Consider the following 85619-nt stretch of genomic DNA (forward strand, 5'->3'; position numbering starts at 1 on the left):
GAAGAGGGAAGAAGGAAGAACGAAGAGGGAAGAAGGAAGAACGAAGAGGGAAGAAGGAAGAACGAAGAGGGAAGAACGAAAATTTCTGGTTTTCGGTTTTCGTTTTTCGTTTTTCGTTTTTTCTTTTTTCCCTTTATACCCCACGCAGGCGCATCGCTTCGACGGGTTGCCCCAACTGGAGATGCTGATGGGCGATCGCCCCCACTTCCTCTGGCAGCACGCGCCAGTACCACACCTCGTCTGGCAACACCAGCACCATCGGCCCGTTGCCGCACTGCCCCAAACAGCCGCTCGCCACCACTTCTACCCCCTCGATTCCCTCTAAACTCGCCGCTCGAAATGCCGCCAGCACTTGCTGCGCTTTTGCCTTGCGACAGGCGTTGCTCTGGCAGACGAGGACTTGGTAGGGCATGGGGCTGGGGGGATGGAGGAATCGAGGGGTGGACTTGCGAGATTGCGTCCGAGATTCCCTCCATTATCCCAACCCGCCTATCCCAACCCGTCAACTCTCCACCCCCTTAGCACGCCTTTTCCCCTCTTCGTTTTTCGTTCTTCGTTCTTCGTTTTTTACTCTACGACCGCTCAACGGGCTGCATAGCCTCCAATTCAACAACTTCAGGCGCTGCGCCGCGACTGCGCTGGGTCATCAGCGACACGATCACAAAGGCGGCTAGCCCCAGCAGCGGGCTGATCAGCGTGGGGAATCCGTCAAAGTCGGCGGTGAAGATAGGGTTGGGAATGTAGAGCAACGTGTTGTCTGCGCCAAACATGGTGGGCATCAGCACAAAAAACAGCAGTCGCGCTGCCGTGCCCACTAAAATGCAGGCCATTGCGCCGTAGCGGGTCGCTTTGGGCCAATATAGCCCGCCCGCCAGTGGCACCAGCAGCCCCGCAAAGCCCAGGTCAAACGCCAGCAGCAGCAAAATACCCGTCTGGGGAACCAGCAGGGCAAAGATTACGCCTAGGATGGTGATGACCAGTGCCATCGTTCGGGTAAGAGCCAGCAGGCGATCGCCCCCGGCGTTGTGGTCGGTGTGGCGAATGCCCAGAATGTTGTGGGCAATTACCGACGAGGTTCCCAAAATTGCGCCATCGGCGGTGGAGAGAGACGCAGATAGAATCGCAGCGATGACCAGCAGGCTGAGCAGGGGCGGTGCCACGTTTTTGAGGAGCGACAGCAGGATAGGACCGTCCGACTCCACACCCAATCCTGCCAGGATACCCGGTGCGCCCAACGCCATCATCGCAAAGGGAACGCCGATGATTACTGTCCCTAGAGAGCCAATTAAGCAGGCCCGCTGAGCCGTTTCGGGGCTGTCGGCGGCAAAGACCCGCGCCATAAAGTCGATCGCCACAATGTCGCCCAGTCCCAGCGCCAGCAGGGTAGCCCAGTTCACGGCGGCTCCCTGAGCGGGGTCTGTCAACTGTCCCAGGGCCAGCGGCCCCATGCCTTCGGGCACGTTCAGTCCAAAGCTGCTGCTCATAAAGCCCAACAGCGCCAGGGTTCCCAAGAAGGCGATCGCCACCTGAATTGCGTCTGTGTAGGCTACGGCAAACAACCCGCCGCTAGCCGTGTAGGCAAAGACAATGGTGGCAATCAGCAGCACGCCTGCTGTGTAGCTGGTACCCAAAAATCCCTGAAACAAGAAGCCGCCCGCCACCAAGTTGCCCGCCAACAAAAAGGCAAAGCTCAGCACCATGATCACCGAAGCGACGACCTCAACGCGCCGACCATACTTGACTCGATAGAAATCGGGCAGCGTGATTAGCTTCATGCGGTTCATGGGCTTGGCAAAAAACAGCGCCGTGAGAAACAGGCAGAGCGCCAGCCCCAGCGGCAGTGACGCGCCCGCCCAAAAGCCAAACTGGGACGAAAGATCCATGTTGCCCATCGTGGCGTTTGAGTCCACAGACTGGGCCATGAGGGTCGCCGCCGCCAGGGGCAAGACAAGGCCTCGCCCTGCGACGAGATAATTGACGCTGTCGCCTTTGATCTGTTTGGAAGCCCAAACACCAACGCCCAAAGTTCCCAGGAGGAATACGATAATCCCCCAGAAAAAGATATGTTCTGCCATAATGAGTTGTTCCTGGTCGATAGAGTGAACGGTTGACAGTGGATTAAGCTGTCATCGATTTGGTTTCGATCGATCTGGGAGCCAGTTGGGGCGGGGTCATGTCTCTGGCCGGAGGTGTCCCCCACCCTCACTGCTACCTTTTGTGTGCGTCGATGCACGCCTGATGCAATACCCTAAATCAGGTTCCTGAGCGCAAAATCTGCTAGGGGGCGATCGCCATCGAGGAAGATGCCGCAGGGTGTTGCGAATGGTTTTGAACCTTGTTTTCTGAATGGTGCTGCGAACAGCCTAGTGAATGACGCTGTGATTCGTCCGGTGAACCAAGCTGCGATCGCACCCAGTCAAACCACGCCTCCAGCCCTGCCCCAGTTTTGGCGGAAACGGGTAAGATAGCCACTCGCGGATTGACCTGGCGCACGTTTGCCACCAGCTTTTCCAGATCCACCTCCAGATGCGGAGCCAGATCCATCTTGGTAATCAGCAGACAATCGGCTTCGCGGAACATGATGGGATATTTCAGCGGCTTGTCTTCGCCCTCGGTTATGCTGAGCAGCGCGACCTTAGCGTGTTCTCCCACTTCAAATTCCGCTGGACACACCAGGTTGCCCACGTTTTCTACCAGCACCAGGTCGAGCGCTGCTGGATTGCACTGGTGTTCCAGCAGGTGAATGCCCCCCGCCACCATGCGCGAGTCCAGGTGGCACGATCGCCCGGTGTTAATGGCAACCACTGGAACCCCATGCTGGCGCAGCCGGTCGGCATCGAGTTCTGTGGTCATGTCGCCTTCAATCACGGCAATGTTGATTTGGGGCGCAAGTTGCTCTAGGGTGCGCTCCAGCAGGGCCGTCTTGCCCGCGCCGGGACTGCTCATCAGGTTCAGACAGGTGATGCCCCATTCGTCAAAATGGGCGCGGTTGTGGTCGGCTCCGGCCTGGTTGGCGTGGAGCAGGTTCATTTCGATCGCAGCGTCGTGGGTCAGGTGCATGGTGGTTCAACGGTGTGTATCGAGAGTGTGTCGAGTCGGTTAGTCAAGCGTTTTAGCCGAGTAATCCGCCGAGTGAGTAAAAGGCAAAATGCCGAGTTACTTACCGGAGGGTGGCTAGGTCGGCGCTGTGGGCGGCGGCGTATTCAATCCGGTCAATTTTGAGTTCTCGCCCAGAGCGGATGTCGTCCATCGGCGCGTGGCAGGTGGGGCAGGCATATTGCAGCCCAATCTCCGGCGCATACTCCTGCTGGCAGGTGTGGCAAAAGGCAATCAGGGGCGTTTCCTGAATCGCTAGCTCTGCACCGTGCAGGAAGGTGTTTTGGGTCTGCACCTCAAAGGCAAACCGCAGGCTGGCGGGTTCGACGCAGGTAAATCGCCCGACGATAAGATGGATGCGGTGAATGGTGGGGCGATCGGGCTGCGATTCCCACCAGTCTTTGACCGTCAGGATGAGCGCTTTGGTCATGTCGGTTTCATGCATATCGGATTAACGGAGGAGTAAAGCGAGAACGCTGCGTGGAACTAGAAACGGATAGCAATTGAGAGGGATGGCGATCGCCCCATAACACGCTTCACGACAATAGAAATAGACGTTTAGAAACAGACGTTAAGCGCATCATTTCATGCACAGGTTCTCCCCTGCTACGACCACGCCTGATCCACCGCCATATTTGCTTCGGTGTGAATGTAGGCGGGCTTTTCCTGACGTGGCAGTTGCCCCGAAACCACCAGGTGCGCCATCGTGTCGCAAATGACGCGAGTCGCCATCAGCGCTGTCATATCGCTGACATCGTAGGGGGGCGAAACTTCTACTACCTCTAGTCCGCAGATGGGCGCACGCTGGACGATCTTGCCCAGCAGGGCCAGTGCTTCTCGCGGCAGCAGCCCGCCCGGTTCTGGCCAGCCCGTGCCAGGGACAAAGCCCGCATCGATGCAGTCGATGTCAAAGCTGATCCAGACGCAATCAGTGCCGTCGAGGGCCCGCTCTAGGGCAAATTCTGCGGCAGCGTCGATTCCCATTTCCGTAATGTCAGTCACCGTGAGGATGTTCGTCGCGCGATCGCGGCACACTTTCACCCCCTGGCGCGGCACCTGCCAGCCCCCGATGCCCAGTTGCACTAGGTTTTTGGCGGGGGCGTTTGCCATATTGGTTGCGTGAAACCAGGGGCAGGTGTGCATCCGCTCATCCAGGTCGGTTTCCTGCGTGTCCACATGGCGATCAAAGTGGATAATGCCGACTTTCTTATCTCCCAAATGCCGACACACACCGCGTACCGTGGGAAAGCCAATGGAGTGGTCGCCACCCAGCAGGATCGGGAAGGCTCCCGACGCAAACACATGGGCGACCCCTTTGGAAATTTGGTCGAATGACTTTTCGTTGTTGGCAGGGATGGTAAACACATCGCCCACGTCGCACAGCGTGATTTGCTCCCGCAGGTCTACGCCCAGTTCAAAGTTATACGGCGTGTAGAGGGCGGAGATGCGGCGGATGCCCTGCGGCCCAAATCGCGTGCCGGGACGGTAGGTGGTGCCAGAGTCGTGGGGAATGCCGACAATCGCCACGTCATACTCTCCCACCTTCCGAACGTCTTCCAGGTAGGGCGCTTTCAAAAAGGTGTTGATGCCTGCATAGTGGGGTAGTTCGCCACGAGAGAAGGTGGGAATAGAGCGATCGCGGATGCTGTCCGCCGCCTCTAGCCCATACTCCAACCCCTTGGACACCTCCTGCTGCCAGCCCGTCAGCGGTAGCCGAGCCTCGCGCTCTAGCGCCCGCTGCGCCTCGAAACTGGAAGAATTGGGAGCCTGAAAATTGGGTTCGTCAGTCATAACGCCTGTTCAATACACTCATTCAATCTGGATGCAACAACAAAGCCCAGGAGGCAGGCCGCACAAGGCAACCGTCTCCCGGGCTTTTATCCCTCCGTGGAACTGGCAGAGATCTCAGTGGTGAAATGCTCTCAAACCAGCTTGCCTCTCTTGGACCAGTCGCTTAAACAGAACGTTAAAATCAACGATCTACAAGCCGGAACCCTAGAAGCCAAATGCTTTTGTTGAGTTAGCAGGAGATTAGCAAGAGCAGTAGATAAGGTTTGTAGCTTCAGATACGCTCTAGGTCGGACTTGTCATCGTTTGCTGATATTGGAGGCGATGGGGCAGTCGCAAAGTTTTACAGGTGCCCCCAAATGAACGCTCAGGCTTGCAGTCTGCTGATCTTGAAACGCAGGGGGCAATCGAGGTAGGATGCGTCGCAAGTTATAACATGTTCAATTTAGTAATGATCGATACACTATGAAACGTATCCCAAAGGCTCTGTTTGCTCTACTACTTTCAACAACGCTCTTCGTTGCAGCACCCACCGAAGCCTGCACGCGGGCCGTCTATCAGGGCCCCGCAGGGCGTGTCCTCACCGGGCGCAGTATGGACTGGAAGCTCGAAATTCTCAGCAATTTGTGGATTTTTCCACGGGGCATGGAGCGCAGCGGCGTGGCTGGCCCCACCTCCATGCGCTGGACTTCCAAATACGGCAGCGTAGTCGTCAGCGGCTATAACATTGCCACCGTAGACGGCATGAACGAGCCGGGACTAGTGGTTAATGCCCTGTGGTTAGCCGTGTCCAAATATCCCGAAAACGACGGCAGAACGCCGCGCCTTTCGCTATCCATCTGGGCGCAATATTTTCTAGATAACTTTGCCACTGTGACCGAAGCGGTTGAGCATCTCCGCGCTAACCCGTTTCACGTAGGGGCAGGCGAAGTGCCCGGTCAACCGGGGCGACTGGCAACAATTCACCTGTCTCTGTCGGATGCAACGGGCGACAGCGCCATTCTGGAATGGGTAGATGGGGAGTTGCAAATTCACCACAGCCGCGACTATCAGGTCATGACCAACGAGCCAGTGTTTGCAGAACAGCTTGCGATCACATCCTATTGGCAACAGATAGACGGACTCAGCTTTTTGCCCGGAACTAGCCGCGCCACCGACCGCTTTGCCCGCGCCAGCTTTTATATCAATGCCATTCCCCAAACTGACGATCCGCGGATTGCCGCCGCGTCTGTATTCAGCGTCATGCGAAATGTGTCGGTTCCCTATGGCATCAGCGTATCTGATCAGCCTAACCTATCTACCACGCGCTGGCGTGTCGTAGCGGATCACAAGGACAAGCTGTATTACTTTGAGTCGGCAATTTCGCCCAATGTATTTTGGGTAGACCTGAAAAAGGTAGACTTTTCGCCTGGTTCTGGGGTCAGAACGCTGGATCTGGGAGACAGACAGCAGGTGATCTTCTCTGGCGAAGTCTCTAGTCAGTTTGTGGCCGCAGAACCGTTTGCGTTTCAACCGTCCGACTGATGGATAGATAAGTTAATTGCCGGCTACAAATGGATGACGTGCGGCATAGTCTTCCTACACCGCACGTCGAGACCTTACTTCTATCGCGCTTCTTATCTGCTTCTTACTCTATCGAGTTCTCTATCGAGTTCCGACCGTTTCGGTGGTAGACACCGGGTAGACCTCTAGGTTTTCGACGGGCGGCCCGTGTAGCACCTCGCCCTGGCAGCTAAAGCGGCCACCGTGGCAGGGGCAGTCCCAGCTTTTCTCAGCGGCGTTCCAGTTCACGATGCAGCCCAGGTGGGTGCAGACGGGGGACACAGCGTGAATTTGTCCGGCTTCGTCGCGGTAGGCGGCAAGCTGTTTGCCTTCGATGGTGATGAGCTTGCCCTCGCCCACGGCCACATCATCAAAGGAGTGGTGCTGGAGCGGTTTGAGGCGATCGCCCACCCAGTGAATTCCTGTCTCCAGGTTATTCTTGAGTGAGTCGGCGGTGACAAACGGCGTAGCCCGCAGCGAGTCGTAGAGGTCTGCCCAGGGGTTTTCAATGCCCAGAATCGTGTTTGCCAATACCAGCCCAGCCGCCGTGCCGTTGGTCATCCCCCACAGGCTAAAGCCCGTCGCTACGTAGAGGTGATGCGTCATGGGTGTGAGCTTGCCGACGTAGGGCACTTTGTCAAAGGAGACAAAATCCTGGCTTGACCAGCGATAGGCAATGTCTCGCACGCCGAAGCGCGATCGCGCGTATTCCTCCAGTCGCTCAAACCGTTCCTCAGTGGCCTCATCGCTGCCCGTTTTGTGACCCTCACCGCCGATTAGCAGCAGTAGCCGATCCTGATAGGGGGTGGTGCGAATAGAGCGATAGCCCTCGCCTGTGCCGATGAACATGCCCTGCGGAGCGCGATCGCCCTCAATTGGCGCAGCGATGATATACGACCGCTTGGCGTAGGACTTGGCAAAAAACAAGCCCTGATCCAAAAACGGCAGGTTCGTCGTCACCAGCACATCCCTAGCGTGAATCGTGCCCTGCGCGGTCACAACCTGGCAGGGTTCGCCCTCGTTGATTTCCAGAACGCGAGAAGACTCAAAAACATAGTTGTTGGGATCAGCGGCGATCGCTCTTGCCAGATGCGCCAAGTAGCGGCGCGGGTGGAACTGGGCCTGGTTGCTAAACGCCACTGCTCCAGCAATGGGGAAGGGCAGCGACGTTTCGGTCACGAAGTTGGCAGGTAGCCCCAGCGTTTGTGCCGCCTCGACCTCATCGCGGATGGACTGGAGTTGGTCGGCGGATTCTGCAAAGGTGTATGCAGTCTGGCGGCTAAAGTCGCAGTCAATTTGCTCCCGCTCCACCAGTTGTGCCACAAATTCCACAGCGGTCTGATTGGCTTCAGCATAGAGCCGCGCCTTATTTTCGCCCAGGTCTTTGATCAGCTGCGCGTAGATGAGCTGGTGCAGTGAGGTCACTTTTGCCGTGGTGTGCCCGCTCACCCCAGCGGCGATCGCTCCCGCCTCAAGCACGGCAACGGTTTTACCTGACTTGGCAAGCTGGTAGGCGGCAGTCAGTCCAGCCATGCCCGCGCCGACAATGGCGACATCAACGGAAACACCATTAAACGTTTCGCTAATCAAGTTGGCGTAGGATGCAAGCGTTTGAGTCGAATCAATCCAGAAAGATTGAGTGGAGTGAGGGTATTGCATATCAGTGCTTACTTCGGTTTATCAAAGGCTAGTGCCAACCTATCACCTTGACCGCTGAACACCCCTCCATCAAAGGTTTGAAGCCGAATCGCGCCCCACGACAGAGATTGACTGACTTGGCATCCCCATTTGGCTGACAAAACTAAGAAGCTGGAAGACGTTAGAGTGACCAAAGACGGATAAAGACGGGAAGTGGGAGTCTGGGAGCGGCGCTTGAGCGGTCTGGAGGACCAGATCATGGCAATGTACGCCCAGGGTTTAAGCACCGTGGAAGACATTTTCATTGCCTGTGTCGTTCGCCAAAGGCGGGGCGAAGCCATAGGACTCGAAGGGTTGCCAGAGGCAATTGCTGCGGTCATTCCCAAAACACGGGTGCAGTTTTGTATCGTGCATCTGATTCGCAACGCTCTGCGCTATATGCCCTGGAGGAGTCAAGCCAAAGTGATAGCCAACCTCAAACCGATTTATCAAGCTGCAATGATAGAGGAAGCTGAGACGGCACTGGAAAACTTCGCTGACAAGTGGGACAATCATTACCCGACGATTTCCCAAATCTGGTTTTGCCACCGAGACAACATCCTCCTCTTCTTTACTGCGCTGACGATGCACCAGACATTCGCAACGTGATTTACACCACCAATGCGATTGAGTCGCTCAATCGTTCATTGCGTGAGTGGCTCAAGACCAAGGGGTGTTTCCCCAATGAAGAATCAGTCCACAAGCTGCTTGACTGGGCGCTCAACAACATTGCCAAAAAATTGACACTCTCCAAAATTGCATATCCTAATCAACGTGGTCTCTGCTCTCCCTTTCCAACCCCACCCATGCTCTCTCCCCAACTGCTACAGCACTATCGCCAACTGAGCCAACAGCCGCTGACGGTGGTGGATGTGGAGACGACGGGCGGACTGGCGTTTAAGCATCGCATGACAGAACTATCGGTGCTGCACGCCAGTCTGGACGAGGGAGTGCAGCGTCAGCAGTCTACGCTGCTGAATCCGGAAGTGCTGATTCCTGCCAAGATTGTGCGGATTACAGGCATTACACCAGAACTGGTGGCAGTGGCTCCCACGGCGGCCGAAGCGCTGCCCGACTTTTTGCCGCTGCTGCAAACGGGCGTGCTGACGGCCCACAATCTGGAATTTGACTACGGCTTTTTGCAGGCGGAATATCGACGGCTGGGCGTAGAGTTTACGCGCCCTGAGTGGATGCAGCTTTGCACCGTAGAGCTATCGCGGCTGATGTTGCCGGATTTGCCCTCGCGCAGTCTGCCCAAGCTGGTGCAGCATTTTCAATTTCCCATTGACACGTCGCACCGGGCGGCGGCGGATACCCTGGCCTGCTGGCTGCTGGCGGAACGATTGCTGACAGAACTCTGCAACGAAGAGGATACGGTACTGCTGGCCCGGTTTGCGCGTCAGGTGATGCCCTTGAAATATGCGGCGCAACTGCTGGGGCAGCGGCAAAAGAAAGCCGCCAAACTGCTAATGTCCCTGGGAATTGAAGGGAAAGTGGTGGCGCGGGGCAGCAGCAGCACGCTGCTCTATCGCCGGGGCGACGTGGAGCGGGCGGTGCTGGAACTGGCGCAGGCAGGAGCGCTGGGGGCGACCGAACCGGCGCAACTTTTGCTGCTGGGAGAGTAGGCAATGGCTCGCTATTGGGCAAGGCGGCTGCTGGGGCTAGGGCTGACGCTGCTGGCGATTAGCCTGGTCATTTTCACGATTTTGGCGTTGGCTCCGGGCGATCCGATGTCGGAATTTGCCAGCAATCCAGCCATCACCGCAGAGGTGCGGGAAAACATCCGGCGATCGCTCGGCCTCGACCAACCCCTGCCCGTCCGCTACGTGAAATGGCTAGGGGCACTGCTGCGCGGCGACCTGGGCTATTCCTTCACCAGCCGTAGCCCCGTCAGCGGGTTGATTTTGCAGCGGCTGCCGACGACCCTGTGGATTGCGGGATTGTCGTACCTGATTTCCGTGGCGATCGCCCTGCCGCTGGGGGTCTTCTCTGCCCTGTGGCGCGATTCCGTCGCCGATCAGGTCTTCACGTCGGCTGTGCTAATGGGCTTTTCGCTGCCCACCTTCGTCACCAGTCTGCTGATGATTATCGTGTTTAGCGTGCAGCGGCGGTGGCTGCCCTTCATCTACGACAGCACGCTGGTCGTGCGGGATTGGAACAGCTTCGTGCTGCAACTGAAGCAATCGCTGATGCCAGTCGCTACCCTGGTGTTGTTTCAAACAGCGGTGCTGATGCGGTTTGTGCGGGCCGCCATGCTCGACGAACTGCCACAACACTATATCCGCACGGCCCACGCCAAAGGTTTGTCCAAACGGCGCATTGTATTAGCCCACGCCCTGCGAAATGCGCTGATTCCCGTCGTTACGCTGGTGGCGCTGGATTTACCCAGCCTGTTTACCGGGTCGCTGGTGGTAGAACAGGTCTTTCGGGTTCCGGGCATGGGGGCGCTGCTGGTGGAGTCGATTTCCCGCAGCGATACCCCTGTCGTAATGGCGATCGCCTTTATTTTCTCCGTCCTCGTGGTGCTGCTAAACCTGGTCGCCGATTTGCTATACGGCTGGCTAGATCCACGAGTACACGGGTGACGGAGCGTTGGAAAAGATATCCTAGTGGGGGAATGAGAGGATGGGGGATTCACGGACTCCGGTACTCCTCATGCCGCGTCAACGGTTCAGCGTGAAAAGTTCAGTGTGAAAAGTTCTGTGAGGCGATCGCCATGAGCAAAATTGAGCCACCCGGCAATCCTGATGGATGGGGCGATCCCAGCCCAATCGTGCTAATCATCCTGCTAATGCTGTTTTTTGGATCGTGGATTGGCAGTACCATCAACCGCCCAACGACCCTGGAGGAATGTCGGCAAATCTTGCAGCAGCCCTAACGTTGGTCGCTTCCAGTGGTCGCTTCCAGTGGTCGCTTCCAGTGTCCGCTTCAAGTGCCGCAGGCAGCAGTCAGGCGGTTTCGAGCCAGTCATAAATGCGGTCAAGCTGTTCCAGCGTCACCAGGCCGTATTGCCACAGGATCATCGGCAGCGGGCCCGGGTCATGCTCCAGGTGTTTCTGGGCGATCGCAATCGACGCATCTGGCACCGATAGCTCTTCGCGCAAGAACTTGATGAGTCTTGCATAGGTCAGCGGGGTCATCGTGGGTTCACCTCCTTGGGGTTGTTTGGGTTTGTTTGCAGATTTGAAGAATTCGCTGATTGAACGAGGAGATTTAACGAGAATGTTAGGTCGGGTAGAAGACTGAATCAATGCAGATTCCAGCAATCTTCCCTTCGTCTTTTCGCCTGCCCAGCCGTTGCCACAGCCATCAGCCTGCCAGCTTACTACTGTTATCAGCACTCGCCGACGGGATTACGATCCGCTGCAAAGGCTTTAGCTTTTCTTCATCAAACCTTTTGAATCCGGCGCGGCGAAATCAGCCCTTGGATCGACTCGGCTCGATGCTTGCGGCCCGATGCTTGCAGGTTGAGTGACTCAGATGAAATTTGGAGTCGGTAGGTTCCCCAGTGGGTTTTGCGTAAAACCTCAGTGGAGCTACCCAAGCCAAACGCCCCCAGTGATGCCGTGTCTCTCCAAAAAGAGCGCGGGATTTACCAGGATACTCCAAACTTTGGCGGGCGATCGCCCCTTGTCCAAAAATCAGGAGAAATTCATCTCGTACTGAATTAAAAACCCCCATCCCACGATTCACCGTCCGCAAGAGTACGATAGTTTGATGCCCTGGCTGGCGGATACAGCAGCAGCGCCCGTAGTTCCACGGACGTAATTGGGGCAAGCTCCATCAGAACGCCGCACCCCTTTACAGAACACCTGCATGGCAATCGTCTACAGCATCCATCCTGAAACTCCCCAGAAGCGCAAGGTCGATCAGGTCTGTGATGCGCTTCGGGACGGGGCTGTGCTGCTCTATCCCACCGATACAGTCTACGCAATTGGCTGCGACCTCAACGCCAAATCGGCCATCGAGCGCGTCCGCAAAATTAAGCAGCTTTCGAGCGACAAACCCTTAACCTTTCTTTGCTCATCCCTGTCGAACATCGCCAGCTACGCCTATGTCAGCGATGCCGCCTATCGACTGATCAAACGGCTGATTCCCGGCCCCTACACCTTTTTGCTGCCCGCCACCAAGCTCGTGCCCCGGCTCGTCATGGACCCCAAACGCAAAACAACGGGCATCCGAGTTCCGGATCATACGGTCTGTCAGGCGGTGCTGACGACGCTGGGCAACCCGATTATCTCCACCTCTGCAACCACAGCGTTTGATTCTCAGTCGCCCGTTCCCCCCAGTCACATTTCTAAACCTGAACTGTTCGACCGCTTTGATAAGCTGGTGGATCTCATCATCGACGACGATTCTCGCGTGGGATATCAGGTGTCTACCATGCTAGATCTGACGGGGGAGGAACCTATTCTCTTGCGAAAGGGTCTAGGAGTAGAGGCGGTTACCGGGCTGGTGGGAGAACCAGAACCGGACTAGCCCCCCGCCAGAGCCACACCCGCTTGGGCCGCTTGCCGGAGATCTGAGAATCGCGCCGCCCCCCTTGCAGCGCAGGCGTTTTCGGAAAGCCCGCTTTTTGCGAAGACCTCGACCCCGGTCACACGCCCGATTCATTCGCCCGATTCATTCGCCCGATCAGGACTAAACCAAAATTTAGCCACCTGGTCAACTGGCACCCCCTTTGGTTCGATTCCCTCAGGGACAGCTACCCACCCGTCGTCTGCCCGATTCGTCTGGAGTTCCTGCAAAATTCAGCGGTTTGGTGAATACGGGTGAACCCCGCTCCGCGTCTTGCCCTGCAAGACCAGCATAAAAAGTGACATAGCCCCATCCGGACGAAGCCGTACTCCCTCCAGGGGAGCGTGTAGACCTGATTATGACTGCTGAGTTCGGGGCATCCAGCGGGCGACACCGCCTTGCAGTTTGCTCCGCGCCCTGCGGCAGTTGCTCTACCAACCCGTGCATCACCCACACCGTCATGAATCTCGAACCCGCCAAATTCCCCACTTGTGCCACGCCTGCGTCTACGGCTTCTGGTTTTCATGCTCCGGTCGCCTCTGCCGACTTTAATCAACCTCGTCCCCACGATACGCACACTGCGTCGCCATCTGCGGCCTTTTCGTCGGATCGCTCAGAAGCGACGGATTCTACGGATTCTGTGGATGCTTTGTTGGCAGCCGGGTCGAGTTCTGCTCCGCTGCTAGATTCTGTTGATCTGATGGCGGAGGTGGATACAGAATCGCTGGCGATCGCCCCCTCCAACTCCCCCTCCCTATCGACCGACACAGACAACGCAGCCCCCCCACCCGCCCAGCCGCCCGAAATTCAGAACCTCCAGCTTGTGGAGCGCTTGGTAAACGAGTTGGAATCCGCACTGGCTAAGCGGCCAACCAGCGCCGACACCGTGATGCGGCGGATTGTGGCTGAAGTCGAGCGGATTTGCACCAAGAGCGATCGCATCCAGTCTTCAGGACAGGTCGAAACCTGGCAGTGGACGCTGGCCCAACACCGCCTGCAAAAGTGCCTCACCTACTATCGGCTGGGATCGCGGCGCGGTCGGGTGGAGCTACACAGCCACCTCAGCGCCATTGTCTATCGCCACATCACGCGCAGCCGTGCCCAGCTTGGCTTTCAGGCTCGCTACGAGATGATCGAAGACTTCATGCAAATCTTCTACATCGAAGTGCTAAAGGCCTTCCGCAAAGAGAACTTTTTGCCCGAAGACTACAGCCCCCAGACCCGGCTAGAACTGGCGGAATACATGGCCTTTATGGAGCAATATGCCAAGCGCCGCATCAACCTGCCCGGCCGCCGCAACCAGCAGCTCATTGTGCTGCGGGCGCAGGGGTTTGCCCGTCGCCAGCCCGCCGAAACGTCCGTCGATCTGGATCTGGCGGTAGAATCGGCGCGGGGCGACGATGCCGACATCCACAGCCGATCGCCCGTGGTGCAGCAGGTGAGAGAACAGATGGTGTCCGAAGCGCTAGACCCGTCAGATTCCGTCCTGCGTGATCGCGTCGTGGCAGAACTGGTGCAATACCTAGAATCCCAAAAGCAGCAGGACTGCATCGACTATCTCATCCTAAAAATGCAGGACCTCACCGCCCCCGAAATCGACGAAATCCTCGGCCTGTCGCCCCGCCAGCGCGACTATTTGCAGCAGCGGTTTAAGTATCACGTCGAAAAATTCTCGCGCTCTCACCGCTGGCAACTCGTCCACCAGTGGCTTGGTGCCGATTTGGATCAAAACCTGGGAATGCCCCAGCACCAGTGGGAGGCGTTCCAGGCCCAGCTCACCGCCGACCAGCGCCAGCTCTTGCGGCTAAAAATGCAGCGGGAACCCGACACGGCCATCGCCCAAGCCCTCCGCTGCACGCCCAAGCAGGTGCAAAAGCGCTGGGTGCAGGTGCTAGAGGCCGCATGGCAGTTTCGGAATCAGTGAGATGGAGGCTCCGACAAGAGTCATCCCTCCTGCAAGCTGCTGAGAAAATCCTTGATCGCCTGGGGCTGGTCGTAGGGGCGGACAAATTGGGCAAGCTGCTGAATCTCTAAATTTGGGAAAAACTGACTGTGGCTGACGGTGCGATGGGCCTCTCCGCGCAGGTCATACAGCGTCAGGTCGCCTGCTTGCCAGACCAGCACTTCCGGCACGCCCAATCCCTGATAGACTGCCAGCTTGTTGATGCCGCCACTGCTCAGGTTCACTTCGATGGCAAAGTCGGGCAACGGCTTCAGCGTGTTGATGCAGTAGCACTCGTCTGGCTCTAGCCCACGGGCAGCAGCTTCTTGACGAAAGGTGGTGGAACCGTAGCCGTGTAGGGGAATATCCACCGCTTCGGCATAGCGCTCGATCAGCCGCGCCAGCACTTTCTTGACTAGCTCGTGTTCGGCGGAGGGCATGAAGATTTCTAAGTTTCCTTCCAGGTAGATCAGCCGCAAGCCGGGATAGTCGCCCAGGGTTGCCAGTAGGCTATCGTACTGTTGCCAGGTTACGCCCGACAGCAGCACGCGCTGGTCTTCAGCATTCAAAGCAGGCTGGAAAGAAGAAATCATAGCTCTAGCATAGCGCCGAGTATTGCTGCGGCTAGGAAGCCCCAACGCCGGAAGCTGCCAGCGCCGGATTATCCCCCATCTCGTCCCCCATCTCGCCGTGGCGCATCTTTGAACAGGCGCAGGTCATCGGCTTGGGACACCAGCCATTGAAAATAGTCGGTTTGCTCGATTTGCGCGACTTCTGTTTGGCGCTTGGTTTGATCGACTTCAATCCGCAGTTTGCGAATTTCTCGTTTCAGGGCTTCTTCCTGCTGCTTGCGCTGGGTAATGTCGATGCAGCTTCCTTCGTAGTAGAGCAGGTCGCCCGATTCGCTGCGGATTGCCCGTGCCCAGGCCGATGCCCAAAAGCGGCTGCCATCCTGACGGCGGGCTGCGTATTCAAAATCTTTGATTTCGTCCTGAGATGCGAGGCGCTGCCGCAGGTCTTGCTGCTGGGCAGGGTCAATATACAGCTGAGCCGTTGCGCCGCGAACGGTCTCTAGCATTTCGGCAGGGGACGCATAGCCAAACAGGCCCGCCATTGCCCGGTTGACTTCTAGATAGTCGCCATCCAGCGCCATCCGAAAAATGCCCTCCACCGCGTTTTCAAAGATGCCGCGATATTTGGCTTCGGCAATTCGCAGGGCATCTTCGGCCTGCTTGCGATCGCTGATATCTTGAATTGCCGTTAGCAGGGTTTGCTGTCCATTAAACCCAAACGGCCGCATTGACATTAGCCCCCAAAACACGCTGCCATCGGTCCGCCGAAACAGCAGTTCCCCCTGGTAGGTCTGGTTTTGGGCGATCGCCTCCAGCACCGAAACCCGCTCCCCCGGCTGAGCGTAAAAATCGACCGTAGACTGGGCCAGCAGCGCCGCTGGCGACAGCCCCAGCAAATCCCCCAGCCGCTCGTTGGCATACAAAATTCGCCCCGTTTCTACCTCGGCAATCAGCAGCCCCACAGGCGTTGCCGCCGTGATGGACTGAAACTGCTCCTCCCGCTGCCGTCGCTCTTCCTCGACCTGCTGCTGCAAGTCGGTTTCCACCAGCATCGAATGCTCTGTTGCGGTTTCCAGCAAGATTTCCAGATCCGTCTTTTCCTGCTCCACTTCCGACAATATCTGGTCAGAATGGCCCGTCACCGTGTTCAGCAAAACCTCCAGGTCAGCCTTTTCCTGCTGCGTTTGCAAAAGCTGCTGACGCAACTGCTCGACTTGCTGTTGCAGGGCAATCACCTCCGACAGCAGCGGGTCGGGAGCCTGCTCAGAAAGCGATGCGGACGTGCCCATAGTGATTGACCGAAAGCGTGAGTCGAAAATCGAGAGCCAGAATTTGCCAGAATTCCCAGGATCAGTCCCTTTAGATCTCAGAGATAAGCGGCTTAATCAAACTGGAGCTTGAGCGTGGGCAACAATCGCTGCAAATTGGGCAGCGACTTGGTTTGCCAGGGAATCTCATTTGATCCCTGAATCACCAGTTGGATCTGGCTATTTTGCCGCACCTTGATTACAAACTTGGACAGGGTGTTGATCCCAGAGCTATTGAGAAATGCCAGCTTCCGCAAATCGAGTTCCAAATTTTGAGGTTCCTGCTTGACCACCTCATCCAATAGTTGAGCAATCGGTGCGTATTCGTCTGGCCCGCCCAGACGCAGCGCCCCCTGGCAGGTCAATGTCTGCGTCTCTGCGTTATACCAGATTTGATAGTCGTCGTCCCGGAGTTCCATAGCGCTCAACTTAATCTTTGCTGATTCTAATGCATCTATCGTCTGTCGTAGCTTGTCCACCCTGCTGCCTAGACGGGCATTTTGACCATCGTGGTGACGGCGGTGAGGGTTGGCTCTGCGGGCAGGGTTTCAAACTTCCATCCCAGGCGGGCGGCGTAGTTGGTCAGCATAATCAATAGCCCTAGCCCCGAACCGGAGTTGCTTTCATCCAGTGCGTTGGCTTCTAGCCGCTGCATGTAAAGCTCGTCGGGATCGCTGGAAACAATTTCCTGAATTAGCTTTTGAAATTGGGTGATGCCGTCGGGTTTGATGCTGTTTGTGACGAAAAAAACCAGCGCGTCGCTGTGCAAATGGAGCTGAATCTGAATTGGAAAAGCGGAGGTTTCGTCACTAAACTTCATTGCGTTTTCCAACAGCTCATTCGCAATAAAGCTTACGGCATCGCGAACCTCTTTTCGCTGAGAGGGAGATGATAAATCATCCTCACCAGGAAAGAAGGTCGTCATGTAGTCGGCCACGAAATCGGCCGAGAGTCCGTTCACGCGCCAGCGCTGGCGGATGGGCGCAGAACTGGGGGAAAAGGCCAGCGACAGGAATTCCTGACTGGGGGGATAGTCGTCTTGAAAATCGCCAAAGATTTGCAGCATTGAACCCATGATTAACTGATGACTAACCGATCACCTGGGCAACGACGCGGCGGAGTTCCTGACTGAACGGGTGATCGGGATATCGCAGGAAGAAGATGCCGTTGCTGGCCAGGTAAATCATTTCTTCGGACAGGGTGAACACGCCTGCAACGGGCACTTTGTAGGTCTGGGTGACCTGTTCTCTGAGGGCGGTTTGATCCATGCTGCTGAGGACTTTGTTGACGATGAGCAGCATTTGGCGGGCATCGAGCTGGCGGGCCACGTCTACCGTGACGGCGGTGCCCTGAAAGTCTTGCTGGTCGGGCCGCAGGATCAGCAGCACCAGGTTGGAAACGGCGATTGATAAGAGGGTTTCTTTGTTCAGTCCGGGGTGGGTGTCGATTAGTAAATAATCGATTTCAAGCTGGCGCACGAGCTGGCGCAGTCCGTCGTTGAGCAGGCGAAAGTCATAGCCCTGGTTGAGAATGCGGGCGATTTCGTCGGCGTTGACGCTGGAGGGGACGAGAAACACCTGGCCGCCGCTGGGATTAGAGGAGGGGGGCGTGACGTTGTAGGCAGCATCGGCAATCGTGCAGCGGCCCCAGAGGTAGTCGTTGAGGGTTTTGTCGATTTTTTGATCGTCTAGCCCAAAGATGACGTGGATGCCGGGTGAGGGAATGTCGGTGTCGATGACGGCGACTCGGTTACCCTGGAGGGCGATCGCCGTGGCCAGGTTTGCGGTGAGGTTGGACTTGCCTGTGCCACCCCGGTAGGAATGAATCGAAACAATTTTGGCCACAGAAACCTCGACTGGATGACAAAGACCGGATTCACACCGGATTGATGCCCGATTCGCACCTGCTGCATCTCCGATTTGCGGCTACGGCGGGTTGTGATCACCGTAGCGTGTACGGGTTATGTAGCATTTCATCTGAAACTGGGGTGCTATTTGGGCCACTATTCTCTCATTTTTTCGCGTGAGGACAATTTAGCTTTTCTCGTGAACTTTTTTATCAAAGCGGATTTCTAATCGAGGCGGATTTCTGCGGATTTTGATCGAAGCGGATTTGGATCGAAGCGGATAGGGGTTGGAGAGGATGACGGGCGGTGTCAATCTAGAAGCTATTCCAGCCTTATTCCAGCCTTACATGCAGCTCCATTCACAGCCCTACTCGGCCAGTCGCCGCTTGAACTGTTCGGCTTCTTGCTGAATCTGGCGAAAATAGTCAGTTTGGGTGATTTCAGCGACCTGGCGCTGGCGTTTGGCCTCGTCGATTTCGATCTGAAGCTGCTGCACCCGCTGCTGGAGGGCCTGTTCCTGCTGTTTGCGCTGGGTGATGTCAATGCACATGCCCTCGTAATAGAGGACTCTGCCCGTGCGATCGCACACGCTCCGCGCTGACTCCAGCAGCCACATCACGGTGCCGTCGCGGCGATACACCTGATATTCAAAGTTTTTGACTTCGCCGTGCTGGGTGAGCAGGGATCGAAAGCGATCGCGCTCTTGAGGGTCTACGTAGACCTGCTGGGTGATGTCGCCGACGCTGGCCATAAGCTCGGCGGGGCTGTCGTAGCCATACATGCGGGCGATCGCCGGATTGGCGCTGAGATACTGACCATCCGGCGTGGTTTGGTAAATCCCCTCGGCGGCGTTTTCAAAGATGCTGCGGTAGTTGGCTTCGGCGATTCGCAGGGCATCTTCGGCCCGCTTGCGCTCGGTGATGTCCTGAAAAGCGGCGATCGCATAGACCACTTGCCCCCTCTCGTTGTAAATCGGGCTGGCCCACACCTCCAAGGGAACCGTGCGATCGCCCTGACGCAGCACCATATCATCCACCGTGCTGCTCTCACCCGTCAGCGCCCGCACAATTGGCAACGCCTCCGCAGGATACAGTCGCTCTGCGCCCGCCTGATAGACCTGGTAGGTTTCCGACAATTCATCAGTGGTCACCTGGGTCTGGGGAGGATGGCCCAAAATCTGCTGCGCCATACGGTTGGCATAGTAGGAGCGCCCGCTGCCATCTACCACAAACACGCCCACGGGCACTGCTTCGAGAAACTGTGCCAGCCGATGTTCGCTTTCCCGCAGCGTTTCCTCTGCTTCGCGCTGAAGCTCTGCCTCCACCGTGTCGGAGTGTTCGGTGGTCATCTCTAGCAAGATTTCCAGGTCAGATTTTTCTTGGCGGAGGGTTTCCAGTTCAGCACGGAGTTGGGCGATTTCCAGGCGTAGGGACTGCTCAACGGCAGGGTCTGAAGAGGGGGCAGAACAAGGCTCCTGCATAATTTCAAGTCCGAATTTCAAGTCCGAGGAAAACGGTGGAGCATGTCCCTAAACCATACCGCTTGTCCCTGCAAATCTCCAGACAGATCTCCAGATATTTTGTGAGTTTTAGGAAAGTATCGAGTCTCAGGGCAAGCGGCTTACTCAGCGGCCACAATCTGGCGCACTAGGCGCTCCATTTCCTGCGAAAGGGGATGATCGGGATAGCGAACTGCAAACAGATCGCTGCTGCCAAGCTGCATCATCTCCTCACAGTTGGGCAGAACCGCGCCGATTTCGTTGCTGTAGATCGACTCGACCTGCTTTTTCAGGTCTTCCACATCCACGCTGGCCAGCACCCGATTGATCAGCATGAGAATCTTGGGAACGCGCAGCTTTCGCGCCAGGTCTAACACCACCGCCGTTCCCTGAAAATCTTGCTGGTCGGGCCGCAGCACCAGCAGCAGCAAGTTCGACATGGCCAGCGCCAGCAGCGTCTCTTCGTTCAAACCGGGGTGCGTGTCGATCAGGACGTAGTCGAGATTGTAAGCTTTGACCAGATCTTGTAGCCCGTTCCGCAGCAGACGTACATCGTAGCCTTCACGCAGCACGCGGGCAATATCCTCGGCAGAGCTTTTGGACGGCACTAAATAGACTGCGCCTTCTCCGGTTTTGAAGTCTGGCACGGTGACATCGTAGGCGCTTTCGGCAATCGTGCAGTCGCCCCAGAGGTAGTCGTTGAGGGTGTTTTTCATGCTGTTGGGTTCCAGCCCAAATAGGACGTGAATCCCCGGCGACTGGATATCAGTATCAATCACACCGACGCGCTGCCCGTGTTTAGACAACAGGGTCGCCAGATTGGCTGCGGTGTTCGATTTGCCTGTGCCGCCTCGAAAAGAATGAATAGAGACAATTCGTGCCATTTAGGTCTGCTCGTCGGGTGTAAGGAAGTGCGATGGGGGGATGCCGCTGATAGGGGCTGCTAATCGACGCAGCGATGATATCCTGCTTAATATTTTTCTGTGAGAGAGACGATCGCCTCTCTCAAACCATACCCTAAGCAGAATTGCGCTGAGTTTACTCCGCTGAAAATCTTCAAAATTGCCGGGGCGCTTTCCAGAAAGCTCTTTCCAACGAGCCATTTCTCGAAATTTCTCGCCAAGAGAGCATTGACCCCTCGGTTTTGGGTCTCCTCCTACGTCCCAACTTCTTACTCAAGCAAAGTCAGCGTGGTTTGCCGATCTGTCTTTATCTGCTGCGCTACTTCGCCGGATGAGATGCAGTAAGGTGATGAATAGAATCCAGCAGGCACGGTATGAGCGAGTTGATTTTGTTTTGGCATCGCCGCGATTTGCGAATTGCGGATAATGTGGGGCTGTCGGAAGGGCGATTGCGCTCGGCAAAAGTCATCGGCGTGTTTTGCCTTGATCCCGGTCTTTTGCAGCGGGATGACGTGGCCCCGGTGCGCGTGGCCTATCTGCTGGGCTGCTTGCAAGACTTGCAGACGCGATACGCCAAAGCAGGCAGCCAACTGCTGATCTTGCACGATGACCCCGTGAAGGCGATGCCTCGACTGGCCAACGCCCTGGGCGCTCAGTCCGTGTACTGGAACCGCGACGTGGAACCCTACGGACGAGAGCGCGATCGCCAAGTTGCCGCCGCCCTCAAGGAAGCAGGCATAGAATATCAGGCGTTTTGGGATCAACTGCTGCACGATCCCAAATCAATCCTCAGCGGCTCCGGCACGCCCTACACGGTCTATACGCCCTTTTGGAAAAACTGGAGCAGCAAGCCCAAAGCCGAACCTGTGGCAGATTTGAAAAATGCCGAAGGGCTGACGGATTCTGAAAAAGACGCGGCAACCAAAGCGGGGGCGATCGCCCTGCCCAAGCTCAAGGATCTGGGTCTGGTGTGGGATGGAGGCTTTGTTCTAGAACCGGGCGAAGCAGCGGCCCAAGAGCGGCTCACAGAATTCTGCGATCGCGCCATGACCGACTATCAGGAGCAGCGCAATTTCCCCTTTGTAGACGGCACTTCCAGACTGAGCGCAGCGCTTAAGTTTGGGGCGATCGGCATCCGCACGGTCTGGGCCGCCACGCAAACCGCCCAGGAACAGACCCGCAGCGACGAAGCCCAGGAAGGCATTCGCGTGTGGCGGCAGGAGCTAGCCTGGCGCGAGTTTTATCAGCATGTCTTATATCACTTTCCCGAACTGGCAGACGGGCCCTATCGAGAACCGTTTAAGGACTTTCCCTGGGAGAACAACGAGCAACACTTCCATGCGTGGTGTGAGGGGCGCACGGGCTATCCGATTGTGGATGCAGCCATGCGCCAGCTCAACGAAACGGGCTGGATGCACAACCGCTGCCGCATGATCGTCGCCAGCTTTTTGACGAAAGATTTGATCATCGACTGGCGCTGGGGCGAAAAGTATTTCATGCAGCGGCTAATCGATGGCGATTTGGCTGCAAACAACGGCGGCTGGCAGTGGAGCGCCTCCAGCGGCATGGACCCAAAGCCACTGCGGATCTTTAACCCCGCCAGTCAGGCGCAAAAGTTTGACCCAGAGGCAGAATACATCCGCGAATGGCTGCCGGAATTGCGCGGGCTGGAGACTGGATTGCTGGTGACCGGGAATATTGATGCGGGCGATCGCCGTTCTTGCAACTATCCTGCACCGATTGTTGATCACAAAAAGCGACAAGCCCTGTTTAAACAGCGGTACGCTAATGCGAAAGGAAACAAGAAAGTATAAAGGACGGTTCAAATACCTCATGCTACACAGCGCGATCGCCTCCTAGAAGCCACTGCAAGGGCAGCAAACGTATCTTCACAAAGGGGAGTGGTATGGCTCGATGCACCTCGCCTTTGGCTGCAACAAGGTCAAATGGTGGGTTTTGGGCCATCGTTTAGCGATGAACCCACCCGTCTGAATACTTTCTAGGAATACGGCTTGCGCTTTGATATCGAGGAAGCGTTTCTCGACGACCCATCCAACGGCTGGAATCTCCAGAAATCCGAGATTCGCTCGGTCTGTGCCCTTCTCTCGCCTCTGGTTTCTCTTGGCCGTCGCTACCCTCTATGTCACGGCTCAAGGCGTCGAGGTCGTCGCTGCTGGCAAACGTCGCTGGGTTGACCCTCATTGGTTTCGCGGTAATAGCTACTTTCGCATTGGGTGGGATTGGGTGAAAGCGGCACTAGAGAACGGCTGGCAACTTATCGACCAGGTCCGTTTCACCCATAACCGCGATCCTGAACCCGCTATGGCCTCTCGGAAGCAGCATGAGCAGCGTACCTATCGAATTGAGTTCAAAATACACACGTACTGCTATGTCGCCGATTAGTTTTGTCAGTCAACCAGCTCACCCCCTCAATGCCCAAGATCCGCGGATTTGCTATGTTACAGCAGGCACGTCCTCATTTGCCCCGCTACTGTGGAAAAATCTTTATCGAGAAAAACCGTCTACGGTGTTGGCTATCGACCCAAACCGCTAGCGGCTGTATGAAACTTAGGAAACCAGTTTCCTCAATTCAAAACTGACAGGTAGAAAGCTTTTGGATCAAATTTGAAAAACCCACTCTAAACGAAGTTTTTGGGAAGTGTCCTGCCGGAAATTCTCCTGACTTAATTGGGCGCGAATCTGAACCCCAAATTTCATTTGAATTCCAGCCAACTTGCGTGTTAAATGCGGATAGGATAGTATTTCGCTCCAGCGTTGGCGCAAGCTTTTCTATGTCTAAAAATACTCTCTTTTGGACGCTAAATCCAAACTTGCCTGCGCTATTCTGAACCCACAATCGATCGATGTCACTCAAAACCTCACACGGGACTTGATTTACATCACCTGGAACCAACGAAATCAGAGACGGCTTTCCAACATTTTGTAAAATCAGATTCACTGTTTCTTGATCGGCCGCAATCCAGTTGCCTGATCTGAGAAAACTCTCTAAAGCCTGATAACTAGAATGAGAGGGAGTGTGATTGCTAGATACATCTCGCAAGACTGCCAGGCTTAAAAAGCCCAACCCTATCAACCCTAGACAGCCTAGAGTTTTTTTGCGATTCCGAGTAGAGATACTTGTAAAAGTACGCCCAACGGATTGAATTTTTGGTGTTAGAAATCCTCTGAATCCCAGATATTGATCATGAAGCCGATCTGTCACGGCTTGGGATGCTTGTTTTGTGAATTCAGAAAGCTGTGTAGATCGACTATCTCTCAATCCATTAAACTCGCCTACAATTTGGCTTAGAGGAATTTGCGGCAATGCGAGATTGCTAATTTTTAGCCGCTTTTGTTGAATTTGATTAAGAAGATCTAATACGCTTTTATTTTGACCCTGTGCTGCTTCATTAGCTCGAATACAGAGTTGTTCAGCAAAATCTAGATTTCGTTTTGAGAAGGCCTCTTGAGCGTCTTCCTGAAGCCTTTTTACGTCTTCTAAACGGGCATATTTGGGAAATAAGATAAGGTGGGATTTTTCCAGTGGAGCAATCTTTGTGAAAGGATTTTGTGCTGGAAACTTCTTATACCATTCGCAAACGAAGGGTACACGTCTACGTAAGTGATTATTTAATCCCTCGACTGTAGCACATCTCAATTTTTCTAAATTTTCCTTTCTTGGGTTCAATGCCTCATCAAGGCAATATGTAAATACACCGTGCTGAAGCTCATCAACTTCCCACGAGACTTCTGCTGGACTGCAAGAAGAAATTGTGATGACCCCTTGCCTTGCTTCGCGACTAATTTGGCTTACGCCCCTGTGTCCTTGGTTGCGACAGGCATCTAGAAGAAGAATTACATTATCGGCACCAGATCGGACTAATTGTTCTTGAATATAATCGACCGAAATTCCAGTTGCAGCGACGTTACTAGGATGAGTATCAACGAGCATTAAGTAATCTCGATTAGCATATTGCATCCCGTGACCTGCAAAAAAGAACCATAGGTTATCTCCAGTAGAGAGAAATGGCTCTTTGAACACTTCCAATAAGAATCCATGCAGATAACCGTAGGATGGATAGGTGGGCAAGAGTCTGTGTCCTACGCGCTGAGGCGGAGAATCTTCTGTGAACAGACAGATTTCATCAAATTCTAATTCTTTGAATAGATTGCACATTAACTCAGCATCTTGCTTCGCATACTTTAATGGACTTAGGAAGGTGCTGTATTGGTTGATGCCAACGACAATTGCCCAGTTTCTAGCCATATCTTCAGTATTTTTTCAAGCCTTAACAATCGTTGCCCGTCTATATATTCCTGCTTGCAAGGATAAAGGAGATTTGGAGAAGATTGGCTGCATGGCACAAGTTAAAGAGCAAGCTTTCGCCATAACCACCCACGTTCTTGCAAGGCGCGTCTCGACCGATCGCTCTACTTGCAGCCTATACCAATACCGTGCCACGCCCTGTAGCCTACATCCTGGCTCAATCCAAAATCTAAAATCGCCATCATCCTTCCCACAGCCGGAGCTGCGTAATGGCGATATTGCCCGCAAAGCACACGTCCACATCTGCGCCTGTATCGCGCTGGCGCTGGTTGTAGTTGCCTGCGTAAATGAACGTGTTGCCCTCTACGCGATAATCCGTCGGCAAGGGCTGCGTACAGAGCGGGCAAAATACTAGCGTGGGGTCGGGTGCGCCCGGTTCCAGGTGGGGCAGGTTCACATTCCAAAACGTTCCCGGCAGCGTGCGAGCATTTAGCAAGCGATCCAGCACCAGCCGCACTAGGCGCGTAGACATCTCCCAGTCGATCTCCAGCCCGCGCCGCTTGTATTGTGAAAAGGCGATGCCCGGAACGCGATGCAGCGCTGCCTCGCGCACGGCTGCCACCGTCCCCGACACATAGATATCTGCGCCCAGGTTGCCACCCGCATTCACCCCCGATAGCACCAGCGATCCCTCTGGGCAGAGATGCCGCAGGGCAAGACGGGTGCAATCTGCGGGCGTGCCGCCGACGGCAAAGGCGTGGGGCGATCGCCTCTCGACCGAAATCGGGCGATCGCTCGTCACTTGGTGGCTACAGCCCGAATAGGGCTGCTGCGGTGCGACAATCACGCACTTCTGATCCAGCGCCCGCTGCAACGCCAGCAGCCCCGGTGCGTCAATCCCGTCGTCATTGGTCAACACCACCGTCATGCTTGTCTGCCCAGCCTCCAAGCCCTATCGGCCGCCAAGCCGCAGCATTTCGTCGGCCACGCCCGACTCCTGAATGCAAATGGCATAAAGCTGGAGTTCATTCAGCGGCAGGCGCGATTTTGCCTGTTCGACCGACATGCCCGGAGCCGTGCAAAACTCCCGCACCACCTGGCTATATTGCTCTGGGGTGCCCAGCAGCGTGTCGAGCGTTGTGGGGTCTTGCAGGCTGGGCAATAGCCGCGTCAGGACGGCATCGGTGAGGATGTCGGTAGATGCGGTCGCCGTGGCAGGCAGCAGTTCGCTCTGGGTAATTGCAGTTTGCACGGCCTGACGCAGCACGATTCCACCCTGGGGGCTGTTCACAAACATCCGTAGCATCTCCGGAGACACGCCCGAATTGGACTGCAAAACCGCCCGAAACCCAACCAGGCTGCTGGCCGTCAGCACGTCCGACACGGTGGCGACATAGGCAGCATAGGGAACGCTGGTTGTTGACCCATCGCCACAGCGCACCGCGCCGCTGCTGGTCGGCCCGGCGGCCACATCGACCTTGCCCTGCTCCAGACAGGCTCCAATGGTGGACTGGATTTCCGGCGAAAACATTTGCCCCAGGCGTTGCAGGGCGCTGCTGCGTTGGGGCGAGGGCGGATCGGCTGCGAATCCGGGTTGGAGAGCCAGACCGGGCAGCGCGAGGGCGCTCAAAACCGTCAGTGCGGGGAAAATCTTGGGAAGAGTCCAGGGCATGGTTCAGGAAGGTTGAGGGATGTCTAGGAATATTGAGGTCTGTGCGGGAACTGTTCCATATCCAACTTCCCAAACGTAGCACATGGGCTAGAGCTAGGCAGCCTGGCGATCGCCCAACGCCCCGCCCCGGACATCGCCACACAGCACCCGCTGCATTTGCTGCATATTGCGCGGCAGATCGAGGCGCACGGCCTCCTGAATCAGCGGGGCTGGAATGGGGAGCGAGGGCGCGGCCTCAACGCTATAGGCAAGCAGTGTGCCAAAGCCCAGTGGCTCGATCACCAACTCCGCCAGAAAACGCTTAAAACTGCCCCGTTCCTGCTGAAAGCGAATCTGACGGCGATCGCCCTGCATCCGCTCGATCACGTTCAAATACACCTCCACCTGCACCGACAGCATCAGAAACGTCTTGCTGGCCGCCTGAAACAGCGTTTTTATCCGCGACTCAGTGCATTCGTGCAAGACTTGGCTCTGGGAGATGTCCGGAAAGTACTCTACCCAGCGGGGATATTGGGTCAACTGGCTCCAAGCGCAATCCGGTGACAGGGGCAGGTGCATTTGCGCCGTCACGCCCGTCCCCCACAGGTTAATTGGATGCGGCGTAATCAAAATCTCGCCCCGCAGCAGGCGATCGCGCTCGGCCTTGGGGAGATGCCGGAAGTTGGTTGCCGCTAGCCCAGCCATCGAGTCCGAAAAGGGAAGAGTATTCAAAAGTCTGAGCCTCCTATTGAGTCTCCTTGAGCCTCCTGGAGCCTGCTATGCTGCGCCTCCTAGCCAAACTCGAAACCCATCATGGCTCGAAAGTCTGTGGCAGAAAGCGTTTTTCCAGCAGGCAGCACACATCATCAATAGTGTGCAATGGGGATCATCAGGATTCCAGGGGGTAAACCCTGAAGATTGCAAGAAGATTTGGGCAGGTTTTCGCCCGTTGCGGTTGTAGGGACTATGGGGCGGAGCGTGGGAGGGGCGATCGCGCTTTTCATTCCGGCTTGAAGTATCGCACCAAAATCCGAATCACCTCACCCTCCACAGGCGACGGCAGCGGCGGACTCCACTCGCCCGCCTGGGCAAAGCGCAGGACATGTAGCTCATGCACAATCCGATTTACGCCTGCCGGAGCGCCGCAGATCAGCAGGCGAATGGGAACCCGATCCGCAGGCGCATCGGGAATAGGCGCACGAATGAGATCGGGAACGGTATTTTTGTTTTTCATCATCATGGTTTCTCACTAAGATTGTTTCTGCGTGTCAATTGAAATGACTAATTAAATGACAAACTGAAGGAAAAGGCAGTCCTTTTCTCCAAAGCGACGCTGGAACTCTTGGATTAAGCAATGTGACTAATCATTTTGTTTAGAAAGAGGCTAGTCAAGATGCCTAAACAACTTGTTTAGCTTTCGTCCATGCCCAAAAAGCCAAGCCCCCCATCCCCTACAGAGATTTCGCCCCTAAAACAACTCCGAGAAGAGTTGGGAATGAGTCAAGAAGAGTTTGCTCGCGCCTTGGGCATTTCTGGACAAACCGTCAGCCGCTGGGAACTCAGGAAAAATGTCCCCACCTTTACGGTGCAGCAGATGAAGGCACTAGAGCGGTTACTCCAGACCATTGGTAAAACGATTCTGGATTTGCCAGATCAGCTTTAGAGTCGCTGGGACAGCACACCTCACCCGCTTGGCGATCGCCCTTCAAGTTGTAGGTCCGCAGGGGCGATCGCGTTTCAGGTTTGTCTGGGTGTAAAGCAAGTCTTTTAGAAATTAAACCGCTAACGCTATGAAAATAGATTCTAAGGACAAGAAAGCAGTGCCGGACGAAACCGAGTGATAGCATCACCGCAGACAGCGTGTGTTTGGGCAAAGCGGTAAAAGGCGTGATTCATTGGCGGTTAGCAGTCATCATGGCTGAACGGAATATCAGCAACAATGAATTGGCTGAGATGCTGGGGATGCATCCAACATCCATTTCTCGTATGAAAACTCGACGCCAGTTCACCCGCATTGACGAACCGACCCTGAACGCTCTCTGCAAAGCGCTCCAGTGTCAGCCTGGTGATCTCATGGTTTACGAACCCGACGATTCCAGACCAAACAAGTCATAGCAATGTTCGACTCGAAGGATATGCAGCAGCGCTGCCCTGGCCTGATACTGAATCTAATCCAGTGTTCTGGCGCTAACCTGGTAAAAAAACGTTCTCAACTCCGATTTCTGTGTTAACAAGAGTAAGTCTGATTTAATGCCTCCCGCCCTGCCAGGTCAAATCGATGAGCGAGCCAAACTCTTCTCAAAACGAACAAGCCCAAAACTCGGCAAATCCGCCCTCCCCTTCAAGCTGGTTTGCGGGTTGGGCAGAGTTTTCGACGGAGCCACCCGTAGAAGCCGCACCAGAATCCGCACCCGCAGACCCGGACGTTCCGAATCGTGTTCATCATGTTCCGAGTAATGTTCCGACTGTTTCTAACCCTGAGGCGGCATCATCCTCGGTCGGGTCTTGGGAAGAGTGGCAGCCTGTGAATTTTCCAAACGCCATCAGCGCAGACGCGATTGAGCGGCAGTCTGTATACGGCGAGGCGGCACAGGGCGAGGCAGCGAGTCCGCAGTTGGGTCAGCCGCAGCCGGGTCAGCCGCAGCCGGGGCGATCGCATTTTATCCAGCCCCAGCGCAATACCGAATCGCGCAGTCCTAGTTCGCCCAATACTTCGCCCAATGCAGTGCCTCAATCAGGCCAATCAGTGCCGCCGACCACGCGCCGCATTGTTCCAGAGCGCCCCAGTTGGGATGTGGTGGCTCCAGCCGCTAGTGAGCCGGAGGCCGCTTCTCCCAACGTTGCCGATTTGATTAGCCTGATTCAAGAACTGAACCAGTGCAACAACGCGCTGCTAGATCGCGTGTCGATGCTGGAGGATGCCCTAGAACAGCAGCAGGCTCTTGCGGCAACGGCGATTGCCGCTGACCAGGTGCAGGCGACCATTCAGCCGTTGGAACAGCAAATTATCCAGCTTACAGAGCAACTGGAAGCGACCCAGCAACTGAGCCATCGACAGCAGGTGTTGGCAGAAACCGTGACCCAGGAGCTAGCGCTGAGCCGAGAGCGGATTACGCAGCTTGAGCAAGAGAATCAGCTCGCCCAGCAGCGCTACGAAGAGCAAGCGCAGCGATTGGCTCATAGCGAAGCACTGGTACGAGACTTGCAAACGCGGCTCCAGCGGCAACAGCGCTATACGCTCCAGTTCAAGGCGGCATTGGAGCGTTGTTTGGAGGTTCCGGCAGCCCTGCTGGATGCACCTGGAGAGGCGATCGCCCAGCCCACAGCCCAGCCCTGGCAGGCCCCTGCCGCCGCCGAACTGCTCTCGGCTCCGTCGCTGTTGCCCAAAGCGGCGACGATCCGCCCGTGGTCAGCAGAATCCGCCGAATCAACAGTTCCCCCCAAACTGGTCAATGTCTTGGCTAGCCAGCCCGAAAATGCGGAGGAAACAGCGGCGTGGCTGGGTGATGTGGTTTCCGCAGATGCCCTTTTGACCAACGACGCAGAGAGGGACCGTATGTCCCTGCCAGATTCCAGCCTTGCTCAAGAAGGAATTGATCCAAGCCTGATCAATGCCGAGGGGCCGGAGTCTATCGCTCCGTTGGACGGAAATGGCGATGCTGCAACGGTTATGACGAATGTCATTGCGTTTCAATTTGGATCAGGAGCAAGCCACTCCACGCCAGCAGCGGCCAGTGCGTCGCCAGCGCCAGACCCCGCGAACGCGGCTGCTTCGGAACCGCCTCCCCAAGCCAGTGCAGAACTGCGGACGGATGAACTTTCGGCTGCTGAACTTTCGGCTGCGGACAATGTGCGCTCTCTGTTCCGAGAGTTCACCGACCTGGTAAACGAAGTCGGCAGCGCTCCCAGCACAGACCCGAATGCAGAAACAACCCTCTGGCAAGACCTGGCAAAGCTGGTGGAGGTTTCCGCCGAAGACCTGGTGCAGGCGGGGCTGATTGACCAGTTGGCGGCGCTTTCAACCGAGGCGATCGCCCCCGATGGCGAAATCCATCCCACGCAGCCCGCAGACGACCCCTCCCAAAATACGCTGCCACTCGCGCGGCGTGGCGCTGGGGAGTCTCAAATTCAGCCCCCGTCAGACAGCTCAGCGCCCCAATCTGCTGCCTTTTCACCTCCTGCTTCGGCACCGATTCCCCCCATGCCGCCCCGACCGGTGCCCGTACAACCCAAATTGCTGACCATGCCCTTTGAAACCCATCGCTGGGCCGCTACGGCAGCAGAGTCCGCGGCTCCGGCTCGTCCGGATCGCAGCAATCCCGAAGTGACAGCTCCCGAAGCCAAAGCGAATCTTGCCCCCGTAGTTTACCCCACGCGCCCATCCAAGAAGCTGTCGTCGCTGGCTGCCATCGATCTGCCCAATTTCCCTAAATAAGCTAAATAAGCTGCCTTAAATAGCCTGCGTTTCCGAAACCCGGTTTTTGACATCGATGATTTTGGATTGGCGATTTTGGATAGCCAGTCAAGCGTCTGTGGGGCTTTCGATTTTGGATTTTGGATTGGCGATTTTGGATAGCCAGTGAAGCTTCTGTGGGGCTTTCAGGGATAAAAGTCTTTATGGCATCGACTGTTTGAGCGCTTCGCGTTTGGCATCGGGCAGCGGCGTTTTGATGACGATGGGGCTGAGCGCAAACAGTTCTTCGACGACGCGATCTACAGCTTCGGCATGAACCAGCACCAGCAGCGCAGACGAGTTGGGCTGGAGGGCTTCCTCGACCCGGAGGAGGAAATCGGGGTTAAAGATTTCCTGGGCGATCGCCAGCGAGCGATGAAACACCACTGCGCTCAGGATGCCGCCCCACAGGTCGTTGCTCAGTTCGCCCACAGGCTCCAGCAGGTCGTGGTAGGCTTTGACCCGGATTTTTCCCTGTGCATTTTTGGTCACGACCACCGCATCTTCAAAATCTGCCAGATGGGACTGCTCGCGCTTCAGCAGATCTAGCAGCGCATGGTCGGCTGCCAGCTTTTGGTCAAACACCACGACAATTAGTTCGCTCATAAGTTAGTAGTTCATTTGTAGCTTGGTAGCTTGGTAGCTTGGTAGCTTGTTCTCTCGCCGTTAAGGACGCTCAGCCCGTGCCATTGGGTGGCCCGTGCAATAGGGTGAGTGATTCGCCTAAAATGGCGTAGCCCAGCGTTCTGAATCCTAACGGGTTTGTCTGACCCTTTTGGTAAAGACGGGTTTAAGAAAGTCTAGTGCAGTATTCCATCCATCCGCCCAGCGACTATATTTTGCAGCACCAGTCGCGGCTGCTTCCTGCTTGGTCGCAGGCTATTGCGTCGGTGTTAGTGATGCTGCAACCCAGCCAGTTTGCGCTGCTAGAGCAGACGCTCGACACAGAGCAAGAAAAGGAAAAGCTGCGATCGCACTTCCTGAACCAGGGGAGGGCGATCGCCCTGGCGCTCCAGCAGCAGGGACATCTGGCAGACCTCTTCGACCCGCGCACGGGCTGGCCGATTCTCTCTGCCAGGGGCACACTGCCGCTGGACGATGTGGCCGTAGCGCGAGCGGCCCTGGGCTACTCAACGGATCGCTGCGGCAACTGTCGCGTGATTTTACATCCCCGCCTGGGGACAGCAGTCTACCCGTCTACGCTGGTGTCGTCGGCTCCAGTGGAGACGCTAGAGGCGATCGCCCAGCAGGTTCTGGGAATTGCGGCTCCACAGTGCTAGCACGAAGGAGACTCGCAACTGGGTGAATTAGTTTGCGACACCAATTCGGGAGGGGCTGGGGATTTTAACTTGCGCGAATACCACCACTCACGCTGCTCCGGCGACAGCTTGAGCCAGTACAGGGTCACCACAAACGGTTCATTGGCGTGTTCCTGACCCAGGATTTCCACCACGTAGGAGGGCGAAGAGCGGGCCCCCACGTCGGGCACCAGCCGTCGCCCAATGCGCCGCCAGCTTGGCTCTTTGCCGCGCCACTCTAGCCGACAGCAGGGGTAGGGCAACTCTTCCCGGTCGAATAGGCGGCAGCAGGGCCCCAGAATGCGATAGGTATAGCAACAGCCCGGACTCGAAAAGACTTGTCCGGGCTGGAGTGGATGCTGATTCAAGACTTATGCGACGAAATCTTAGTGCCGTATAATCTGACGGCGATGAGCCGCCAGCTATTAAGCCAAACAGTTCAGCGAAACAGTCAAGCTAGAAAGAGTAGTCCGGGAAATATTCCCAAACGCCCTACCAGCTAGACTTCACCACGCCGGGGAGCAAACCCTGGTGCGCCATTTCTCGAATGACGTGACGCGACAAGCCAAAGTCGCGATAATAGCCCCGAGGCCGCCCAGTCATCCAGCAGCGGTTGCGCTGGCGAGTGGGGGCGCTGTTGCGAGGAAGCTGCTGGATCTTCCGGTGAATTTCGAGCTTTTCTTGCTGCGATTCAGCCTTTGAAAATTCTTCCAAAAGGGCTTCTCGCTTAGCAGCATACTTTGCCGCTAGCTTTTCACGCCTTTTCTCACGCTCGATCATGCTCTTCTTAGCCATGAATACTCACATTCACCTTTTGATTTAGACAGTGTTCTCTATTGTAACAGCTTGAATCCCAGTCCTGCCAGAAAAATTTGAAGCAGCAAGCGATTCTGATGCCCTACTCTTCGGTAGAGGCGATCGCCGCAGGTGGTTTACTTTCGGCAGGAGCAACACTCTCGGCTGAAACCACAACAGGCGACGGAGCAACCACCGAGGGCGCACTAGACCCAGCAACAGGCGGGCTAGGCGGCGCTACAGGTTCAGGCGGCTTTTCGGACAATCCCAACTGCTTGCGGGCTGCGGCGACCACCGACTCCAGCGTCGATTTGCCCGAATCCAGCAGTTTTTTGCCTGTCTCAGGGGTCAAAAGCTTCTCTGGCGAGGGTTTTTCGGCGGTGGTTAGGTCGTTCACCCAAGCGCGGGTTTTTCGACCAGCCGCGATGGAATTCTCTAAAAACCAATCAATGCCAACCAGCGCCAGACACAACACCAACCACAAAAAATTTCCGGTTTCCCTTAAAATTTTCCAGGATACATCCAGTGCTTCTCGATAGGTTTTTGCGGTGCTGGGTTCCGTAATCAACGTCCAGAGTTTGTTAGCCTGATCAGAAAGTTGTTTACTCATGATTGTTCTAGGGGCGCATTGTCAAACCAGAAGGGTGCGTTCAGGTCAAAATCAGGTTGAACTTAGGGTTTCACTATCGCTCCTCAAGTCCACGTATACACTAGCAGCCTTGTTTGAGGTTGCCTAGTAGCGATATCCCTAATTTCCTGGCCAGACTTTCAGATTGGGGACGCTCAGGTAAATCTAGATCTAGCACTGTGTCTTCAGACCTTTCGGCACGTTTTGCAACGCTGACCAATTACCAGATCAAGCTGCTGGCGGCGGGGCTGATGGTGATCGATCACATCGGTTACGTCTTTTTGCGCGAGACGGACTGGGCCATGCTCTGCTATGGCTTGGGGCGGCTCAGTTTTCCGCTGTTTGCGTGGCTGCTGGTGCAGGGCGAGGCCCACACGCAAAATTTTCGCCAATATGCGCTGCGGCTGCTAGGGATGGCAATCCTGTCGCAGCCGATTTATCAACTCACCTTTGGGATTGCGCTATTTGAGGATTTCAATATTTTATTTACGCTGCTGCTGGGCTTGCTGTGTTTGCGGGCGGTGCGGCAGTGGCCCCGCTGGGCAGTGCTGATCTGGCTGGTGGGGGCGATCGCCGCTGAGTTGGCGAACTTTAACTACGACACTTATGGCATTGCCCTGATTGCGCTGATCGGCAACTACAAGCCAACGCCGCTGTGGTGGACGGTGTGGTGCATTTTCACCGCCCTGACGGTGCTGGTCATGTCAGGAAATCTCCAATTTCTCGCGGGGTTTGCTGCCCTGATCTTCGCCTGTGCCAACCACAAGCGCGGCCCCAAGGCGCGATGGTTTTACTGGTTTTATCCCGCCCACATAGGTTTGATTGGGTTGGTGGCCCTTTGGCTCAACCCTCCAGCAGGCTAGATTCCAAACCCTCTCGCGTCAGCGTCATGGAGTAATCCGCCCCGTGCCCAGATGACTGGAGGGACGGAGGCGTGTTCCCCTCCAAGGAGGAGGAAGCAGCTCCCCTACCCTCAAAATCACTGGAGGGCTGACATTTCGGCGATCGCATTTCGGTAGCCCTCGGCGCGGCTCTGCTGGCGATATAGCTCGGCAGACTGGCGCAGGTCGGCCAGCGCCCCAGCGCGATCGCCCAGCCGCCGTTTGGCAATTCCCCGGTGATAGAAACTGTCGGCATCTTGCGGGTTGAGCCGGGTTGCCTGGTTGAGGTCGTTGAGGGCACTGCGGGCATCGCCTAGCCGCAGCCGCACCGCGCCGCGTTTGCCATAGGCCTGGGCGTTGTTGGGTTCGAGGGCGATCGCCTGGGTCAAGTCTTGGGCGGCCCCTGCAAAATCGCTCTGGGCCAGACGGGCCTCGGCGCGGGCCATCATCAGGCTGGCACTGTTGGGCTGGCGCTCGATGGCGCGGGTATAGTCGGCGATCGCCCGCTGCGGTTCGCCCATCTGCATCAGCACGTCGGCGCGGGCTTTGTAGGCAGGGGCATAGTCTGGCGACAGCGACACGGCCTGGTTGAGGTCGCTCATGGCTCCGTCCAGGTTACCACCTGCGGCCCGCAGCACGCCCCGGTTCATATAGGCGGCCGTATAGCCCGGATCAAGCCGAATCGCCTGGTTAAAGTCGGACAGGGCAGCGCGGCGATCGCCCAGGGTTCCTGCCGCATAGCCCCGGTTGAAATAGGCCACGGCGGAGGTATTGTCTTTGGCGACGGCCTCGTTAAAGTCCCGCAGGGCCGCTTCTAGGTCGCCCTGAGCAAAGCGGGAACTGCCCCGGTTGAGGTAGGCATCGGCATAGTTCGAGCGCTGGCGGATCGCCTGGTCATAGTCGGCGATCGCCGCGTCGTGGTTGCCCTGTCGCGCCCGCACCACGCCACGATTCAGGTAGGCTTCGGGATAATTTGCCTGGAGCGCGATGGCCTGATTCAAGGCGGCGATCGCCCCGTCGAGGTCGCCCGTTGCCGCCCGGGCCCGCCCCTGGAAGAGATATACCTCAGCCCGGTTTGGCGTAAGCTGGGCTGCCTGGTTAAAGTCGCTGAGGGCGGCGCTAGCATTGCCGACGCTGTAGTATGCCACGCCGCGATTGAAATAGACATCGGCGTAGTTGGGGTTGAGTTGCAGGGCAGTGGTGTAGTCGGCGATTGCCGGTTCAAACTGACCCAACCCAGCGTAGGCCGCACCCCGCATGGCATAGATGGCGGCGCTGCTGGGGCTAAAGCTGAGGGCCTGGGTAAAGTCGGCGATGCTGCCGCTGTAGTCGCGATTGTTGAGCTTGGCAACGCCGCTGTCGTAGGCCCGCTGCGCCGCCTGGGGCACGGGTTGGGCGATCGCCCCCGCCAGTCCCAGTCCGCCAATCCACAGCACCGCCAGACCTGCAACCAGAGAACCGCGCACTGCTGACCGCTGGCTGAAAGGGCAGATTCGACGGGGCGATCGCGTCAAAGCTGGTTGGAATAATCGAGGCTGGGACGGGAGAGATTGTGACGGTAGATGAGCAGGATAAAGTTGTTGCGCTCGATGCATCGCGGTTTTCCCCATGATGTTTCCCCATGATTCAGTAGTGGCGAGTTCAGTTCAGGAGCGAGTCCAGTGAGCAAATTACCGCTTCTGGTCTGGCAATTGTCAAGCAGAAGCAGAAATGGTCTGCTAGGAACAGTCAGACAGAAATGGTCAGGTAGGAATTGTCAGACAGAAAGGTCAGACACAAATGATCAAATTCAGTCAGGCTGCACCCATACCCCAAGTTTCTGCCCCAAGTTTCTGCCCCAAGTTTTGTGCCCTAAGTTTTGTGCCCCAAGTTTCTGCCCAAAGTTTCTACCCAAAGCCTTCTGCCCAAAGTTTTCTCCAGAGTGCCCAGCTTTGCCCAAAATCTTAAAGGGTCGTCTAACCCAGAACTCAAGCCCCTTGCGTTACGTCTTGCTGCCAGGAGGGGGCAAAAGGGAGAGGTCGAGAGCCATCTTTGAAGGATGCCAGACTGAGAAAATCCTTGGAAAATCAAGCACTTCGGCGCTTTTCATCGACTCTCTTGAAACCGGATTGGGAAAGGTTGCTAAAAATTCTCTAAAATTGAGACGGCCTGGAGCGGATACCGGATTTTAAGCCAGAACCTCTCCCGATTCGCGTACCCACCAGTCATGGATGGAGGACAAAAAATACTGTGAATATTGGTGAGCTTTTTTCTAAGGGCGGCTTTGTGATGTGGCCGCTGCTGCTGCTCTCGATCCTGTCGCTAACGGTGGTGATCGAGCGCGTCCTCTTTTGGTGGAAAATTTTGACCCGTGAACGAGAAACTGCCGGACGGGTGCTAGAAGCAGCCCAGCGCGATTGGCGATCGGCGGGAGATTTGGCCCGCAGTGCCATCGATCAGCCGATTGGACGCTTTTTGAATGCGGGTCTAGAGCTAAAAGACCAGGAACCGGACGTGGTGCAGTTGGCGATGGAAGCCAGCGCTCAGGAAGAACTCGCCGCCATGCACAAGGGCGACAAGATTTTGGAAGCCGTGATTGCGATCGCCCCGCTACTGGGCCTGCTGGGAACGGTGCTGGGGTTGATTAATTCTCTCGGCTCGATTCGGCTGGGCGATCTAGGCACGACGGCGACAGAAAACGTGACGCTGGGCATTTCTGAAGCGCTGATCACCACTGCAACGGGGCTAATTATCGCGATTGTGTCGCTGGCGTTTTATCGCGTGTTTCAGGGGCTGATTGCTCAACAAGCCAAGATTTTCCAGAAAGCAGGCAATGAACTAGAACTGCTCTATCGCAAGACTTGGAGCGGGCAGAATGCCGGACGTATCGCCAAAAAAGCCAACTCTAGCGCGATCGCCCCAGACCCTTCGGGCACCAGCGCCGAAGCCGCAGAGCCGTCCTGAGGGTTTTAGCCCGCCCGCTTCAGCACAGGGGCCGTCTCACTCCATCTCCCTAACGTTTCTCCAAACCGCTGGCTATGAAAATCCTCAACCCCGGATCGCAGCAAGACGACGTGCGGATCGAGCTAATTCCGCTAATCGACGTGATCTTTTGCATCCTGACCTTCTTTATCCTGGCAGCGGTGTCGCTGACGCGCCAGTTTGCAATCAACACCGATTTGCCCAGCGCCTCTACAGGCGTGGCCCAAATGCGACAAACCAAAATTGTGACGATCGATCCGGTCGGTACGCTGTATTGGGATGAAGACCCCGTAGATGAGTCGCGCTTGGTGCAGTTGATGCAGCAGTTTCAGCAAGAGTCGCCTGATGGAACGATCGTGCTAAATGCGCCGCCCTACGCCAGCTACGACAGCGTAGTGCGGGTTTTGGACTTGCTGCGGGCCGTGGGGGGCGATCGCGTTGCGTTAGCCGTCACACCCACAACTCAAAATCCAACTGAGCAAATTGCACCCGGTCAGCCTGGCTTCTCAACGCCCGGTGGAGCGCCGGGATTGAATAATCCCGGTCTGGGCAATCCCGGTCTGGGCAATCCGGCAACGCCGCTCGATCCCTTTGGCTTGCCGACTGTGCCGGGCGATCCACTCGGAACGCCTTCTGCGCCGCTGCCTCGCAGCAATGGTGGCAGTCCTGCACAGCCCGGTGGCGGTGGCGCAGGTCAGTCCTCCCCCGGTGCTCCAGCGCTACCGCCTGCGGGCCAGCCCTAGAGGCTTGGTGAGGGCTTGGGGTGGGCTTTGACAAAGGCGATCGCCCCTCGCCATTGCACCGTCTGATGGCTCAAGCATTGGCGTAATAGCGTCTGAATCTGGTTCAGATCCGCATCCGAGAGGAATTCGCGGATGTGTTCCGCATAGGTGGGCTTGGCACTGGCAGATGCAAACCAGCGGTCAATCAGCGCGGGTGAAATCAACAGTTCCGTTTGCGTGTGTTCCAGCGCAATCTCTGCGGTGAACCCTGCTTGATCAAATAGCGTTTCCAGGTCTTGTACATCCCAGGTCATGCTCCAGACCGCGGCACTTTCGTAAAGCTGTTCCTCCGCTTTGCGCCAGCAGTTCAGTAGCCTGGATGGAATGCGGTCTGAGGGAATGAGCTGGTGCAGGCGCTGCGTATGACGAGGCATTGTCTCTGCCAGGAGCAGATACCCTTCAGGTTGCAGCAGCAATTTCCAGGCTTGGAGCCATGTGTCGGGAGGGGTGATCGCATTCAAAAACACGTTCCGACCCATGAGCCGATCGAAACGCAGGCTTGGAGACTCGGCGTGTAGCACAGCGGGTAAATTGGCGATCGCGCTGTGTAGCACCACGGGACGCAACAGTTCCGGCAGCGCGGCCGCCTGTTCTCGCAGCGCCTCAGCATCCTGGGGTTGGGGCGCACAGGCATAGACCCCGCCTTCGGGAACACGCCGCACGGCCTCCCAGGTCAACAAGCCGCTGCCCGCATTTAGGTCGAGAATCAGATGATGCCGCTGGGGCGGAGCCAGGGCAAAGAGGTGATCGCGCACCTGGGCTAGCCGTTCCCCCGATTGACTCAGCGTCCGTTGCAGCCACCGCTCTACGCCCGCATCAGCCGGGCCAAAGGTCAGCACCTCCGGCAGCGCCACGCCCACGCCCTCCAGCAGCGCCGCCAGTTGCGCCTCGCGTCGTCGCGCCACCGCTTGCTGGATTTGCCCCTCATAGCCCTGATCCGACGGCTGATAAAACACCTGCCCCTGCAAGCTGCCCGGAAGATACTGCTGCGCCACCCAGTGTTCGCGATAAGAATGGGGATAGAGATAGCCTTTGCCGTGCCCAAATCCATCCTGATCTCGATTGGCATCACGCAGATGGGTGGGCACTTCGGCTTCGCGTTCGGCTTCGACGGACGACAGCGCATCAAAGAAAGCCATCACGCTGTTCGACTTGGGACAAGTCGCCAGATACAGCGCCGCCTGCGCCAGCGGATAGCGCCCTTCCGGCATTCCCACGCGGTCAAAGGCTTCGGCGCAAGCGTGGACAACCACCACTGCGTTTGGGTCGGCCATGCCCACATCTTCCCCCGCTAGGATCAGCATCCGCCGAAAGATAAAGCGCGGATCTTCGCCTGCGTAGACCATGCGGGCCAGCCAGTAGAGTGCCGCGTCCGGGTCGGAACCGCGCAGGCTTTTGATAAAGGCACTGATGGTGTCGAAGTGGGCATCACCTTCTTTGTCATAGAGGACGGCGCGTTTTTGGATAGATTCTTCGGCAACTTCCAAAGTGATATGAATCGTTCCGTCTGCGTTCGGAGGCGTGGTTTCGACGGCGAGTTCCAGCGCGTTCAGCAATGTGCGAGCATCTCCGTTTGCTATGTTGACTAAGTGTGTGCGAGCGGCTGGATCGATCTGTACCCGGAGCCTACCATAGCCGCGATCGCCATCCTGCAAGGCATGATCGATGACTCGTTCCAGATCCCGTTCCGTCAACGGCTTAAGCTGAAACACTCGCGAACGGCTAACCAACGCCTTATTCACCTCAAAGTAGGGATTCTCGGTCGTTGCGCCGATCAGGATCACCGTGCCGTTTTCCACCCAAGGCAGCAGTGCGTCTTGCTGAGATTTGTTAAATCGATGCACCTCGTCCACAAATAGAATCGTGCGCTGACCGTACATACCGCGCGTTTCCTGAGCAAGGGCGATCGCCTCTCGAATCTCCTTCACCCCCGCTAGCACTGCGTTAATCGACAGAAAGCGGGCGCGGGTCGTGTTGGCAATCACCATCGCCAGCGTCGTTTTTCCGGTTCCCGGCGGGCCATAAAAAATCAGCGATGAGAGTTGATCTGCCTGAATGGCGCGGCGCAGCAGTCGCCCTTCGCCCAGGATATGCTCCTGCCCGATGTATTCTGCTAGGGTGCGCGGCCGCATCCGAGCTGCTAGGGGCGCTTCGGCGGCGGTGAGTTGCTGTCGGTGCTGGTCAAACAGATCCATTTTCTACTGCGCCGAGGGCGATTAGCGCAACTTTTTGTGGCTCCGTCAGCCCCATCACGCCGGTAATGTTCATGCCTTCGTAGGGGCGATCGCCCAGCGCCAGAAACGCCTCCCAACTCGCTTTGACCCACGCATCGGTGACCAAGTTTTGCGGTGCGGGTAAGGTATTCACCATTGGCTAAGGCTCCTTTGCGGGGCAACGTTGACCCATGCCAGTCTACCCTTCGACTGCGATGATCTCAGTGTACTCAAACTCGTTGGGGCTGCGGCAGGGAGATTAGGATGCTGGTGGTGAATTCATTGCGAATCTGGGCACTACTCTTGCAAAGGCTTGATCGCAACGAGAAGAGATTTGTCAGTTAATCTGCCTCTCACTCTTGAAGCAGTCCCTAATCTGCCACCAGAACGGTGAGTGCTTGGGGAATCACACGAAAGGTGGCGGGGGTTGCTGTGGTGATCTCGCCATCAGTGTTAATCGCGTGGGGTTCGCGGGTGTGAATTTCAATTTCCTGACCATGCAAACCGCGCACCCAGGGAAGGCTGGCCTGCTGGCCGCGGCGCATCTTCCAGAGCAGGGGAATGAACTGCCACAGGTGCTTCACCTCCAGGCTGTAGAGGTCGAGTCGCTGGTCATCGATCGCCGCATCCTCAGCGATCGCCATCCCTCCGCCGTAGTAGCGACCATTGCCGACTGCGATTTGGAGCGTTTTTACGGCGATTGTCTCCCCATCCACCCGGATCTCGGCTCGGAAGGGGTGCAGTTGGGTGAGGGCTTGAACGGCGGAAATGGCATAGGCCAATATGCCCCAGCGCTGCTTCATGCCCTGGGAGAGGCGACGGGTAATTTTGACGCTGAGGCCAAGGCTGGCAACATTGAAGAAATACTTGCCATTGACCCAACCCAGATCAATAGAGCGACGCTTGCCCTGGGCGATCGCGCGACAGGCATCTGGGACACTTTGCGGTAGTCCAAGGGTACGCGCCAGGTCATTGGCCGTACCCAGGGGCAAAATTCCTAGCGGCAACTGAGTCTCCACCAACACATCAACCACTCGATTGAGGGTGCCATCGCCGCCGCCGATAATCACCAAATCCAGATCATCTTGGTGCTTGCGGATCAGATCTACGAGTTCGCCCGATCGTTTGGAGGGCACCAGCACCAACTCAAACTCTAGTTCATCCAAGATGTCAACCGCTTGAGCCAGGCGCTTCTTCCCGCTGCGGGCATTGCGATTCACAAAGATGAGGGCACGTTTGCTCATGGGAGGGCTGGAGGTTGCGGGATGCTGCTTACAGGATAGCGAAGTCGGAGCGATCGCCCAAAGGTGCAGGGACTTGCAGAATTAAGGGCGATCGCCCTGACCCCGATCGCCCTGACCCCGATCGCCCTGACCCCGATCGCCCTGACCCCGATCGTCCCAACCGCAGGTGTAGAATCGGGAAATGAAAAATTTCCCCGGTTCCCCAACTATCCCCACCGCCGCCTGGACGCGCCCCATTGGGCAAGGCTGGGACAAGCCCTACACCGTCCGCTATGCCAGCAACTTGGACGATGGCCCCTGGCACGGGATGCCGCTGGGGGGCTTTGGGGCGGGCTGCATCGGGCGATCGCCCCGGGGCGACTTTAACCTGTGGCATATCGACGGCGGCGAACACTGGTTTCAATCCATGCCCGCCTGCCAGTTCAGCGTGTTCGAGCAGTCGGCCGAGGGCACCCGGGCCTATGCGCTCGTAAAGGAAGCAGATGAGCGTGGGCTATGCCCTCCAGCCGTCGCGCCGCTGCCCGAAAATCCTGGCACGTATCACGCGCTGTATCCGCGCAGTTGGTTTGCCTACGATGGCGGGCTTCAGGCAAATTTGGTCTGCGAACAGTTTTCGCCAATCTGGGCCCACAACTACCAGGAACCGAGCTATCCGGTGGCGGTGTTTGTGTGGACAGCGCACAACCCAACAGACGCGCCGATCACGCTGAGCCTGATGCTGAGTTGGGAAAACATGACGGGCTGGTTTACCAACACGCTAAAGTCGCCGGATGTGAAGGTGCGCGATGATGGCAGCCCGGTTTACAAATATCAGCCCCGCATTGGCGAGAGCGAGAGGAACTTTAACCAGTGGCGCACTGAGGGAGATGCCGCAGGCTGCGTGCTGGGGCGAAGGCTGGAAGCGCCGCCCGCCGAGGGGGATGGGCAGTGGGCGATCGCGCTGTTGCGGAGTAATATTGCTGACCAGACCTCCCAGGCGGAAGTCTTTTATCACACCCGCTGGAATCCGACGGGCGACGGCAGCGACCTGTGGGCAACTTTCTCAAAAGATGGCTCGCTGCCCAATGTGTGCGACGAAACCCCCGCCAGAGCCGGAGAAAGAATTGCGGCGGCGATCGCCCTCCGGGTTACCCTGGCTCCGGGCGAAACGCGGGAGATGCCGATGGCGCTGGCGTGGGATTTTCCGGTGACGGAGTTTGCCGAGGGCGTGAATTACCTGCGGCGCTACACCGATTTCTTTGGCACAACGGGGCAAAACGCCTGGGCGATCGCCCGTACCGCGCTGGCGCAGTATCGCACCTGGCAAGCGCAGATTCAGCAGTGGCAGCAGCCGATTCTCGACCGGGGCGACCTGCCCGACTGGTTCAAGATGGCCCTGTTTAACGAACTCTACGCCCTGACGGACGGGGCGACGCTGTGGAGTGCGGCGACGGAGCGCGATCCGGTCGGTCAGTTTGCCGTGGTGGAATGCCTGGACTACCGCTGGTACGAGAGCCTGGACGTTCGGCTATACGGCTCCTTTGCGCTGTTGATGCTGTTTCCAGAACTGGATAAAGCCGTGCTGCGAGCCTTTGCCCGCGCCATCCCCGCAGAAGACCCTACGCTTCGCAAAATCGGCTACTACGCCACTCAGGGAACGGAAAGCCCGCTGGTTCCCCGCAAGCTAGCAGGAGCGACACCCCACGACCTCGGCGCACCCAACGAACACCCCTGGGAAAAGACCAACTACACCAGCTATCAGGATTGCAACCTCTGGAAAGACCTGGGAGCCGATTTTGTCCTCCAAGTTTATCGAGATTTTGTGCTAACGGGCAGCACCGATACGCAGTTTCTTGAAGACTGCTGGCCCGCCGTCGTGGCCACCCTGGACTACCTGAAAACCTTCGACCTAGACCACGACGGCATTCCCGAAAACTCCGGCGCACCCGACCAAACCTTCGATGACTGGCGTTTGCAGGGCATCAGCGCCTACTGCGGCGGGCTGTGGATTGCGGCACTGGAAGGGGCGATCGCCCTCGCGAAGTGCAGAGGTCAGCACTCCAACCCAAACGCTCCCCCTCCCACAGATTCCCCCGAAACCCGATGGCAAGAATGGCTCACCCAATCCCGCGCCATCTTCCACCCGACGCTGTGGAACGGGCAATATTACCAGATCGACAGCGGCAGTGGTTCGGACGTGGTAATGGCAGATCAGTTGTGTGGGCAGTTTTATGCACGGCTGCTGGGGCTGCCGGATGTAGTGCCGGAGGACTGTGCCCGGTCGGCGCTGAAGACAGTGTATGAAGCGTGTTTCCTGAAGTTTCACGACGGCAAGTTTGGTGCAGCCAACGGGCTGCGGCCGGACGGGTCGCCCATGAACCCGAAGGATACGCACCCGCTGGAGGTGTGGACGGGCATCAACTTTGGGCTGGCGGCGTTTTTGTGGCAGACGGGATTGCGGGATGAAGCCCTGCGGCTGGCGGAAGCCGTCGTGTGTCAGATCTACGACAACGGCTTGCAGTTTCGCACACCAGAGGCGATTACGGCAGTGGGCACGTTTCGCGCCAGCCACTACCTGCGGGCAATGGCGATTTGGGGAATCTACGGCGTAATGACAGATTTTGCTACGCTGCGATCGCTCTAGCGGTTTCTACCGGAAAACCAACCGCCTTCCATGCGGGCATCCCGCCGCGCAATTCCGACACGTTGAGGAACCCAGCAGCGCGGAGCTGGGCAGCGGCGATCGCCGTTTCTTCATCGGTATAGCCGTAGACGTAGAGATCGCGCTCCAACTCCAGATAAATCAGCGCCGTGTCCACTAGCTCAGCCGTGGGAATCGAGACTGCGCCTTCAATGTGGGCAGCGTTAAACTCTGGGCGATCGCGCACGTCGATAATCGTCAGCGCAGGCTCGCCCCAGTCCAATCGAGCTTTCAAATCGTAGACGTTGGACTTCGGACGGAGCGGCGGCGGTGTGGGAATTAGTCCAAAAAGTCGCATAGCGCAGTGCAGTTGTGTGAGGTGAGCAGGAGGAACCAAAAGGCAGCCACAAGGAAGAACCGCAGTCAGGTTACAAACCCGCCGTTATGCAGATTTCTCCCAAACTCCTAATTCCTAACCCCCAGCCCTTTCTATACCTGCACTGTAACAACATTGCCCAAAATTTACAAACTTTTGTATCTGAACCTTGACGAACGATCCGCCGCGTGGCAAGTCTATTCAAAAATCTAGGGGGATTTCGGCGATCGCGCTTAGGTCTGGCAGCGGCAGCAACGGGCTGGCGGTGGGTTGGGAATCGCCCCAACAGCGGATGCCCGGCCCACAGAGGGCGCAGTCGTTTCGCAAATCCTGCTGGCGGGGGAATGGCTCGCCCTGGTCGTAGCGCTCTAGCCAGTGGGTCAGGCGTTGCAGTCGTTCGCTCAGGTCTTGACGAGTTTGCTCATGGGCCGCTCGGCTGTAGGGAAACGCTAACCGCTGCGGCTGCGGGGTCGATGCGCCCGGTGGCGTGGCCCGCACAAACCAGTAGGTCATCGTGATTTGCTCTGGCCCATAGTCGCTCGTTTCCGCCAGCACAAAGGGATAGAGCCGCGTTTGCCAGTGTTGCGCCAGCCATTGCGGCTGCTTGGGTTTGCCGTAGGTCTTCCAGTCCAGGATTTCAGCTTTGCCCGGCTGTTGCACTAGCAGGTCATACACCACCGTCAGCAGATAGCCCTGAAACAGCAGGCTGCGGCGGTGTTCGCTCTGGCGCTGCTGGTCGGGATTGGGCGCAAACACGTCTGGCGCAGCTTCTACAAATTCCCACACGCACTGCTGCAAGGCCGGATCGGCCGGAGTCAGCGCGGCAATGGGCAGCCCCAGTTCTCGCTGCTGCATCAGCAGGTGAAACTGGCTGCCCCAGTCGAGGTTTTCCTGCTGGTCGGGGCTGGGGGGTGCAGCAAGCTGATCGAGATAAACGTGCTGAAACTGGCGTGGACACAGATCCAGCAGGTTAAGCTGTCCCTGAGAAATCCGCATGACGGGCGATCGCCCCATAGTGCCTCCCTTCAATCCTGGCGACCCATCAACCTGCAAATCCCCTAAACTCGGGTCAGCACAAACACGCTGCCCTCGTTGCCGCGCCCAATCCGCAGGTCGTCGTCTAAGTAGGTAATGTCTAACCAGCCTTTGCGATTGCCAGGGTCAATGCGAAAGTCGGCGGCGGCGAAGCGTTTGCCGCTTTGGATGTCCTGAATGAACTGGCTGGGGTTGCGATAGCCGATCAGCCGTTGCAGCCCAAAGATGCCCCGCTCAAAGCCTACATCCACGCGGCGATCGCTCACGGGGTCAAACCGAGCCGCAACGCTGACCAAGCCCTCCAGCAGCGGCAGGCTAGTCACTTCGGCAATATTAAACACCTGCTGCGTTTTGACACGGATGCACTGATAAATTTGCCCCAGCCTCAGGACGGGAAAGCGCCCAATGCCCAACAGTTCAGTGCTGGTAGTGTAAAGCAAGCGCCAGTTGCCGTCGAGCTTGTCTGCGGCTTCGAGCGGTCGCGGCGTGGGGTTAAATTCCTCTAGTCGAGCCACTGCCGCCAGGATCGCCAGGTTGTCTGCTTCGGATGCCAACAGGCCCCGATTTTTGCCGGCGATCGCCTGCAAGAGTTCCGCTTTGCCAAGGGTCATGGGTGCGCCTGCTAAGTAAATGCTTTGATGCTGAAAGGCTGATGGGGAAAGGGACGAGGGCGATCGCCTAAGCTATCCAAAACTCATCGTTTTAGCCAAGTTCCATCCGTCTCATCCGTGACGGATTACACTAAAGAGTATATAGAGATTTGAAAAGACAATGCGTAACCCTGCTCTGCGTGAAATTCCCCGCAACCAACTGGCCGAAGTGATTCCCCTCCAGCGCGATGCGTCTATTTTGGACTGGCTGGAAGGAACGGGGCGACTGCTGGCTCGCGAAAGCGGCGACTTCGACTTCTCAGATGACGAAGAAGAAATTAACGAGCTGATGGCGGGCGAAGACAACAGCTACGACCTGGATGATGATGACGACGACGTGCTAGATCTGGACGAATAGTGCTTTGTCAAAGCCCGATTTTAGGGTTGACCCTCAGTTCGTAGTCGGCGCTTTAGCGCTAAAGCGCTCACTACAAGCCTTAATTTACAACGTTGACGCACCACTAGGACGGTGTTTTGCACCAGCCTGAGGGTCGTCCTTGGCAGGGTCGGCTCTACCATTGACCAGACTCGTTGCAGCTTGTCTCGTTCTGCAATGAACTAGCGGCTCAGTCTGAAATGGGCTAGCGGCTCAGTATCTTAATGAACCTTACAACTTGTCGAGCGTGCAGGATTCAGCTTGTGCGCTCGTTTTAGTCTGCCCAAGCGAGAAAAATTTCTTGCGATCAAAATTTTTCCTCAGGTGGCACCATAGACCTGATGCAGCATTTTTGAAGCTTTCGAAGAAGCTTTTGAAACTATGAAGCTACGCAGAAAGCTACGAAACTTTCGTCTTTGCAGGACAGCGCGATCTCACCCTGCAAAAAATGCTGTAGAGTTTGCAGAATCGTCCGTTCCTTAAATAACTCCGCCCCCACTTCCCATGAACGTTTGGAACCAACTCACGCTGACGACCACGCCCCTGCCGACTTGGATTCGCTCTAGCCTGCTACACAGTTGGGTCGGGGCGCTGCGGGGCTGGCGCAGAGGAAGCTGGCTCATGCAGTGGGCAGACCCAATCGGGGCAGTGCTGGCGGCGATTGTGTTTGGGCTGGCTCCGTTTGTGTCTACGGCGCTGATTGGCGTGCTGCTGATTGCCTGCGGCGGCTACTGGCTGCTGCTCACGCTGTCAGACGATGAAGGACTGGGTTTAACGCCGATTCATCTGCTGGTGCTGCTGTATTGGCTGGTGTCGGTGGCGGCGACGGCGCTTTCGCCCGTGCGGACAGCGGCCATTTCAGGGCTGATCAAGCTGACGCTATATATGCTGCTGTTTGCGCTGCTGGCGCGAGTGCTGCGATCGCCCCGCATTCGGGCTGGAGTCATCGCAGTGTATTTGCTCACGGCGCTGGCAGTGAGCGTCGAGGGTATCCGACAGTGGTTCTTTGGCGCTCCTGCCCTGGCCACCTGGGTGGATGCGGGGTCCACCCTGGCAAAAACGACCCGCGTCTACAGCTACCTGGGCAACCCCAACCTGCTAGCGGCCTACATTTTGCCAGCAGTGATGCTGAGCGCGGCGGCGGTGTTTGCGTGGCGGCGATGGCTCCCCAAGGCGCTGGCGCTGCTGATGACGGGACTGAATGCCGCCTGCCTGGTGTTGACCTTTAGCCGGGGCGGCTGGATTGGCTTTGTAATGGCAGGCTTTGCGCTGGTGCTGTTGCTGGCACACTGGTTTAGCCGCCATCTGCCACCATTTTGGCGACGCTGGGCTATCCCGTTGGTGTTGGGAGTGTCGGCAGCGTTCGTCGTGCTGGCTGTGGCGGCGGTTGCCCCACTGCGCGATCGCGTCCTTAGCATGTTCATGGGACGGCAAGATAGCAGCAACAATTTCCGGCTCAACGTGTGGGCTGCGGTGCAAGACATGATCCGCGATCGCCCCATTTTGGGCATCGGCCCCGGCAACGATGCCTTCAACCAGGTCTATCCCCGCTATCAGCGGGCGGGCTTTTCGGCCCTCAGCGCCTATTCCATCTTGCTGGAAATTTTGGTGGAAACGGGAGTCGTTGGGTTAACCGTGTTTCTCTGGCTCCTGTTGGTCACGTTTCACCAAGCCTGGACGCAACTCCAGCGCCTCCGCGCCGCCGCAAACCCGGATGGATTCTGGCTAGTGGGGGCGATCGCCACCGTGGTCGGAATGCTCTTCCACGGACTCGTAGACACAGTATGGTATCGCCCCCAGGTCAGCACGCTCTGGTGGCTCATGCTGGCGATCGTTGCAAGTTACTACGTGCCTGCTTGGGGCTGGAAGCCAGTGGATAGCTATCAAACATCCGAAATGACGGAGGGGAACCTCGATTAATTTACAGCAGCCAAGTGTTGCACAGAACCACCCAGCTTGCCCAAATTCTCGACCTGGTGACACCAATTGAGAATCTCCCGTCTTTGAGTCTGGTCAACTGTTCCTTCTATTTGCGGCGACTCACATTTGCGGCAACTCAAAGGTTTGACGATGCACAAGCCGTTGTTGCGTCCTGTGAGCAACCGTTACCCTAGTCAACACTTCAAGGTCTTCTGCTGCCCGCTCATAGGATTCGTTGGCACTCCCCAACAAACAACACTGCTCCAAGCAAGGACTCCTGTAATACAGCAAATCCGAGGATCTTAGGCGTTAAAGGGGTGAGGCGGATGGGCGATCGCCCCCTAGAAGATTAGCCGTGCCTTCATCAGTTCCCTTAGCCCTCGGCCTCGTTGCTGACAAATTCGGGCTGTTCGCCCTGAGCAGCTTCCAGTGCAGCTTTTAGCGTATGCCAGGAAAGGTTCGCGCACTTGATCCGCACGGGAAATTGGGCAACGCCCTGCATCACGTTGAGCTTGCGGAGATCGGTGGGAAACTCGGCCTCACCGCGCATCATGGCTTGAAACTTTTGCACCATCTCCAGGGCTTCGTCTGTGGTCTTGCCGCGCAGCGCTTCGGCCATCAGATCGGCCGAGGCCATGGAAATCGCGCAGCCTTCCCCTTCAAATTTCACGTCTGCAATCCGGGAGCCGCCCTGCGGATCGTCCTCTAGGTGTAGCGTTAGCTCGATGGTGTCGCCGCAGGATGGGTTATGCCCCTTTTGATAACGATCAATGGGACTGGTCTTGCCTTTGTAGCGGGGCTTTTTGTAGCGCTCCAGGATGACCTGCTGGTAGAGATCGCGCAGATTGTCGAGAGACATGGTTCGTTAGGTAAAGATACGCAGCCAAGTCGATCCTAGCGAAATTCTGCGCCAATGCTGTGCCTGAAGTTCCCTGCGGTGAGAGCCTGCCCGTGAAGCACTGCCCGTGAGGGACTGGTCGAATGCTCTAGGCGACCGACATCGAGCAGTTTTCGCTCTGATAGACCAGGTAGTGAACTGCCGAAAGCAGGTCGCTGTGAAGGCGAGTGGGTTCAAACTTTTTCAGGTAGGACTGGCTGCGAATGCCGCAGGTGAGGGCGATCGTGGCAATGCCTGCGGACTGTCCGGCGATCACGTCTGCTTCGGTGTCGCCCACCATCCAAGCAGTGGAGCCGCTGCCCATCGTGGCGATCGCCTCTGCCAATAGTCCCGTCTTATGCTCTGCCTGGTTTGCGTAGGCCGCGCCCGCATCCTGCATTCCCCAAATGCCATTGAACAGGTCGAGCAGTCCGTGGCTTTCCAAAACTTGCGTCGCTTGGTCGCGGCAGCGCAGCGTCACCAGCACCAGTCGCGCCCCCTGTGCCCGCAGCAGCGACAGCGCCCACCGCGCCCCCGGCTGGAGGGTGTCTTTTTGCAGCAGGTCGGGACGGTTCACAATTTCCACCACGCGCTTGAGGAACACTTCAATCTGGTCACCCCGTAGCCCCGATCGCAGGGCAATTTCTACGTCGGGCACGCGGTTTTGCTTCATGTCCCAAAATTGCGCCTTGCTGAGGCGATGTACGGGCACCGAGACACCGCGAGTTTGATAGAGGGTTTGCACATCTGACAGACCCAGGAGATACGTTTCGTAGTAGCGGTCGGAAACGTCGATGATGGGGCCGTCGAAGTCGCAGAAGAGGGTAAGGCCGGAGAGCGATCGCATTGCGAAGAGTCCTTGGATGGAGGTCAAGCGCCCAGATTGGGTGACCCGTTGGGCAACCATAAGTATGAAGGAGTCTATGTTTTCTTTAACTTTTTCTTTACAGTAACAGCCAAAATTATAAGTCGTCAATCGAAGAATCCCTGAAGAGTATCAGATTTGCTTATGATTTTAGTCCGCCCTGAGGATGAAACGCCCTGTCTGAAGTTCTACACTGCCTCATCCTAGCGAAGGAGTCATCTCTGTCGCGTACTGCTTATGGGTGAGTCAGGACTTCTGTTTCTTGTTGAGCGTCTGTAATCCATGCCTGCATACTCGGCAGCGCCCACACGGCATCGGCATAGGCCTGGCATACCGGATCAAGCGCCACTCCATAGGTGACAAAGCGCGATACAGCATTTTTGAAGCTAGTGAGGCACATGGATGGTCAATAAGCCCTTGCCTCGTGAGGGCAGCGTGTGCCTCACCCCGCAAGAAAATGCTGTACCACCGGGGCATACATTGCATCGGCAATGCCAAAGCCACCAAACAGAAACTCACCCTCGCTGCCATAGGTGCTGCGGCACTCGCGCCACAGGGATGTGATGCGGTCGATATCAGCCTGCACGCCCGGAGCGCGGCCTTTGCCTGGATAGCGCGATCGCACGTCCATCGGCATATGAGTCCGCAGTTTGGCAAATCCAGCGTGCATTTCGTGGCTCACCGCACGGGCGATCGCCCTGACCTGAGGATCGGCGGGATACCAAGGGCGATCGGGAAACAGTTCTGCAACATACTCACAAATCGCCAGCGATTCCCAAATGACCCAATCACCCTGCCGCAGCGCAGGAACCCGTCTCGATGGGGAGTAGTGCTCGATCTGAGCGTGAAACTCTGGCGTATCTAGCGGTAGCCGAATTTCGGTAAAAGGCACAGCTATTTGGTGCATCGCCAGCCACGGGCGCAAAGACCAAGAGGAGTAGTTTTTGTTGCCGATGATGAGCGTGAGGGGAAGCATGGGCAAACGGGAGATAAAGACTTATCTGTACAGAAATGAAGACGACTTAGTTTCAAAAAATCCGGTTGGAGCGGGCTATGCTGCTGTAGTAGATTAGCGTTGCAGCATAAGGATTGAGCGGGTTATGCGGGATTGGGGCTGGGGAGCGGTGGCGCTATGCAGTTTAGCAATTCTGGGCAATGCCAGTGCGGGGGCCTGGGCGCAGGCTCGTCCAGTGCCGTCGGGGGCGACTCCCGCAGGGATTGCTTCGCGAATCGCCCAAGGACTGCCCGCCTGCCTGCCACCCCAATCTAGCGAAACGCTGGTGATGGTGCTAAATCAAACCCCCAACACGCTGGAGCAGTTGCGGTCTGTGGTGCCGCGCAACGCCAGCCTGACGGTTTGTGATTATTTGGGGCTAAACGTCACCCGCATTGGCGGCTTTGCTACGCCTGCTCTGGCCCGCGACTGGGCGGATTACCTGAATCGAGCGTTTGGCTATCGTGCCTTTACTACCGTCGCCACCGCGCCCAACCCCACGCCGCAGCCGGGCCCTATTAGCTACGCCGTGCTGGTGAACCACTACAATCGCCCGGATTTGCTGGATCAGGTGCAGCAGGTCACGGGTCGCCGCGTCACGGTTGTCACCTACGACCAGCGCCCGCATCTGCTGGTGGCCAGCACCAACGATTGGGCGATCGCCGCTGGATTGTTACGAGACTTGAGCGATCGCGGCTTTGTCACCCTGATCGTCGATGGTCGCCAAATTACAGGACTCCGCCCGGTCGGCGGACAGCCGATAGACAGGCAGTTTGCCTTGCAAGATCTGTTCTCTTCGGTGGCGTTATAAATGCAATCGCTGGAAACCCTGCCAAGGCTTGACGGGTAATCCAAAATCGCAAATCCAAAATTGCAAATCCAAAATCAAGACATCGACAGGACTCAGTAGGCCTTCGCCGCCAGCCAGGAGACCACAACGCCCAGCGCACAGCCCGCAATCACCTGAACGGGCGTGTGTCCTAGCAGTTCCTTGAGCCGCTCTTCGTGAAATTCGGCATCTTCAAAAAATTCGCCCACGATTTTGTTCAGCACGCGGGCCTGCTTGCCGGCCGCCTGCCGCACGCCTGCCGCGTCGTACATGACGATGATGGCAAACACCACCGCCACCGCAAACTCAGGACTCTCCCAGCCAGACGATTGCCCCACGCCACAGGCGAGTGCCGTGACGAATGCAGAATGGGCGCTGGGCATTCCGCCCGTGTTGACCACCGTGCGAAAGCTGACCTTGCCGTTACGGGCTAGTTCCACAATGAGCTTCAGCACTTGAGCAATGAGGCAGGCCGCCACTGCAACCCACAGCACGACGTTTTGAAAGACCTGACCAAAATCCTGCATGAGGTTGCTCCCCCTAGTGCGTTCGGGCAGTGATGTAGTCGGCGATCGCCAAAAGCGGCTGGGCACGAGTGCCATAGGGAGACAGTTCTGCCTTGGCGCTGGCGATCAGTTGCGCCGCCTGCCGCTTCGATTCTTCAATGCCCCAAAAACTGGGATAAGTTGCCTTTTGAGCCTGTACGTCTTTGCCGACAGATTTCCCCAATTCCTCCGGCGTAGCAGTCAAATCCAGCACGTCATCCACGATCTGAAACGCCAGCCCAATATCTTGCGAATATCTAGATAGCCGCTGCTGATCTTCTGCCGAAGCGCCTGCCAGGATCGCCCCGCAGACGACCGATGCTTCTAGCAGCGCCCCGGTCTTGTGGCGATGAATCCAGGTCAGCGTTTCCAGGGTCACGTCCGGCTTCCCTTCCGACTCCAAATCCACGACCTGTCCGCCGACTAGCCCTTCTGCGCCGACCGCCCGACTGAGGTGAACAATCACCTGAAGCGTGCGATCGCTCGGCACGCCCATCGTTCTTGCGGCAATATACTCAAACGCATAGGTCAACAGCCCGTCACCCGCCAGAATCGCAATATCTTCGCCGTAAACCTTATGATTCGTGAGTTTGCCCCGGCGATAGTCGTCATTGTCCATCGCAGGCAGATCATCGTGGATCAGCGACATGGTATGAATCATTTCCAGCGCACAGGCTGTCGGCAGCGCCATTTCCACCGTGCCACCCAACATCTCGCAAGTCGCCAGGCACAAAATCGGCCGTAGCCGCTTGCCCCCCGCCATCAGGGAATAGCGCATCGACTCGTAGATCGTTTCGGGATAGACCACCGGAAGGGATTGATCCAGCGCCGCTTCTACGATTGCCTGTCGCTCTGCCAAATAACCCGATAAATCAAAAACTTGAGTCGCCACCATGCCAATTTCCTGGAGTTCTGCCCTTAGTTAGGGTGATAAGTTGGCCAATCTTCGGCCAACTGAACGGATCTAGCACATTAATCTAGACGCAATCCAATGTACCCCGGATGAGGGTCGGAATGTACAGATTAGGGGCCAAGGATTAGGGGTCAGGGGTCAGGGGATAGGGGTGATGGAGTGTTGGAGTAAGGGAAGAGAGAAGAACGAAGAACGAAGAGCGAAGAGCGAAGAAGTTCCGTTTTTCGTTTTTTCCATCCGTCACCCCGCCACTCTCCTTAAATAACTCCACACCGTATTTGCCATCAGCATCGTTACGGTCATCGGCCCAACGCCGCCGGGGACGGGCGTGATCCAGAAGGCCACGTCTTTGACCGATGCAAAGTCTACGTCGCCGACCAAACGACTGCCGCCGTCGTCGGTGATGCGGTTGATGCCCACGTCAATCACAGCGGCCCCAGGTTTGACCATATCGGCAGTGATCAAGTTGGGGCGGCCCGCAGCGGCGACCAGGATATCGGCAGAGCGGGCAACAGCAGCCAGGTCGGGTGTGCGGGAATGGGCCATCGTGACGGTGGCATCTTGGGCTAGCAGCATGAGGCCGAGGGGCTTGCCAACCAGGATGCTGCGCCCGATGACGACGGCGTGTTTGCCCCTGGGGTCGATGTGATATTCCTCCAGCAGCTTCATCACGCCTGCGGGGGTGCAGCTTTGTAGCCCCACTTCGCCACGCACCAGGCGACCCAGGTTCATGGGGTGCAGCCCGTCAGCATCTTTGTCGGGGTGAATCTGGTTGAGCAGGGCGACGGAATCCAGGTGTTCGGGCAGGGGAAGCTGCACCAAGATGCCGTCTACGCGATCATCATGGTTGAGTTCGTCGATGACCCGCGACAGTTCTGCTTGAGTTGTATCGGCGGGAAAATGCTTGCCCAGGGACACCATGCCCAGTTTCTCGCAGGCGCGTTCTTTGTTGCGGACGTAGGCAGCACTGGCGGGGTTGTCGCCCACCATGAGGACGGCCAGACCGGGCGATCGCCCTCCTGCCGCCTTAATCTTTGCGATTTGCTGCGCTAGGTCTGTCTGAAGTTTTTGAGCCAGCGCCTTGCCATCCAAAATGTCCGCCATACGCACCAGGGGAGATGAAGAGCAAGCTTGATTTTAATCCGGGGTGGGCGTTGCGTGGGATTTTGGGGTGGGGATTTTAGATTTTAGATTTTGGATTTAGACCCTGGATTGGGTTTGGGGCCGGGCAAGTTTGCAGGTTGACCCGCTGCTTAGAAGGCTGATGCTTGGAAGTTGGGCAGGTGCAGGAAGCCTAAACCAGCGTGGGAATAACGCCTGTTTCTTCCATTTGGGCAGCGGCGACTTGCAGGTAGTCGAGGAAGGTGGAGGCGACGACCGAAAGCTGCTTGCCCGACAGATGGACAACATACCATTTGCGGGGAATCGGGAAGCCTTCGACATCGAAGGCCATCAGTTCGCCCATTGAGCCATCGTGAGCAATAGTGTGTGAGGACAGAACTGCCAGCCCCAACCCTCCGGCGATCGCCTGCTTGATGGCCTCATTGCTGCCCAGTTCTAGCCGCACCCGCACTGACAGATCGTGATCGTCCAGCAATTTTTGAAAGGCTCGCCGGGTGCCCGATCCTGGCTCCCGCATAATGAAGGTTTCTTCGGCGAGGCGCTTGAGGGAAATATTTTTTTCTTTTGCCAGGGGATGGGTTTTGGGGCCGATCACTACCAGCGGGTTATCCAAAAACGGATGGGCTACGATGTCCAGGTTTTCGGGCAACTGGCTCATTACATAGAGGTCATCCTGGTTATTGCCCAGGCGCTCGATGACGCGCTCGTGGTTGGTGACCGTGAGGGAAATATCAACGCCGGGATACTTTTGGCAGAAGGGGCCGAGCAGGCGCGGCAGGAAGTATTTTGCCGTCGTGATGACCGCCAGCCGCAACCGGCCCTGCTTCATACCTTTCAGGTCGGCAATGCTCATTTCCAACTGTTCGAGCTTGCCAAAAATCTCCTGGCAGGTGGAAAATAGCTCCCGTCCTGCATCGGTCAAAAACAATCGCTTGCCGACTTGTTCAAACAGGGGCAAGCCGATCGCCTTCGTTAGTTGCTTTACCTGCATGGACACGGTGGGCTGGGTCAAAAATAGCTCCTCCGCCGCCCGTGTAAAGCTGCCGTGCCGGGCCGTTGCTTCAAAGACCTTGAGCTGATGCAGAGTCGCGTGAATCACAAGAGCCTCCTCGTAAAGAAAGCGCGGTCAAGAGCGCAGATGAAGGGATACGTCGATAGGACAAGATCATTTCAAATTCTTATAGACTCTAGTCTATTACAAGGTTGACAAGAAAAGCATTTTTTCTATGGATTTCTGCCCTAGCTGAGAGCCGCAACCGCAAGCGCAGATCCGCAAGGCTCAAATTGTTAAATTCATCACACTTTGTCAACATTTCCAACGTTCTGCGCCTACCGCCGATTTTTCTTGGAAGACTAGAAAGGAAGCAGCCCGGTTGAGTCGGGGATTTGAGCAGGCTTCGGCGCTGAGAAAGTGGTTGGACGGGGGCGATCGCCCTGTCACCAAATCGCAACAAGTTGAGACAATTCCGTCGGGCCTCGCAAAATCAGCACGTTAGAGTTGAGAAGGTTAAGGCGCTTGCGCGTCCGCTCCTTGCAAAAAGAGGAGGTTTAGTCATGGGAATCGCTACAGTAAACCCGGCGACTGGCGAAACGCTACAAACATTCGAAACACTGAGCGATGGGGCGATCGCCCGCGCCATCGACGCTGCCCAGCATACGTTTGAGTCCTACCGTCATACACCCCTGGCGCAGCGGGCCCAGTGGCTCTCTGCCGCTGCCGAAATTCTAGAACGAGAAAAAGCTGAATTTGGCAAATTAATGACCCTCGAAATGGGCAAGCCCATCGGCCCGTCGATTGCCGAAGTGGAAAAATCTGCCTGGGTCTGCCGCTTTTACGCCGAAAACGCCGAGAAATTCCTCGCACCCGTGCCTATCGAAACCGATGCCAGCCGCAGCTACGTGATCTACCAACCGCTGGGGATTGTGCTGGCAGTGATGCCGTGGAATTTTCCTTTCTGGCAGGTGTTTCGGTTTGCGGCTCCGGCGCTGATGGCGGGCAACGTGGGCTTGCTCAAGCACGCCTCCAATGTGCCCCAGTCGGCCCTGGCAATTCAGGACATTCTCGAGCGGGCTGGATTTCCAAAAGGTGCGTTTCAAACACTGCTGATCGGCGCAGATAAGGTGGCGCAAATCGTCGCAGACGATCGCATCAAGGCCGCCACGCTGACAGGCAGCGAACCCGCCGGAGCCAGCCTCGCCGCCACCGCTGGGAAGCATCTCAAGAAAACTGTGCTGGAGTTGGGCGGCAGCGATCCGTTCGTCGTCATGGCCAGCGCCAATTTGGATGCGGCCGTGTCGATGGCCGTGACGGCCCGCATGATTAACAATGGTCAGTCCTGCATCGCGGCCAAGCGCTTTATCGTGCAAGAGGCGATCGCCGATGCGTTCATTCAAGCCTTAGTTGAGAAATACAAAGCACTGAAAATGGGCGATCCGCTGCTGCCCGAAACCCAAATCGGGCCACTGGCCACACCCGCCATCTTGCATGAAGTTCACCACCAGGTCGAAGCCTGCATCGAGGCGGGCGGCAGGGTGCTGATCGGCGGCGACCCGGACGACGTGCCCACCAAAGCCGATGCTAACCTGAGTCAGGGCAATTTTTACCCGCCGACGATTATCGTCGATGTGCCGCCCGATGCCCCCATTGCCAAGGAAGAAATCTTCGGCCCTGTTGCCACGGTCTTCCGCGTGCCCGACCTGGATGCCGCCATCCGTCTGGCCAACAGCACCCCCTTTGGGCTGGGCGCGAGTGCCTGGACGGAAATTCCCGAAGAGGGCGATCGCCTCGTTGCAGAACTGGAAGCAGGCAGCGTCTTCCTCAACGGCATGGTGAAATCTGACCCGCGCCTCCCCTTCGGCGGCATCAAGCGCTCCGGCTATGGCCGCGAACTGGGCCGCGAAGGCATTCTGGAATTCGTCAATGTCAAAACCGTCTGGATTAAGTAAGGACGGATCACGTTCTTTCTTCCCTCCTATACCCTCTTTGCTCTCCTCATCCCTACAGGAAACCCCTATGACCCCAACCTCTCTCAACACCGCCGAACTGCTTGTGAAATGTCTGGAAAACGAAGGTGTGGAATATATCTTCGGTCTACCCGGCGAGGAAAACCTGCATGTCCTGGAAGCGCTGAAGCATTCGTCCATCAAGTTCATCACCACGCGACATGAACAGGGCGCGGCGTTTATGGCGGATGTGTATGGGCGGCTGACGGGCAAGGCGGGCGTGTGTTTGTCTACGCTAGGGCCCGGCGCGACGAACCTGATGACGGGCGTGGCGGATGCGAATCTGGATCGTGCGCCGCTGGTGGCCATTACCGGGCAGGTGGGTACAGATCGGATGCATATTGAATCGCATCAGTACCTCGATCTGGTCGCGATGTTTTCACCCGTCACGAAATGGAACGCGCAAATCGTGCGACCGAGCATCACTCCAGAAATTGTTCGCAAGGCGTTCAAGATTGCACAAAGCGAAAAACCCGGTGCCGTACACATTGATCTCCCGGAAAATATCGCGGCAATGACGGTGGAGGGAACGCCGCTACGAAAAGAGGCGATCGAAAAAGTGTATGCGTCGTTTAACAGCATTGAACGAGCCGCCGCTGCTATTTCGCAAGCCCAGAATCCCATCATTCTTGTGGGCAATGGCGCGATTCGCTCCCATGCCAGCGATGCGGTAACGAACTTTGCGCGATCGCTCAATATTCCCGTCGCCAACACATTCATGGGCAAGGGCGTGATTCCCTACACCGATCGTCTGGCGCTGTGGACTGTCGGCTTGCAGCAGCGCGACTTCATTAGCTGCGGATTCGACAATACCGATTTGGTGATTGCCATTGGCTATGACCTGATCGAGTATTCACCCAAGCGCTGGAACCCCACGGGTGAGATCCCAATTATTCACATCAACGCCACCCCTGCGGAAATCGACAGCAGCTACATTCCGCTGGCAGAAGTGATTGGCGATATCTCCGATTCGCTGGAAGAAATTCTGCGGCGGAGCGATCGCCAAGACAAGCCCGAACCCTACGCCATTCACCTGCGAAAAGACATTCTGGCCGACTATGAGGAACACGCCAAGGACGATAGCTTTCCCGTCAAGCCGCAAAAGCTGATCCACGATTTGCGAACGGTGATGGGCCCCGAAGATATCGTCATTTCGGACGTAGGGGCGCACAAGATGTGGATGGCGCGACACTATCACTGCGATCGCCCCAATACCTGCATTATCTCCAACGGCTTCGCGGCAATGGGGATTGCCATTCCAGGGGCGATCGCCGCCAAGCTGGTCGCTCCAAACCGCAAAGTGGTCGCGGTAACGGGAGACGGCGGCTTCATGATGAACAATCAGGAGCTAGAAACCGCACTCCGCATCGGCACGCCGTTCGTCACCATTATCTTCAACGATGGCGGCTACGGACTGATCGAATGGAAGCAGCACAACCACTTCGGCGAGTCGGCGTTTATCAAGTTCACCAATCCCGACTTTGTGAAACTGGCGGAAAGTATGGGGCTGAAAGGCTACCGAATTTCTGCAACCACCGACTTTATCCCCACGCTCAAAGAAGCGCTGGCACAGGACGTGCCTGCCATCATCGATTGCCCCATCGACTATAGCGAAAATCTCCGCTTCAGCCAGCGGGCCGGCGATCTAACTTGCGCGATTTAGCGCGATTTACGCAAGTGCATTTGCGAATCAATTAGCTCGTAAACGATCGCCCCAGTCCCAGCTTGGCCAGCAGCTTGCGGTAGGTAATAGAGCTTTTGTCGCCCGCGATGTGAACTTCATCCGCCAGGTTGATGGGCAGATCTTCGGGCCAGAGTTCTTCAACGATGGCCTTGTCTTCGCCAAAAACCTGGTGATTAAATGCCAGCGTTTCTTCCAACGGTGCGTCTTTATCAAAGTTGCGGCAGAGGGGCGAAAATACGCGGGTCTTGCGGGCTGAAATGGGGCTGGCCGCATTCAGAATATGCAGCATTCCGTTGGGGAAGGTGACCGAGAGCTTGACCGTGAACGGCAGCCAGGCCTGAAACAGCCGCCGCCAATGAAACCCTGGCGGGCTGAGGTGTTTGTAGCCGTGGGGCAGATTGCTGACGGAACTCACGTAGTCTGCCGTAAATCCGCCCTCGGTGAAGGTCACGGGATAGTCGGGCACTTCAGGATTATCCTGCTCCCCAAAGGAGTCTTTGTGGACAAAGGCAAAGTGGCTGACATCTAGAAAACCCTCGATCTGACGACCCGCCGCCGCGTCTAGATAAACTGAGTCGGGAATGATCTGGATATAGTCGGGGTCATTCCAGGCATCAAATTCAGGGAAGGGAACCGGGCCATTGTCCACCAGCCGTACCCAGATTAGTCCGTACTGTTCTCGCACCGGATAGGTCGTGAGGCGGAGACGCTTGGGAATCGCGGCATCGGGGGCAGCCGGAATGCAGACGCATTGGCCATCTTGGGTATACCGAACGCCGTGGTAGGCGCAGACCAGTTCGCCATCTTCGACCCAGCCCATGCTCAGGGGAGCGCCGCGATGTAGACAGAGGTCTTTTGCCGCCATTACGCCGCCGTCGCCCGCCCGGTAAAGCACCAGTCGCTCATCGAGCAGGCGCACCCCCACGGGCTTATCGGCAACGTCGTGGGCAAAGGCAACGGGATACCAGAATGGGGCGAGCGCTTCCCAGTCAGAAGGGCTGAAGGTGCAATCCCGAGGCAGGGCGAACGTGGCTGTCATAGGAATTTGAAGGAAAACCTGTAGGTGCGTGAGCGGTCAACGTCCTAGTCAATGCGCTGATGCTAAGACGGACAGACGGCTGAGAACTGTATCCCCCTCTACTACAGGCAAGCCCTTTCCCCAGGCGATAAGTTTTTAGTATTGAAAAATCAGAAGCATTGTTCGCAGGCGGCACTCGTGGCAGGTCGCCCCCTGGGTCCGTTCTGCCCTGGGCAACCCGGGTCAGCGCTACTTCAGCAGTAGATCATCTAGCTCTGCGTAGTCGGGCAGGGTCGTGTCGATGGGTTTGCCCTGGCGCAATACCGTGCGATCGCCCTGGGGACGGGCCAGCAGTTCGCTGAAGTAGCGTGCTGTGCAGAGAATCAGATCGGCGGGTAGCCCCGGCGCAATTCGTCCCACGGTGGGCAAACCCATCAGGTCGGCCGGTGTGGTCGTCACCACCCGACTCCAGTCGCCATAGGGCGCATCGAGCTGGGCAATCCGCACGCCCTGGGTGAACACCTCCAGCCCGTCGTGGTCGCCAAAGCCATAGAACGGATCGCGGCAGTTGTCGCTGGCGATCGCCACCGGAATGCCCGCATGTTTCAGTTCGTGCAGCAGCGTAATGCCACGCCAGCGGGGGGTGCGGGTGGGAGCTTGTCGCAGGGCAGGTGGGTGAGCGCCAGGGGGAGACGAAGCCGCCGCCTGCCCCTTCAGGGCTGAGCGCTGATTTCGGTCTTGCAGATACAAATTGCACATAGGCAGGCTGACCACGCCAATGCGGGCAGCTTTCACCAAGTCGATGGTTTTCTGGGCTTCGTCGTCAGACTGCACGGCCAGGCTGCAACAATGGCCGCAGACAATCTGCCCGCGAAAGTCGTGGCGCAGGGCGGCCTCGGCCACGTAGCGCAGGGTAATGTCGTTGGGGTCGCCGCTTTCGTCGGTGTGCAGGTCGATGTCGAGGCCCCGGTCAATGGCGAGGGTAAACAGGCGATCAAGCTGGGCTTCCAAATGGGGGCCCATTTCCGTCACGCCGCCCAGAATGCCGCCCATCTCGGCGACCAGATCGGCTAAGATTTCGCCCTCAGGAGTCTGGTAGTAGTCCAGTGTTACCAGGGAAACGGCTTTTAGCGCCAGGCGATCGCTCCAGTCTTGCTGAAGCGCATTAAACACGCTCCAACTCACGGCCGCTTGGTCGCCAAAGGAGTCGATATGGGTGCGGAGGGCAGTCGTGCCGTGGGCATAGCTGCACTTTAGCCCAAACTCCATGCGGCGATAGACATCCTCTGCGTCCCAATGTTTGCTGGCATCTTCGCGGATTGTCTCCAGCGCTTCCTCGAAGGTTGCAGAATAGTTGGGCGATCGCCCCCAAACGTGCCCCTTGTCCAGATGCGTATGCAGATCGACCAGCCCAGCCCACACCATGCCGCCCTTCAGGTCAACCGTCGGCACGGGTTCTCCTCCTGCCTCACCCGCCGCATCCGCACTGGGGCGAATCCCGCGAATTACGCCATCCAAAATTTCCAGATCCACCCGCGCCAGGTTATCCTGCGCCAGAATGCCCGCCGTCTCAGGCAAGACCAGCGAATCAGGCAGCAGCGGCCGGGGCACATGGGCGTTGCACAGCCAGTAGTGCGGTTCATTCAGGCGGGCGAAATCGAGGTGCGGCATCGTGTAGAAATTATGAAATTGAGGATTGGCTGGCAGTTCGCAAAACTATCGCAACTATCGCAAAACCAGCTTTAGGGCACTTCGATAAATCCGGGATCGGGGCATTTGAACTACTCCAATCGACGAGATATCGTTGCTTAGGCGTGTAGGATTGCTTGGGAGCGCAGGATTGGTATGTTTCGAGGTGCCCTCTAGATCATGCGCCAAAATCGCCAATCCAAAATCCCAAATTAGACGGAGGAGCGGGATGAAATGATCGACTTTACAGAACTCCAGCCCTACCTGGATGATCAGGGCCGGGTGACGCGCTGGCCGTCCAAGCGCAATCGAGCGCGGGTGCAAACGCTGGTACTGTGGTATCTGGCTGAAAAATTCGCTGCGGGCAGAACCTATACTGAACGCGAGGTAAACCAGCTCCTCAATGAACATCACACGTTCTGCGACCCGGCTCTACTCCGCCGCGAACTGTTTGAACATGGCCTGCTCCAGCGGGAACGCAACGGCTCTGCCTACTGGCTGCCCCCGAAAACATCATCCTAGTGCTACGTCACAGCTAGAACTTGGGTTGGCAATAAGCGCTTTAGCGCTGAAGCGCTTACTACGAGCCACTGAAAACATCATCCTAGTGCCGTATCACAGCTAGAACTTGGGTTGATAATAAGCGCTTACTACGAGCCACTGCGCTAATTTTCTCGGCGGACAGCGCTTTCGTGCCAGTGGCGCAGGAGGCGGTCGGAAAGCATCGTTAGCAAGACAAAAATTAGGATGCCCAGGACAGTAGTCAGCAAGAGGGCAGCAAACATGCGGGGAATCTGGAGGTTGAAGCTGGAGATCAGGATTTGGTAGGCCAGCCCAGAGCTAGTGCCGCCTGTGCCCGCGACAAACTCTGCAACAACCGCGCCGATCAGCGCCAGCCCGCCGCTAATTCGCAAGCCGCCCAGGAAATAGGGCAAGGCGCTGGGCAGCCGCAGGTAGCGCAGGGTTTGCCAGCGGGAGGCGCGATAAAGCTGAAACAGGTTGATCAGGTTATGGTCGGCACTGTTGAGTCCTAGAGTCGTGTTGGACAGGATAGGGAAAAAGGCCACCAGCCAGGCGCAGATCACCAGCGATACGAAGGTAGACGCAGTGCCCGGAACCAACTGCCGCACCCAGAGGATGATCAGAGGGGCGATCGCCACAATCGGGGTCGTCTGCAAAATCACCGCGTAGGGAAAGAAGCTGCGCTCGATCCACTTGCTCTGGGTAAACAGCACAGAAACCAGCAGGCCCGACACCACCGCTGCCAGGAAGGCAAACAGCGTGATTTTCATCGTGATCAGCAGCGAGGGGAACAGCGTCCCCCATTCCCGCACCAGCGTTTGCAGCACTAGAATCGGCCCTGGCAGGATGTAGGGCGGTGTGTTGGTCAGGCGCACGCCAATTTCCCACAGCGCCAGCATCAACAGGCCTACGATAATCGGAGCCAGGATATCAGGCGAGAGTAGGCGTTGCAGTTGGGACGGTTGGCCAGACTCCGAGGATGGGGCAGAGGCTTCGGGCTGGCGAGATACGTCAAACAGATTGGCCATCGGAATGCTGCCTTATGAAATCAGGTTGGCGCGAAATCAGGTTAGCGCTATGCAGGCTGGTTCACGACGCTGGCAGAAATACTGTCGCTGGGGTGCAATGCAGCCGTCTGCCCAGCGGCGCGAGACAGGCTGTTGGAAATGTCGCGGCAGTAGTCGTTAAACAATGGCGTGGTGCGAAACTCCTCAGTGCGGGGGTAGGGAGCGGCGATCGCCACGTCGGCCACCACCCGCCCTGGTCGCGCCGCCATCACCACCACACGGTTCGACAGGTACACCGCTTCGTAGATATTGTGGGTTACAAACACCACCGTCCACTGCTTCTGCCCCCACAGGTTCAGCAGGTCGCTGTTGAGCTTGCTGCGGGTCATTTCGTCCAGCGCCCCAAAGGGTTCGTCCATCAGCAAGATTTCCGGCTTTGTCACCAGGGCGCGGGCGATGGAAACGCGCATCCGCATTCCGCCAGAGAGTTCTCGCGGGTAGGCTTTTTCAAATCCTTGCAGGGCCACCAGGGCGATCGCCTCCTGCACCGCCTCCCGCGCCGCGCTTTTCGACAGGCCCGACAGCTTCAGCGGCAGCGCCACGTTATCTTCCACCGTTGCCCAGGGCATGAGCGCCGCATCTTGAAAGACGTAGGCCAGCTTCCGCTGGGAACTGCCGCCCCAGTACAAATTACCCGAACTCATCTTGCCCAGCCCTGCCACCATCCGCAGCACGGTGCTTTTGCCACAGCCCGACGGGCCCAACAGGCTGACAAACTGCCCCTCATGCACCGTCAGGTCGAGGTTTTGCAGCGCCACCGTGCCGTTGGAATAGACCTTACTGACATCGCTAAGCGTAAACGCCGCTGGGGTGTTCATGCGATGGGGTTCCTTAAAACTATTGGAGCGAGACTAGTTGCACAAGCCTAGTTAGGTAGCAGGGCAGCGGAACCAGTTGCGCCAGATCCGCTACACCTGCTGCGCTTCATTTACACCGTACTCGACTTAGACCTTATACGCATCCGGGCCTTTGTTGACAAATTGGAGCGTGTAGGCCTTGGTATAGTCGGTTTCTGGCTTAAACACACCCTCTGCTGCCATCGTGTCAAAGAAGGATTTCCAGCGTTCCTCGGTCATTGCGCCGATGCCTTTCACCTGTGCGTCGCCCGAATCGACAATGCCGTATTCCTTCATCTTCTCGATGCCATAGGCGATTTGCTCATCGGTCATCTCCGGGTTATCTTTCTTGATTAGCTCGTTACCCGGCGATGGATCGCCATAGAGATAGCTGTACCAGCCCTTAATCGAGGCATCCACAAACCGCTGCACCAGGTCGGGGTTGCTTTCGACCAGTTCGCGCTTGCACTCGATGGTTGTGGAGTAGGGTTCATAACCATAGTCTGCAATCAAAAACACAACCGGGTCAAAGCCACCTTCTTTTTTAATGGCCAATGGCTCGGAGCTGAGATAGCCCTGCTGCGCGGTTTGCTTGTCCTGCAAAAATGGGCCGGGGTTGAAGTTGTAGGGGCGCTTCTGGTCGTCGGTAAAGCCAAACTTGGCTCTCAAAAACGGCCAGTAGGTGACGTTTGCTGAGGAGGAGACAAAAATGGGGCGACCCTTCAGGTCTTCGAGGGAGTCGGCCGTGCCAGGATGCGCCATCAGGATTTGTGGATCTTTTTGGAAGATAGCGGCGACGGTGACTTTTGGGATGCCCTCTTCGACGGCCTTGATGGCATCGGCCGCGTAGCCCATGAAAAAGTCGATCGCGCCGCCCATGAGCAACTGCGTGCCGTTGACCTGGGGCCCGCCCATGCTAATGGTCACGTCCAGCCCTGCATCTTTGTATAAGCCCGTGGCAACCGCCTGATAGAAGCCGCCGTGTTCTGCCTGGGCATACCAGTTGGTGCCGTAGGTGATTTTGGTTAGCTCACCGGACGCAGGGCTAGCACCAGCCGCAGGACTGGCCGGCGCTTCGGTCGAGGTTGGTGCTTGAGAGGCGCAGGCAGCGACAAGACCTGTGCCAGCGGCGATCGCCCCATACTGTAAAAACTTGCGTCGTTTCAGGGGCGATCGCCCCGACGGATACCACAACTGACTCATCCAACTCACCTCATTGCTAACAAAATTGAGCAAACGGAAACAGAATAACCCATACAGGCGTACTACAAAATCTGGGTAACTGCTGCATACTCCGAAAAAATGCCCTGTTTCTAAAATATTCAGCCCTTTAGAGCCAGGGGCTTTACAAATCCCAATACTTGACCCTACTAGAACACATCACCCTGGATTGTAGTTTGGGATACGAGAGATAGCGGTGTGGTAATGCAGAAATCACAGACTACTATCAGGACGAGCTAACGTTCTGTGCCCAATTGCCGACTCAGCCAGTCCATGACCTGCTGTCCCAGGCGAACGTCGTTGAGCCGATCGATTTCTCGAATGCCCGTAGGGCTGGTGACGTTGACTTCGGTAAGGTGGCCGCCGATGATGTCGATGCCCACGAAGACTAGCCCGTCGCGGCGCAGAGCCGGGGCAATCTGTTCACAAATTTGGCGATCGCGCTCGGTAATCTCCACCGCTGCTACGCGCCCGCCCACCGCCATATTGCCACGAAACTCTTTGCCCGTCGGGATGCGGTTCACTGCGCCGATGGGTTCGCCGTTTAGCAAGATCACGCGCTTGTCGCCGTCTTTGGCCGCGGGTAGATACTCCTGCACCATGATGGGCACGCGAAACTGCTGCGTGCTGATTTCGATCAGTGAATTCAAGTTGCGATCGCCCGGTTCAGCAAACAAAATCCCCTCGCCCGCCTTGCCGCCCAGGGGCTTCATCACGGCTGCGCCCTGCCGCTCCACAAACTCGCGAATCACCTGCTTGTCCGCGGTGACAATGGTTTCAGGAATCGCTCCCGTAAATTGCAGCGCATACATCTTTTCATTAGCCGCCCGCAGCCCCGCCGGGGAATTGATGACCCGCGTCCTGTCCGGGTTCACATAGTCCAGAACGTAGGTGGCATACAGATAGGGAATATCCACCGGCGGATCAGTCCGCATGAACACCGCATCCAGGCTGTCTAGCGGCAAAAACTGGCGATCGCCCAGTTCAAACCACACCTCCGCCGCCACCCAGCGCCCTTCTACCAGTTCGACCGGAACCAACCGCACAGGCTGAAGCTGAGCATAGGCCCTGCCGCCCACCACCGACAGCCGATTCGCCTCCGTAATCCACACCTCATGCCCCATCTGCTGCGCCGCCTCCATCAGCGCCACGCTGGTATCATGGCCAGGATCGAGGCGGTGGATCGGATCAATGATGAAGGCAAGTTTCATAAATGGAGTCGGGAAATAAAGTCGGGGATTGAGGACGTGAACCGAAGGGCAGAACAGCGCGAGGCAGCGGCAGAGCGCAAGAGAGCGGGGTGGCCGATCGCCCAGACATCAAGCCAGCGCTTTGCCCCTCCGCCTCTCTTGCTCAGACCCCTGCCAGCATCGCGTCTAGCTTACCCTGCCGATCCAGCGCGTGCAGGTCGTCGCAGCCGCCCACATGAACGCCATCAATAAAGATCTGCGGCAGGGAACGGCGACCGTTGGCGCGATCTACCATTTCGGCGCGGGCGGCTTCATCGCCGTCGATGCAATATTCCGTAAAGTCCACGCCCTTCTTATTCAGCAGAGCCTTGGCGCGAATGCAAAACGGACAGGTACTCCAAGTGTAAATTTCAACGTTCGCCGTCATGGGTTGCCTCAAGTTAGCAATATTTCTTCATCTTACCGCTGCAGATCCACAGGAAGATATCTCGCAGCAGCCTCAGCCTCACCACGGTTGCTGGACGGGGAACTGCCCCGGCTAATTTCCCCCCGCCGTCTAGCCGTCTAACTTTGACAGCCCGTCTTTTGACATCCCACGGGACGGCCGTTAGGGTAGAGGAACCTCGAAACGTCAAGGGCGATCGCGCCGTTTGGCCCCTTTCACCTGCCATCAGCCTTATGTCTAGAGTCCTCTCGTCTAGAATCCTCATGTTTGGAGCCATGAAATTCTAGCGCCTTGGGAATTTCTAGCGCTTTGGAATGTATTTCGTTGCAGCATACAGGTTTCGTTGAGCAGGCATGGTGGATCTGCTGCTAGTCATGACCCTGGGGTTTCTGGGGAGTTTTGGACACTGTGTGGGAATGTGCGGCCCGTTGACGGCGGCGTTTTCCCTGGCAAAGGTGCAGGACAAGCCCCCGACCCCCTGGCAGCAGTTTATTTTTCACGTCCTCTTGAATATGGGGCGCATCCTCAGCTATGCGCTGGTGGGGCTGGCAATCGGTGCAGTCGGCTCGGTTGTGCTGGCTGGTGGGCAACTCGCGGGCGTAGGTAGTCTGGTCAGGCGGCTGATGGCGCTGCTGACGGGCGGACTGCTGGTGTGGTTTGGGCTGGTGCAGATTGCGCCGAGCCTGCTGCCCAGGGTGCCGCTGCTGCATCCCCTGATGGCGGGCAGGCTGCACGAGCGGCTCGGTCGCCTGATGCAGCGACTCGGCAAGCGCTCCCATGTGGCTACGCCCCTGCTGCTTGGCGCGGTTTGGGGTCTGTTTCCCTGCGGATTTCTCTACGCAGCCCAGATCAAGGCGGCCGACACGGGCAATCCCTGGCTGGGCAGCGCCACCATGCTAGCCTTTGGGCTGGGGACGCTGCCGACCATGCTGGGCGTGGGCACGTCTGCGGCGTGGCTGAGCGCCGATCAGCGCAGCCAGTTTTATCGACTGGGCGGCTGGGTGACGCTGAGCATTGGTATTGTGACGCTGCTGCGGACAGGCGACACGATGACGGACTTCACCGGCCACGCCAGTTTGCTCTGCCTGATGCTGGCGCTGGTGGCCCGACCCCTCAGCCGTCTGTGGGGTGGGCTGCTAAGGGTGCGGCGGGCGCTGGGCGTGGGGGCGTTTATATTGGCGGCGGCGCACACGCTGCACATGGCGGAACACACCTGGGGCTGGAACTGGCAGGCGATCGCCTTCATGCTGCCACAACACCAAGGGGCGATCGCCGCTGGAGCGGTTGCCCTGCTGGCGATGCTCCCCGCTGCCTTGACGAGCTTCGACCGGGCGCAAAAGTGGCTGGGGGAAACCTGGCGGCCGCTGCACCTGCTTTCGGTTCCTGCCCTGCTGCTGGCAACGATTCACGCGATCGCCATTGGTTCTACCTACCTGGGCGTGTCGGCCACAGGCTGGCACTGGGCAGGGGCGATCGCCCTCAGCGGGGCAACCCTCAGCGTCTTGCTGCTGCGCGGCCGCTGGGTCTGGAAAGGGTTTGGTCAGGAGGAATGGTATGCAGAATCCCGCTCTCGTCGTTCGTAATGCAAGCCTGCTGGCGCTGCTGGGTCTGTCGATGGCGGCAGGCAGGATTGGTCTATCCCCCATCGATCCGGCCAGCGCCCATCAGGTGCAGGTGTCGGGCGAGGTCGGCGGCACGGTGCATATCGAGCCACGAGACAATCCCCGCGCCGGAGTTGCCAGCCAGGTCTGGTTTGCGCTGGCGCGACGCGGCGGCCAGACGATTCCCCTCTCCGCCTGCACCTGCCAGCTTGAGGTTTACGCCCGCCCGCGCCGCCAAGGGGATGCGCCCATTCTGTCGCCCACGCTGCAAGCCGTTTCCGCCGAAGGTCGCCAAGGCATTCCCGGAGCCACCGTCACCTTCCCTCGCGCTGGCGCTTACGAGCTAGTCTTGCGCGGTCGCCCCGTCACGTCGGGGACGTTTACGCCGTTTGAACTGCGGTTTCCGGTGACGGTGGCCCGATAATGGGGCATGGCGGGATCGGTCATGCAAGGGCAGGTAAGGTAAAATAACGCTTCAGTCCTCCCATCCTTCTCTCAGGCTCCCCGATGTCTTCCCACTGGTTTACCGGACGCACGGCTATTTTGGCGACCATGCATCGCAAGGAGGCGGCGATCGCCCCTCTCCTCACGTCCGCCTTCGCGCTAGAAATCGTGGTTCCCGATGGGTTTGACAGCGACCAGTTTGGTACGTTTACCCGCGATATCAAGCGGCCGGCAGATCAGCTAGCGACGGCACGGCTCAAGGCAATGCACGCGCTGGAACATCTGGGGGCAGCGCTGGGAACAGAGTTGGCGATCGCCAGCGAGGGCAGCTTTGGGCCCCATCCGCTGATGCCCTACGTGCCGCTCAATCGAGAACTGGTGCTATTGGTCGATCGGCGGCATGGGCTGGAGATCGCGGGCCACGCCGCTACGCCAGACACCAACTATAGCCATCAGCAGGTAGACAGCCTGGAGGCAGCGCTGAAATTTGCCCAATCGGCAGGGTTTCCCAGTCACGGGCTGGTGGTGATGCCTGCGGCAGAGGGCAGCGACCCCACGGAGATCCATAAGGGCATCACGCAGGAAGACCAGCTCCGAGAAATCGTGACCGCGACCCTCAAGCGCCACGGCCGCGCCCATCTGGAAACCGACATGCGGGCCATGATGAACCCCACGCGGATGAAGGCGATCGCCCTCGCAACGCAAGACCTGATCCGCAAGCTGCAACAGACCTGTCCCCAGTGCCATGCGCCCGGTTTCGATGTGGGCGATCGCCAGCCCGGATTGCCCTGCGCCCTTTGCCACGCGCCCACGAACCTGACGCTAGCCGCCCTCTACCGCTGCGCCCAGTGCGGCTTTACTGAAACCGTGCGCTATCCCGATGGGCAGGACTTTGCCGACCCCGCTCAGTGTGCCTACTGCAACCCCTAGCCTGGGCGAAAAAGGGATCATTCCAGCAGTCCAAAGCAAGAGAATTTGGACGTTTATGGTGCGATCGCCCTCTAAAAGGGAACTTTAGAGATGATGTCATTGCTTCGGGTTCATACTGCTCGTTCAGACCTATGAAAGCTCCAGGAAACGCCCCTTTTCATGCCCCTACGATCAAAGGCTACACCCTCGTCGAACACCTCTATCTGGGTTCTCGAACGGCAGTCTACCGAGCGGTGCAAACAAGCTCGCAGCAGCCCGTGGTGATTAAGGTCTTGCGACGCGAGTATCCAACCTTTAGTGAACTAGTCCAGTTTCGCAATCAGTACACCATTGCCCACAACCTCAACATTCCGGGGGTCGTTCAGCCAGTCAGCCTGGAATCTGTGGGCGGCGGCTATGCGCTGGTGATGGAGGATTGGGGCGGGGTGGCCCTGGGCAAGTATGTGCAGCAGCAGTCGTTGAAGCTGCCGGAAATTCTGGCGATCGCTCTGCAACTGACCGATATTCTCCATGACCTGTGCCAGCATCGCGTGGTGCATAAAGACCTCAAGCCAGCCAACATTCTGATTCATCCTGAAACAAAACAGGTCAAGCTAATTGACTTTAGCGTGGCTTCTCTGTTGCCCAGAGAAACCCAGGAGGTTCAAAGCCCCAACGGGCTAGAGGGAACCCTCGCCTACCTCTCACCGGAGCAAACCGGACGCATGAACCGGGGCATCGATTACCGCAGCGATTTCTATTCCTTGGGCGTGACGCTGTTTGAACTGTTGACAGGACAACTCCCCTTCCAGTCATCTGACCCAATGGAACTGATGCACTGCCACCTGGCCACCCAGCCACCATCCGTATGTGATATCAATCCTGATCTGCCCATTATGCTGGGCGAGATCGTCCGCAAGCTGATGGCGAAGAATGCCGAAGACCGCTATCAAAGCGCCATCGGACTCAAGCACGACCTGATCCGGTGTCAGCAAGAGTGGCAGACGGTGGGCAAACATGCCTGGTTTGAGTTGGGGCAGCGGGATGTGTGCGATCGCTTCCTGATTCCCGAAAAGCTCTACGGCCGCGAGGCGGAGGTGCAAATCCTACTGGAAGCATTTGGACGAGTGGCCAATGGCGCGTCTGAATTGCTGCTGGTGGCGGGCTTTTCTGGCATTGGCAAAACTGCGGTCGTCAATGAGGTGCATAAGCCGATCGTTCGCTGGAACGGCTATTTCATCAAGGGCAAGTATGACCAGTTTCAGCGAAACATTCCCTTCTCCGCGTTTGTGCAGGCGTTTCGCGACCTGATGGGACAACTGCTCAGCGAAACGGATGAGCAACTGGCGCACTGGAAAGACAAAATCCTGGCGACGGTGGGCGAAAACGGGCAGGTGTTGATTGAGGTGATTCCAGAACTGGAGCAGATCATCGGCAAGCAGCCGCCCGCCCCAGAACTCTCCGGCAATGCCGCCCAAAACCGCTTCAATTTGCTGTTTCAGAAGTTTGTCCAGGTATTCGCGACTCCAGCGCATCCCCTGGTGATGTTCCTTGACGACTTGCAGTGGGCAGATTCTGCCTCGCTCAATCTGATACAGGTATTGATGGGGCCACAAGCGGCGGGGCATCTGTTCATTATTGGGGCGTATCGAGATAACGAAGTCTTTGCAACCCATCCGCTGATGCTGGCGCTCAATGACATCCAGAAAGGCGAGGCAGTTGTCAACACCCTGACTCTAGCGCCCCTCAGCCAGGCCGATATTAATCAGCTGATTGCGGATACCCTAAGCTGTGAGGGCGATCGCGCATTGCCGTTGACCGAGTTGGTGTATCAAAAAACCAAAGGCAATCCCTTTTTCACCACGCAGTTCCTCAAGGCGCTACATGAGGAAAAGCTGATCACCTTCGACTGGCAGGCGGGTTACTGGCAGTGTGATGTAGCAAAAGTGCGATCGCTCTCCCTAACCGACGATGTGGTGGAGTTTGTGGCAGGTCAACTGTCAAAGTTGCCGCCCGAAACTCAAACAGTTCTGAAGCTGGCGGCTTGCATTGGGGCGCAGTTTGACATAGCAACCCTAGCCATTGTTTCCGAACAATCCTCCACGGATACGGCGATCGCACTGTGGACAGCCTTACAGGAAGAGTTGATCTTACCGACTAGCCAGGTCTACAAATTCTTCCACGACGCAGCACAGGCTGATCCAGAAAGTTCCGTCAACTCAATCTATCGATTTGTACACGATCGCGTTCAACAGGCCGCTTACTCTCTTATTCCTGAAGAACAGAGAGCCTCGATTCACTACCGTATCGGCTGCCGATTATTGAGTCATCTTTCAACCACCACTCAAGAAGAGCGGATATTTGAAATTGTCGGCCACTTAAATCCCAGCATCGACCTGATTACAAATCCGACTGAGCGGTTTGAACTGGCGCGGCTGAATCTAATGGCGGGGCGCAAAGCTCTTAGTTCCAACGCCTACAGCGCTGCGCTCGCCTATTTGAACCAAGCCATTGAACTCTTGCCAGAAGATGCCTGGACCAAACACTACGCCTTTACCCTGGAACTGCATCACCATCGCCTGGATGCAGCCTACTTGACGACCCGGTTCGAGGATTTGGAAATCTGGAGTGAAATAGTCTTACAGAAGGCGACTTCTTTACTCGATTGCATCAAAGTCTACGAAACCCGCAGCCTGGCTCTGCAAGGGCAAGGGCGCTTCCTCGAAGTCATCGAGATGGGCTTGCAAATTCTGAAATCATTAGGCATTGAATTTCCGGCTCAGCCCACCCCTGCCTATGCGGGTGAGGCCTTTGAGCGCTCTCAAAAGGCCTGGGCAGGACGCACCCCGCTGAGTTTACTGGATCTGCCCCCGATGCAAGATCCTAACCATTTAGCGGCGATGCAAATCTTAACTCGTCTAGTGCCAGCCGCCGCGTTCGCTTCGCCTGCCCTGCTCCCACTGCTGGTGTTTAAGCAGGTGGAACTCTCCGCTCAGCATGGCAATTGCCCAACCTCCATTTTTTCCTACGCGGATTATGGCTTCTTGTTGTGCGGCATCATGGGCAACACGGCGACGGGCTACGAGTTTGGAAAACTCTCTCTAGCCTTGCTGGAAAAACTTCAAGCCACTCCGCTCAAAAGCCGCGCCTGGTTCATCGTCAATGCGTTAATCCGTCATTGGCAAGAGCCTCTGCGGAATTCCATTCCCTTTTTGTTAGAAGGGTATCACAGTGGTTTAGAGACAGGTGATTGGGAATGTGTGTCGTTCAACTTGTTAACGGCTAGCCACTATCAGTATTGGTCTGGGAAAGGACTCCAAGAACTGTCTGAAGACATGCTGATCTATCGGCAAGTGATTGACCAGGTGAAGCAGGAAACGATCTTAAAATCCCATGAAACCTATCTCCAGGCGGTTCTGAACTTATTGGGGCAGGCAGCAGTTCCCTATCGCCTACAAGGCGAAGTTTTTAATGCTGACGAATCTTTACCGCTGCTTCAGGATGCCAAGGATACTGCAAGTCTTTTCCATACTTGCCTCAATCAAACTTTTCTCTGTTATCTCTTCGAGCAAGATGAACTTGCTGCACAACACGCGACGCATCTGGAAGAATATGCCATTGGGGTTTGTAGTTTTTTCCAGGTCGTCATTTGGGTGTTCTACGATGCGCTAATCCAAATTAGACGTTATCCTGATGCCCCTCCTGACCAGCAAGAATGGACTTTAAAGCGTGTTGCTGAGCATCAAGCTAAATTGCAAAACTGGGCAACACAGGCCCCTTTTAACCATCAACATCGCTGGCAACTGGTGGCCGCTGAATATCATCGGGTCTTGAATCAGCGGGCGGATGCGGTCGATCTTTACGACGGGGCGATCGCCACGACCAAGCAAAACGGCTTTGTCCAGGAAGAAGCCCTGGCTAACGAACTGGCTGCCAAATTCTACCTGGATTGGGGCAAGGAGCGAATTGCCCAAGACTATTTGATAGAAGCCTACTATGGCTATGCCCACTGGGGAGCCAAAGCCAAAGTGGCGGATCTAGAACACCGCTACCCGCAACTGCTGGCTCCCATTCTGCAACAGACTCGCACGCCGCTCTCGGTCAATGAAACCGTCTTTGCGGCTGGAACGGTTGCCTCCAGCAGTTCTTCGTCCAGTGTTTCCGATGCCCTGGATTTGGTAGCAGTTCTCAAGGCTTCTCAAACCCTTTCTAGCGAAATTGAACTCGACAAACTGCTCTCGACATTGCTGCACACGGTCATGCAAACTGCGGGAGCCGATAAGTGTGTGCTGATGTTGCAGGAAGACGACGGGCTAACCGTCCGGGCGATCGCCACCCTCACGACTGCCAGCCAGATAGAGGCGCAGGTGCAGACCCGCCCTGTGCCTGTGGAGAATAGCCAGGATGCGCCAATTAGCTTAATCAACAGCGTCAAACGCAGCCTGCAACCTGCGGTCATTACGAATGCCACAGCGCATCCGCAATTTGCCACTGATGTTTATATCCAATCCCACCAGGTTCAGAGCGTTTTGTGCAGCCCGATTTTATACCAGGGTAAACTGCTGGGGCTAGTGTATCTAGAAAATAACCTAACTGCTGGAACCTTTGCGGGCGATCGGGTCGAGCTAATTAACTTGCTCTGCGGTCAGGCCGCGATCTCGCTGGAAAATGCCCGGTTGTATGAGCGATCGCAGCGATATGCCGAGCAGCTAGAGCAATCTGTGAATGAATTAACCGCAGTCCAGGCGCGTTTTCACAATTTAGTAGACAACGTTCCTGGTGTGGTTTACCAATTTCGTATGACTGCCGATGGTTCCCTGTCACTGCCATATGTGAGTGCAGATTGTTATGACTTGTACGGAGTGACTGCTGAAGAGGCGATCGCCAATGTGCAGCTTCTCCTCGATCGAATCCATCCAGAGGATGCCGCAGATCATCAGCAGTCCATTGCCGATTCAATTCAAACGCTGACCCCCTGGCGATGGGAAGGTCGAATTGTCACAACCGCTGGAATTGTTAAGTGGATTCATGGGGAGGCTCGACTGGAAAAATGTGGCGATGGCACTCTAATTTGGGACGGATTGCTGCTGGATATTAGTGAGCGTAAACGAGCAGAATTAGAACTGAAAAATGCTCAACTCCAGATCGTGCAAAGCGAAAAGATGTCAGCCCTAGGGAATTTAGTGGCAGGGGTAGCACACGAAATTAATAATCCAGTTGGCTTTATTGCGGGTAATCTAAGGCCTGCTTTAGATTATGTTAATGACCTGTTTGGGCTGATTGAGCGATATCAACAGGAATATCCCAATCCCACGGCTGCAATTCAGGAAGAGATTGAAACGATTGACCTGGAATACATTCAAGAAGACCTGCCGAAGCTAATTGGCTCAATGCAGTTGGGAATTGATCGCATCCGCAGCATTAGCAATAGCTTAAGAACCTTCTCTAGAGCCGATAAAGATTACAAAGTACCGTTTGATATTCATGAGGGACTTGATAGCACCATTCTGATTCTGAAGCATCGACTGAAAGCAAATGACGAGCGTCCAGCTATTCAAGTGGTGACCAATTATAGCAATCTTCCGGATGTTGAATGTTTCCCAGGGCAGATCAATCAGGTGTTTATGAACCTCTTGGCCAATGCCATTGATGCGCTGGATGAAGCCGCGCAACAGAGGACTTTTGCTGAGTTGGAATCCTTGCCGCAGACCATCACCATCCAAACCGCATTAACGCAATCCAATGCAATCGAAATTCGGATTCGAGACAATGGGAACGGCATTCCTGCGACGATCAGAGGCAAGATTTTTGATCATTTGTTTACGACCAAGGGAGTCGGGAAAGGAACGGGGCTAGGGTTGGCGATCGCCCGTCAAATTGTTGTCGAAAAGCATGGCGGCAGCCTGGACGTTCAATCTGAGGTGGGCTGGGGGACGGAGTTTTGCATCCGGTTGCCGATGGAGGTCAAGCTGCCGATAGGAGTCGAGTAGCGCATCACAGCGGTTCATCGCAGGTTAATCCACCCATTTGCGCGTTTGGGGGCGAGTGCCAGTAGATTGAAAAGAGCGTCCCTCGATTTCACGTCATGACGGCTCCTGCTCTGAAACAAGACACGATCGCGGCGATCGCCACAGCAATTGTTCCCGCTCAAGGCAGCGTGGGCATTGTACGCTTGTCGGGAGCCGAGGCAGTGGCGATCGCCCGTACCCTATTCCACGCGCCAGGACAGCAGGCGTGGGACAGCCACCGCATCCTCTACGGCTATGTGCGCCAACCCCAGACCCAGACGGTGATTGACGAAGCGCTGCTGTTGCTGATGCTGGCTCCGCGCTCCTACACCCGCGAAGACGTGGTGGAGTTTCACTGTCACGGCGGCATGATGGCGGTGCAGCAGGTGTTGCAGGCTTGCCTGGACTGTGGGGCGCGGCTGGCAGAGCCGGGAGAGTTCACGCTGCGGGCCTTTCTCAACGGGCGCATTGATCTAACGCAAGCCGAGAGCATTGCCGATCTGGTGGGAGCGCGATCGCCCCAAGCGGCCCAGTCCGCCCTCGCCGGCCTGCAAGGAAAGCTCGCCCAGCCCATCCGCCAGCTTCGGGCGACCTGCCTCGACATTCTGGCCGAAGTAGAAGCCCGCATCGACTTTGAAGACGACCTGCCACCGCTGGATGAAGCCCTAATTAAAACCCAACTGGCGCAAGTTCTCGCCCAAGTGACGGCGCTCCTCGACACGGCAGACCGGGGCGAACTATTGCGGAGCGGGCTAAAAGTGGCGATTGTCGGTCGCCCAAATGTCGGCAAATCTAGCCTGCTGAATGCCTGGAGCCGGAGCGATCGCGCCATTGTGACGGAACTTCCGGGGACGACGCGCGATGTGGTCGAGTCGCAGTTGGTCGTCGGCGGCATCCCCATCCAGGTGCTCGACACCGCTGGCATCCGCGAGGCCGAAGATATGGTTGAGCAAATTGGGGTAGCGCGATCGCGCCAGGCCGCCCAAGCCGCCGATCTGGTGTTGCTGACCATCGACGCTGCCCAGGGCTGGACGGCCGCAGACCAGGAAATCTATGAGCAGGTCAAGGGGCGATCGCTGATTTTGGTGGTAAACAAGGTTGATCTGGTGGCTGGGAATGGCGGAGTGGCGACGTTTTGGAGCGATCGCGCTTTTCCGCCGCCCCCGCCCGCTCTGCCCACGGTTTACACCGCTGCCGCCCAAAATCACGGCATCGACGCACTGGAGCAAGCGATTCTGACCATTGCTCAGACCGGCAAGCTCACGGCCGCGAACCTTGACCTGGCGATCAACCAGCGCCAGTCTGCCGCGCTCACCCGTGCCAAAACTGCGCTCCAGCATATGCAAGACACCATTGCTCAGCAACTCCCGCTGGACTTTTGGAGCATCGATCTGCGGAGCGCCATCCAATCTCTGGGTGAAATCACGGGCGAAGACGTGACCGAATCCGTTCTCGATCGCATCTTTAGCCGCTTTTGCATTGGTAAGTGAGATTGATTTTGGATTTTGGATTTGCGGTTTTGGATTTGTCAGTCATACCAAATCCGACTTGTATACCCCCGAAATAGTGTAGGGTTGAGGAATGCCTAGACCTCTCCATCTCGAACCTCATTTTTCAGCTGACGAGCTTAAATCACGCTATCTCGCTAGCGGTGACCCTGTTGAGTCTCGACGTTGGCATTTGCTATGGCTAGTTCACACGCAAAAGACCCTGACGGATGCGGCTAAAGTCGTTGGGCTGAACTACGACTACGCCCGAGGTGTGGTGAAAGATTACAACCGTGATGGCGCGGCTGGCCTGCGCAATCGACGCAAGGCCCAACGACCGCACCAGTCTCTTAGTCTGCTCAACCCCAAGCAGATCGAGGACTTAGAGGCTCGCTTGCAATCCCCACCCGACGATGATGGGGGCTGGAGTGGGCCCAAGGTGGCGCGCGTCATTGCTGAGGTAACTGGGGTGCCTAAGGTCTGGCCCCAGCGGGGATGGGATCATCTCAAGCGCTTGGAGCAATCCCGGCAAGTGCCTCGTCCTCGGCATCGCAAAGGTGACCCTGAGGCCCAAGAGGCCTTTGAAAAAAACTCCCGGAGCGTAAAGCTGAACTGGAGCAGCAGTATCCTGAAGCTCTCGTCGAAGCGTGGTCGTTTGATGAGCATCGCCTCGGCTTAAAACCGATTATTCGCAAGGTATGGGCTAAGGTCGGACAGCGACCGTTAGCCCTGGTTGACCCACGCTATGAGTGGACGTACCTCTACGGGTTTGTTCATCCCACGACCGGTGATACCGAATGGCTCATTCTGCCTCGGGTGAATGGCGATTGGTTTAATCAAGCCCTAGCCGCCTTTGCGCAGCAAGTCGGGGCTGGTCCTCATAAGCAGATCCTGTTGGTAATAGATGGGGCCGGATGGCACACCTGCAAAGACCTCGTGATACCTGACGGCATCCATCTAGAGGTATTGCCGCCTTACTCTCCCGAGTTGCAGCCAGCAGAACGGCTTTGGCGACTCGCTGATGAACCCTTGGTCAACCGCTGCTTTGATGCCCTCAGCGATCTCGAAGATGTCCTCGAGTCCCGCTGCCGCACCTTGCTGTCGATGCAAGCCGAGATTAAAGCTTTGACCAATTATCACTGGTGGCCCGCATGACAGGCCTAATCGTTTCGGGGGTATGCCATCCGGATTTAGTATGAGAACCGCTTAGACAGGCGCAACGGACACCTGAGCGATGTCTGACGGAGCCATGTTGGCATGGATGACCTGCCCGTCGCGGAACCAGACCACACGGCGAGTGAGTCGAGCCACCTCTGGTTCATGCGTCACCATGACCACTGTGATGCCGCTGGCATTTAGCTCCTGAAAGATATTCATCACTTCTTGAGTGGTGTGTGAGTCGAGGGCGCCCGTCGGCTCGTCGGCTAGCAGCAAGACAGGACGGTTTACAATAGCGCGGGCGATCGCCACCCGTTGTTGCTGTCCTCCCGAAAGCTGATTGGGGCGGTTGTTCATGCGGTTTTCCAGACCCACACGGGTCAGCGCTTCGGCGGCCCGCTCCTGGCGCTCGCGTACAGGCACACCTGCATAGACCATTGGCAGCATCACATTCTCGATGGCAGTGAGTTGCGGCAGCAGGTGGAATTGTTGAAACACAAAGCCAATCTTGCGATTGCGGACGTGGGCCAGTTCCGTATCATCCAAACCCGCCACATCGGTTCCGTCTAGGTAGTAGCTGCCAGACGTAGGGCGATCGAGGCAGCCGATCACGTTCATCGCCGTGGACTTGCCAGAACCAGAGGGCCCCATGATCGAGCAATATTCCCCCGCTTCGACCGTCAGGTTCACGTCCGACAGGGCGCGGACTTCCGTATTGCCAGAACCGTAGACTTTGGAGATGTGTTCGAGGCGGATGATGGGCTGCATAGGAAAAGGGGATTTTAAGAGGGTAAGGGGTTGGCGCAGTGGAGCCGGAACCCTACCACGCCAACACGAGTTAGGCACAGTTAGGCACTGCGGAGGGCAACAATGGGGTCAAGCTTGGCGGCCTGGCGGGCAGGAACCACGCCGAAGAAGAGGCCAATGCCACCCGATACACCCACCGCTAGAAGAATGGCGGTGGGAGAAACGCCTGCCTTGAGCGGGGTTAGCGCACCGGCTAGGGACACGCCGCCGATGCCGATCAGGGTTCCCGCTACGCCGCCCAGCACGGCCAGGATGGTTGCCTCGATCATAAACTGCACCAGAATGTCTTGTTGGGATGCGCCGATTGCCTTTCTGAGGCCGATTTCCTGGGTGCGCTCGCGGACAGAGACGAGCATGATGTTCATGATGCCGATGCCGCCGACGAGGAGCGAAATTCCGGCGATCGCCGCCAGCATGATGGTCAGCGCCCCGGTCACATTGCCCACAATCTCCAGCGCGTCTTTCTGGCTACGAACCGTGAAGTCATCTTCAGATACGATTCTGTGGCGCAGCCGAAGCAGGTTCGTCACCTGAAACTGGGCCGCACCAATGGACTGCTCATCCCGCGACATGATGGAAATAAAGGTGACTTCTGTGCCATAGGGCGACGAGTTGCCCGTAATCTGCGACGACATGGTGGTGATGGGGATATAGGCCACGTCATCCTGGTTATTACCCAGAAATGCGCCCTTTGCCTCCATCACGCCCACAACCTGAAAGGTGAGATTTTTAATGCGAATCGTTTGCCCCAACGGGTCGGAATCGCCAAACAGGCTGCGGGCCAGGTCAGCCCCCAGCGCCACCGAGCGGTTTCCCCGCTGCACGTCCATATCCGTGAGGAAGCGACCCCGCGCTACCGGGAAGCTCCGCACGGTGCTGAATTCAGGAGTCGTGCCCACGATTAGGGCGCTGGTGCTGCGGTTGCCTTGGGTGACGGTCTGCTGGGTTTGTAGTTGGGGGGCAACGCCGATGACCGTGGGAACCTGGGAGGCGATCGCCTCTGCATCTTCCAGCGTCAGGGTGCGCGGCGTTTCTAGGGTGCGCTGACGAGACGAGTCACTGCCGGGAATCACAAACAGCACGTTCGGCCCCAGCGACTCAAACTGTTCAGATGCATAGCGCTGCGCCCCCTGGCCCACGCCCACCATCGTAATCACCGAGGCATTCCCAATGATGATGCCCAGCATGGTCAGCGCACTGCGGAGCTTATTGGCTTTGAGGGTTTTCACCGCCATTGCGGTGCTTTCGAGTAAGTCCATAGATCCTCCTTATTGCGGCTGCATCCACTCGCGGGCATACTGCGGGGGCAAATCGATAAAGACGCGATCGCCCGGTTCGATGCCGTCTAAAATCTGGGTCTGGTTGCCGACGGCAGTGCCCAGCGTGACGGGGCGAAATTCGGGTCGATTTCGCTCACCGGGAACCAGCACCCCGTTCTGCCCATCCTTCGTGACGATTGCCACCGTCGGAACCACGACCGCGCTATCGAGGCGATCGCCCAAAAAGTCCAGATCTACGTTCATGCCCGACAGCAACCTGTCTTGCCCCGTCAGCAGGCGAATCCGCACCTGAAAGGAGGTGACGTTTTGCCGCACCACCGCCTCCGGAGCCACCAGCCGCACTTCACCCGTGAACACCTGATTAGGCAGGGCATCGGCACGAATTTCTACCGTTTGGCCGGGGCGAATTTGCCCGATGTCTACCTCTGGCACATCTGCTAGGATTTCTAGCCCGCTGGCGATCGCCACAATCGCCGTCGAAGTAGCGGAAGTTGCGTCCGAAGCCGAAGTCGTCGGCGTGACGAACGCCCCCTCCGTCGCATATTTCTGAGTCACAATGCCGTCAAAGGGGGCCCGCAGCACCGTATCCTCCTGCTGCACTTCCACACTGCGGAGATTGCCCAAGGCGCTGGCCAACTGGGCTTCTGCTTGGGCAACGTCTTCGGCGCGGCTGCCGTTGCGAGACAGATTCAGGCTCTGCTCCGCGGCCCGCAGGCTGGCCTGGGTTTGCTCCAGGTTGGCGCGGGCGCTGTTGGCTTCACGCACCACTTCATCCAGTGCATCGCGGGAAATTGCGCCCTGGCTGGCCAGCGATCGGTTCCGCTCTAGCCGCTGATTCGCCAGCTGTACGCGGGTTTCGGCATCGCGCACCTGGGCCCGGGCCCGCTCCACTTCGGCCTGGCGCTGGGCAATTTCTTCGGGACGATTGCCCGATCGCACTTCTGCCAGTCGGGCCTGCGCTTCGGCAACCTGGGCCCGCGCCTGCATCATTCGCGCCGCCACGTCTTCACTTTCCATGCGGGCGATGATCTGTCCTTCCCGGACGCGATCGCCCTGTTCCACCAGCAGTTCTCGCAAAATACCCGTCGCCTTGGGGCTGATATTCACCGTTTGCACCGGCTGCACCCTGCCGTTGGCGGTAATTCGCACCGTCAGGGCTTGCGATTCCACGGGCACCGTCAGCGTCGCCACATCAGGAATCGTCGCACTCTGTCGCGCCACCAGCGCCGCCGTCGTACCCGTGCCAATCAAACTCGCCGCTACCAATCCCCACAGCCAGGGATTGCTGGGCTGAACTTTGCCGATCATAGGGAGTCGCATGGTCATTTTAGGGATTGGGGGTGTTGGAATTGGGAGGATTGAGAGATTCGCAGGGGGATGAGAAACAGAGTTAAAAGGGGGTTAGCAGTCCTCTCATTTTGGTCATCTGCACACCTTCATCACTCCACTGCCATCTCTCGGCGATGCTCAATCCAGCGCTGATGCACACGGGGCAGCTCTTGCTCCCAAAAGGCGTGGTAGTCGTGCATTTCGCGGAGGCGCTGCTGGGATTCGGGCGGCTGGGTTTTGAGCAGGTCGAGGCCGCGTTCGGAGAGCTTGCGGAAGGCGGCGATGCGGGCAAGCTGCTGTTCGTGAAGCTGTGACCAGGCGTGGGGCTTGATCTGAAAGAAATCGCGGCGATCGCCCGGCAGCGGCAGTCGCTCGATCAGCCCAAGCTGGATCAGCAGGCGCGTCATCGAGCTAATGGACCCCTTGCTGGCTTGCAGCACCTCCGCCAGTTCGCCACTGGACTGGTGCGGCGGTTGAGAAATCAGCAGCCAGCCAAAGATGCGCCCAGCCATGCGGGGCAGCCCAATCAGTTCAAACATCAGCCCCACTTCTTCGACAAAATGCGTATGCTCGAACGGCTGCTCTCGGTTCAACGGAGTTCACCCCAAGCTAGATCTTCTAGATCTTAACGATACTTAACAGGAATCAGCTTTCGTTCAAAAAGTTCAGTAATTACTGAACTTTTTGAATACACGTCAAACTTTTACTTCTAGGGTCAGGCTAACATGAAGCGACCTCGAGTAGCCTCACCCATCTGGTCTAACTTTGCCGGATGATTCATCAAATCATTAGACCGACTCACCGTGACCCTACAGTGCTGGGCTACTTTGGTGCAGAGATCATCCAACAAGGTTAATCCCCTTAACTAGGGGCTTGAACCGTCTGCATCTGCGCTTCATTCAATTCCCTCGGTTGTCTAGAACTGGTCTTCGAGACAATCTCACCTATTCCCCGATACTGCTTCAGTCGTTTCACGGTAAAACTCGGAGTCACCCAAAATCGCTGGGCTAATTGGCGATGCGAAATCCGTTCGTTCTCACAAGTCTCAGTGGTCTTCTGTTGCAAATCGATGCTGTAAGCCTTCATCGAGTCCTCGCCCTTTTCTCACTCACTATCCGCACCACGTCTTTGCGAAACCCGCTATAGTCCGGAAGCTCTTTTTGTTCATTGTAAATCTGGTTGTGCCGTCCCTTTTGGGTGCTTCCTCCAATAGAATATTGGACTTCAGCTTTGCTCTTATTCTGTTGTTGGGATTAGCTTCTGTCCTTTCTATAAGTACTCTAAGGGTTAGCACGCTGCCAAGGGTGCAGCATTCTGTCGAGCTTTAAACTAACCGAAAAACTTTTTTCCGATTGAAGCGGAAATGGACTTGCAGGTTCCTGGAAAAGATTTTTTCTGCTGCTTTCCAATGGCTAGGTGAGGGGATTTTGAGGCATGGGTGAGATTCCCTTGCTTCAGTTCTGCTCGGATGAACGTGTCGCAAGCATTGAGGAAAAAAGAGATGTTTAGACTTTTAACCAGTAAAGCTTCAAAGGCAAAGTCAGAGATGAAGTTTTACTTTGCTAAAAATGTTCGTGCATCTCAGCCGTCAGCCATAAGTCTAGAGGATCAAGAAATCGTTAATTTACTCAGAACAGAAGGAGTGGCAATTACCAATCTTGAAGCATTAAGCCCTGGCTTTTGTGCGAAAATCTTGAAAGCAGCTGACGCAAAGTTGACGGAACTCAAAAGCACACATCCATTTAGTAAGGCTGACTATTACCAGCCGCCACTAATTCAGACGATTCGCTATCCATCCCCGTTCTTAGATGCTCATCTAGAGCAGAGAATACTCCAGATTATTGAAAGCTATTTGGGGCTTCCTACTGCATTAGAGGAGGTACAGATTCGTTGGGATTTTTCTAATAACTCACAAGCACAAACGCTGCTGTGGCATCGAGATGGAAACTGTCGAAAGATTATTAAAGTTTTCATTTATCCGAGAGATATTTTAGAATCACAGGGACCATTCGAATATATTCCCAAGCAGTCTTTGCGATCCAAGCGGTTAAGATTGCGAATTTATTGGCGAGTCTGGCAAACAAAGTTTCGAGGACTTGATAATGAAAGCATGAGGCAACTTGTTCCTGAGTCGCATTGGAAACTGTGCCCAGTGTCCGCTGGAACGGTAATCATTGCAGCCGTGCAAGAGATTTATCATCATGGCACAACCCGAAAATGCGATCGCCCCGCGCTTTTCTACGTCTACACTGCAAGTCCCCCTAGAAGTCTTGACTTGTTTCGAGATTATTTGACCCGATTAAAACAAGTTATCTTTCCACCACCTGGATGCCTCTCAAAAGCTGTTGACGTTATCGACATCTAGGGTTGACGTTCTCGTCATGCGCGTTGTGTGACCGTGCCCGCGGGTGGCAGTGGAACAATCAGCAGGGGCAGTTAGGAGCAGTAGCCATTAATCCGTCCTGCGCCAAACCAGGACATAGCCGTCGGCGCTGCCGCTTGCGAGGATGGATTGCGTTTCCAGGAAATCGACAGCAGTTACAGTGGCTTCGTGCTCGTCCAGCACAGCGAGGAGTTGCCTGGTTTCCACATTCCACAGGCGAACCGTGCGATCGCCGCTGCCGCTTACCACCGTGTTTCGACTGTGCCCAGACGAGAGGCTGGTAATGGCTGCCTTGTGCCCTGCGAAAGTGGCTGAGAGGCGATCGCCCACCCGGTCCCAGATTCGCAGGGTGCGATCCTGACAGCCCAAAATTAACCGAGAATCATCTGCCGTGAAGGTCATCGCTGAAATGCCACCACAGGGCCAATCCAGCGTCCGCATCGGGCGGTTCAAGCTCAGGTTCCAAAGCACCAGAGAACGGTTGCCGCTGGCGATCGCCAAGGGGTGCATGTCACCTTCTTGAGAGGAAATTAGAGCAGGTTGTTGAGGTAAGCA

General features: G+C 56.7%; 81 protein-coding genes, 2 pseudogenes and 1 riboswitch. Of the genes and pseudogenes, 32 read left to right on the plus strand and 51 right to left on the minus strand.

Translation table 11 applies throughout. The annotated features are described in order from the left end of the window. Positions 1-133: 133 nt before the first annotated feature. From IGS16_RS00875 to IGS16_RS00895, 5 genes are all read right to left on the minus strand, one after another. Positions 134-412, minus strand: coding sequence for a (2Fe-2S) ferredoxin domain-containing protein (locus IGS16_RS00875; protein ID WP_068509820.1), 279 nt, complete (start codon positions 410-412; stop codon positions 134-136). 160 nt (positions 413-572) lie between these two features. Continuing rightward, on the minus strand, positions 573-2075 hold the full coding sequence (locus tag IGS16_RS00880) for a sodium:solute symporter family protein (protein WP_297082500.1): 1503 nt from the start codon (positions 2073-2075) through the stop codon (positions 573-575). A gap of 202 nt (positions 2076-2277) precedes the next feature. Continuing rightward, positions 2278-3060, minus strand: a complete 783-nt coding sequence (hypB, locus tag IGS16_RS00885) for a hydrogenase nickel incorporation protein HypB (protein ID WP_297082502.1) — start codon at positions 3058-3060, stop codon at positions 2278-2280. A gap of 100 nt (positions 3061-3160) precedes the next feature. Beyond that, positions 3161-3541, minus strand: a complete 381-nt coding sequence (gene hypA / locus IGS16_RS00890) for a hydrogenase maturation nickel metallochaperone HypA (RefSeq protein WP_297082504.1) — start codon at positions 3539-3541, stop codon at positions 3161-3163. Between the two features lie 161 nt (positions 3542-3702). Continuing rightward, entirely contained in the window at positions 3703-4887 is a 1185-nt protein-coding gene (locus IGS16_RS00895; protein WP_297082506.1) for an agmatinase family protein, read from the minus strand. A gap of 73 nt (positions 4888-4960) precedes the next feature. Beyond that, a riboswitch (guanidine-I (ykkC/yxkD leader) is annotated at positions 4961-5106 on the minus strand. A gap of 243 nt (positions 5107-5349) precedes the next feature. Here IGS16_RS00895 and IGS16_RS00900 point away from each other — a divergent pair. Then, a complete protein-coding gene (locus IGS16_RS00900) occupies positions 5350-6408 on the plus strand; it encodes a linear amide C-N hydrolase (RefSeq protein WP_297082507.1) in 1059 nt (352 codons plus the stop codon). A 120-nt stretch (positions 6409-6528) separates the two neighbouring features. Here IGS16_RS00900 and IGS16_RS00905 read toward each other — a convergent pair whose 3' ends face one another. Continuing rightward, positions 6529-8085, minus strand: a complete 1557-nt coding sequence (locus IGS16_RS00905; RefSeq protein WP_297082509.1) for an FAD-dependent oxidoreductase — start codon at positions 8083-8085, stop codon at positions 6529-6531. 237 nt (positions 8086-8322) lie between these two features. Between IGS16_RS00905 and IGS16_RS00910 the strand changes: the two genes are divergently transcribed. From IGS16_RS00910 to IGS16_RS00925, 5 genes and pseudogenes are all read left to right on the plus strand, one after another. Next, positions 8323-8712, plus strand: a complete 390-nt coding sequence (locus tag IGS16_RS00910; RefSeq protein WP_297082511.1) for a transposase — start codon at positions 8323-8325, stop codon at positions 8710-8712. After that, positions 8709-8777 (plus strand): annotated as a pseudogene (locus tag IGS16_RS22245) (hypothetical protein); the annotation flags it as partial. The gene IGS16_RS00910 and the pseudogene IGS16_RS22245, both read left to right, overlap by 4 nt. 132 nt (positions 8778-8909) lie before the next feature. Continuing rightward, complete coding sequence (locus tag IGS16_RS00915; RefSeq protein ID WP_297082512.1) at positions 8910-9728, plus strand: PolC-type DNA polymerase III; 819 nt, start codon at positions 8910-8912, stop codon at positions 9726-9728. A gap of 3 nt (positions 9729-9731) precedes the next feature. After that, a complete protein-coding gene (locus IGS16_RS00920) occupies positions 9732-10688 on the plus strand; it encodes an ABC transporter permease (RefSeq protein WP_297082514.1) in 957 nt (318 codons plus the stop codon). Positions 10689-10819: 131 nt separating this feature from the next. Beyond that, complete coding sequence (locus tag IGS16_RS00925; RefSeq protein ID WP_156435060.1) at positions 10820-10981, plus strand: hypothetical protein; 162 nt, start codon at positions 10820-10822, stop codon at positions 10979-10981. Between the two features lie 70 nt (positions 10982-11051). Here IGS16_RS00925 and IGS16_RS00930 read toward each other — a convergent pair whose 3' ends face one another. Then, positions 11052-11243: a DUF2949 domain-containing protein gene (locus tag IGS16_RS00930; protein ID WP_068516276.1), complete on the minus strand. Its 192-nt coding sequence runs from the start codon at positions 11241-11243 to the stop codon at positions 11052-11054. Positions 11244-11919: 676 nt separating this feature from the next. Here IGS16_RS00930 and IGS16_RS00935 point away from each other — a divergent pair. Both IGS16_RS00935 and IGS16_RS00940 read left to right on the plus strand, forming a co-directional pair. Then, a complete protein-coding gene (locus tag IGS16_RS00935; protein ID WP_297082519.1) occupies positions 11920-12582 on the plus strand; it encodes an L-threonylcarbamoyladenylate synthase in 663 nt (220 codons plus the stop codon). A gap of 739 nt (positions 12583-13321) precedes the next feature. Next, positions 13322-14545 carry a HetZ-related protein gene (locus IGS16_RS00940; RefSeq protein WP_367185694.1) on the plus strand — a complete coding sequence of 408 codons (1224 nt, stop codon included), beginning with the start codon at positions 13322-13324 and terminating at the stop codon, positions 14543-14545. A gap of 20 nt (positions 14546-14565) precedes the next feature. On the opposite strand, the gene IGS16_RS00945 is transcribed toward IGS16_RS00940, so the two are convergent. The 7 genes from IGS16_RS00945 to IGS16_RS00975 form a co-directional block, all read right to left on the minus strand. Continuing rightward, positions 14566-15156, minus strand: coding sequence for a Uma2 family endonuclease (locus tag IGS16_RS00945; protein WP_297082523.1), 591 nt, complete (start codon positions 15154-15156; stop codon positions 14566-14568). 68 nt (positions 15157-15224) lie between these two features. Continuing rightward, positions 15225-16424, minus strand: coding sequence for a PAS domain-containing protein (locus IGS16_RS00950; protein ID WP_297082524.1), 1200 nt, complete (start codon positions 16422-16424; stop codon positions 15225-15227). 92 nt (positions 16425-16516) lie between these two features. Then, positions 16517-16861, minus strand: coding sequence for an STAS domain-containing protein (locus IGS16_RS00955; protein ID WP_068509799.1), 345 nt, complete (start codon positions 16859-16861; stop codon positions 16517-16519). Positions 16862-16929: 68 nt separating this feature from the next. Further along, positions 16930-17517 (minus strand): DUF6272 family protein, encoded by a 588-nt coding sequence (locus IGS16_RS00960; RefSeq protein ID WP_297082526.1) that lies wholly within the window; start codon positions 17515-17517, stop codon positions 16930-16932. Between the two features lie 13 nt (positions 17518-17530). Beyond that, positions 17531-18286 carry a MinD/ParA family protein gene (locus IGS16_RS00965; protein ID WP_297082528.1) on the minus strand — a complete coding sequence of 252 codons (756 nt, stop codon included), beginning with the start codon at positions 18284-18286 and terminating at the stop codon, positions 17531-17533. A gap of 369 nt (positions 18287-18655) precedes the next feature. Further along, the gene (locus IGS16_RS00970; protein ID WP_297082530.1) at positions 18656-19768 is read right to left on the minus strand and encodes a PAS domain-containing protein; all 1113 of its coding nucleotides are present in this window, start codon (positions 19766-19768) and stop codon (positions 18656-18658) included. Between the two features lie 140 nt (positions 19769-19908). Continuing rightward, the gene (locus IGS16_RS00975) at positions 19909-20670 is read right to left on the minus strand and encodes a MinD/ParA family protein (RefSeq protein ID WP_297082532.1); all 762 of its coding nucleotides are present in this window, start codon (positions 20668-20670) and stop codon (positions 19909-19911) included. Positions 20671-21062: 392 nt separating this feature from the next. Here IGS16_RS00975 and IGS16_RS00980 point away from each other — a divergent pair, with 392 nt between their 5' ends. Further along, positions 21063-22502 (plus strand): FAD-binding domain-containing protein, encoded by a 1440-nt coding sequence (locus IGS16_RS00980; protein WP_297082534.1) that lies wholly within the window; start codon positions 21063-21065, stop codon positions 22500-22502. 776 nt (positions 22503-23278) lie between these two features. Here the strand turns inward: IGS16_RS00980 and IGS16_RS00985 are convergent. The 5 genes from IGS16_RS00985 to IGS16_RS01005 form a co-directional block, all read right to left on the minus strand. Further along, positions 23279-24955 (minus strand): GUN4 domain-containing protein, encoded by a 1677-nt coding sequence (locus tag IGS16_RS00985; protein ID WP_297082536.1) that lies wholly within the window; start codon positions 24953-24955, stop codon positions 23279-23281. A gap of 241 nt (positions 24956-25196) precedes the next feature. Beyond that, the gene (gene surE / locus IGS16_RS00990) at positions 25197-25883 is read right to left on the minus strand and encodes a 5'/3'-nucleotidase SurE (RefSeq protein WP_297082538.1); all 687 of its coding nucleotides are present in this window, start codon (positions 25881-25883) and stop codon (positions 25197-25199) included. A 24-nt stretch (positions 25884-25907) separates the two neighbouring features. Next, positions 25908-26627, minus strand: coding sequence for a hypothetical protein (locus IGS16_RS00995; RefSeq protein ID WP_297082539.1), 720 nt, complete (start codon positions 26625-26627; stop codon positions 25908-25910). 93 nt (positions 26628-26720) lie between these two features. Then, positions 26721-27338: an SRPBCC family protein gene (locus tag IGS16_RS01000; protein WP_297082541.1), complete on the minus strand. Its 618-nt coding sequence runs from the start codon at positions 27336-27338 to the stop codon at positions 26721-26723. A gap of 268 nt (positions 27339-27606) precedes the next feature. Next, entirely contained in the window at positions 27607-27846 is a 240-nt protein-coding gene (locus IGS16_RS01005; RefSeq protein WP_297082542.1) for a hypothetical protein, read from the minus strand. A 183-nt stretch (positions 27847-28029) separates the two neighbouring features. On the opposite strand from IGS16_RS01005, the gene IGS16_RS01010 reads away from it, so the two are divergent. The 3 genes from IGS16_RS01010 to IGS16_RS01020 all read left to right on the plus strand — a co-directional run bounded on the left by IGS16_RS01010 (position 28030) and on the right by IGS16_RS01020 (position 31041). Beyond that, on the plus strand, positions 28030-28269 hold the full coding sequence (locus tag IGS16_RS01010; protein WP_297082545.1) for a helix-turn-helix transcriptional regulator: 240 nt from the start codon (positions 28030-28032) through the stop codon (positions 28267-28269). Between the two features lie 224 nt (positions 28270-28493). Beyond that, positions 28494-28721, plus strand: coding sequence for a helix-turn-helix transcriptional regulator (locus tag IGS16_RS01015; RefSeq protein WP_297074963.1), 228 nt, complete (start codon positions 28494-28496; stop codon positions 28719-28721). 163 nt (positions 28722-28884) lie between these two features. Continuing rightward, positions 28885-31041, plus strand: a complete 2157-nt coding sequence (locus IGS16_RS01020; RefSeq protein ID WP_297082547.1) for a hypothetical protein — start codon at positions 28885-28887, stop codon at positions 31039-31041. A gap of 180 nt (positions 31042-31221) precedes the next feature. On the opposite strand, the gene IGS16_RS01025 is transcribed toward IGS16_RS01020, so the two are convergent. Further along, a complete protein-coding gene (locus IGS16_RS01025; RefSeq protein WP_297082549.1) occupies positions 31222-31665 on the minus strand; it encodes a DUF1269 domain-containing protein in 444 nt (147 codons plus the stop codon). Between the two features lie 197 nt (positions 31666-31862). On the opposite strand from IGS16_RS01025, the gene IGS16_RS01030 reads away from it, so the two are divergent. Next, entirely contained in the window at positions 31863-32339 is a 477-nt protein-coding gene (locus IGS16_RS01030; RefSeq protein ID WP_297082550.1) for a methylmalonic aciduria and homocystinuria type D protein, read from the plus strand. Here the strand turns inward: IGS16_RS01030 and IGS16_RS01035 are convergent. From IGS16_RS01035 to IGS16_RS01045, 3 genes are all read right to left on the minus strand, one after another. Beyond that, positions 32336-32725, minus strand: coding sequence for a hypothetical protein (locus IGS16_RS01035; RefSeq protein ID WP_297082552.1), 390 nt, complete (start codon positions 32723-32725; stop codon positions 32336-32338). The genes IGS16_RS01030 and IGS16_RS01035 overlap by 4 nt on opposite strands. 124 nt (positions 32726-32849) lie before the next feature. Further along, positions 32850-33152 (minus strand): 30S ribosomal protein S14, encoded by a 303-nt coding sequence (gene rpsN / locus IGS16_RS01040; RefSeq protein ID WP_172353256.1) that lies wholly within the window; start codon positions 33150-33152, stop codon positions 32850-32852. Between the two features lie 103 nt (positions 33153-33255). Next, on the minus strand, positions 33256-33762 hold the full coding sequence (locus IGS16_RS01045) for a hypothetical protein (protein WP_297082554.1): 507 nt from the start codon (positions 33760-33762) through the stop codon (positions 33256-33258). Positions 33763-33959: 197 nt separating this feature from the next. On the opposite strand from IGS16_RS01045, the gene IGS16_RS01050 reads away from it, so the two are divergent. Beyond that, positions 33960-34643, plus strand: coding sequence for a TraX family protein (locus tag IGS16_RS01050; RefSeq protein ID WP_297082556.1), 684 nt, complete (start codon positions 33960-33962; stop codon positions 34641-34643). A 116-nt stretch (positions 34644-34759) separates the two neighbouring features. On the opposite strand, the gene IGS16_RS01055 is transcribed toward IGS16_RS01050, so the two are convergent. Next, positions 34760-36175 carry a tetratricopeptide repeat protein gene (locus tag IGS16_RS01055; protein WP_297082558.1) on the minus strand — a complete coding sequence of 472 codons (1416 nt, stop codon included), beginning with the start codon at positions 36173-36175 and terminating at the stop codon, positions 34760-34762. Positions 36176-36890: 715 nt separating this feature from the next. Here IGS16_RS01055 and IGS16_RS01060 point away from each other — a divergent pair. After that, complete coding sequence (locus IGS16_RS01060) at positions 36891-37604, plus strand: MotA/TolQ/ExbB proton channel family protein (protein ID WP_297082559.1); 714 nt, start codon at positions 36891-36893, stop codon at positions 37602-37604. A gap of 74 nt (positions 37605-37678) precedes the next feature. Continuing rightward, on the plus strand, positions 37679-38365 hold the full coding sequence (locus IGS16_RS01065) for a biopolymer transporter ExbD (RefSeq protein ID WP_297082561.1): 687 nt from the start codon (positions 37679-37681) through the stop codon (positions 38363-38365). Here IGS16_RS01065 and IGS16_RS01070 read toward each other — a convergent pair. The 3 genes from IGS16_RS01070 to IGS16_RS01080 form a co-directional block, all read right to left on the minus strand. Next, positions 38362-40599, minus strand: a complete 2238-nt coding sequence (locus tag IGS16_RS01070) for an AAA family ATPase (protein WP_297082563.1) — start codon at positions 40597-40599, stop codon at positions 38362-38364. The two genes, IGS16_RS01065 and IGS16_RS01070, sit on opposite strands and share 4 nt — an antisense overlap. Further along, complete coding sequence (locus IGS16_RS01075; protein ID WP_297082564.1) at positions 40586-40774, minus strand: hypothetical protein; 189 nt, start codon at positions 40772-40774, stop codon at positions 40586-40588. Before IGS16_RS01075 ends, IGS16_RS01070 begins: the two co-directional genes overlap by 14 nt. 214 nt (positions 40775-40988) lie before the next feature. Further along, entirely contained in the window at positions 40989-41861 is an 873-nt protein-coding gene (locus tag IGS16_RS01080) for a lipid kinase (RefSeq protein WP_297082566.1), read from the minus strand. Positions 41862-41875: 14 nt separating this feature from the next. Between IGS16_RS01080 and IGS16_RS01085 the strand changes: the two genes are divergently transcribed. Both IGS16_RS01085 and IGS16_RS01090 read left to right on the plus strand, forming a co-directional pair. Then, positions 41876-42046 (plus strand): hypothetical protein, encoded by a 171-nt coding sequence (locus tag IGS16_RS01085; RefSeq protein ID WP_297082567.1) that lies wholly within the window; start codon positions 41876-41878, stop codon positions 42044-42046. Next, entirely contained in the window at positions 42043-44484 is a 2442-nt protein-coding gene (locus IGS16_RS01090; protein WP_297082569.1) for a GH116 family glycosyl hydrolase, read from the plus strand. Before IGS16_RS01085 ends, IGS16_RS01090 begins: the two co-directional genes overlap by 4 nt. Here the strand turns inward: IGS16_RS01090 and IGS16_RS01095 are convergent. The 3 genes from IGS16_RS01095 to IGS16_RS01105 form a co-directional block, all read right to left on the minus strand. After that, positions 44465-44839 carry a rhodanese-like domain-containing protein gene (locus tag IGS16_RS01095; protein ID WP_297082571.1) on the minus strand — a complete coding sequence of 125 codons (375 nt, stop codon included), beginning with the start codon at positions 44837-44839 and terminating at the stop codon, positions 44465-44467. The two genes, IGS16_RS01090 and IGS16_RS01095, sit on opposite strands and share 20 nt — an antisense overlap. A 219-nt stretch (positions 44840-45058) precedes the next feature. Beyond that, the gene (locus IGS16_RS01100) at positions 45059-45886 is read right to left on the minus strand and encodes a PD-(D/E)XK nuclease family protein (protein ID WP_297082573.1); all 828 of its coding nucleotides are present in this window, start codon (positions 45884-45886) and stop codon (positions 45059-45061) included. A gap of 29 nt (positions 45887-45915) precedes the next feature. Further along, positions 45916-46503, minus strand: a complete 588-nt coding sequence (locus IGS16_RS01105; RefSeq protein ID WP_297082574.1) for a PAP/fibrillin family protein — start codon at positions 46501-46503, stop codon at positions 45916-45918. Between the two features lie 160 nt (positions 46504-46663). Between IGS16_RS01105 and IGS16_RS01110 the strand changes: the two genes are divergently transcribed. Both IGS16_RS01110 and IGS16_RS01115 read left to right on the plus strand, forming a co-directional pair. Continuing rightward, positions 46664-46900 (plus strand): DUF3134 domain-containing protein, encoded by a 237-nt coding sequence (locus IGS16_RS01110; RefSeq protein ID WP_297082576.1) that lies wholly within the window; start codon positions 46664-46666, stop codon positions 46898-46900. 522 nt (positions 46901-47422) lie between these two features. Continuing rightward, entirely contained in the window at positions 47423-48838 is a 1416-nt protein-coding gene (locus tag IGS16_RS01115) for an IctB family putative bicarbonate transporter (protein ID WP_297082577.1), read from the plus strand. 138 nt (positions 48839-48976) lie between these two features. Here IGS16_RS01115 and IGS16_RS01120 read toward each other — a convergent pair. The 5 genes and pseudogenes from IGS16_RS01120 to IGS16_RS01140 all read right to left on the minus strand — a co-directional run. Beyond that, a pseudogene (locus IGS16_RS01120) lies at positions 48977-49114 on the minus strand (ISKra4 family transposase); the annotation flags it as partial. A gap of 97 nt (positions 49115-49211) precedes the next feature. After that, positions 49212-49697 carry a Fe-S cluster assembly sulfur transfer protein SufU gene (sufU, locus tag IGS16_RS01125; protein WP_297082579.1) on the minus strand — a complete coding sequence of 162 codons (486 nt, stop codon included), beginning with the start codon at positions 49695-49697 and terminating at the stop codon, positions 49212-49214. Positions 49698-49824: 127 nt separating this feature from the next. After that, entirely contained in the window at positions 49825-50622 is a 798-nt protein-coding gene (locus tag IGS16_RS01130) for an HAD family hydrolase (RefSeq protein WP_297082581.1), read from the minus strand. A gap of 193 nt (positions 50623-50815) precedes the next feature. Next, positions 50816-50980 (minus strand): hypothetical protein, encoded by a 165-nt coding sequence (locus IGS16_RS01135; RefSeq protein WP_297082583.1) that lies wholly within the window; start codon positions 50978-50980, stop codon positions 50816-50818. A 42-nt stretch (positions 50981-51022) separates the two neighbouring features. After that, the gene (locus IGS16_RS01140; protein WP_297082585.1) at positions 51023-51556 is read right to left on the minus strand and encodes a glutathione S-transferase family protein; all 534 of its coding nucleotides are present in this window, start codon (positions 51554-51556) and stop codon (positions 51023-51025) included. A 124-nt stretch (positions 51557-51680) separates the two neighbouring features. On the opposite strand from IGS16_RS01140, the gene IGS16_RS01145 reads away from it, so the two are divergent. After that, positions 51681-52385, plus strand: coding sequence for a hypothetical protein (locus IGS16_RS01145; RefSeq protein WP_297082587.1), 705 nt, complete (start codon positions 51681-51683; stop codon positions 52383-52385). A 92-nt stretch (positions 52386-52477) separates the two neighbouring features. On the opposite strand, the gene IGS16_RS01150 is transcribed toward IGS16_RS01145, so the two are convergent. The 4 genes from IGS16_RS01150 to IGS16_RS01165 all read right to left on the minus strand — a co-directional run bounded on the left by IGS16_RS01150 (position 52478) and on the right by IGS16_RS01165 (position 56082). Continuing rightward, positions 52478-52930, minus strand: a complete 453-nt coding sequence (locus tag IGS16_RS01150; RefSeq protein ID WP_172353389.1) for a divergent PAP2 family protein — start codon at positions 52928-52930, stop codon at positions 52478-52480. A 13-nt stretch (positions 52931-52943) separates the two neighbouring features. Continuing rightward, on the minus strand, positions 52944-53843 hold the full coding sequence (gene crtE / locus IGS16_RS01155; protein ID WP_297082589.1) for a geranylgeranyl diphosphate synthase CrtE: 900 nt from the start codon (positions 53841-53843) through the stop codon (positions 52944-52946). Positions 53844-54101: 258 nt separating this feature from the next. Continuing rightward, positions 54102-54965, minus strand: a complete 864-nt coding sequence (gene folD, locus IGS16_RS01160) for a bifunctional methylenetetrahydrofolate dehydrogenase/methenyltetrahydrofolate cyclohydrolase FolD (RefSeq protein WP_297082591.1) — start codon at positions 54963-54965, stop codon at positions 54102-54104. 190 nt (positions 54966-55155) lie between these two features. Further along, positions 55156-56082, minus strand: coding sequence for a LysR family transcriptional regulator (locus tag IGS16_RS01165; protein WP_297082593.1), 927 nt, complete (start codon positions 56080-56082; stop codon positions 55156-55158). Positions 56083-56537: 455 nt separating this feature from the next. On the opposite strand from IGS16_RS01165, the gene IGS16_RS01170 reads away from it, so the two are divergent. Continuing rightward, entirely contained in the window at positions 56538-57929 is a 1392-nt protein-coding gene (locus IGS16_RS01170; RefSeq protein ID WP_297082595.1) for an NAD-dependent succinate-semialdehyde dehydrogenase, read from the plus strand. Between the two features lie 67 nt (positions 57930-57996). After that, on the plus strand, positions 57997-59649 hold the full coding sequence (locus IGS16_RS01175) for an acetolactate synthase large subunit (protein ID WP_297082597.1): 1653 nt from the start codon (positions 57997-57999) through the stop codon (positions 59647-59649). A 31-nt stretch (positions 59650-59680) separates the two neighbouring features. On the opposite strand, the gene IGS16_RS01180 is transcribed toward IGS16_RS01175, so the two are convergent. After that, positions 59681-60709 carry an aromatic ring-hydroxylating dioxygenase subunit alpha gene (locus IGS16_RS01180; RefSeq protein ID WP_297082599.1) on the minus strand — a complete coding sequence of 343 codons (1029 nt, stop codon included), beginning with the start codon at positions 60707-60709 and terminating at the stop codon, positions 59681-59683. A gap of 228 nt (positions 60710-60937) precedes the next feature. Continuing rightward, complete coding sequence (locus IGS16_RS01185; protein WP_297082601.1) at positions 60938-62359, minus strand: cytosine deaminase; 1422 nt, start codon at positions 62357-62359, stop codon at positions 60938-60940. 252 nt (positions 62360-62611) lie between these two features. Between IGS16_RS01185 and IGS16_RS01190 the strand changes: the two genes are divergently transcribed. Beyond that, positions 62612-62899, plus strand: coding sequence for a DUF2087 domain-containing protein (locus IGS16_RS01190; protein WP_068509178.1), 288 nt, complete (start codon positions 62612-62614; stop codon positions 62897-62899). 143 nt (positions 62900-63042) lie between these two features. Here IGS16_RS01190 and IGS16_RS01195 read toward each other — a convergent pair whose 3' ends face one another. The 5 genes from IGS16_RS01195 to grxC form a co-directional block, all read right to left on the minus strand. Then, positions 63043-63798, minus strand: a complete 756-nt coding sequence (locus tag IGS16_RS01195) for an ABC transporter permease (protein WP_367185695.1) — start codon at positions 63796-63798, stop codon at positions 63043-63045. A 176-nt stretch (positions 63799-63974) separates the two neighbouring features. Next, on the minus strand, positions 63975-64784 hold the full coding sequence (locus IGS16_RS01200) for an ABC transporter ATP-binding protein (RefSeq protein WP_297082606.1): 810 nt from the start codon (positions 64782-64784) through the stop codon (positions 63975-63977). A 126-nt stretch (positions 64785-64910) separates the two neighbouring features. Further along, positions 64911-66005, minus strand: a complete 1095-nt coding sequence (locus tag IGS16_RS01205; RefSeq protein WP_297082608.1) for an ABC transporter substrate-binding protein — start codon at positions 66003-66005, stop codon at positions 64911-64913. 254 nt (positions 66006-66259) lie between these two features. Beyond that, complete coding sequence (gene gshB, locus IGS16_RS01210) at positions 66260-67234, minus strand: glutathione synthase (RefSeq protein WP_297082609.1); 975 nt, start codon at positions 67232-67234, stop codon at positions 66260-66262. Positions 67235-67376: 142 nt separating this feature from the next. Then, the gene (gene grxC / locus IGS16_RS01215) at positions 67377-67640 is read right to left on the minus strand and encodes a glutaredoxin 3 (RefSeq protein WP_297082611.1); all 264 of its coding nucleotides are present in this window, start codon (positions 67638-67640) and stop codon (positions 67377-67379) included. Positions 67641-68011: 371 nt separating this feature from the next. On the opposite strand from grxC, the gene IGS16_RS01220 reads away from it, so the two are divergent. The 7 genes from IGS16_RS01220 to IGS16_RS22250 all read left to right on the plus strand — a co-directional run bounded on the left by IGS16_RS01220 (position 68012) and on the right by IGS16_RS22250 (position 79262). Beyond that, positions 68012-69241: a sulfite exporter TauE/SafE family protein gene (locus IGS16_RS01220; protein ID WP_297082612.1), complete on the plus strand. Its 1230-nt coding sequence runs from the start codon at positions 68012-68014 to the stop codon at positions 69239-69241. Continuing rightward, positions 69213-69683 (plus strand): hypothetical protein, encoded by a 471-nt coding sequence (locus IGS16_RS01225; protein ID WP_297082614.1) that lies wholly within the window; start codon positions 69213-69215, stop codon positions 69681-69683. The genes IGS16_RS01220 and IGS16_RS01225 overlap by 29 nt, the downstream gene beginning before the upstream one ends. 83 nt (positions 69684-69766) lie before the next feature. Beyond that, positions 69767-70633, plus strand: a complete 867-nt coding sequence (locus tag IGS16_RS01230; RefSeq protein ID WP_297082616.1) for a DUF6671 family protein — start codon at positions 69767-69769, stop codon at positions 70631-70633. A gap of 131 nt (positions 70634-70764) precedes the next feature. Next, complete coding sequence (locus tag IGS16_RS01235) at positions 70765-76602, plus strand: AAA family ATPase (RefSeq protein WP_297082618.1); 5838 nt, start codon at positions 70765-70767, stop codon at positions 76600-76602. Between the two features lie 95 nt (positions 76603-76697). After that, entirely contained in the window at positions 76698-78110 is a 1413-nt protein-coding gene (gene mnmE / locus IGS16_RS01240; protein ID WP_297082620.1) for a tRNA uridine-5-carboxymethylaminomethyl(34) synthesis GTPase MnmE, read from the plus strand. A gap of 190 nt (positions 78111-78300) precedes the next feature. Continuing rightward, positions 78301-78786, plus strand: coding sequence for a winged helix-turn-helix domain-containing protein (locus IGS16_RS01245; protein ID WP_297082623.1), 486 nt, complete (start codon positions 78301-78303; stop codon positions 78784-78786). After that, positions 78720-79262 carry an IS630 family transposase gene (locus tag IGS16_RS22250; RefSeq protein ID WP_367185696.1) on the plus strand — a complete coding sequence of 181 codons (543 nt, stop codon included), beginning with the start codon at positions 78720-78722 and terminating at the stop codon, positions 79260-79262. The genes IGS16_RS01245 and IGS16_RS22250 overlap by 67 nt, the downstream gene beginning before the upstream one ends. Before the next feature lie 51 nt (positions 79263-79313). Here IGS16_RS22250 and IGS16_RS01250 read toward each other — a convergent pair whose 3' ends face one another. The 4 genes from IGS16_RS01250 to IGS16_RS01265 all read right to left on the minus strand — a co-directional run bounded on the left by IGS16_RS01250 (position 79314) and on the right by IGS16_RS01265 (position 83274). Continuing rightward, positions 79314-80033 (minus strand): ABC transporter ATP-binding protein, encoded by a 720-nt coding sequence (locus tag IGS16_RS01250; RefSeq protein ID WP_068511525.1) that lies wholly within the window; start codon positions 80031-80033, stop codon positions 79314-79316. Between the two features lie 80 nt (positions 80034-80113). Then, entirely contained in the window at positions 80114-81331 is a 1218-nt protein-coding gene (locus IGS16_RS01255; protein WP_297082626.1) for an ABC transporter permease, read from the minus strand. Positions 81332-81340: 9 nt separating this feature from the next. Then, positions 81341-82672: an efflux RND transporter periplasmic adaptor subunit gene (locus tag IGS16_RS01260; protein WP_297082628.1), complete on the minus strand. Its 1332-nt coding sequence runs from the start codon at positions 82670-82672 to the stop codon at positions 81341-81343. A gap of 119 nt (positions 82673-82791) precedes the next feature. Next, positions 82792-83274: a MarR family transcriptional regulator gene (locus IGS16_RS01265; RefSeq protein ID WP_297082630.1), complete on the minus strand. Its 483-nt coding sequence runs from the start codon at positions 83272-83274 to the stop codon at positions 82792-82794. 875 nt (positions 83275-84149) lie between these two features. Between IGS16_RS01265 and IGS16_RS01270 the strand changes: the two genes are divergently transcribed. After that, positions 84150-85046 (plus strand): hypothetical protein, encoded by an 897-nt coding sequence (locus tag IGS16_RS01270; RefSeq protein ID WP_297082632.1) that lies wholly within the window; start codon positions 84150-84152, stop codon positions 85044-85046. Positions 85047-85133: 87 nt separating this feature from the next. On the opposite strand, the gene IGS16_RS01275 is transcribed toward IGS16_RS01270, so the two are convergent. After that, positions 85134-85619, minus strand: a 486-nt coding sequence (locus IGS16_RS01275) for a hypothetical protein (protein WP_297082634.1), incomplete at its 5' end; no start/stop codon positions are given.

It is taken from the genome of Thermoleptolyngbya sp. C42_A2020_037 (assembly GCF_015272455.1).
Classification (GTDB): domain Bacteria; phylum Cyanobacteriota; class Cyanobacteriia; order Elainellales; family Elainellaceae; genus Thermoleptolyngbya.

Bases quoted from the DNA above. Each gene is read 5' to 3' on its own strand.
- IGS16_RS00875 (WP_068509820.1), bottom strand. From the start codon at position 412: ATGCCCTACCAAGTCCTCGTCTGCCAGAGCAACGCCTGTCGCAAGGCA.
- IGS16_RS00880 (WP_297082500.1), bottom strand. From the start codon at position 2,075: ATGGCAGAACATATCTTTTTCTGGGGGATTATCGTATTCCTCCTGGGA.
- hypB (WP_297082502.1), bottom strand. From the start codon at position 3,060: ATGCACCTGACCCACGACGCTGCGATCGAAATGAACCTGCTCCACGCC.
- hypA (WP_297082504.1), bottom strand. From the start codon at position 3,541: ATGCATGAAACCGACATGACCAAAGCGCTCATCCTGACGGTCAAAGAC.
- IGS16_RS00895 (WP_297082506.1), bottom strand. From the start codon at position 4,887: ATGACTGACGAACCCAATTTTCAGGCTCCCAATTCTTCCAGTTTCGAG.
- IGS16_RS00900 (WP_297082507.1), top strand. From the start codon at position 5,350: ATGAAACGTATCCCAAAGGCTCTGTTTGCTCTACTACTTTCAACAACG.
- IGS16_RS00905 (WP_297082509.1), bottom strand. From the start codon at position 8,085: ATGCAATACCCTCACTCCACTCAATCTTTCTGGATTGATTCGACTCAA.
- IGS16_RS00910 (WP_297082511.1), top strand. From the start codon at position 8,323: ATGGCAATGTACGCCCAGGGTTTAAGCACCGTGGAAGACATTTTCATT.
- IGS16_RS00915 (WP_297082512.1), top strand. From the start codon at position 8,910: ATGCTCTCTCCCCAACTGCTACAGCACTATCGCCAACTGAGCCAACAG.
- IGS16_RS00920 (WP_297082514.1), top strand. From the start codon at position 9,732: ATGGCTCGCTATTGGGCAAGGCGGCTGCTGGGGCTAGGGCTGACGCTG.
- IGS16_RS00925 (WP_156435060.1), top strand. From the start codon at position 10,820: ATGAGCAAAATTGAGCCACCCGGCAATCCTGATGGATGGGGCGATCCC.
- IGS16_RS00930 (WP_068516276.1), bottom strand. From the start codon at position 11,243: ATGACCCCGCTGACCTATGCAAGACTCATCAAGTTCTTGCGCGAAGAG.
- IGS16_RS00935 (WP_297082519.1), top strand. From the start codon at position 11,920: ATGGCAATCGTCTACAGCATCCATCCTGAAACTCCCCAGAAGCGCAAG.
- IGS16_RS00940 (WP_367185694.1), top strand. From the start codon at position 13,322: ATGGCGGAGGTGGATACAGAATCGCTGGCGATCGCCCCCTCCAACTCC.
- IGS16_RS00945 (WP_297082523.1), bottom strand. From the start codon at position 15,156: ATGATTTCTTCTTTCCAGCCTGCTTTGAATGCTGAAGACCAGCGCGTG.
- IGS16_RS00950 (WP_297082524.1), bottom strand. From the start codon at position 16,424: ATGGGCACGTCCGCATCGCTTTCTGAGCAGGCTCCCGACCCGCTGCTG.
- IGS16_RS00955 (WP_068509799.1), bottom strand. From the start codon at position 16,861: ATGGAACTCCGGGACGACGACTATCAAATCTGGTATAACGCAGAGACG.
- IGS16_RS00960 (WP_297082526.1), bottom strand. From the start codon at position 17,517: ATGGGTTCAATGCTGCAAATCTTTGGCGATTTTCAAGACGACTATCCC.
- IGS16_RS00970 (WP_297082530.1), bottom strand. From the start codon at position 19,768: ATGCAGGAGCCTTGTTCTGCCCCCTCTTCAGACCCTGCCGTTGAGCAG.
- IGS16_RS00975 (WP_297082532.1), bottom strand. From the start codon at position 20,670: ATGGCACGAATTGTCTCTATTCATTCTTTTCGAGGCGGCACAGGCAAA.
- IGS16_RS00980 (WP_297082534.1), top strand. From the start codon at position 21,063: ATGAGCGAGTTGATTTTGTTTTGGCATCGCCGCGATTTGCGAATTGCG.
- IGS16_RS00985 (WP_297082536.1), bottom strand. From the start codon at position 24,955: ATGGCTAGAAACTGGGCAATTGTCGTTGGCATCAACCAATACAGCACC.
- surE (WP_297082538.1), bottom strand. From the start codon at position 25,883: ATGACGGTGGTGTTGACCAATGACGACGGGATTGACGCACCGGGGCTG.
- IGS16_RS00995 (WP_297082539.1), bottom strand. From the start codon at position 26,627: ATGCCCTGGACTCTTCCCAAGATTTTCCCCGCACTGACGGTTTTGAGC.
- IGS16_RS01005 (WP_297082542.1), bottom strand. From the start codon at position 27,846: ATGATGATGAAAAACAAAAATACCGTTCCCGATCTCATTCGTGCGCCT.
- IGS16_RS01010 (WP_297082545.1), top strand. From the start codon at position 28,030: ATGCCCAAAAAGCCAAGCCCCCCATCCCCTACAGAGATTTCGCCCCTA.
- IGS16_RS01020 (WP_297082547.1), top strand. From the start codon at position 28,885: ATGAGCGAGCCAAACTCTTCTCAAAACGAACAAGCCCAAAACTCGGCA.
- IGS16_RS01025 (WP_297082549.1), bottom strand. From the start codon at position 31,665: ATGAGCGAACTAATTGTCGTGGTGTTTGACCAAAAGCTGGCAGCCGAC.
- rpsN (WP_172353256.1), bottom strand. From the start codon at position 33,152: ATGGCTAAGAAGAGCATGATCGAGCGTGAGAAAAGGCGTGAAAAGCTA.
- IGS16_RS01045 (WP_297082554.1), bottom strand. From the start codon at position 33,762: ATGAGTAAACAACTTTCTGATCAGGCTAACAAACTCTGGACGTTGATT.
- IGS16_RS01065 (WP_297082561.1), top strand. From the start codon at position 37,679: ATGAAAATCCTCAACCCCGGATCGCAGCAAGACGACGTGCGGATCGAG.
- IGS16_RS01070 (WP_297082563.1), bottom strand. From the start codon at position 40,599: ATGGATCTGTTTGACCAGCACCGACAGCAACTCACCGCCGCCGAAGCG.
- IGS16_RS01075 (WP_297082564.1), bottom strand. From the start codon at position 40,774: ATGGTGAATACCTTACCCGCACCGCAAAACTTGGTCACCGATGCGTGG.
- IGS16_RS01080 (WP_297082566.1), bottom strand. From the start codon at position 41,861: ATGAGCAAACGTGCCCTCATCTTTGTGAATCGCAATGCCCGCAGCGGG.
- IGS16_RS01090 (WP_297082569.1), top strand. From the start codon at position 42,043: ATGAAAAATTTCCCCGGTTCCCCAACTATCCCCACCGCCGCCTGGACG.
- IGS16_RS01095 (WP_297082571.1), bottom strand. From the start codon at position 44,839: ATGCGACTTTTTGGACTAATTCCCACACCGCCGCCGCTCCGTCCGAAG.
- IGS16_RS01105 (WP_297082574.1), bottom strand. From the start codon at position 46,503: ATGACCCTTGGCAAAGCGGAACTCTTGCAGGCGATCGCCGGCAAAAAT.
- IGS16_RS01110 (WP_297082576.1), top strand. From the start codon at position 46,664: ATGCGTAACCCTGCTCTGCGTGAAATTCCCCGCAACCAACTGGCCGAA.
- IGS16_RS01115 (WP_297082577.1), top strand. From the start codon at position 47,423: ATGAACGTTTGGAACCAACTCACGCTGACGACCACGCCCCTGCCGACT.
- sufU (WP_297082579.1), bottom strand. From the start codon at position 49,697: ATGTCTCTCGACAATCTGCGCGATCTCTACCAGCAGGTCATCCTGGAG.
- IGS16_RS01130 (WP_297082581.1), bottom strand. From the start codon at position 50,622: ATGGTTGCCCAACGGGTCACCCAATCTGGGCGCTTGACCTCCATCCAA.
- IGS16_RS01135 (WP_297082583.1), bottom strand. From the start codon at position 50,980: ATGTGCCTCACTAGCTTCAAAAATGCTGTATCGCGCTTTGTCACCTAT.
- IGS16_RS01140 (WP_297082585.1), bottom strand. From the start codon at position 51,556: ATGCTTCCCCTCACGCTCATCATCGGCAACAAAAACTACTCCTCTTGG.
- IGS16_RS01145 (WP_297082587.1), top strand. From the start codon at position 51,681: ATGCGGGATTGGGGCTGGGGAGCGGTGGCGCTATGCAGTTTAGCAATT.
- IGS16_RS01150 (WP_172353389.1), bottom strand. From the start codon at position 52,930: ATGCAGGATTTTGGTCAGGTCTTTCAAAACGTCGTGCTGTGGGTTGCA.
- crtE (WP_297082589.1), bottom strand. From the start codon at position 53,843: ATGGTGGCGACTCAAGTTTTTGATTTATCGGGTTATTTGGCAGAGCGA.
- folD (WP_297082591.1), bottom strand. From the start codon at position 54,965: ATGGCGGACATTTTGGATGGCAAGGCGCTGGCTCAAAAACTTCAGACA.
- IGS16_RS01170 (WP_297082595.1), top strand. From the start codon at position 56,538: ATGGGAATCGCTACAGTAAACCCGGCGACTGGCGAAACGCTACAAACA.
- IGS16_RS01175 (WP_297082597.1), top strand. From the start codon at position 57,997: ATGACCCCAACCTCTCTCAACACCGCCGAACTGCTTGTGAAATGTCTG.
- IGS16_RS01180 (WP_297082599.1), bottom strand. From the start codon at position 60,709: ATGACAGCCACGTTCGCCCTGCCTCGGGATTGCACCTTCAGCCCTTCT.
- IGS16_RS01185 (WP_297082601.1), bottom strand. From the start codon at position 62,359: ATGCCGCACCTCGATTTCGCCCGCCTGAATGAACCGCACTACTGGCTG.
- IGS16_RS01190 (WP_068509178.1), top strand. From the start codon at position 62,612: ATGATCGACTTTACAGAACTCCAGCCCTACCTGGATGATCAGGGCCGG.
- IGS16_RS01195 (WP_367185695.1), bottom strand. From the start codon at position 63,798: ATGCTGGCGCTGTGGGAAATTGGCGTGCGCCTGACCAACACACCGCCC.
- IGS16_RS01200 (WP_297082606.1), bottom strand. From the start codon at position 64,784: ATGAACACCCCAGCGGCGTTTACGCTTAGCGATGTCAGTAAGGTCTAT.
- IGS16_RS01205 (WP_297082608.1), bottom strand. From the start codon at position 66,005: ATGAGTCAGTTGTGGTATCCGTCGGGGCGATCGCCCCTGAAACGACGC.
- gshB (WP_297082609.1), bottom strand. From the start codon at position 67,234: ATGAAACTTGCCTTCATCATTGATCCGATCCACCGCCTCGATCCTGGC.
- grxC (WP_297082611.1), bottom strand. From the start codon at position 67,640: ATGACGGCGAACGTTGAAATTTACACTTGGAGTACCTGTCCGTTTTGC.
- IGS16_RS01220 (WP_297082612.1), top strand. From the start codon at position 68,012: ATGGTGGATCTGCTGCTAGTCATGACCCTGGGGTTTCTGGGGAGTTTT.
- IGS16_RS01225 (WP_297082614.1), top strand. From the start codon at position 69,213: ATGCAGAATCCCGCTCTCGTCGTTCGTAATGCAAGCCTGCTGGCGCTG.
- IGS16_RS01230 (WP_297082616.1), top strand. From the start codon at position 69,767: ATGTCTTCCCACTGGTTTACCGGACGCACGGCTATTTTGGCGACCATG.
- IGS16_RS01235 (WP_297082618.1), top strand. From the start codon at position 70,765: ATGAAAGCTCCAGGAAACGCCCCTTTTCATGCCCCTACGATCAAAGGC.
- mnmE (WP_297082620.1), top strand. From the start codon at position 76,698: ATGACGGCTCCTGCTCTGAAACAAGACACGATCGCGGCGATCGCCACA.
- IGS16_RS01250 (WP_068511525.1), bottom strand. From the start codon at position 80,033: ATGCAGCCCATCATCCGCCTCGAACACATCTCCAAAGTCTACGGTTCT.
- IGS16_RS01255 (WP_297082626.1), bottom strand. From the start codon at position 81,331: ATGGACTTACTCGAAAGCACCGCAATGGCGGTGAAAACCCTCAAAGCC.
- IGS16_RS01260 (WP_297082628.1), bottom strand. From the start codon at position 82,672: ATGCGACTCCCTATGATCGGCAAAGTTCAGCCCAGCAATCCCTGGCTG.
- IGS16_RS01270 (WP_297082632.1), top strand. From the start codon at position 84,150: ATGAACGTGTCGCAAGCATTGAGGAAAAAAGAGATGTTTAGACTTTTA.